Origin of the sequence: Vibrio sp. AIC-3 (assembly GCF_013114515.1) — a bacterium.
GTDB lineage: Bacteria > Pseudomonadota > Gammaproteobacteria > Enterobacterales > Vibrionaceae > Vibrio > Vibrio crassostreae_C.
The window spans coordinates 1-101,562 of the sequence record NZ_VTXG01000016.1 but is presented as its reverse complement, the minus strand read 5'-3'; the positions used below and the strand labels follow the sequence as shown (position 1 = coordinate 101,562).

79 protein-coding genes, 1 pseudogene and 2 other annotated features are annotated in these 101,562 nt (G+C 44.7%); of the genes and pseudogenes, 35 read left to right on the top strand and 45 right to left on the bottom strand.

Features of this window, described 5'->3' with window-relative positions; genetic code table 11:
* Positions 1 to 425: 425 nt before the first annotated feature.
* The 3 genes from clpB to rluD form a co-directional block, all read right to left on the bottom strand.
* Positions 426 to 2,999, bottom strand: coding sequence for an ATP-dependent chaperone ClpB (gene clpB, locus F0229_RS12850; protein ID WP_171732985.1), 2,574 nt, complete (start codon positions 2,997 to 2,999; stop codon positions 426 to 428).
* 142 nt (positions 3,000 to 3,141) lie between these two features.
* Positions 3,142 to 3,882: a peptidoglycan editing factor PgeF gene (gene pgeF / locus F0229_RS12845; protein ID WP_171732984.1), complete on the bottom strand. Its 741-nt coding sequence runs from the start codon at positions 3,880 to 3,882 to the stop codon at positions 3,142 to 3,144.
* Between the two features lie 2 nt (positions 3,883 to 3,884).
* The gene (gene rluD, locus F0229_RS12840; RefSeq protein ID WP_171732983.1) at positions 3,885 to 4,859 is read right to left on the bottom strand and encodes a 23S rRNA pseudouridine(1911/1915/1917) synthase RluD; all 975 of its coding nucleotides are present in this window, start codon (positions 4,857 to 4,859) and stop codon (positions 3,885 to 3,887) included.
* A 137-nt stretch (positions 4,860 to 4,996) separates the two neighbouring features.
* Here rluD and F0229_RS12835 point away from each other — a divergent pair, with 137 nt between their 5' ends.
* From F0229_RS12835 to yjjX, 6 genes are all read left to right on the top strand, one after another.
* The gene (locus F0229_RS12835) at positions 4,997 to 5,725 is read left to right on the top strand and encodes an outer membrane protein assembly factor BamD (protein WP_017059363.1); all 729 of its coding nucleotides are present in this window, start codon (positions 4,997 to 4,999) and stop codon (positions 5,723 to 5,725) included.
* 140 nt (positions 5,726 to 5,865) lie between these two features.
* Positions 5,866 to 7,290, top strand: a complete 1,425-nt coding sequence (locus F0229_RS12830; protein ID WP_367613543.1) for a transporter substrate-binding domain-containing protein — start codon at positions 5,866 to 5,868, stop codon at positions 7,288 to 7,290.
* Between the two features lie 423 nt (positions 7,291 to 7,713).
* On the top strand, positions 7,714 to 8,049 hold the full coding sequence (gene raiA, locus F0229_RS12825; protein WP_004735034.1) for a ribosome-associated translation inhibitor RaiA: 336 nt from the start codon (positions 7,714 to 7,716) through the stop codon (positions 8,047 to 8,049).
* A gap of 110 nt (positions 8,050 to 8,159) precedes the next feature.
* Positions 8,160 to 8,281, top strand: a sequence feature (Phe leader region).
* 12 nt (positions 8,282 to 8,293) lie between these two features.
* Positions 8,294 to 9,469 carry a prephenate dehydratase gene (pheA, locus tag F0229_RS12820; RefSeq protein ID WP_010434870.1) on the top strand — a complete coding sequence of 392 codons (1,176 nt, stop codon included), beginning with the start codon at positions 8,294 to 8,296 and terminating at the stop codon, positions 9,467 to 9,469.
* A 334-nt stretch (positions 9,470 to 9,803) separates the two neighbouring features.
* Positions 9,804 to 12,182 carry a bifunctional diguanylate cyclase/phosphodiesterase gene (locus tag F0229_RS12815; protein WP_171732982.1) on the top strand — a complete coding sequence of 793 codons (2,379 nt, stop codon included), beginning with the start codon at positions 9,804 to 9,806 and terminating at the stop codon, positions 12,180 to 12,182.
* Positions 12,145 to 12,666, top strand: coding sequence for an inosine/xanthosine triphosphatase (yjjX, locus tag F0229_RS12810; RefSeq protein WP_010434866.1), 522 nt, complete (start codon positions 12,145 to 12,147; stop codon positions 12,664 to 12,666). Before F0229_RS12815 ends, yjjX begins: the two co-directional genes overlap by 38 nt.
* Positions 12,667 to 12,794: 128 nt before the next feature.
* On the opposite strand, the gene trpR is transcribed toward yjjX, so the two are convergent.
* Positions 12,795 to 13,088 carry a trp operon repressor gene (trpR, locus tag F0229_RS12805; RefSeq protein ID WP_010434864.1) on the bottom strand — a complete coding sequence of 98 codons (294 nt, stop codon included), beginning with the start codon at positions 13,086 to 13,088 and terminating at the stop codon, positions 12,795 to 12,797.
* A 174-nt stretch (positions 13,089 to 13,262) separates the two neighbouring features.
* Positions 13,263 to 15,212, bottom strand: coding sequence for a murein transglycosylase (gene sltY / locus F0229_RS12800; protein WP_016796218.1), 1,950 nt, complete (start codon positions 15,210 to 15,212; stop codon positions 13,263 to 13,265).
* 264 nt (positions 15,213 to 15,476) lie between these two features.
* Here sltY and ettA point away from each other — a divergent pair, with 264 nt between their 5' ends.
* From ettA to F0229_RS12785, 3 genes are all read left to right on the top strand, one after another.
* Positions 15,477 to 17,144: an energy-dependent translational throttle protein EttA gene (ettA, locus tag F0229_RS12795; RefSeq protein WP_009848459.1), complete on the top strand. Its 1,668-nt coding sequence runs from the start codon at positions 15,477 to 15,479 to the stop codon at positions 17,142 to 17,144.
* A gap of 90 nt (positions 17,145 to 17,234) precedes the next feature.
* Complete coding sequence (locus F0229_RS12790; protein ID WP_016796214.1) at positions 17,235 to 17,603, top strand: PilZ domain-containing protein; 369 nt, start codon at positions 17,235 to 17,237, stop codon at positions 17,601 to 17,603.
* A 49-nt stretch (positions 17,604 to 17,652) separates the two neighbouring features.
* Complete coding sequence (locus F0229_RS12785) at positions 17,653 to 18,663, top strand: M23 family metallopeptidase (protein WP_010434851.1); 1,011 nt, start codon at positions 17,653 to 17,655, stop codon at positions 18,661 to 18,663.
* A gap of 160 nt (positions 18,664 to 18,823) precedes the next feature.
* On the opposite strand, the gene tyrA is transcribed toward F0229_RS12785, so the two are convergent.
* From tyrA to nagZ, 3 genes are all read right to left on the bottom strand, one after another.
* Complete coding sequence (gene tyrA / locus F0229_RS12780; RefSeq protein ID WP_016767720.1) at positions 18,824 to 19,951, bottom strand: bifunctional chorismate mutase/prephenate dehydrogenase; 1,128 nt, start codon at positions 19,949 to 19,951, stop codon at positions 18,824 to 18,826.
* Positions 19,952 to 20,069: 118 nt separating this feature from the next.
* Positions 20,070 to 21,143 carry a 3-deoxy-7-phosphoheptulonate synthase gene (locus tag F0229_RS12775; protein ID WP_102385430.1) on the bottom strand — a complete coding sequence of 358 codons (1,074 nt, stop codon included), beginning with the start codon at positions 21,141 to 21,143 and terminating at the stop codon, positions 20,070 to 20,072.
* 246 nt (positions 21,144 to 21,389) lie between these two features.
* Entirely contained in the window at positions 21,390 to 22,379 is a 990-nt protein-coding gene (gene nagZ, locus F0229_RS12770) for a beta-N-acetylhexosaminidase (protein ID WP_171732981.1), read from the bottom strand.
* Between the two features lie 121 nt (positions 22,380 to 22,500).
* Here nagZ and F0229_RS12765 point away from each other — a divergent pair, with 121 nt between their 5' ends.
* Both F0229_RS12765 and murQ read left to right on the top strand, forming a co-directional pair.
* On the top strand, positions 22,501 to 23,616 hold the full coding sequence (locus F0229_RS12765) for an anhydro-N-acetylmuramic acid kinase (protein WP_171732980.1): 1,116 nt from the start codon (positions 22,501 to 22,503) through the stop codon (positions 23,614 to 23,616).
* A 45-nt stretch (positions 23,617 to 23,661) separates the two neighbouring features.
* Positions 23,662 to 24,582 (top strand): N-acetylmuramic acid 6-phosphate etherase, encoded by a 921-nt coding sequence (murQ, locus tag F0229_RS12760; RefSeq protein ID WP_032545650.1) that lies wholly within the window; start codon positions 23,662 to 23,664, stop codon positions 24,580 to 24,582.
* A 117-nt stretch (positions 24,583 to 24,699) separates the two neighbouring features.
* Here the strand turns inward: murQ and F0229_RS12755 are convergent, their stop codons facing one another.
* A complete protein-coding gene (locus tag F0229_RS12755) occupies positions 24,700 to 25,050 on the bottom strand; it encodes a DUF2799 domain-containing protein (RefSeq protein WP_017059350.1) in 351 nt (116 codons plus the stop codon).
* A 354-nt stretch (positions 25,051 to 25,404) separates the two neighbouring features.
* On the opposite strand from F0229_RS12755, the gene F0229_RS12750 reads away from it, so the two are divergent.
* The 3 genes from F0229_RS12750 to btsR all read left to right on the top strand — a co-directional run bounded on the left by F0229_RS12750 (position 25,405) and on the right by btsR (position 29,659).
* Positions 25,405 to 26,895, top strand: a complete 1,491-nt coding sequence (locus F0229_RS12750) for a carbon starvation protein A (protein WP_017062863.1) — start codon at positions 25,405 to 25,407, stop codon at positions 26,893 to 26,895.
* A gap of 256 nt (positions 26,896 to 27,151) precedes the next feature.
* A complete protein-coding gene (locus tag F0229_RS12745; protein ID WP_171732979.1) occupies positions 27,152 to 28,822 on the top strand; it encodes a sensor histidine kinase in 1,671 nt (556 codons plus the stop codon).
* Between the two features lie 105 nt (positions 28,823 to 28,927).
* Positions 28,928 to 29,659 (top strand): two-component system response regulator BtsR, encoded by a 732-nt coding sequence (gene btsR, locus F0229_RS12740; protein ID WP_017106772.1) that lies wholly within the window; start codon positions 28,928 to 28,930, stop codon positions 29,657 to 29,659.
* Positions 29,660 to 29,799: 140 nt separating this feature from the next.
* Here the strand turns inward: btsR and ispH are convergent, their stop codons facing one another.
* The 6 genes from ispH to murJ form a co-directional block, all read right to left on the bottom strand.
* Positions 29,800 to 30,756, bottom strand: a complete 957-nt coding sequence (ispH, locus tag F0229_RS12735; RefSeq protein ID WP_082154845.1) for a 4-hydroxy-3-methylbut-2-enyl diphosphate reductase — start codon at positions 30,754 to 30,756, stop codon at positions 29,800 to 29,802.
* Positions 30,757 to 30,914: 158 nt separating this feature from the next.
* Positions 30,915 to 31,346 carry an FKBP-type peptidyl-prolyl cis-trans isomerase gene (gene fkpB, locus F0229_RS12730; RefSeq protein WP_081090253.1) on the bottom strand — a complete coding sequence of 144 codons (432 nt, stop codon included), beginning with the start codon at positions 31,344 to 31,346 and terminating at the stop codon, positions 30,915 to 30,917.
* A gap of 312 nt (positions 31,347 to 31,658) precedes the next feature.
* Positions 31,659 to 32,159 (bottom strand): signal peptidase II, encoded by a 501-nt coding sequence (gene lspA, locus F0229_RS12725; protein WP_004735054.1) that lies wholly within the window; start codon positions 32,157 to 32,159, stop codon positions 31,659 to 31,661.
* 157 nt (positions 32,160 to 32,316) lie between these two features.
* Positions 32,317 to 35,193: an isoleucine--tRNA ligase gene (gene ileS, locus F0229_RS12720; protein WP_171732978.1), complete on the bottom strand. Its 2,877-nt coding sequence runs from the start codon at positions 35,191 to 35,193 to the stop codon at positions 32,317 to 32,319.
* A 63-nt stretch (positions 35,194 to 35,256) separates the two neighbouring features.
* Complete coding sequence (ribF, locus tag F0229_RS12715) at positions 35,257 to 36,192, bottom strand: bifunctional riboflavin kinase/FAD synthetase (protein WP_017062867.1); 936 nt, start codon at positions 36,190 to 36,192, stop codon at positions 35,257 to 35,259.
* Between the two features lie 70 nt (positions 36,193 to 36,262).
* Positions 36,263 to 37,825, bottom strand: a complete 1,563-nt coding sequence (gene murJ, locus F0229_RS12710) for a murein biosynthesis integral membrane protein MurJ (RefSeq protein ID WP_367613542.1) — start codon at positions 37,823 to 37,825, stop codon at positions 36,263 to 36,265.
* A gap of 251 nt (positions 37,826 to 38,076) precedes the next feature.
* Here murJ and rpsT point away from each other — a divergent pair, with 251 nt between their 5' ends.
* On the top strand, positions 38,077 to 38,337 hold the full coding sequence (gene rpsT, locus F0229_RS12705; protein WP_004739529.1) for a 30S ribosomal protein S20: 261 nt from the start codon (positions 38,077 to 38,079) through the stop codon (positions 38,335 to 38,337).
* A 277-nt stretch (positions 38,338 to 38,614) separates the two neighbouring features.
* Here rpsT and F0229_RS12700 read toward each other — a convergent pair whose 3' ends face one another.
* On the bottom strand, positions 38,615 to 38,908 hold the full coding sequence (locus F0229_RS12700) for a metalloregulator ArsR/SmtB family transcription factor (protein WP_017062868.1): 294 nt from the start codon (positions 38,906 to 38,908) through the stop codon (positions 38,615 to 38,617).
* Positions 38,909 to 39,008: 100 nt separating this feature from the next.
* Positions 39,009 to 39,899: a transcriptional activator NhaR gene (gene nhaR, locus F0229_RS12695; RefSeq protein WP_017062869.1), complete on the bottom strand. Its 891-nt coding sequence runs from the start codon at positions 39,897 to 39,899 to the stop codon at positions 39,009 to 39,011.
* A 389-nt stretch (positions 39,900 to 40,288) separates the two neighbouring features.
* Here nhaR and F0229_RS12690 point away from each other — a divergent pair, with 389 nt between their 5' ends.
* Positions 40,289 to 41,434 carry a Na/Pi symporter gene (locus F0229_RS12690; protein WP_171732976.1) on the top strand — a complete coding sequence of 382 codons (1,146 nt, stop codon included), beginning with the start codon at positions 40,289 to 40,291 and terminating at the stop codon, positions 41,432 to 41,434.
* 260 nt (positions 41,435 to 41,694) lie between these two features.
* Here F0229_RS12690 and F0229_RS12685 read toward each other — a convergent pair whose 3' ends face one another.
* Genes F0229_RS12685 through rppH form a run of 5 tightly spaced genes read right to left on the bottom strand, consistent with a single transcriptional unit; the run spans position 41,695 to position 47,005 of the window.
* The gene (locus F0229_RS12685) at positions 41,695 to 42,546 is read right to left on the bottom strand and encodes a thymidylate synthase (protein ID WP_017059339.1); all 852 of its coding nucleotides are present in this window, start codon (positions 42,544 to 42,546) and stop codon (positions 41,695 to 41,697) included.
* A gap of 9 nt (positions 42,547 to 42,555) precedes the next feature.
* Entirely contained in the window at positions 42,556 to 43,377 is an 822-nt protein-coding gene (lgt, locus tag F0229_RS12680; protein WP_017059338.1) for a prolipoprotein diacylglyceryl transferase, read from the bottom strand.
* 57 nt (positions 43,378 to 43,434) lie between these two features.
* Positions 43,435 to 44,226 (bottom strand): sulfite exporter TauE/SafE family protein, encoded by a 792-nt coding sequence (locus F0229_RS12675; RefSeq protein WP_017059337.1) that lies wholly within the window; start codon positions 44,224 to 44,226, stop codon positions 43,435 to 43,437.
* A gap of 8 nt (positions 44,227 to 44,234) precedes the next feature.
* The gene (gene ptsP / locus F0229_RS12670; RefSeq protein ID WP_171732975.1) at positions 44,235 to 46,484 is read right to left on the bottom strand and encodes a phosphoenolpyruvate--protein phosphotransferase; all 2,250 of its coding nucleotides are present in this window, start codon (positions 46,482 to 46,484) and stop codon (positions 44,235 to 44,237) included.
* A gap of 2 nt (positions 46,485 to 46,486) precedes the next feature.
* Positions 46,487 to 47,005, bottom strand: coding sequence for an RNA pyrophosphohydrolase (gene rppH / locus F0229_RS12665; RefSeq protein ID WP_017059335.1), 519 nt, complete (start codon positions 47,003 to 47,005; stop codon positions 46,487 to 46,489).
* A gap of 616 nt (positions 47,006 to 47,621) precedes the next feature.
* Here rppH and mutH point away from each other — a divergent pair.
* Positions 47,622 to 48,287, top strand: coding sequence for a DNA mismatch repair endonuclease MutH (mutH, locus tag F0229_RS12660; protein WP_253820991.1), 666 nt, complete (start codon positions 47,622 to 47,624; stop codon positions 48,285 to 48,287).
* A gap of 68 nt (positions 48,288 to 48,355) precedes the next feature.
* On the opposite strand, the gene F0229_RS12655 is transcribed toward mutH, so the two are convergent.
* The 8 genes from F0229_RS12655 to xerD form a co-directional block, all read right to left on the bottom strand.
* On the bottom strand, positions 48,356 to 48,667 hold the full coding sequence (locus F0229_RS12655; protein WP_004735016.1) for a DUF6482 family protein: 312 nt from the start codon (positions 48,665 to 48,667) through the stop codon (positions 48,356 to 48,358).
* A gap of 214 nt (positions 48,668 to 48,881) precedes the next feature.
* Positions 48,882 to 49,133 (bottom strand): hypothetical protein, encoded by a 252-nt coding sequence (locus tag F0229_RS12650; protein ID WP_004735015.1) that lies wholly within the window; start codon positions 49,131 to 49,133, stop codon positions 48,882 to 48,884.
* Between the two features lie 484 nt (positions 49,134 to 49,617).
* Positions 49,618 to 50,952, bottom strand: coding sequence for a cyclic-di-GMP-binding transcriptional regulator VpsR (gene vpsR, locus F0229_RS12645; protein WP_050053118.1), 1,335 nt, complete (start codon positions 50,950 to 50,952; stop codon positions 49,618 to 49,620).
* A 271-nt stretch (positions 50,953 to 51,223) separates the two neighbouring features.
* On the bottom strand, positions 51,224 to 52,756 hold the full coding sequence (gene lysS / locus F0229_RS12640) for a lysine--tRNA ligase (RefSeq protein ID WP_171732973.1): 1,533 nt from the start codon (positions 52,754 to 52,756) through the stop codon (positions 51,224 to 51,226).
* A gap of 98 nt (positions 52,757 to 52,854) precedes the next feature.
* A protein-coding gene (prfB, locus tag F0229_RS12635; RefSeq protein ID WP_102300662.1) for a peptide chain release factor 2 occupies positions 52,855 to 53,953 on the bottom strand; the annotation gives its coding sequence in 2 pieces (ribosomal slippage) (positions 52,855 to 53,877 and positions 53,879 to 53,953; 1,098 coding nt in all).
* Positions 53,954 to 54,188: 235 nt separating this feature from the next.
* Positions 54,189 to 55,925, bottom strand: a complete 1,737-nt coding sequence (gene recJ / locus F0229_RS12630; protein ID WP_171732972.1) for a single-stranded-DNA-specific exonuclease RecJ — start codon at positions 55,923 to 55,925, stop codon at positions 54,189 to 54,191.
* Between the two features lie 80 nt (positions 55,926 to 56,005).
* Complete coding sequence (locus F0229_RS12625) at positions 56,006 to 56,785, bottom strand: thioredoxin fold domain-containing protein (protein ID WP_017062874.1); 780 nt, start codon at positions 56,783 to 56,785, stop codon at positions 56,006 to 56,008.
* Positions 56,786 to 56,811: 26 nt separating this feature from the next.
* Positions 56,812 to 57,726 carry a site-specific tyrosine recombinase XerD gene (xerD, locus tag F0229_RS12620; RefSeq protein ID WP_017059327.1) on the bottom strand — a complete coding sequence of 305 codons (915 nt, stop codon included), beginning with the start codon at positions 57,724 to 57,726 and terminating at the stop codon, positions 56,812 to 56,814.
* Between the two features lie 150 nt (positions 57,727 to 57,876).
* Here xerD and fldB point away from each other — a divergent pair, with 150 nt between their 5' ends.
* Positions 57,877 to 58,398 carry a flavodoxin FldB gene (gene fldB / locus F0229_RS12615; RefSeq protein WP_017062875.1) on the top strand — a complete coding sequence of 174 codons (522 nt, stop codon included), beginning with the start codon at positions 57,877 to 57,879 and terminating at the stop codon, positions 58,396 to 58,398.
* Between the two features lie 146 nt (positions 58,399 to 58,544).
* Here fldB and brnQ read toward each other — a convergent pair whose 3' ends face one another.
* A complete protein-coding gene (gene brnQ, locus F0229_RS12610) occupies positions 58,545 to 59,858 on the bottom strand; it encodes a branched-chain amino acid transport system II carrier protein (RefSeq protein ID WP_017059325.1) in 1,314 nt (437 codons plus the stop codon).
* A gap of 314 nt (positions 59,859 to 60,172) precedes the next feature.
* On the opposite strand from brnQ, the gene F0229_RS12605 reads away from it, so the two are divergent.
* Together F0229_RS12605 and srmB are read left to right on the top strand one after the other, a co-directional pair.
* Positions 60,173 to 60,901, top strand: coding sequence for a tRNA1(Val) (adenine(37)-N6)-methyltransferase (locus F0229_RS12605; protein WP_171732971.1), 729 nt, complete (start codon positions 60,173 to 60,175; stop codon positions 60,899 to 60,901).
* A 106-nt stretch (positions 60,902 to 61,007) separates the two neighbouring features.
* Positions 61,008 to 62,273 (top strand): ATP-dependent RNA helicase SrmB, encoded by a 1,266-nt coding sequence (gene srmB / locus F0229_RS12600; protein ID WP_017059323.1) that lies wholly within the window; start codon positions 61,008 to 61,010, stop codon positions 62,271 to 62,273.
* Positions 62,274 to 62,388: 115 nt separating this feature from the next.
* Here srmB and yaaA read toward each other — a convergent pair whose 3' ends face one another.
* Both yaaA and F0229_RS12590 read right to left on the bottom strand, forming a co-directional pair.
* Complete coding sequence (gene yaaA, locus F0229_RS12595; protein WP_171732970.1) at positions 62,389 to 63,165, bottom strand: peroxide stress protein YaaA; 777 nt, start codon at positions 63,163 to 63,165, stop codon at positions 62,389 to 62,391.
* Between the two features lie 208 nt (positions 63,166 to 63,373).
* A complete protein-coding gene (locus F0229_RS12590) occupies positions 63,374 to 64,801 on the bottom strand; it encodes a sodium:alanine symporter family protein (protein ID WP_032545312.1) in 1,428 nt (475 codons plus the stop codon).
* Positions 64,802 to 65,510: 709 nt separating this feature from the next.
* Between F0229_RS12590 and F0229_RS12585 the strand changes: the two genes are divergently transcribed.
* Positions 65,511 to 65,699 carry a DUF3545 family protein gene (locus tag F0229_RS12585; RefSeq protein ID WP_017059319.1) on the top strand — a complete coding sequence of 63 codons (189 nt, stop codon included), beginning with the start codon at positions 65,511 to 65,513 and terminating at the stop codon, positions 65,697 to 65,699.
* Positions 65,700 to 65,850: 151 nt separating this feature from the next.
* Here the strand turns inward: F0229_RS12585 and F0229_RS12580 are convergent, their stop codons facing one another.
* The 3 genes from F0229_RS12580 to nfo form a co-directional block, all read right to left on the bottom strand.
* Complete coding sequence (locus F0229_RS12580; RefSeq protein ID WP_017070073.1) at positions 65,851 to 66,402, bottom strand: hemerythrin domain-containing protein; 552 nt, start codon at positions 66,400 to 66,402, stop codon at positions 65,851 to 65,853.
* An 86-nt stretch (positions 66,403 to 66,488) separates the two neighbouring features.
* Positions 66,489 to 67,169 carry a uracil-DNA glycosylase gene (gene ung / locus F0229_RS12575; protein ID WP_102428207.1) on the bottom strand — a complete coding sequence of 227 codons (681 nt, stop codon included), beginning with the start codon at positions 67,167 to 67,169 and terminating at the stop codon, positions 66,489 to 66,491.
* Between the two features lie 398 nt (positions 67,170 to 67,567).
* Positions 67,568 to 68,476: a deoxyribonuclease IV gene (gene nfo / locus F0229_RS12570; RefSeq protein WP_171732969.1), complete on the bottom strand. Its 909-nt coding sequence runs from the start codon at positions 68,474 to 68,476 to the stop codon at positions 67,568 to 67,570.
* A gap of 326 nt (positions 68,477 to 68,802) precedes the next feature.
* Here nfo and grcA point away from each other — a divergent pair, with 326 nt between their 5' ends.
* Positions 68,803 to 69,180, top strand: coding sequence for an autonomous glycyl radical cofactor GrcA (gene grcA, locus F0229_RS12565; protein WP_017059315.1), 378 nt, complete (start codon positions 68,803 to 68,805; stop codon positions 69,178 to 69,180).
* 77 nt (positions 69,181 to 69,257) lie between these two features.
* Here grcA and thrC read toward each other — a convergent pair whose 3' ends face one another.
* The 3 genes from thrC to thrA are packed head-to-tail and all read right to left on the bottom strand — an operon-like array spanning position 69,258 to position 73,971.
* The gene (thrC, locus tag F0229_RS12560) at positions 69,258 to 70,541 is read right to left on the bottom strand and encodes a threonine synthase (RefSeq protein WP_171732968.1); all 1,284 of its coding nucleotides are present in this window, start codon (positions 70,539 to 70,541) and stop codon (positions 69,258 to 69,260) included.
* The gene (gene thrB / locus F0229_RS12555) at positions 70,538 to 71,494 is read right to left on the bottom strand and encodes a homoserine kinase (RefSeq protein WP_032545653.1); all 957 of its coding nucleotides are present in this window, start codon (positions 71,492 to 71,494) and stop codon (positions 70,538 to 70,540) included. Before thrB ends, thrC begins: the two co-directional genes overlap by 4 nt.
* Before the next feature lie 17 nt (positions 71,495 to 71,511).
* Entirely contained in the window at positions 71,512 to 73,971 is a 2,460-nt protein-coding gene (thrA, locus tag F0229_RS12550) for a bifunctional aspartate kinase/homoserine dehydrogenase I (RefSeq protein WP_171732967.1), read from the bottom strand.
* Between the two features lie 29 nt (positions 73,972 to 74,000).
* Positions 74,001 to 74,119, bottom strand: a sequence feature (Thr leader region).
* Positions 74,120 to 74,436: 317 nt separating this feature from the next.
* On the opposite strand from thrA, the gene F0229_RS12545 reads away from it, so the two are divergent.
* Positions 74,437 to 74,895, top strand: coding sequence for a hypothetical protein (locus F0229_RS12545; protein WP_017070076.1), 459 nt, complete (start codon positions 74,437 to 74,439; stop codon positions 74,893 to 74,895).
* 138 nt (positions 74,896 to 75,033) lie between these two features.
* On the opposite strand, the gene F0229_RS12540 is transcribed toward F0229_RS12545, so the two are convergent.
* On the bottom strand, positions 75,034 to 75,519 hold the full coding sequence (locus F0229_RS12540) for a putative 4-hydroxy-4-methyl-2-oxoglutarate aldolase (protein WP_017059310.1): 486 nt from the start codon (positions 75,517 to 75,519) through the stop codon (positions 75,034 to 75,036).
* A 47-nt stretch (positions 75,520 to 75,566) separates the two neighbouring features.
* On the opposite strand from F0229_RS12540, the pseudogene F0229_RS21890 reads away from it, so the two are divergent.
* Both F0229_RS21890 and arcA read left to right on the top strand, forming a co-directional pair.
* A pseudogene (locus tag F0229_RS21890) lies at positions 75,567 to 75,668 on the top strand (ribonuclease activity regulator protein RraA); the annotation flags it as partial.
* A 429-nt stretch (positions 75,669 to 76,097) separates the two neighbouring features.
* Entirely contained in the window at positions 76,098 to 76,814 is a 717-nt protein-coding gene (gene arcA, locus F0229_RS12535) for a two-component system response regulator ArcA (protein WP_004741534.1), read from the top strand.
* A gap of 136 nt (positions 76,815 to 76,950) precedes the next feature.
* Here the strand turns inward: arcA and F0229_RS12530 are convergent, their stop codons facing one another.
* The 4 genes from F0229_RS12530 to F0229_RS12515 form a co-directional block, all read right to left on the bottom strand.
* On the bottom strand, positions 76,951 to 77,394 hold the full coding sequence (locus tag F0229_RS12530; protein WP_017062884.1) for a hypothetical protein: 444 nt from the start codon (positions 77,392 to 77,394) through the stop codon (positions 76,951 to 76,953).
* Positions 77,395 to 77,401: 7 nt separating this feature from the next.
* Complete coding sequence (arcB, locus tag F0229_RS12525; protein ID WP_171732966.1) at positions 77,402 to 79,771, bottom strand: aerobic respiration two-component sensor histidine kinase ArcB; 2,370 nt, start codon at positions 79,769 to 79,771, stop codon at positions 77,402 to 77,404.
* A 174-nt stretch (positions 79,772 to 79,945) separates the two neighbouring features.
* Positions 79,946 to 81,697 (bottom strand): diguanylate cyclase, encoded by a 1,752-nt coding sequence (locus tag F0229_RS12520; protein ID WP_171732965.1) that lies wholly within the window; start codon positions 81,695 to 81,697, stop codon positions 79,946 to 79,948.
* A 91-nt stretch (positions 81,698 to 81,788) separates the two neighbouring features.
* Positions 81,789 to 82,742 carry a TIGR01212 family radical SAM protein gene (locus tag F0229_RS12515; RefSeq protein ID WP_171732964.1) on the bottom strand — a complete coding sequence of 318 codons (954 nt, stop codon included), beginning with the start codon at positions 82,740 to 82,742 and terminating at the stop codon, positions 81,789 to 81,791.
* A gap of 529 nt (positions 82,743 to 83,271) precedes the next feature.
* On the opposite strand from F0229_RS12515, the gene gltB (F0229_RS12510) reads away from it, so the two are divergent.
* The 10 genes from gltB (F0229_RS12510) to F0229_RS12465 all read left to right on the top strand — a co-directional run bounded on the left by gltB (F0229_RS12510) (position 83,272) and on the right by F0229_RS12465 (position 100,610).
* Positions 83,272 to 87,819, top strand: coding sequence for a glutamate synthase large subunit (gene gltB, locus F0229_RS12510; RefSeq protein ID WP_017059305.1), 4,548 nt, complete (start codon positions 83,272 to 83,274; stop codon positions 87,817 to 87,819).
* Positions 87,819 to 89,288: a glutamate synthase subunit beta gene (locus tag F0229_RS12505; protein ID WP_171732963.1), complete on the top strand. Its 1,470-nt coding sequence runs from the start codon at positions 87,819 to 87,821 to the stop codon at positions 89,286 to 89,288. The genes gltB (F0229_RS12510) and F0229_RS12505 overlap by 1 nt, the downstream gene beginning before the upstream one ends.
* Before the next feature lie 428 nt (positions 89,289 to 89,716).
* Positions 89,717 to 94,180, top strand: a complete 4,464-nt coding sequence (gene gltB, locus F0229_RS12500) for a glutamate synthase large subunit (protein WP_017072315.1) — start codon at positions 89,717 to 89,719, stop codon at positions 94,178 to 94,180.
* Between the two features lie 16 nt (positions 94,181 to 94,196).
* Complete coding sequence (locus F0229_RS12495; RefSeq protein ID WP_171732962.1) at positions 94,197 to 95,609, top strand: FAD-dependent oxidoreductase; 1,413 nt, start codon at positions 94,197 to 94,199, stop codon at positions 95,607 to 95,609.
* 172 nt (positions 95,610 to 95,781) lie between these two features.
* The gene (locus F0229_RS12490) at positions 95,782 to 96,210 is read left to right on the top strand and encodes a DUF1499 domain-containing protein (protein WP_017059301.1); all 429 of its coding nucleotides are present in this window, start codon (positions 95,782 to 95,784) and stop codon (positions 96,208 to 96,210) included.
* A 127-nt stretch (positions 96,211 to 96,337) separates the two neighbouring features.
* Positions 96,338 to 97,033, top strand: a complete 696-nt coding sequence (mtnN, locus tag F0229_RS12485; protein ID WP_017059300.1) for a 5'-methylthioadenosine/S-adenosylhomocysteine nucleosidase — start codon at positions 96,338 to 96,340, stop codon at positions 97,031 to 97,033.
* 10 nt (positions 97,034 to 97,043) lie between these two features.
* Positions 97,044 to 97,997, top strand: coding sequence for a cobalamin biosynthesis family protein (locus F0229_RS12480; protein ID WP_102332777.1), 954 nt, complete (start codon positions 97,044 to 97,046; stop codon positions 97,995 to 97,997).
* 1 nt (position 97,998) lies between these two features.
* Complete coding sequence (gene btuF, locus F0229_RS12475; protein ID WP_017059298.1) at positions 97,999 to 98,868, top strand: vitamin B12 ABC transporter substrate-binding protein BtuF; 870 nt, start codon at positions 97,999 to 98,001, stop codon at positions 98,866 to 98,868.
* Between the two features lie 74 nt (positions 98,869 to 98,942).
* Entirely contained in the window at positions 98,943 to 99,560 is a 618-nt protein-coding gene (locus tag F0229_RS12470) for a TRIC cation channel family protein (RefSeq protein ID WP_017062893.1), read from the top strand.
* Between the two features lie 204 nt (positions 99,561 to 99,764).
* Positions 99,765 to 100,610, top strand: a complete 846-nt coding sequence (locus F0229_RS12465) for a LysR family transcriptional regulator (RefSeq protein WP_171732961.1) — start codon at positions 99,765 to 99,767, stop codon at positions 100,608 to 100,610.
* Here the strand turns inward: F0229_RS12465 and F0229_RS12460 are convergent.
* Positions 100,561 to 101,340: a TSUP family transporter gene (locus F0229_RS12460; RefSeq protein WP_012603222.1), complete on the bottom strand. Its 780-nt coding sequence runs from the start codon at positions 101,338 to 101,340 to the stop codon at positions 100,561 to 100,563. The genes F0229_RS12465 and F0229_RS12460 overlap by 50 nt on opposite strands.
* Between the last annotated feature and the right edge of the window lie 222 nt (positions 101,341 to 101,562).

The window sequence follows — 101,562 nt, the reverse complement described above, 5'->3', positions numbered from 1 at the left end:
CAATTTTGATTCCGAAGAATCTGTTTTATCTAACGATAAAACGTTTTGATATTCATCAACGAGTGCCCACACAGATTGATAGGTTTAAATTGTTAAAGAGCTTTACTTGTTGAGCCTTCCTTTTAGTAAGGAGCCTCTCGAAGTGGACGGCCATTCTAGCGGATTAGATTCCAGTGTCAAACACTTTTTCCAGCTAATTTTTCAAAGCATCTTAAATGCTTATCACCGTCTTGTTACTCAGTTCAAACCGCTTGGTTATCCTTGGCAACGGAGGCGCATTATAGAGAGAATAATCCTTTGTACAAGGCTAAAAACGAAAAAAAGCCGCCACCGGCGACCGTTCGAACACTATTCACACAAAGCGTTTAAAATAGGTACGATTAAGCCTTAATTTCGGCCAATCGTACCTACCGTTCTTACTTCAACTATTGGTGAGCAATAATGCGGTCGTTGTTTACTAATAGCTGCACTTTCTTATCTGGATTAATTTTTCCTGCCAGTATCGCTTTCGCTAACGGGTTCTCGATACTTTGTTGAATCGCTCTTTTCAAAGGTCGTGCACCATATACTGGATCAAAACCAACTTGAGAAATTAACTTGAGTGCTTTATCCGAAACTTCAAGCTCATAACCATTGTCTTCCATTCTCATCTTAAGGTGCTCAAGCTGAATAGCGGCTATCGACTGAATGTGCTCTTGACCCAATGGATGGAACACCACGCTTTCATCAACTCGGTTCAAAAACTCAGGACGGAAATGTTTACCTACCACTTCCATCACTTCATTCTTTATTCCTTGGTAGTCGAGCGTATTGAAGTTCTCTTGAATTCTCGAAGAGCCAAGGTTGGATGTCATGATCACTACCGTGTTTCTAAAATCGACTGTACGACCTTGTCCATCAGTTAAGCGTCCATCATCAAGCACCTGCAATAAGATATTGAAAACATCAGGATGCGCTTTCTCTACTTCATCTAGCAAAATCACTGAATAAGGCTTGCGACGCACTGCTTCTGTTAAGTAACCACCTTCTTCATATCCAACGTAACCCGGAGGAGCACCAACCAAACGAGCAACAGAGTGTTTCTCCATAAACTCAGACATGTCGATACGCACCATTGCATCGTCACTATCAAACATGAAGTTCGCGAGTGTTTTACACAACTCCGTTTTACCAACGCCAGTTGGACCAAGGAATAAGAAAGATCCAATCGGCTTGTTTGGATCAGATAAACCTGCACGGCTACGACGAATCGCATTCGATACCACTTCGACTGCTTCCGCTTGGCCAATAACTCGCTTATGTAGAACACCTTCCATTTTAAGAAGTTTCTCTTTCTCGGCTTCTAGCATTTTAGAAACAGGTATGCCTGTTTGCTTCGATAGCACGTCTGCAATTTCTGCATCAGTGACCTTATTACGCAGCAGCGTCATTTCTTGCATTTCAGCTTGAGTCGCAAGATCTAACTGCTTCTCTAATTCTGGAATTCGACCGTATTGCAATTCAGACATTCGGTTAAGATCACCAGCACGTCTCGCAAAATCCATATCCATACGAGCTTGTTCTAGCTCTGACTTGATGTGTTGCGTGCCAGAAAGCGCGGCTTTCTCTGCATTCCACACTTCTTCAAGCTCTGCGAAATCTCGTTCTTTGTCAGAAAGCTCTTCTTGTAATGTTCGAAGGCGTTTTTCACTGGCTTCATCATTTTCATTGGTAAGAGCTTGCTGCTCGATCTTCAATTGAATGATTTTACGCTCGAGCTTATCTAGCGACTCAGGTTTTGAGTCGATCTGCATACGGATACTCGAAGCCGCTTCATCAATCAGATCAATCGCTTTATCCGGCAGTTGACGATCAGAAACGTATCGATGAGATAGTGTTGCTGCAGCCACGATTGCTGGGTCGGTAATTTCTACATGATGATGAAGTTCATAGCGCTCTTTCAAACCACGAAGAATCGCCACCGTGTCTTCAACCGTTGGTTCATCGACAAGCACTTTTTGGAAGCGGCGCTCTAACGCTGGATCTTTCTCTATGTATTGACGGTATTCATCAAGAGTCGTTGCGCCAACACAGTGGAGTTCACCACGAGCCAACGCTGGTTTTAGCATGTTACCGGCATCCATAGAGCCTTCACCTTTACCAGCGCCGACCATAGTATGAATTTCATCGATGAAGAGAATGATATTGCCCTCTTCTTTAGACAATTCATTGAGGACTGACTTCAAACGCTCTTCAAACTCACCACGATATTTAGCGCCAGCTACCAAAGCACCCATGTCTAATGAAAGTACGCGTCGGCCTCTTAAACCTTCTGGCACTTCATTGTTAATAATGCGCTGAGCCAAACCTTCAACGATAGCTGTCTTACCAACACCAGGTTCACCGATAATGACTGGGTTGTTCTTAGTACGACGCTGAAGTACTTGGATAGTACGGCGGATTTCGTCATCTCGGCCAATTACCGGATCCAGCTTGCCTTGCTCCGCTCTTTCAGTCAGATCGATGGTGAACTTCTCTAACGCTTGGCGTCGGTCTTCGGCATTTGGGTCATCAACTTTTTGACCGCCACGAACCTGCTCGATAGCTTGAGATAATTTTTGCTCAGTAAGGCCTAGCTCTTTAAGCAGGTTACCTAAAGGGCCTTTATCTTCAATTGCGGCAAGTAGGAAGACTTCCGAAGAAATGTATGTGTCTTGACGCTTTTGTGCGACCTTGTCACATAGGTTAAACAAAGTACCCATTGCATTCGACAGTTGAACATCACCACCGATACCACTTACTTTCGGTACACGATCTAATATTTCGCTTAGCTTTGAACGCAACTGAACCACATCAATATTCAACATGGTAAGCAATGGACGAATCGCACTACCATCTTGATTTAATAGCGACACCATTAGGTGTACAGGCTCTATATATTGGTGATCACGACCTAATGCGAGCGACTGAGCATCAGATATCGCAATTTGAAATTTACTAGTGAATCGATCGAGACGCATGCCAACCTTCCTACTCTTAGATATGTTTATCTTATGGTTAGAAGATGGATACGGTAACGCGGATTTTCAAGGGATAGGAATGAAGAATAGAGTTTATATAAAAATATAGTTGTGCTGGATGACTGGTTGCACTAGCTAAAGGTTACTCTAACCAAATAAAAGTAGCTTGGCGTCCAGTAATACCATCACGACGATAAGAATAGAACGCATCGGCATCAGCGAAGGTACATAGATTAGAGTCTGTCACAGAAGTTACACCAACTTTGTTCAGTCGTTGCGTTGCAAGCTGAGACATATTCGCTAGCCATTTGCCCGGTTCAGCTTTGGCTTCAAATGCAAGCTTAGCTTGAGAGTCAAAACTAACGAAAGCTTCCAACACATCATCGCCTACTTCAAAAGCTTGTTTGCCTATTGCAGGACCAAGCCAAGCAATGATCTTATTCTCTGAACCTAAGTTTGAAAACTTTGCGACGGCATTTTCAAGAATTCCACCAGCAAGACCACGCCAACCAGCATGAACAGCTGCAACTTGAGTGCCTTTGGTATCAGTAAGGATTACAGGTAAGCAATCGGCTGTCATCGCAGAACAAACAACACCTTTAGCTGTGGTAAACGTACCGTCAGCATCAAGAATATCTGCCGTAGGGTGTAAAACCGTAACGACATCTGTTGAGTGAGTTTGATGTAGCCATACCGGAGCGGCAGGCATATTAGCGTGTTGCTTGAGCCAGGCTCTGTTGTTTTCAACAAGCGAAGCATCATCCCCAACATGCATACCGAGGTTTAACCCTTGATAAGCACCTGTAGAACAACCATCGAAACGAGTCGAAGCAAATGCTTTCACGTTTTGAGGAGCGTTCCAGTCAGGGATGATCATTGACATGATTAAATGTCGTCTTCGTGATTTTCGCGAGCATCAACACGTAACGCTTCTGCCATCACAACCATGTCATTTGGAACAGGTGCGTGGAACTCAACTTCTTCACCAGTAATAGGGTGAACAAATTTAAGCATTACAGCATGCAGCGCTTGGCGATCAAAAGAACGAATCATTGTCGTCAGCTCTTCAGATGCACCTTTTGGAATACGTGCACGACCACCGTATGCAATATCACCTAACAGAGGGTGCTGAAGGTATGACATATGAACACGGATTTGGTGAGTACGACCTGTTTCTAGGCGTAGACGAATACGAGTATGTTCGCGGAAGTGCTCCGCAACACGGTAGTGAGTTACCGCAGGCTTACCTAATTCATTCACGTCCATCAAGGTACGCTTAGTTGCATGACGGCTAATGCCTTTCTCTACCACACCACCAGCGGTCATTTTGCCAATTGCAATTGCTTCATATTCACGAGTAATACGACGCTTAGCAAGAGCACGCACAAGACGAGTTTGAGCTGGAACCGTTTTAGCCACAACCATAAGACCTGTTGTGTCTTTATCAAGACGGTGCACAATACCTGCACGAGGCACTTCTGCAATCTGTGGGTAATGGAAAAGCAATGCGTTTAGTATGGTTCCATCCGGTGTGCCTGCGCCTGGGTGTACAACCAGATCGCGAGGCTTATTGATAACCAATAAGTCATCATCTTCGTAGACAATGTTTAGAGGAATATCTTGTGCTTCCCAGCGCTCTTCATCTGCAAGTTCAGCTTGCAAGATGATCTCTTCACCGCCCAAAACCTTAACGCGCGGCTTTGTAATAACTTCGCCATCCACTTGGATTTTGCCGTCAAGAAGCCACTCTTTAATGCGAGAGCGAGAAAAATCGGTAAATAGTTCAGCGACAGCTTGGTCTAAACGTTGACCTAACTGGCTGCTTTTTACTGTGTCTGTTAATGTGATCTGCTGAGCCATATCGAACTTTTTTAAAAACCGTGAGACTAATACCCATTAGTATGGATAAAATAGAATAATTGCATCATTGTATCTGTTACTGGTTAGAAAGTAACGGAAGCTTACGAAATATTTAATTCAAGGAATCGACGCCTGACATGAAACACCTTACTTTATCGGGTCTATTAGCCGTATCACTCTTGGTTGGTTGTTCAAGTAGTGAAGAGATAGTGCCAGATGTACCACCATCGGTTCTCTACTCTGACGCTCAAGAATCACTGCAGAGCGGTAGCTGGCTTTCAGCAATAGAAAAGCTAGAAGCCCTAGACTCACGTTACCCATTCGGCGCCTATTCTGAGCAAGTACAGCTCGATCTGATTTACGCTTACTACAAAAATGATGACTTGGCACTTGGCCTCGCTACCATTTCACGTTTCCTACGTTTGAACCCAACGCATGAGAAACAAGACTGGGTTCTTTACATGCGCGGCTTAACGCACATGGCGCAAGACCGAAACTTCATGCACGATATTTTTAATATCGACCGTAGTGACCGAGATCCTGAACCAGTGAAACTTGCGTTTGCTGACTTCAAGCGACTACTCGAACGTTTCCCTAGTAGCCCTTATGCTGAAGATGCACAAAAACGCATGTTCGCACTTAAGAACCGCCTAGCAGAGTATGACTTAGCAACCGCTGATTTCTACCTACGCCGCGAAGCTTGGATTGCTGCGATCAACAGAACGCAAGAGCTGCAAAAAACTTACCCAGACACCATTGCTGCGCGTAAGTCTTTAGATATCCAGCTAAAAGCTTATCAACAACTCGGCCTAGATGACGCTGTGTTAAGAACAGAAAAGTTGATTGAGTTAAACCCACTACCTTAATCAAACCTCTTACATCTCAATCCTAAAAGCGCGCTAATTTACTAGCGCGCTTTTTTTCATCTACATATCGCAAACTTGATGGATCGCATAATACACGGTATCTTCAAAAGATAACTTTTAACAAAACATCAACATGGAGTGTGGATGTGAGTAGGTTGTTATTATTTATCTGGATATCGCTATTTAGCCACTTATCCTACGCATTAGAACTGTCTCCATTAAGCAATAAGCCTTACATGGGTGACTTGGATGTGCTCAAAACCAAAGGAACGGTTAGAGTGCTAGTGTCTGCCGATCTTGGTTTCTATTACATCGAGGATGGCAAGCCAAAAGGCATCGTGGCAGAAATGCTCTACCACTTTGAGAAAAGCCTTCGTAAGAAACATCCCTATCTCAATGTTCAAATCATCCCCGTACAACGAGATGATCTACTTCCCTCTTTAGAGTCTGGCTATGGTGATGTCGCTGTCGCTAACCTAACGATCACCGATAAACGATTACGAACCATCGATTTTTCGGATCCGATGATTAAAGATGGTAAAGAACTCATTATCACAGGGAAAAAAGCCGAACCTATCACCGAAATCAAGCAATTGAGTGGCAAAGAGGTGTGGATACGAGCAAGCTCGAGTTACTTCGAGAGTGTACAAAGAGTTAATAAGGAGCTTAACGAGCTAGGTTTACCACCACTGCATGTCCACTTTATCGAGGAGTCATTACAAGACTACGAGCTGATAGAACTGGTTAACCAAGGTTATATACAAGGCACAATTCTGGATAACCATAAAGCCAAGCTCTGGATCGATGTAATGGAAAACATTCAAGTCCATAACGACTTACCTTTACGAGAAAATGGTCGTATTGCTTGGGCTTTAAGAAAAGACAGCCCTCAACTGAAGAAAGAGATAAACAAATACGTCAAGACCGCACGAACAGGCACCCTGCTTGGGAATGTCATCTACCAGAAATACATCGACAATACTCGCTGGTTAGGCCGAGCACTCAACCCCAATAAAGTAGACCGAGTAGCTAAACTCTCAGATGTCTTTGAAAAGTATTCGCGCAAGTATGAATTTGATCCTTTGATGATGTCAGCTCAAGGTTTCCAAGAATCAGGACTGGATCAGAGCCGGATTTCTCATCGCGGGGCTATTGGTGTGATGCAGGTATTACCGAGTACCGCCAAAGATAAAAACGTCAACATCAAGAACATCCATAAGGTGGATAACAACATCCATGCGGGTGTGAAGTATATGCGCTTTATCAAAGACCGATATTTTGACGACCCGGCAATATCACCCGACAATCAAATCTACTTTACCTTGGCTTCTTACAACGCTGGTCCTGCTAAGATCAGAAAGATGAGGAGCATTGCCAAGCAGAAAGGTTACAACCCAAACATCTGGTTTAAAAATGTAGAAATCATCACTCGCAAATACGTGAGTAAAGAACCCGTAACCTATGTTGCCAACATCAATCGTTACTTCGTAATCTATAAACAATTACAAGCTATCAATGCTATCCGAGAGGACGGCACAGCGAGATTACTGAACACTAACGACTAGGATCGCCTCCATCCCAGAGCTGGGGAGCCAAAGGTATTAGGTAAAGCTAAAAACACAAAAGCCGCATAAGAATACTTATGCGGCTTTTGTTTATCTAATTCTGAAGAAGCTTATGTAGCGACCTATATTACAAGACCTATATCACAAAACACTATTGAGTAAATTTCAATCAAGCACTTTCCATAGGCTGTAGGACGCCCCTAAAAACTGATTTAATTTTTAGCGAAGCCTTGCCTCCAAGTTATCGTTTTTCATAAGGATAACAAGCATTTTTCGCCAAAAAGATACTAAGACTTGCGTAAGATCACATTTGATTTTAATGCTTATCCCACCCAACCAAAACAAGATCTAGATCACATTTTTTATTCCTAAAAGTCGTAATCTGAAGTTAACCCATGAGGGATACAACAGAGGAAAACTTCTATGAAAATGAACATCACTGGTAAAAACATCGACATTACCTCTGCAATCCGTGATCACATAGAAAGCAAATTTAAAAAGCTAGATAAATGGCAAGTAGACATCATTGGCTGCCAAGCGAGCTTTAGCGAAGAACCAAACAAGAAGAAGAAATTTGAAGCGGTACTAACCGTACCAAAAGGCCAACTTGTTGCTTCATCAATCCATGACGACCTCTACGTAGCGATCAACGAAGTAGAACAAAAACTAGAGCGTCAACTCAACAAGCTACGCCATAAACCAGAAGCGCGCCGCGCTGAAAAGCCTGAAATCGAAGAGCTAGAAGCTGAAGTAGAATAAGGAAAGAGAACAGATTAAAAAATAGCGCCTCAGGGCGCTATTTTTTTGCTTGACGCTCGTAGCTCGCTTGCTTATTGTGTTTAAACATTCATAAAACAATCACTTTTTATGCACACTCAATCTTTGTTTATTTTTGACTTCTTTTTTCTTCCGTAAATCGGAGGCTGAGTCGTTTTAGAAAAACAAGTCAAAAACGAACAAGAAGCCTCCCACACTAGGGAGGCTTTTTTATAAGGACACATTTATGACTGACCGCTCAATTTCACTGGATGATATCCGCCTTCGTCTTAATGATTTAGATGACGAACTGCTGAGTTTACTTTCCGAACGTCGCAAACTCAGTATCGAAGTTGCGAAAAGCAAAGTAGAAACATCAAAGCCTGTACGCGATGCTGTTCGTGAGCAGCAGCTTCTGGTTAAGCTCATCAACAATGGTAAAGATAAATATGAGCTTGATGCGCAGTACATCACTAAACTGTTTCACACAATCATTGAAGATTCCGTTCTACTGCAACAGTCATACTTGCAAAATTTGGCGAATCCACAAAGCCGTAAGCCACTGGCTCGCGTTGCATTCTTAGGCTCTAAAGGCTCCTACTCTCATCTGGCGAGCCGTGAATATTTTAGCCGTAAGAATATGGAGTTGATTGAATTAAACTGTAATCACTTCAAAGAAGTAGCATCAACAGTAGAATCTGGCCATGCTGACTACGGTGTATTGCCTATTGAGAACACCAGCTCAGGGTCAATTAACGAAGTCTACGACCTACTACAACACACGACTCTTTACATCGTTGGTGAACTTTCTCAGCCTATTGAGCACTGCCTTGTTGCGAAAAGTGATATCCGTTTAGAAGACATCAAAACACTCTATTCACACCCACAGCCACATCAACAATGCAGTGAGTTTTTGAGTCGCTTAAAAGGCGTGAGTCTTGAATCTTGTGCAAGCACAGCAGATGCAATGAAGAAAGTAAAAGAACTGGATGGTGATGATGTTGCCGCTATTGGTAATGCGTCTAGTGGTAAGCTTTACGGCCTGCAGCCTATCCAAGGCAATATTGCAAACCAAACAGAGAACCATACTCGCTTCATCGTTGTAGCTCGCAAACCCGTTGAGGTTTCAACTCAAATTCCAGCTAAAACAACGTTGATTATGTCGACATCTCAAGAAGCTGGCTCCCTAGTGGAGACACTACTTATTTTGCAACGTCTAGGTATCAACATGACCAAGCTGGAATCTCGTCCTATCATGGGAAACCCTTGGGAAGAGATGTTCTATGTTGATTTAGAGGCGCACCTAGATTCAGATAACATGCAACAAGCGATAACTGAACTAACGGCCATTACCCGTCACCTGAAAGTACTGGGATGCTACCCAAGTGAAAACATTAAGGCGACTCAAGTTAAGTTGTCGTGAGCATGACGTGACTAGCATTTGGCCTATGATAGACCACTAAGTAAAATAACATCACTGCTAACGTAATAACGATTCGACCAAATGACGTACAAAAATATTTTGTTATATCTCAATTAGTTATTCGTTAGCAGGTTATTGTCAGCTATCAAACCTTTCTAGCTTCACCAAATCAACAGCTTCATTCACTCCATCTTCATTGATAAAACTTCCAACAATAAATCGAAAATCTAATTCCCTTCACAGGAACGCATCGAACTAAGTGCAATTAATAGCGAGCAAGCATTAAGTAACATAAAATCATCTGCTTAATTTATAAATAGTGTTGTCATTAACTATGAAGCTAAGTACTAAAATATTACTACTGATAACTCCTGTGATACTGATCAGTACCGCGGCTTCTAACTATATTATCTATTCAACGCAGAAAAGCAGCTTCATCAAACGCGAAGACAACGCACTTCAACTGAATATGGAAAAGTTAGCCGGGCATTTTCGACAGTCTCGCGCCTTCCTCAATAGCTACTCTTACACATTGACTCAAAGTGATATGGTTAAGCGGTACTTTTTCACCGAACAGAGTTTATCTCGCGATCTTGAATTGGTTAGTAATCTTCGAAAAGCCATACATGTATTGCAGGATGGTGATGAAAGTTATACTGGCTTAGCGATCCTCAATGGTGATCGAAAGCTCAATTACTACGCAGACAATAGCAATGATGTTAGAGCTCAGATTGACACTAAGATATTAGAATTTGTTGATCAACATTACCAAGAGACATTAGCAACATCGAGCACCAACTATATCCAAAACTCTCAAGGAGAAGGAATGTTGGTTCACTATGATATGCTAGGTAAAAAAGCCGTTGCTCCATCCACAAACAGCCCACTCAATGATGTTTTTTTTGTTGTAGTCTCGGTCTCTCTCGACAAATTTAATGCGCTGAGAAAACAGATAGAGTTCGACTACCAAACCAGTTTATTCTTCACATCCATAGCGGTTTCTTTGGAAAATGATGTCACCCACTCAGTCAAGCTTGCTCCAGAACTGTACGCCACGGTCGATCCGGCGCAATTCCTATTAGAAAACAAGCTCGATTCAATTTGGAACAAGCTGAGTTTGTCGTTTGCCCTGTCTGCGTTTGTGACTGTCGCTCTTCTACTCATGCTTCTGTCTCGCACTGTGATTACTCCAATAACGCGGCTCGATCGACAGCTACAGCAAGTCGAAAAAAAACAACGTAAGAACATCGAACGCTTGGGCACTCGTGATGAGCTTGGCCGCCTATCACAGCGTTTTTATGACATGTACCAAGAGTTAGATAACACCTACCAACAGACCAAGCTCTTGGCCGAAAATGACCAGTTAACCCAAATAGCCAATAGGCATCAGTTTCAAACCTTCGTTCAGCAATCGTTGCCAAAACCGAGTTCGAATACCGAAACCTGGGTTCTCTATTTTGACTTGGACAACTTCAAGTTTGTGAACGACAAATACGGGCATCAAATCGGCGACTCGATTCTGGTTTCTTTTGCTCAGCGTATTTCAGATATTTGTCGTCACTATAAAGAGGAGTTCGACGCTCATTGTATGCCAGCCCGACTTTCTGGAGACGAGTTCGTTGTCTACATTAACGCTCCTAGTCACCGAGGAAATGTCGCGCATCGATTCTCGAATGATTTACTGACTCCACTGCAAAAAGGTTTTGTCACCGAATCAGGCAGCTTTCCGATCACGGTCAGTATTGGTATTGCGACCTACCCTAATGATGGCAACTCAATCGAGAAGCTACTGTCCAACGCGGATACTGCGATGTACCAAGCCAAGCGTGCGGGGAAAAACCAATTTGCTGACTATTCAAGAGATTTAGACAAAGTAATTCAACGCCAAGCAAACATCGAGCGAGCACTCAGAGACAAGAACTTTGATGACGAATTTAGACTCGTCTATATGCCCTATATGGATTCAACCGGAGCCCATATTATTGGTGTTGAGGTTTTATTGCGCTGGGATTCGAAACAACTTGGTTTAGTTCCACCTGATGAATTCATTCCAATTGCTGAACAAACTGGATTGTTCGAACAAGTTGACCGTTGGGTAATTCAAAATGCATTCATGTCTTTTCATCGACTTCAGGCTCAATTTGATCACTCGGTACAGCTATCAATTAACTTATCTTCTGCAGGGATAGAAACGACGCACCTTGCTGACTTCATTAAAGAACATGCTGATATTAATCAAATTCCACCTAGCTTGATTGATTTCGAAATAACCGAAACATTTTACTCAGATTCACAAGGCTTTCCGTTACTCAACCAACTCTCGCTAATGGGCTATCGATTAGCGATTGACGACTTTGGATCTGGATATACTTCGATCACTCAACTGGTGCAGTATCCGACTCAAAAAATCAAACTAGATAAAGTCTTTTTAGACACCTTAATTGAAACCGATAATCAGAACATAGTAAAACCGATTATCGGGCTATGCCATGCTCAAGGCAAAAAGGTCACAGCCGAAGGCATCGAAACCGAAAGCATGCATCACTGGTTGCAAGATGCGCAGTGCGATATGCTGCAAGGCTATTACTTCGGTAAACCGATGCCATTGGAAGAACTGAACGAATGGTATCGACTACACCAACTCAATTTAATCGACAACAAAAAGAATCCAATACATGAAATCCGTCGTCATTGCGTCGCTGAACCCAGCTAAAATAAACGCCGTTAAAAGTGCATTCCTTTCTGCTTTTCCTGATTCTGAATTCGAATTCAAAGGTATCAGCGTCCCTAGTGGAGTGTCCGATCAACCGATGAGCAATGATGAGACTTATCAAGGCGCTCTAAATCGCGTTAACAATGCAATCCAAGAACTGCCAAATGCAGATTTTCATGTTGGGTTAGAATCTGGAATTGAAGGCAACGTTACCTTTGCTTGGATGATAATTGAAGCAAATGGTCAACGTGGCGAGTCTCGCTCTGCAAGCTTAATGCTACCACCTGTTGTGCTTGATAAACTCCAGCATGCGAATGAATTAGGAGACGTAATGGATGAAGTCTTCGGAACGGATAACATAAAACAAAAGGGCGGCGCAATTGGCTTACTTACACACAATCAACTATCTCGAAGTTCTGTGTATCATCAAGCTTTGATCTTAGCGCTGATCCCATTTGTTAACCCAGAACACTTCCCTAGCTAGATTTCATTGAAAGCATTTTTATCAAACATTTAGATTCGATAGATAAAAAGTGAGTGAGTCAGAAACAAAAAACGCTAACTTGTAGTTAGCGTTTTTATCGAATTCTTAAAGTGTGCTGTTTTAAGGGCTTACTTGAGTAGCAACCCCGAAATAGCAGCTTTCTCTTGTTCTGATTTAGCTTTTAGTTCGTTTGAACCGCGCGTGATAGTCGCCACACCCACTCCTAACATTTGACTCACCTGTCTCTGTGACATTTCACCTTTCATGAGTTCACAAAGGATATTCACTCGAGCAACCAAAGCATCTCGCTCATCAGATGTCATCATCATGGTCAACAACAGCTCATGCTGATCTTTTTCAGCCGCTGTTTTTACCAAATCCATTAGTTGTTGCCAATTATCATATTCAGGTTGTGATGCCATATATCTACACTTACTTTTAAATTTTGGCTTGAAGTAGCCGCTTAACGATTGAAAGCGTTTAACACTTTATACCGAAACACTAACTTTGATCCAATGCAAAAAAGCAGTAAGTGGAAATGGTTCGAACTCACTGCCTTTTATATTACTCAGCTTTAAACAAAAAGCATCGAGCCACTAATATTTAGTGGCTAGTTCATTAGGGGCCAAAAACGCGCCTTTCTCACCTAGAATATCTCGATAATACGTCTCGAACATCAAGATATTCTGAACGTAACCGCGCGTCTCTTTGAATGGAATCATTTCAATAAAGGCATACGCATCTAACTTTTCATCACTACGTGAACGCCACTGTTTTACTCTGCTAGGCCCTGCGTTGTAAGCGGCAAAAGCAAAAATACGGTTGTTGTCATATTGAGCAAGCAAACCATCTAAATAGTGGCTACCAATCTCAATATTCTTGCTGACATTATAAAGGTCGTCGCTTCCCTGATACTTAATTTGATGCTTTTTAGCCGTGTATTGAGCTGTCTTCGGCATGATTTGCATGATGCCACGTGCGCCAACAGGAGAGCGAGCTTCTGAATCCATCGCGCTTTCTTGTCTCGCTAAAGACATCAAAGTGATTGGGTCAATATCGTGTTTTTCGGCATAGAAGTTGAACCACCACTTGTGCGCAACTGGGAAACGTAAAGTAATATTGTCCCACATCTTCGCTGATATACTGGCCGTGACCGTTAGATGATTCCAACGTTTTGTCGCAGCATGAGCCGCAAGCATCGATTTTTGGTCTTTGTCTGCATTGGCTAATAACCAACGCCACTCACTCTTAGCTGCCGCAATTTTATCGCGTTCAATCAGCTCACCAATACGAGTCAATGATGTGTTAAAAGGTTTCACTGTTTCAGCATTGTATTTCAACGTGGATGTTGGGTACTGGATAGGCTCATCTAACTGCTTAGCTGCCGCTACACTGTAAAAGTTACGCTGCCCCATAATATCGGATAGTCTCTTGTTACCTTGAGCGCTATCCCCCGTCGCTATCTCAGCTCGACCCTGCCAATACTGCCAGCGAAGCGAAGCCTGATGCTTATCATCTAAGCGCGCTATCCACTCTTTCAAGCCAGTCCAATCTGCATGTTGGATAGCTAAGCGAGCACGTCGCTCCAGCAAGACCTGTTTCGATGAGCTCGCGAGCATTTTGTCTCGCCACGCCATCAACTCTTCAGAGTCGGTATTGATCAAGCGGAACGTTAGGTAGTCCGCTAACTCTTGGGATTTTTCTTTCGAAAACTTTTGAGCTTTCACAACATCATCAAAAACCTCTTGAGCGCTGCTTGCTGACTTCCTTGCCAGTTTCTCAAAACCAAACTCGGTTTGAGCTTGGTAAAATTCATTCGCAGGGTGCTTCTTGGCAAACGCGAGAACATCTTCAGGCTTGTTGAACAACGCCTTCATCTGCTTGGCTTGAGCAATTGCCTCATCATAATCTAATTGTTTAATTAGATAAGTCATCAACTTACCGTTACGGCCTTCAAACGCCAACAACATCCTTTCTAGTATCAACTCATCGGTTCTTAAGCCAGCTTTATCCCACTCTTCAAAAAGCGGGTCACATGCGTCATCAACACCACTGCCGCTTAACCAAAGTTGCTTCGCACCTTTAAACGCGATTTCTTGATTACCTTGCTCATAATGAGCTCGGTAATAGATACATTGGTATTTTTCGCCAGTCGGCTCTTGGGTTTGAAATTCCAATATCGTTTGCCACTGCTTTTGAGAGGCTAGTGAATCCAGATAAGGTGCGCGCATACGATTCGAAAATGGCAGGGCTTTGTTTTCTTCTATAAAAGTATCCACTTCAGCAGGTGTACGATCGCCTAAGCCAATAAGAAAGGCGCGATAATCTGTGTATGGAGTTAAAGGGTATGTTTGAATTTTATTACGTAGCGCCGAGTAAGCTTTTAGGTCTCGGTTGTCTAAAACCTCTTGCGCTCTGTCATAAACATCACGCTGCATTTCAAGCTCAGAGGCAGTGCTAGCCATAACCGTCGGAGTCAGTGAAAATGAAGACAAAATTGCTGCTGCAGCCACAGCAACCTTCGTATTACCAATGCGGAAAAACATTCGCTCTTTCCTTAGTGCGTGTATGAATACGTGAAGTCTATTTACGCCCGACATCACATCAAATGTAAAGGTTTTGAGTGTAAATATTATTAATATTTAACACTTCGCCTCAGAAGCCTATTAAATAAGGCTTTACTGATTATTGTGACAATAACTGGTAAGAATTTATCCAAGATTGGCTTTTCTACCCAAGGAGTAACATCTTTGGGGATATTGGTATAAAATAGCAGACAATTTTGAACAATAAATTAGGATCGATCGGCAATGGCTGAATACGTATATACCATGTCTCGGGTGAGCAAAACTGTTCCACCTAAGCGTCAAATTCTTAAAGACATTTCTCTTAGCTTTTTTCCTGGCGCTAAAATCGGTGTTTTGGGTCTAAATGGTTCAGGTAAATCTACCCTACTACGTATCATGGCTGGTATTGATACTGATATTGATGGTGAAGCTCGTGCACAACAAGGCCTTAAAGTCGGTTACCTACCGCAAGAACCTGTACTAGACGAATCAAAAACCGTGCGTGAAATCGTAGAAGAAGCGGTTTCTGATGTTGCAGACGCGCTTAAGCGTATCGATGCAGTTTACGCAGCTTACGCAGAACCAGATGCAGATTTTGATGCTCTTGCTAAAGAACAAGGCGAGCTTGAAGCACTGATCCAAGCAAAAGATGGTCACAACCTAGAAACAGCTCTAGAGCGCGCTGCTGACGCACTTCGTCTTCCTGAATGGGATGCGAAAATCGAATTTCTATCAGGTGGTGAGCGTCGTCGTGTTGCGATATGTCGTCTACTTCTTGAAAAACCAGACATGCTGCTACTTGATGAACCAACCAACCACTTGGATGCAGAATCAGTAGCATGGCTTGAGCACTTCCTTGTTGATTACAGCGGTACTGTTGTGGCAATTACCCACGACCGTTACTTCCTAGACAACGCTGCTGGCTGGATTCTAGAACTTGACCGTGGTGAAGGTATCCCATGGGAAGGTAACTACACATCTTGGCTAGAGCAGAAAGATGAGCGTTTGAAGCAAGAAAAAGCAGGCGAAAGCGCACGCCAAAAAACGATTGAGAAAGAACTTGAATGGGTTCGTCAAAACCCTAAAGGTCGTCAAGCGAAGTCTAAAGCTCGTATGGCTCGTTTTGAAGAAATGACGACTGGCCAATACCAGAAGCGTAACGAAACCAACGAACTGTTCATCCCACCGGGTGAGCGTTTAGGTGACAAGGTACTTGAAGTTAAGAACCTAACTAAGTCATTTGGTGATCGCGTTCTTATCGATGATCTATCATTCAGCATGCCTAAAGGCGCTATCGTTGGTATCGTTGGTGCCAACGGTGCAGGTAAATCAACACTGTTTAAGATGCTAAGTGGTGCTGAACAGCCAGACTCAGGGACAGTTGAACTTGGCGAAACGGTTAAACTTGCTTCTGTTGATCAGTTCCGTGACAGCATGGACGATACAAAAACAGTATTCCAAGAGATCTCTGAAGGCGCTGATATCATTAAGATCAACAACTTCGAAATCCCTGCACGTGCATACTGCTCTCGCTTCAACTTCAAAGGCAACGACCAACAGAAAATCATCGGTCAGCTTTCTGGTGGTGAACGTAACCGTGTTCACCTAGCTAAACTGCTAAAAGCGGGCGGTAACGTACTGTTACTCGATGAACCAACCAATGACCTTGATGTCGAAACTCTACGTGCACTTGAAGAAGCACTGCTTGAGTTTCCTGGCTGTGCAATGGTTATCTCGCATGACCGTTGGTTCCTTGACCGTATTGCGACCCATATCTTAGACTACCGTGATGAAGGTCAAGTTAACTTCTACGAAGGTAACTATACTGAGTACACTGAGTGGTTGAAGAAAACTCTGGGCGCACAGGCAGCAGAACCGCACCGTATCAAGTACAAGCGTATCGCTAAGTAAATTCGCTTGCATTTTGAACAAAGGCCGCAATAATAGCGGCCTTTGATATATCTAGCTTACACGTTACGCATCGATATAGAGAGATGAATTATGATTGAAAGACGTCAGTTTTCACGAGTTGTTTATCAAGTGCCAACTGAATTATCACAAGGATCAGTAAATGTGTCCGGTTCGGTACAAGACTTATCTCTTCATGGTTTACTCATTCAGTGCGATGACTTTCAGCAACTCAGCCATGATATTCCTGTTCAAGTCAGCTTTACGCTCGCAAACAGTGATATCAATATTCAGTTAGAAGCAACGATAGTCTCTACCATCAATACCTCAATGCGTTTACGCATAGAGCATTTAGATATTGATAGTATCAGCCACCTTAAGCGTCTTATAGAACTTAACGTTGGTGACGATGAACTGCTTTATAGAGAGATTGAGCACCTTACCGATTTGGGTAAAGAATAATATCTCCATAATCCTTTTTCTATTAGAAGCATTTAGTTAATACAGAACCATGTCTAAAAAAATTGCTATTACGATCCCCTCAAGCCAAGGGGAACAAACGTTTTACTTCGGCCGAAAAGCCGTGCTCTTATGCACCACTGCTCTTTTCTCTGTTCCAGCCTTGATCGGCGGAGCAACCTACATGCACTTTGAAAGTCAGCAAGAGCTGGCATCACAAGCTGGTGATGCACAGCAGTTGATCGAAACGCTGATTGTTGAAAAAGAGCAAACTGAGTTTCTTTACGCTGAACAGGTAGAAACAAACCACTCGCTGTCACAAACATTGACTGAGAAAGAAGGTGCGATTCAATTACTTGGTAAGCGTGTTTTCGATGTTGAATCCGTGCTTGGCCTTGCCGATGAAGAACTGCTTACAGACGATGTCTCTTTAGAAGATCGCATTGATGCTGCTGCGATAGATTCAGCAGTAAGAGCGACAATGTTCCGTTTGATTCCAAACGACAGTCCAATGACTTATCAACGAATCTCTTCGTCTTATGGTCGTCGCACAAACCCTATTTCAGGTAAGCGCCATAACCATACCGGTATCGATTTAACGTGTAAGCGAGGTGAAGAGATCCTAGCACCTGCTGATGGTGTCATTGAAACCGTTCGTCCAAGTAACAAAGGGTTTGGTAACTTCCTAACCATGCGTCACTCATTTGGCTTCATGAGCTCTTACGCACACCTTCAGAAATTCAAAGTACGCAGCGGTCAATTCGTCAGTAAAGGCGACGTAATTGCGAATTGTGGTAACTCAGGTAACTCTACCGGACCACACTTGCATTATGAGGTACGTTTCCTTGGCCGTTCATTGAACCCTCAATACTTGATGGATTGGACACCAGAGAACTTCAACTACGTGTTTGAAAAAGAAAAGAAAGTTAAGTGGGGCCCACTGGTTCAGTTGATTGATAATGTGGTTCGCTTGCAGATCAACCTAACGAACGTGCCTTACATTAGCTCGACCATAGACACTGTATCGAGTGAAGATAACAAAAAACCAATCACGACTAATTAGTTGTTAGTGGCTAACTATTTGTTAATGACTAAGACCTGTTGGTTTGGCCTATGATGATCTAATTGCTTTTAGCCTACAGTAGGCCAACTACTTTTAGTTCTGAATTAGATAAAAAAAGAGCGACCATCAGGTCGCTCTTTTGTATGATTTCAAATCAGTATTAGCCACGATGAATCGAGTCATGTGCTTGTTTTAACAGACTTTGGCTCTCTTGTAAGAATTGTTGTGAGTAATCACCAAACCAATCGCTCACTTGGTTAAAGCTATCAACAAATTTAGCTTTATCTTTGCCATCTAAGATTTCTAATGCTTCGCCGAAACAGCTATGGAAACGTCGAATCATCTCAATATTCTCATCCGAAGAAAGAATAATATCACCATACAAGTTCGGGTCTTGAGCAAACAGACGGCCAACCATCGCAATCTCAAGTCGGTAGATTGGCGAGCTTAGCTTCAGAAGCTGATCAATATTCGGGTTCTCTTTACTTAGGTGCAAGCCGTAAGCAAAAGAGGTGAAATGGCGTAGTGCTTGAATCAGAGTCATACCGTGATCGTGTTCAGCTGCATCCATCTGGCAAAGGCTCGCACCCCAAATACCAAATTGATTCAATAGCCATTGGTAGCTTTCAGAGTCGCGACCATCACTGTAAACAATAACCTGCTTAGCAAGGCTTGGCACATCAGGACCAAACATTGGGTGCAATCCAACAACTGGGCCTTGGTGCATGTTCATCATTGCCTGCAGAGGCTTTGATTTAATCGACGTCAAATCACAAAGAATACAATCGCTTGGCAGATTACCTAGCTTCGCAATCACACCTTCAGTTAGGTGAATTGGAACCGTAACAACCACAAGTCCGGCATTATCTAAAATCTCATCGGCTTTATCCCAATCTTGGCTGCCAAGGATTTTCACTTCGTAACCAGAAAGCTTGAACATACGGCCAAACAGACCACCAAGTTGACCATTACCACCAACGATAACCACTGAACGTAACTCTGGGTTAAGGCACTTAAAACCAGAATCTTTTTCACTGGCATAAGACTCACGCATCGTACGACGCAAAATATCTTCGATTAACTGCGGTGGAACCCCTATTTTCTCGGCTTCTTGACGACGAGACGCCAGCATCGCAGCTTCGCGCTCTGGTACATAAATAGGTAAACCATGTTCACTTTTTACTTCGCCCACTTTCTCTACTAGAGCGAGACGTTGAGCCAGTAAATCCAACATTTGTTTATCGACAACATCGATTTGGTCGCGTAATTCGTTCAGTTCAACGGCCATTTTATTCCTTACTAAATCTATAAACCCGTACTAATCTATAAGCCCACCTGGCGCAGATTTGTTAGCAACAGATCTTAAAATGCCCCATTAGATGAGGCACTTAAATTTTAAACTCTGACTAACCTTTCAAGCGGTTCTCTAAGAACGGGACTAATTCCGTATGTGCACGCTTCAATAGTGCCTCAGTTGAATCCCAATTGATACACGCGTCGGTAATAGAAACACCGTATTTCATCTCATTGAGAGGTATATCCGAGGATTGATTTCCTTCGTTAATATGGCTCTCAATCATCAAGCCGATAATCGACTTGTTGCCTTCGCGAATTTGATGAATCACATCTTCAGCCACCAGTGGTTGACGACGGAAGTCTTTACGAGAGTTTGCATGGCTACAATCAACCATCAATGCCGCCTCTAATCCAGACTTACCAAGCTCTTGCTCACATTCATGTACTGACACTGAATCGTAGTTAGTCTGCTTGCCGCCACGTAAAATTACGTGACCATTTGGATTACCTTGCGTTGTTAATAACGCAACTTGACCTTCGCGGCTGATACCCATGAAACGGTGGCTCGAAGAAGCAGCCTGCATCGCATTAATTGCAGTACCTAAGTTACCGTCTGTACCATTCTTAAAGCCGATTGGCATTGAAAGGCCACTTGCCATTTCACGGTGAGTTTGAGATTCAGTCGTACGTGCGCCAATCGCAGCCCAGCTGAATGTATCTGCTAGGTATTGTGGGCTGATTGGGTCTAGTGCTTCTGTCGCTAGTGGGATTTCCATCTCGGCTAACTCAACTAAAAGCTCACGACCAACATGCAGACCATGCTCAATATCAAACGTGCCATCTAGATGTGGGTCATTGATCAAGCCTTTCCAACCAACAGTGGTACGAGGCTTTTCAAAGTAAACACGCATTACAATATACAGTTGGTCGCTCAATTCTTCAGAAAGTGCTTTGAGGCGTTTTGCGTATTCTTTCGCCGCTTCTAGATCATGGATAGAGCATGGGCCACATACTACAAGCATGCGATGATCTTTCTTGTGAATGATGTTTGCGATAGTTTGACGAGACTCTTGAATGAAACGACGAGCATTATCACTCAAAGGCAGTTTTGCTTTTAACTCTTCAGGAGTAATCAGTACCTGTTCGTCGATGATATTGACATTGCTTAATTCACTTTTCTGCATAACTCAACCTGTATATTTATTTTTACACCCAACATTTCCATTTGGGCTAACAATCTTTAAAAACACAATAACAGCTACAAAAACGATTGCAAGTGTAAACAATAAAAAACATTTGATGTAAATTATAATTTACACTTACTATTTAACTCGTTAGAAGATACATAGCGGCCAAAACCACACCCTATACATACAAAAAAGGCGATATTTCTCATATCGCCTTCTTCAAACTTATAGAGTGTTTATTTATCACCCAGCGTTTAAAATTCGCTTAATTTGCTCTGAGGCCTCTTTCCACCGACTATCCGAGTGAAGCCTCGATAAATCGAAGCTGTGTTTTTTAAGCAATGAGTTAGCTAAAGGCACCTCTTGAATCGTTAAGTTGTCCAGAGCCTCTATTTGTGCATCTCGTTTATTACACATCAGCACCATGTCACAACCCGCACTTAAGGCCGCTTTCGCTCTGTCTGCCGGCCCCCCCATAATGGCAGCTCCTTCCATTGTTAAGTCATCAGAGAATACCAAGCCTTTGAATCCAAGCTGCTGCTTCAATACTTTCTGCAACCAATACTCAGAGCCACTCGCTGGCTGATCATCATAGTGAGAAAAAACCACATGTGCAGGCATCATCGCATCTAATATTCCAGCTTCAATTTGAGCCTTGAAAATGGCCATATCAGTTTCAAAGATGTCGTTTCTAGGATCATAAGGCGTTTCAAGGTGTGAGTCAGCAATCACGCCGCCGTGTCCTGGAAAGTGCTTCCCTGTCGTCGCCATGCCAACCGATTTCATGCCATTAATAAAAGCACTACTGTGGCGAACGATGGTATCAATATCTTCACCAAACGCTCGGCTACCAATCGCTTTACACTCGTGACCTTTATCTAATACAGGCGCAAAGCTCAGATCGATATCATGGGCAATCAATTCCGCAGCCATCAACCAACCAGCTTGTTCTGCTAACTGCTCACCATTATTCTTAGTCGCGAATTCTTGAGCGGCAGGGATAATTGAAAAGCCGTCGCGAAAGCGTTGAACTCGACCACCTTCTTGGTCAACACCAATCAAAATAGGACGTTTCGCTACCTTGCGGATCTCTTTAGTTAACGCCGACAACTGTTTGCTATCGTGGTAGTTTCGAGTAAATAAGATGAGACCACCAACGGTTGGATGCTCTAAAATTTCTCTGTCTTCAGCTGTCAGTTCGTAGCCTGCAACATCAACCCACAACGGTCCCATATTTATTCCTTATTAAACCTAATTTCATAAACTTCCCGAGATTATTCTCTTTAAATTTGCTTTACAATGTTTTTAAAACAATCTGTGGAAGACTTTAAGAATGCAGGGTAAGAGCTTAGGAATGGATCATAAAGAACTGTATATCGGTGTGATGTCGGGGACGAGTATGGACGGTGTTGATACTGCGTTAGTCTCGATTGAAGACGATAGCATTACATTGCTTGCTCATGATGAGTTCCCGATGCCTGATGACCTCAAAGCGCGTCTGCTTGAAGTCTGTATTGGTCAGAAAACCGATTTAATTGCCATTGGAGAACTCGACCACCAGCTTGGCCATCTGTTTGGCGATGCGGTTTTGCAACTTCTCGAAAAGTCAGGTACACCTGCATCTTCTGTGACTGCGATTGGTAATCATGGCCAAACGGTATTCCACCAGCCAAGCGGCGAATCTCCATTTACCATGCAGTTGGGTGATGCCAACATCATTGCCGCTAAAACACAGATTCAAACGGTTGCCGATTTCAGGCGTAAAGACATGGCATTAGGCGGACAAGGTGCGCCATTAGTCCCTGCCTTCCACCATACTATTTTCCAGCCACAAGACAGCTCAGTTGTGGTGTTGAATATTGGTGGTATCTCGAATATTTCAGTGCTGCGCCCTAATCAGCCAACACTTGGTTATGATACTGGCCCGGGCAATATGTTGATGGACGCTTGGGTTGATAAACACACGGGCGATAAGTTTGACCGTGATGCCCAATTTGCGCTTAAAGGTCAGCTCAATCAAGCCTTTCTCGAACAGTTGTTAAATGAATCTTATCTATCTCAAATACCACCGAAAAGTACTGGTAGAGAACTGTTTAATCTACCGTGGCTAGAGCAACAATTAACAGAATTTAAAGATCTTGCAGCAGAAGATGTTCAGCGCACACTTTGTGAATACACCGCATTGACGATAGCCAATGAAGTGGAGACTTATCGCTTGGGTGACCAGCCTGCACTGTATGTGTGTGGCGGTGGTACACGAAATCCATTGTTGATGAAGAGGCTGTCTGAACTGCTTCCAAGTTGGGAGGTTGACTCAACCACCAGTAAAGGCGTGGACGCCGATTACATGGAAGCGATGGCTTTTGCGTGGCTTGCTCAACGTCATATTCATCAACTGCCAAGCAATTTACCAGAAGTGACTGGCGCAAGCAGAGCGGCCTCTCTAGGCGTTCTCTATCGTGCTGACTAAACAACTTTAGAACCATCATTTTAGAATCACCATTTAAGGACCATTATGAGTAACGACGCTCTCATATCAGCACTCTCGCACCTCGTTTCGGAGGGGAGAAACCCTGACACTATGGATATTGATCTGCTCACCTCTCTCGAAGTGGTTGAAAAGATTAACCAACAAGACAAGCAAGTCCCGCTGGCGATTGAAGCGGAACTGCCACAGATCGCGAAAGCGGTCGATAAAATTGCTCATGTCTTTCAAAACGGTGGTCGACTGATTTATATGGGCGCAGGCACCAGTGGTCGATTAGGTGTGTTAGACGCCTCAGAATGCCCACCGACTTTCGGTGTTTCGGACAAAATGGTTATCGGCTTAATTGCAGGCGGACCAGAGGCGATTTTAAAAGCCAAAGAAGGTGCAGAAGACTCGCTAACTCTCGGCATTGAAGACCTGAAAGCGATTCAGTTTTCAGAAAATGATGTCGTGGTAGGTATTGCTGCGAGCGGTCGCACACCTTACGTGATTGGTGCACTCAACTATGCCAATCAGCTTGGCGCAGTAACGGTTGCATTATCTTGTAACCCTGACTCTCCAATTGCTGAAATCGCTCAAATCGCAATTAGCCCGGTGGTTGGCCCAGAAGCATTGACTGGTTCAACACGACTCAAATCAGGTACAGCACAAAAGCTGGTGCTTAATATGCTGACCACTGCCAGCATGATTCGCATTGGTAAGAGCTACCAAAACCTTATGGTCGACGTAAAAGCGACCAATGAAAAGTTGGTTGCCCGCGCCGCTCGTATCGTTATCCAAGCAACGGAGTGCGATAAAGCACTGGCGGTGTCGACACTTAAAGCGACTGATTACGATGTGAAGTTATCTATTTTGATGATTCTAACAGGGCTAGATTTAGAGTTAGCCAAGGCTCAGCTTGATAAGCAAAATGGCTTCTTGAGAAAAGCCGTCGAGAATAATCAGTAATCTTAATTTGGCTTGTAGCTTCTCATTTAGACAGCTACTTCAACGACATACAAAAAGACCAGCACACACGCGGTACTGGTCTTTTTTTAGTTTTAATTTTTTATGGCTAGCTTGGGCTTAATAGTCGTTTGAGAACTCGTCCCAGCCGCGTTGCCATTCCATACGGAAACGTTGAGCGTCTTCCGTACCAGAACACACGCCTTCATACACCTGACCAGATAAACCAATCTGATAAGCATGGTTCGGATTACAATATTCAGTCACACCTAGGTGATAACCTTCTGTGTAACTCGCTTGATCGACTGCGCCAAGCTCAGTCATCTCTGAATACGAACGCTGAGTGTGGCCTTTGATACCATCACGATAGCCAATCTCTTGCCAATTGCCTTCAGCTGCTAAATCTTGAACATTGGCGCTGCATCCTGCAAGGCTAAATGCCACGGCGAATAGTACGATTATTTTTTTCATTTCAATCCTTTATATTGTTACTTCACCACTTTCTGACGAAGCGCTGCCTTTGTGGTGATTCTCCGCTGAACGCCTATCGATGTCCACTTATTGTCTAATGTTCGCCACTTTAGGTTCATTCCGACCACTCAGAATCAATAGTCGCCGTTAAGCCAACTCAAACAACCTCTCTATAGAGCTAATAGGCCTCTCGATAGAAATATCGGCCACTCAGCACAGTGAACAAACCACTAAATCAGTTATAACACCGCTAAATTGGCTATTCGACCACTCACTCTCGTAGCGGAAGTTTCTTCTCATCGACTCCTTTATTATACACCCTGACTTAATTAATACATTCAGGGATAACAAATTATGATGTGGTTTCTTACCTGTGTCGCAGCACTCATTGGTGGCTACTTTATTTACGGTACCTTTATCGAGAAGATTTTCGGTATCAATGAAAAACGCCAAACACCTGCTCACACTAAGCAAGATGGCGTGGACTACGTTCCAATGTCGACACCAAAGGTTTACCTAGTTCAGCTGCTTAACATCGCAGGTGTAGGTCCAATCTTCGGCCCTATCATGGGTGCCCTTTATGGTCCAGCAGCAATGCTTTGGATCGTTCTAGGTTGTATCTTCGCAGGTGCAGTACACGACTACTTCTCAGGTATGTTATCTATCCGTAATGGCGGAGCTTCGGTTCCAACCATCACTGGACGTTACCTAGGCAATGGCGCAAAACACTTTATGAACATCTTTGCCATTGTTCTACTGCTTCTTGTTGGTGTGGTATTCGTATCTGCTCCAGCAGGTATGATCACTAACCTAGTGAACGACCAAACTGATTTCGCGATGTCTGCAACTACGATGGTTGTTATCATCTTTGCTTACTACATCATCGCAACGATTGTCCCTGTCGATAAAATCATTGGTCGCTTCTACCCACTGTTCGGTGCACTGCTTATCTTTATGTCTGTTGGCCTAATCACTGCGATTGGTCTATCTGACGAACACCAAATCATGGGGGGCTTTGAGATCAGCGACATGTTCACCAACATGAACCCGAATGACCTACCACTTTGGCCTGCTCTCTTCATCACTATCGCATGTGGTGCTATCTCTGGCTTCCACGCCACTCAGTCTCCACTAATGGCGCGTTGCATGGAAAACGAGAAAAACGGCCGATTCGTATTCTACGGTGCAATGATTGGTGAAGGCATCATCGCTCTAATCTGGTGTGCGCTTGCTCTGTCATTCTTCGGTTCAGTTGAATCTCTATCTGACGCGATTGCAAACGGCGGCCCTGGTAACGTGGTATACAGCGCTTCATTTGGCCTACTGGGTGTATTTGGCGGTATCCTTGCTTTCCTTGGCGTGGTTATCCTACCTATCACTTCTGGTGACACAGCGTTCCGTTCAAGCCGTCTTATCCTTGCTGAATACTTCAACATGGAACAGAAAACACTGCGTAACCGTCTACTAATGGCGTTACCACTGTTCGTTATCGGTGGCATCCTGACTCAAGTTGATTTCGGTATCATCTGGCGCTACTTCGGTTTTGCTAACCAATCAACAGCCGTAATGATGCTGTGGACAGCTTCAGCTTACCTACTTCGCCACAACAAACTGCACTGGGTAACAACAGTTCCAGCTATCTTCATGACGTCTGTGTGTATCACATTCATCCTGAACAACAGCCAACTGGGCTTCGGTCTACCAATGCAAATCTCAACCATCATTGGTGTAGTGAGTGCGCTAGGTGTTGCGGCTTACGTTATTAAAATTTCAAAAGGCAAAGGCGATATCGACCTAGCTGATGAAGAAGAGAAAGAAGCAAAAGGCGTTACCAAAACAGCCTAGTTCTTTAAGGCTCTTGGGAACAAGAGACACGTCTTCATAGAGAGACAAAAGAGCAGCCAAACACACTTCGCTTGCTCCCGTAATCACCCAGTGATTCGTGGATATTAAGACTAAAGCCCGTCCTCAGTGATGGGCTTTACTGTATCTCAGCATTGAGAAGCAATCGTCGCTCGATATAACCAACGAAAACACAAGCAAAGCTACCGTTACCACGCAATGAGCTTTACACTTAACAAGCGTCTCAATAGGTGAAAATATGGAACTCATTCTCTCTCTGCTGCAACAAACCTGCGTCTACTTAGTGATTGCTTACATGCTGAGTAAAACCCCACTGATTCTCCCTTTGTTGAGCATCTCATCTCGCTTAAGCCATAAGATCAGCTGCTACGCTCTGTTTTCCCTGTTCTGCATTATGGGTACCTATTTCGGACTGCAGATCAATGATGCCATCGCCAACACGCGTGCGATGGGTGCGGTAATGGGAGGTCTGTTTGGCGGCCCTGTCGTTGGCTTTGCCGTCGGCTTTACTGGTGGAATTCACCGTTACTCATTAGGCGGCTTCACAGACTTGGCTTGTGCTATTTCCACCACAGCAGAAGGCTTGATTGGCGGCCTATTGCACGTTTACTTAGTCAGAAAGAACAAAGCCAGCCAACTGTTTAATCCGTTAGTGGTTTTCTCGGTAACCCTGTTTGCAGAGATCATTCAAATGCTGATTCTACTGGCGGTCGCAAAACCATTTGAGCAGTCCTATGCTCTGGTTTCCGACATTGCTGCGCCAATGATCATCGCTAACTCGGTCGGTGCTGCGTTGTTCATGAGTATCATCCAAGACAGAAAAACCATCTTCGAAAAGTACTCGGCTACCTTCTCACGCCGCGCATTAACCATCGCCGAGCGTTCAGTAGGTATCCTACATGGCGGCTTCAATTCTGATAACGCACAAAAAATCGTACGTATCGTTTATGAAGAGACCAATGTTGGGGCGGTAGCGATTACCGACCGAGAAAAAATCCTCGCGTTCGTCGGCATTGGTGATGAACACCATATTCCGAATACCCCGATTTCATCGCAAAGTACCCTCACTTCGATGGAACAGAACGACATCATCTATCTTGATGGCAAAGAGAACCCATACCAATGCTCCCTATCGCAGGATTGTAAATTGGGCTCTGCGCTAATTATTCCATTGCGCGCGGGTAATGAAGTAGTCGGTACCATCAAGCTCTATGAGCCAAAGCTGAAACTATTCTCGACCATCAACATGTCGATGGGGGAAGGTATCGCTCAGCTATTGTCGAGCCAGATCCTCTTTAGCAACTATCAGCAACAGCAAACGCTACTGACACAAGCAGAAATCAAACTGCTGCACGCTCAAGTGAATCCGCACTTCTTGTTTAATGCGCTTAACACCATTAGCGCAGTAACACGTCGTGACCCAGATAAAGCTCGAGAGTTGATTCAGCACCTGTCTCACTTCTTTAGAAGCAACCTAAAGCAGAACATCAACACCGTGAAGCTCAAAGACGAACTGGCACACGTCAACGCTTACCTGACCATAGAGAAAGCACGCTTTACCGATCGACTAGAAGTGGAATGGGATATCGACCCGCAGTTATACGAGTCACAACTACCAAGCTTTACCCTGCAACCATTGGTTGAGAACGCCATCAAGCATGGCATTTCGAACATGCTAGAAGGTGGCACAGTGAAGATCTATAGCGAGGCTTTCGAGGGTGGATTCAAGTTAACCGTTGAAGACAATGCAGGTAATTATCAGAAGCCATCTCAAGATCATGTAGGATTAGGGATGGAAATTGTTGATAAACGACTCACTAATTTCTTTGGACAAGATTCAGCACTAAAAATAGAATCTCAACCACAGCAATTTACTCGAATGAGCTTTATCATACCTATACTCAAATAATGGTATTTTCGGAGACAAATCGCTCCGAGTTGAAATAAATAGAAGTAGACATTTAAAAGATAAGCGTGAATCAAGCAGGGATAGAACCAAGATGAAGATTGTAGGATGTTAAAGGCATTAGTTGTCGATGATGAGCTTTTTGCTCGCGAAGAGCTGATTGAGCTGCTGACCGAAACCGGAGAAGTAGAAATCATCGGCCAAGCGAGTAACGCGATCGAAGGACTGAAACAGATCAACCTACTCAAGCCTGATGTCGTGTATTTGGATATCCAAATGCCGCAGGTTACCGGGATTGAACTGTTAAGCATGCTTGACCCAGACACCATGCCTTACGTGGTATTCGTTACCGCCTACGACCAATATGCGATTCAAGCCTTTGAAGATAACGCTTTTGATTACCTACTTAAGCCAGTCGAACCTTGTCGATTAAACAAGAGCGTTTGTCGCCTGAATAAGGTCATCAAGCAAAACCAGAAAGCACCAGAACAGAACATCTCAGCGATTGCTCCCTGTCACTTAGAGCAAATCCCGTGTATCGGTCATAACCGCATTGTGATCATGGCAAGCCAAACGGTCGAGTGCGCCTATTCCGATATCAGTGGTGTGCATGTTCGTAGCTCATCGCAAACCGCGACTTCACAGTTAACGCTAAAGATCTTGGAAGAAAAAACCGATTTGATTCGCTGTCATCGCCAATATTTGATCAACATAAAATCGATCCAAGAGATCAAACTATTAGAGAATGGATTAGCGGAGATCATTACACTGACCGGCTTTGAAGTCCCTGTTAGCCGTCGTTACTTAAAGACTTTAAAAGAGCAACTCGGTCTCCAGTAACGAGTTAGAAGTTAGACGACTTGTTCCAAAGCACGATCAAAAAAGCCAACGTATCAACGTTGGCTTCCTGCTGTTTACAAATCAATAGTGTTTACGAATCGCTAGTATCACGAATCGATCTTGTCACCAATCAATAGAGATTAGTCGACTTGCTTAATCTGCAGCTCTTTTGGTACTTCAAAGAACATGTTCTCTTCACGACCTTGAATCTCTTCAACGTCAGTCGCACCCAATTCACGAATACGATCTAAGATTTGGTTTACTAGCTCTTCAGGCGCTGAAGCACCCGCTGTCACACCAATTTTCTTTTTCCCTTCAACCCATTCAGTTTGAATGTCTTCAGGGCAATCAGTTAGGTAACCTGGCGTGCCTAGTTTCTCAGCCAGCTCTTTCAAACGTGTTGAGTTAGATGAGTTCTTAGAACCAACAACAATTACCACATCAACGTCATTCGCCATCTCACGCACTGCGTCTTGACGGTTTTGAGTCGCGTAACAGATGTCGTCTTTACGTGGGCCTTGAATCTCAGGGAACACTCGACGTAGCTCTTCAATTACATCAGCTGTTTCATCTACTGATAGCGTCGTTTGGCTAACGTAATGCAAGTTACTTGGATCATTTACCACTAGGTTCTGTACATCCTCTGGCTTCTCAACCAAGTACATACCACCAGTTTGGCTCGCATATTGACCCATAGTGCCTTCAACCTCAGGGTGGCCCGCGTGACCAATCAGTACTACTTCCATATGTTTGCGGCTCGCACGAGCAACCTCCATATGAACTTTAGTCACCAAGGGACATGTCGCATCAAATACCGTTAACTCACGCTCTTTCGCTTCTTTACGAACCGCTTGAGAAACACCGTGAGCCGAGAAGATCACGATGTTGTCGTCTGGCACTTCACTCAGTTCTTCGACAAAAATAGCACCACGCTGCTTGAGCCCCTCAACAACAAAGCGGTTGTGTACCACTTCATGGCGAACATAGATCGGTGGCTGATACATTTCGAGTGCGCGCTCTACGATGCTGATCGCACGATCGACACCGGCACAAAAGCCACGAGGGTTAGCTAACATTATTTTCATTTCATTGCTCATCATTTACCGCGGTACTAAGGTTGCTTCTATAGAGTTCGCCGTCAGCGAGGTTCGCATTCTACAGTGAAGCGCCTAGACAGTGAAGCTCTGGGTTGTGTGTCACAGCTGTAAGGCTATCTTGTTCTAGCGTGAAGACAGCTATTCTACCGTTAAGAGTGTTATTCTACCGTTAAGATATTGACGTCAAAGGTAACGTCTTGGCCAGCGAGTGGGTGATTAAAATCAACCGTCACTGAATCACCTGCGATCTCAGTAATAATACCTGGAATTTCCATACCGTCAGGACCTGAGAATGCCATGATAGTGCCCACTTCAACTTCAGAGTCGCCAACAAACTTAGCACGATCCATATAGTGAATATGATCTGGGTTTGGCATACCAAACGCGTCTTCCGCTCTCAGTTCGATAGACTTTTCAGTGCCGGCTTCAAGTCCAAGTAAGCACGCTTCAAAGTTCTCACTTAGGCTGCCATCGCCCATGACGAACTTCGCTGGCTTGCCCATATTTTCCGTACTATCGGCAACTGAACCATCCTTCATTTTAATCGTAAAATGTAGAGTTACTGCTGAATCATTTTTAATTGCTGCCACGTTACTTTCCTTAGATTTCTTTATTATTTGAGAACGCAATTTGCTTCGCTCTCATATCATATCAATCACAGTAAGTAAGTACTCAGACATAGTTCAGGGAAAAGGCTTGAGAACAAGGCAGAATTTTTCGATAAGTAGTTATTCTACAATCAAAAATTCTAACGAAGTTATCGAGGCTTTTAGCAAACTAGGGAGAGTAGTTATTTACTACGATTGATATTAATTGCAGCATAAAAAAAAGCGCCGTCGGAATCAACCGACAGCGCTTAGGGCTATTCTATTCTGTGAGTCATAGACTGACTTTGAGGCAAGCTATTTGCTTTCGTCTTTCTTACGGAAACCATCTAAGATGATCATCGCAGCACCGATACAGATTCCCATATCCGCTAAGTTAAATGCAGGCCAGTGGTAAGTGCCCCAGTAGAAGTCTAAGTAATCGACAACAAAGCCATGTACGACTCGGTCAAACACATTACCTACTGCACCACCAATGATGATCGCATAAGCAATGTTATTCCACTTCTCTGCTGCTGGTAGTTTGCTCATCCAGTACGTCAGCATACCTGTTACCGCAAATGCGATACCCGTAAATAACCAACGCTGCCAACCACTTTGATCACTCAAGAAGCTGAATGCGGCGCCGTAGTTATGAACGTACAAAAAGTTAAAAAACGGCAACACCTCAATACGGTTTGCCCAACCATAACCCATATTGTCCATGACAAAAAGTTTAATGCCGATATCTGCAAGGAAGACTAATAGAGCCAACCATAACCAACGCACACCAGATTGTTTTAACGAAACTTCACTCATTTCTATTCCTAGTATTTACGAAGTTGGTATTCATTGTTAGTCACTTTAAGTGACCTTGATTACCAACTTGGTTAAACACATTTCCTATAACTAAAAATAACCCCAGTTGATACTGGGGCTATGATTTTTACAAAAAGTTCAGTCTTTCTCTGAGCAGTTATGCGAATTTACGCACTTCGCCTTCACCGTCAATGTTCGACACACAACGACCACAAACTTTCTCGTGACCTTCGATAGTGCCTACATCTGGAGTGTGGTGCCAGCAACGGTCACACTTCTCAGCTTCAGTCGCCGCTACTTCAACGAATAGACCTTCAACGTCTGTCGCTTGAGCCGCATCAGACTTCTCGCTCAGTGGCTTAACAACCGCAGCAGAAGTGATAAGTACGAAACGTAGCTCATCTTCTAGCTTGTTGATCTTAGCCGCTAGTGCGTCGTCAGCGTATAGAGTAACTTCAGCTTGCAATGCACCACCGATTGTTTTCTCTTTACGAGCGTCTTCAAGAAGCTTGTTCACTGCGCCACGAACAGACTGGATTTCAGTCCAGAATTCGTTGCTTAGCTCTTCGCCTTCTGCAAGACCAAATAGACCTTCGAACCACTCACCTGTGAATACGAACGTGTCGCGCTGCTCTCCAGTTGGTAAAGAGCTTGGCATCTCGTTCCAGATTTCATCTGCAGTGAACGACATGATAGGTGCCATCCAACGAACTAGAGCTTCTACGATGTAGTAAAGCGCAGTCTGACAGCTACGTTGAGCATGACTGCCCTGCTTCGCTGTGTACTGACGGTCTTTAATTACGTCTAGGTAGAAAGAACCCATTTCGATAGAACAGAACTGCATTAGACGCTGAGTTACACCGTGAGTGTTGTACTCGCCGTATGCTTTAACGATCTCTTCTTGTGCAGCTTGAGCACGGCCAACAGCCCAGCGATCAAGTGCAACCATCTCTTCAGCAGGAACTAGGTCAGTTTCAGGGTTGAAACCGTTCAAGTTCGCTAGGAAGAAACGAGCCGTGTTACGAATACGACGGTAAGCATCCGCTGAACGCTTCAGGATTTCATCAGAAACCGCAACTTCACCCGTGTAGTCTGTAGAAGCAACCCATAGACGCAGGATATCTGCACCTAGCTTGTTGGTTACGTCTTTAGGAGCAACAACGTTACCGATAGATTTAGACATCTTACGGCCGTTACCATCCACTACGAAACCGTGCGTTAGTACTTGCTTGTACGGTGCTTCGTCTTTCATCGCGATAGATGAAATTAGAGAAGACTGGAACCAGCCACGGTGTTGGTCTGAACCTTCAAGGTAAAGATCAGCACTGTGAGTGCGCTCTTCGTTCGGGAAGTTGTACTCTTCACGAGAATCAACAACAGAGAAGTGCGTAACACCTGAGTCGAACCATACGTCTAGCGTATCCATTACTTTTTCGTACTTATCAGCGTCTTCTGCGCCCATAATTTCAGCAGCGTCTACATCCCACCAAGCTTGAATGCCTTTCTCTTCAACTAGCTTCGCAACTTTTTCAATAAGCGCTGGGCTTTCTGGGTGAAGTTCTGCTGTTTCTTTATGAACAAACAAAGCAATTGGCACACCCCAAGTACGTTGACGAGAGATACACCACTCAGGACGACCTTCAACCATGCCTTCGATACGGCTTTGACCCCATTCAGGCAACCACTCAACACTCTTGATTGACTCTAGTGCTTTAGCACGTAGGCCAGCTTGATCCATAGAGATGAACCATTGTGGTGTTGCGCGGAAGATGATTGGAGTTTTGTGTCTCCAACAGTGTGGGTAGCTGTGCTCGTAAGCGTGGTGATGCAGAAGTGCACCTTTCTCTTTTAGAACTTCTAAAACAGAGTCGTTCGCTTTGAATACGTGCTGACCAGCAAATAGCTCTGTATCTGGCAGGTAAACGCCGTTAGAACCAACTGGGTTAGCGATTTCTAGGTTGTACTTTTTACCAACCACGAAATCTTCTTGACCGTGACCAGGCGCAGTGTGAACCACACCAGTACCTGAATCTGTTGTTACGTGATCGCCAAGAACTGCAGGAACAGTAAAGTCGTAGAACGGGTGGTTGAACTGAGAAAGCTCAAGATCAGCACCTGTAGCAAAACCAAGGTTGTGGAAGTGCTCGATACCTGCACGATCCATTACGTCTTTTGCTAGTTCAGAAGCAACAACGATACGTTGAGCAGGCTGGTCGCCATTCGCTTCAACTTGGATAAGCACGTATTCAAGATCATCACGTAGACATACTGCGCGGTTAGCAGGCAGAGTCCATGGTGTTGTTGTCCAGATAACGATAGAAATTTCGCCTTGACCCGCATGACCTTCAGCTAGAGTAAATTTCTCTAGAAGCGCCGCTTCGTCAGCTGCTGTAAATTTCACATCGATAGATGGAGAAACTTTATCTTTGTATTCAACTTCAGCTTCAGCCAGAGCAGAACCACAATCAGTACACCAGTGAACGGGTTTGAAACCTTTAAGAAGGTGACCTTTGTCTGCGATTTTGCCAAGAGAACGAATGATGTTCGCTTCTGTGCCAAAATCCATAGTGCGATAAGGTTTGTCCCACTCGCCCATGATGCCAAGACGTTTGAAGCTCTCTTTCTGACCTTCAACTTGACCCGCAGCGTACTTTCGACACTCTTCGCGGAATTCAGCCGCCGAAATCTTCTGACCAGGCTTACCTTTCTTCTTCTCAACCATTAGCTCGATTGGAAGACCGTGACAGTCCCAACCAGGGATGTACGGTGCATCAAAACCAGAAAGGGTCTTAGATTTGATAATAATGTCTTTAAGAATCTTATTCAGCGCGTGGCCAATGTGAATATCGCCGTTCGCGTATGGAGGGCCATCATGCAGTACGAAAGATTTTTTACCTTTCTTTGCCTTACGGATTTCGCCGTAAAGATCTTCTTTGTACCAACGCTTCAGCATTTCTGGCTCACGATTTGCCAGATTGCCGCGCATTGGGAACCCTGTTTCTGGTAAGTTCAGGGTATCTTTATAATCACTCATCGATTCTTAATTCCGTTATATTGGGCGAAGTTAGACATTATGTTAATCGGTGGAATCATCCGATTAATTCTTTAGCTGAAGCAGCCACACCCTTGCGGCTTCAGCATCCAATTCTATTTGATTCTTTAGTGCGTCGAACGATTCAAATTTTATCTCGTCGCGCAGTTTGTGCAAAAGTCGTACTTCTAACTGTTTACCATATAAATTGGCTTTAAAGTCAAAAAAATGCACTTCCAATTGCTGCCTTACCCCATTAACTGTTGGTCGTTGTCCAATATTAGCAACGCCACCGACAGGAACACCGTCGATATCCAAAGCTTCAACAACATACACTCCCGATACAGGAGAAACACAACGCTTTAATGGAATATTAGCGGTAGGGAAACCGATAGTTCTCCCTAGTTTTCGACCATGGGACACTCGACCACTAATACTGTAATCACGTCCTAACATGGTAGCACTTGCAGCCAAGTCATCGACCGCTAATGCATTTCGTATCTCAGTACTGCTTACTCGTAATTGGTTTAAGCAATAGCTTTGGGTGCTGACCACCTCAAAACCGTACTTCTCGCCCGCCTCTTTGAGCATAGCGAAATTACCGGTACGACCTTTACCAAAGCAAAAATCGTCACCAACCACCAAGAACTTCACACCAAGCTTATCAACCAAAAGATCCTTAATGAATGCTTCCGCGGATAAACTTGCAAAATACTGATTAAAATTAACACACAATAAGCGACTGATATCTAGCTTACTCAGTTGCACGTATTTGTCTCGTAAACGAGTTAAACGTGCTGGCGCTCTATCTCGGGCAAACAGCTCCATAGGCTGCGGTTCAAACGTCATAACAACAGAAGGTAGCCCTAATGCTGCAGCTTGTTTAGAAACCTGACTCAAAACCTCTTGATGTCCTAAATGAACACCATCGAAGTTACCTATGGTTAATACACAGCCATGATGCTGCGCTTTAATATTGTGTATACCTCGGATCAGTTCCATTATGATCAGCTAAAACCTGTTATTTGCATCATTTATTGTGTGAAACCGACGGATTATATACTAATCAGTATTAATCTGTCGCTGCTTTTAAATGTTTTACTCGGATACCTAAAATCAGTAACGAAACAATATAAACAAAGCCACCAAGTCCAATCAAGCCAGTTAATGTCAGCGCTCTCTGGCTAAAGCTCCATTCAAGCCAATGTTGCATATTATCCAGCTGCCATAAAATAGCCGCTACCATCACCACACCTGAGATAATTAATTTGGCACTGAACAACAAGGTTGTCTTAGTTAATTGATACACACCCGCAAGGTGCAATCCTCGATATAACAAGGCCATATTCACAAAGGCAGACAGTGCCGTCGCAATCGCCAAACCCACATAGCCATAAAAATAAGCAAAGATCGCGTTAAACACCATATTGGTCACCATAGCGATAATGCCGTACTTAACCGGTGTTTTGGTATCTTGGCGAGAGTAATAGCCCGGAGCTAAAACTTTAATCAGCATGAAATTAAGCAAGCCTGATGCGTAAGCTACCAATGACATCGATGCTTGCTGTACATCGTGTGGAGAGAACTCACCACGCATAAATAGCACCATCAACATGGGTTTAGCTAAAACGATAAGACCTAACATCGCAGGAATACCAAGCAGCAACACCATGCGCACGCCCCAATCCATGGTATGCGCGAACCCTTCCCCTTGAGCATCTACGTGTTTACGAGACAAAGCAGGAAGAATCACAGTCGCAATCGCGATACCGAATAAACCGAGAGGAAATTCAAGCAGTCGGTCTGAGTAGTACAACCAACTGATAGAGCCTGTTGCGAGGAAGCTGGCAATAAAGGTATCAAACAATAAGTTGATTTGGCTGACCGATACACCGAACAGAGCAGGGATCATTAATGTGCGGATCTTAACCACACCCGGGTCTCTCCATCCCCACTTCGGCTTAACCAACACACCCGCTTTGATCAAGAAAGGCATTTGGAAAAGGAATTGGACTAAGCCACCAAGAAACACACCAATAGCCAAACCAATTTCTGGTTGTTCTAAATTAGGTGAGATAAACCATGCAGCGCCTATGATCATCACGTTCAAGAACACAGGAGTAAAAGAAGAGACCGCAAATTTACCTAATGTATTAAGAATGGCACCAGATAAAGCGACGAAGGTGATAAACCATAAATAAGGAAAGGTAATCTTGAGCATAAAGCTCGCTAGCTCAAATTTGGGTGCTGATGGGCCATCATTTAGCCAGTCGATAAACCAACCCGCACCAAACATCGCGGTGATCACGCCAGAGCCCAATACCCCGATGACGGTGACAATAGAAACTAAAACCCCGAGCGTCCCCGACACCTTAGCAATTAAATCTCGTGTCTTATCTTTATCACCTGCGGCGTGATATTCCGTTAATACAGGAACAAACGCTTGAGAAAACGCACCTTCTGCAAAAAGTCGACGTAAGAAATTAGGAATTTTATTAGCGAAGAAAAATACGTCGGCACTCGCTCCTGCCCCCATCAAATTTGCTACTACTACATCACGTACTAGCCCCAATACACGGGAAACAAAAGTCATTGCGCTGACAATCAGGCCTGACTTTAATAGTCGTTTACTCACAGAAACCTCTGACACTGGTTGATTACTTTCAAGCGAGGATAAATACTATCCTGTCCTAAGAAGCATATTTATTAGCATTGGTCTAAAAATGCTGTTAGAATCCCCGCCATCTTAACCGCGATGACCTTTCCATACCAAAGTTTGTTTGGCTACGATTGGTTTTTGCACAAATCATTTGACAATTAAGCGCTAATGAGGGATAGTCCTCGCCCTTAAATTGTCACCGAACTAAGTTTTTGGGAGTTAGACCCTTGGCAAACAGTAAATCTGCTAAGAAGCGCGCTATCCAAGCTGAGAAACGTCGCCAGCACAATGCTAGCCGTCGTTCTATGATGCGCACTTACATGAAAAAGACTATCGCAGCTATCGCAGCTGGTGATAAAGAAGCTGCAACTGCTGCTCTTGTAGAAGTTACACCACTTCTTGACCGTATGGCGACTAAAGGCCTTATTCATAAGAATAAAGCTGCACGTCATAAGTCTCGTTTCGCTGCTGCAATCAAAGCTCTTTAATAGAAATTTGATTACAACGCAAAACGAAAAAAACCGGCCTAGGCCGGTTTTTTTATATCTAAATTTTGAGTAACGCTTTTATTTTACGTGCTAACAGCCGTTTTTCTGACCGATAAACAATTTAAGCAGATAGATAAAACAAACAATCAGAAAAATAAATAGAGAAGCAAATTGGTACGTAGATAGATAGGTAAACACTAACGTTCAATGTGAAATGCTAACACTTCCTTGTGTCATTCTATCGCTGATAAGAAATCCCCCTCCCACCAGCAATAAGCTACTTGCAGTAAATACCATGCAGTAGGTTAATCATCGCTTTTACTTCTTCACTACTCAATGTGTAATACACAGTTTGAGCTTCTTTGCGAGTTTCGACCAAACCATCTCTTCTCAACCAAGCAAGATGTTGAGATAAAGCAGACTGACTCAGTTCCAACTTGCCGCACAACTCCCCAACCGACAGTTCAGTACCATGTAATAGGCATAAGATCTGTAAGCGACGCTCGTTGGCCATGGCTTTGAGTAGAATCACAGCTTGTGCTGAGTTCTTCTCCATATCTTTTAAGTTCATAGTTTGGCTCCCTACAACCTTTTCGCCAACTACGGGCTATCAGTATTTCCGGCATATTGCGGAGTTATGATAATCGATATCAATTCATTAACAAACTATCTCACTCGAACAATTTGCTAAAATCTGCGTCACATACGTTTTTAACTGCTGGATGTTGGATCATCCTCTCAGCAAATATGACGTAGTACTCCTCTTTTAACTCTTCAATACCGCCTAATAGTTGCAGTGATGTGTCGTCTTCCACTTCAGACATATAAAGCGTCGGTGCTAAAAATATTGCGTCATGATGGTAACGAGCAAAAGCCTTCATCAATGCGGCATCATCAAACTCACCTAAAATATCTGGCTTAAGCCCTTGTCTATCAAACCATTGCAGCACTTTACGACCCATTGAGGTTCGGCTGCCAGGGATCAAAAGCTTTCTTTGCTCCAATACAGCAGGGAAATTAACCCCTTCAACCTGACCTGAACTAAAAAAGCTCATTCCACTCTCACCCAGCTTTTTACTGAACAGGCCAGGGCTTTGACTAGAGTCCACCGGACAGTCAGACAAAATCATATCGAGCTTATGTTGAGAGAGTTGCTCAAGTAGCATTTCATGGGTCGATTCAAAACAGCGCAAGTGAATGCTGTTATCTGGAGGGATGGTCGACATCAGTATCTTACTGACGAGTCTTTTAGAGAGCGCATCCGCGACGCCAACATCAAACAGAATATTGGAGTGCTGGCTGTAATTCACGATGTCCAGCATCTCGTAACTCAGGCCAAACATACGATCGGCATATTTAAAGACCAGTTGCCCAAGCTCTGTAGGCTCAACACTTCGGCCATTACGCTTGGTCAACTTGCCATCCATGCGTTCTTCTAAGGCTTTTATCTGCCCCGTTACCGTTTGTGGTGTTAGGAATAGGGCTTCTGCAGCTTTAGTAACAGAGCCTTGCTTGCAAACCATCCAGAAGTAATACAGATGGTTGTAGTTGAGATGCGACATAGATGTGCCGTAATAAAAGAGTAGATACCCTTTTATATCAAATATGACACCGCCACTCAACAAACTCGGAAAAACCTAACCAAACATAGATTTACCACTTATTTTTTCGAAGTGTCTGATTTCATAATGTAATATTTCATCGATTATTTTCAATTTTTTTCTAACTTTTAAGATCTATATCACCTATAGAATTTCCATTAAAAAACAATTTAAAACAACAACTTAAAACAAACACATTAGCAATTGGAATATTTAAAGAGTAAATCATCACAAAAAAGTCGCACCTAAACCAAAATGTAATATTACTGAAATATTTCCCCTCTAACATCACGCTCAGATTAAACAAACAGACCAAACACAGACTTAAACGGTCCAATGGAGAAAACATTATGAACCAAGCTACTACTGCAGCAGCGCCTATCTCGAGCACTACTCGTTGGCTACGCTGGGCTAACTTGGCATTCATGCTTTACCTACTATTACTTTCAGTTTCAATGGTTGGTACAGGCTTCAAATGGGCAACAGGCGAGCAAGCAAAGGTTCTTTTCGAATTTGCTTCACACCCAGTTGCAGGCTTAATGATTGGTTTAGTAGCAACAGCGCTTATTCAATCATCAAGTACAGTTACTTCAATTATCGTTGGCCTTGTGGCAGGTGGTTTACCTGTTGAGCTAGCAATTCCTATGATCATGGGTGCTAACATTGGTACTACGGTAACCAATACGCTAGTTAGCCTTGGTCACGTTCGTTGTAAAGAAGAGTTCAAACGTGCATTCGCAAGTGCGACAATCCACGACTTCTTTAACCTATTAGCCGTTGCTATCTTCCTACCACTAGAGATGGCGTTTGGAATTCTAGAGAAAATTTCTCACTGGTTAGTATCACCGATGCTAGCAACAGGTGATATGAGCATGGGTGGTCTTAACTTCATCAAGCCAATCACTAAACCAGTAGTCAGTGCGATTAAAGAGCCACTATCGACATTTGGCGATACTGTTGGCGGTATCATGCTTATCGTTCTAGGTATCGCGACTATCTTCGTAGCTATCACGGTAATGGGTAAGCTAATGAAGAGCCTGATGGTGGGTCGTGCTCGTGAGATTCTAAAGAATGCAATTGGTCGTGGTCCTATCCACGGTATCGCTTCTGGCTCTATCGTTACTATCCTTGTTCAGTCTTCTTCAACGACAACAAGCTTGATGGTTCCACTAGTAGGTTCAGGTGTTCTTAAAGTACGTGACGTTTACCCATTCACTCTGGGTGCAAACATCGGTACGTGTATTACCGCTCTATTAGCAGCGACAGCAGTATCTGGTGAGTTCGCAGTATTTGCACTGCAGATTGCTCTAGTACACTTGGTGTTCAACATCATGGCAACGGTATTCATCTTTGGTATTCCGTTCCTACGTGAACTACCAGTAAAAGCCGCTGATATTATTTCTGACATGGCTGTGAAGAACAAATCTGTAGTGGCTGGTTACCTTGTTGCGGTATTCCTTGTACTGCCTGGTAGCGTGTTAGCTCTTACCGCTTAATAGCAAAATAAACATCGCTTATAGCAAAGCCCGCTACCTCCTAGGTTGCGGGCTTTTTCTTTTTAAGAGCAGATACGGGATTCGTGTAAGCGAGTATCGAAGAGAAAGAGCCAATGCGCGTTGAGAGTATACGAGTAACATAAAGCATCACACAGCATATGATTTCTCTGCTCTTCGAATCTCGATTACTCGTCACTGTAACTTAGATACAAAAAAGGCTGCACAGAGGGCAGCCTTTCAATCAAACAAAGCGAGTGAGATTAAACCGAGAATGGGTACTTAATCGCTTCGTGGCATTCGTAACCTTCAACCCAGAAGTCATCCATCGTTACCCATGTTTCCAAATCTTCTAGAGACTTAATCTGAGGATTGATATGGAATGTTGGGCCAGCTAACGGCTCACGCTTTAACTGGATATCACGCATAGGTGCAAGTTGATCTTCGTAAATATGAGCATTTACTAGCTTATGGTAAGCCACGCCAGCTTTCTTGCCCGTGATTTGCGCCATGATAGCTAGGAAGACATACACTTGAACCATGTTGAAGTTCAGGCCTAGGGGTACATCGCAAGAGCGCTGAGTGCTGTTTAGGTACAGAGTATCACCAAGTAGTGAGAAGTGATGGCTGTACATACACGGACGCAAACATCCCATGTGGAACTCACCTGGGTTGTAGAAGTTTAAGATCTCGCCGCGGTCATCAATACCGTTAGTTAGATCATCAACAATCTTCTTCAGTTGGTCGATATGACCGCCGTCAGGTTTTGCCCATGCACGTCCTTGAACGCCATAAACACGGCCCATGTCATCTTCACCCTTGCGGTAAGGGTTATTCAGCCATGCTTCATTCAGGTTAGAATTCGCATCCCAAGTTTTAGTCCCTAGCTTACGAAAATCTTCAGCATTGTCGTAACCACGGATATAGCCAAGCAGCTCAGCAACTGCGGCTTTCCAAAAACTCTTACGCGTTGTTACCAGTGGGAATTGGTTATTACCAACATCATATTCAAGGTCAGCATTGATCACGGTTAGGCAACGCTTGCCCGTGCGTTCATTTTCAATCCAAGTACCGTCATCAACGATACGCTGACAGAGATCTAAATACTGTTTCACACCAATTCCTTACTTCGTTTGTTGTGGTAATTCGTCTTTGTAGTGACCACGCTTGTATGCCCACACCATCATCAGCACACCGATGATAACCATTGGCAGTGACAAAATTTGTCCCATAGAGATAAATCCACCGAACAAACCTAGGTGAGCATCAGGTTCACGTACGTATTCTACTAAGAAGCGGAATGTACCATATCCAGCTAGGAATAACCCTGATACAGAACCAAGAGGACGCGGCTTTTTGATAAACCAGTTCAAGATGAAGAACAGCACGATACCTTCAAGCGCCATCTCGTAAAGTTGAGATGGGTGACGAGGAAGTGGACCACCGTTAGGGAACACAATCGCCCATGGCACATCAGTCACACGGCCCCAAAGCTCGCTGTTCATGAAGTTACCTAAGCGTCCCATGCCTAAACCAAATGGCACCAATGGTGCAATCATGTCTGCCACGCCAAAGAAGGTGCGACCATTCTTTTTCGCATACCAGAACATTGCGGTGATAACACCCAGCAAGCCACCGTGGAAAGACATACCGCCAGTCCATACCTTAAATAGGTACAGTGGGTCTGCTAGGAAAAGGTCAAAGTTGTAGAAAAGTACGTAGCCAATACGACCACCCAACACCACACCTAGAAAGCCAGCAAACAGTAAGTCTGATACTTGCTCTCGAGTCCAACCACTACCCGGTTGATCAGCTCGGCGATTTGCTAACCAAAGAGCAAACATAAAACCGACAAGGTACATTAGGCCGTACCAACGAACTGAGATTGGTCCTAGTTCAATAAGAACAGGATCGATATTTGGGAATTCGATAAAACCCTGAGACATACTTGGCTCTCTATCTAAATTGATTAACGGTTAGCTCAATGACTAACAGAAAAGACACTACAGCAGCATTGTGGCTGCTATAAACATTAAAAATACCGCAAAGAATTTCTTCAGCACAGGGGTTGGCAATTGAGTGGCCAGTTTCGCACCCACTCGAGTGGTCAAAACTGAGGTACAAGATATCGCGATCAAAGCCGGTAGATAAACATAACCCAAGCTATACGCAGGAAGATCATCGACAGAAGATCCATGCCAAATGAAACCTAGCATTCCCGAAATCGCGATAACACAACCGCATACCGAAGATGAGCCGACGGCTTTACGCATTTCCACACCGTGATGGTTAAGGAAAGGTACCGATAAAGACCCACCGCCAATGCCCGCTAAGCTTGATACCAAACCAATCCCGCCGCCACACAACACGGTTTTAGCTGAACCCGGCATCGATTTTTGGCTCTTGGAGCGAATCGACAATAGCATTTGCAACGCCAACACCAAAACAATCACACCAAAGACTTTTGGTAAGTATTGAGCTGGAATTACATCGGCCACGAAAGAGCCGAGGAAGCCACCTATCACCACACCTGGCATCAACCATTTAACGACAAACATCTCTACGTTACCCAACTTTAGATGGTTAATCGCAGACGATCCCGACGTAACGATGATGGTTGATAGCGAAGTAGCCAATGCCATTTGCATCGCAAACTCTTGGGGGATACCCGCTTTAGGAAGCAAAAACAGTAAGGCAGGAACAACCAGCAAACCACCACCAATGCCTAGCAAGCCTGCTAAAACACCAACAATAGCACCAAGGCCCGCTAACAAGCCTATCAGTTCATATGACACGTTAAATCCTATTTTTTACCTGCTCGAATGAAGCCTGTAAATTCACGCTCTTCGAAATAGTTCAGCATCATACTATAGATGTCACTACCATACGGTTTTGAAAGTGCCTTATTTGCCAAATCCTGTAATTCAGCCAAGTTCGATTGACGAATCAAATATTTGGTTCTTGCGACATTCGAGGTATTCATACTTAACGTCTCATACCCCAATCCAATCAATAGCAGCGCGCCCATCGGGTCACCGGCTAACTCGCCACAAATACAAACAGGTAATTGATATTGCTTACAAGTATCATGAATTTGTTTTAATGCCATGATCACCGCAGGGTGCATTGATTCATAGACATCGGATACTCGTGAATTGTTCCGATCAACCGCTAATAAATATTGGGTTAAGTCGTTGGTACCGACTGAAACAAAGTCGACCTTATGCGCAATCAGCGGCAGTATGTACAGCATGGATGGCACTTCAATCATGATACCAACGCGAGGCATACGCACTCGGTTATCAAGCTCATGCACTTCATCATACGCTTGTTCAATCAACTGTAGCGCGTCATCCAACTCCTGTGCACCAGAGATCATCGGCAGCAAAATACTCAAGTTATGGCTTTCACAGCTCGCACGTAGCATGGCACGTAACTGAATAATAAAGATGTCAGGATGATCGAGCGTAAACCGAATACCACGCCAACCAAGGAATGGATTGTCCTCTTCGATAGGAAAATACGGTAAGGCCTTATCACCACCGATATCGAGTGTACGCATCACCACTTGTTTCTCTGGGTAGCTTGCCAGTACAGAACGATACTGCTTGAATTGTTCATCCTCTGACGGGAATCTTTGCTGCAACAAGAAAGAAATTTCAGTTCGATACAGCCCTACGCCATCAACGCCTTGGTTGATAGCGATGTTAGTGTCTGCACTTAAACCCGCATTAAGCAGAATCTCGACTTGCTTGTTGTCTTGCGTTTTTGCCGGTAGGTACAGCTCGCGATTGACCATAGAGGAGAGCTCACTCTCTTCTAGAATCAGCCCTCGATACTCTTTGAGCAGGCTTTTAGTCGGCTCAATAAAGATCTCACCGCTATACCCATCAACAATCGCTCGCTTGCCATTCGCTTGAGCTAGGTTGAGGTTTACCCCCATGACGGAAGGTATGCCAAGCGCTCGAGATAAAATCGCTGCGTGCGAGTTCGCCGCCCCTTCCAAGGAAATCACCGCTAAGAGCTTTTCTTTGGGAATAGAGGCCAATACCGAAGCCGTTAACTCACGAACCACCAAAATAATTGGCTTATCTAGCGTGCGAAGTTCATGTTCAGAATTGTGAAGGAAATAGAGCAATCTTTGACCAAGCTCTCGGATGTCTTGTGCCCTCTCACGAAGATACACGTCCGACATACGAGCAAAGCGATTAGAATAGCTCTCAACCACTTGCCTTAATGCCCAATCGGCTTTATCGCCTTTCTGGATTTGGCTTTTTAGATCCTTACGCAGCATAGGATCGTTGAGTAAGTGAGTAAACAGGTCAAAGATCGCCAACGCATCTTTATTGATTTCGCTATCTAAGCGCTTTCGCATGCGCTTAAAGTCATTGAGGGCATTTTCAACCGCTACCGCCAACAACTCATGCTCTCTCTCTACATTGAGCGTCGAAGCAGGATAAACATCGGTAAGTTCAGGCTGGGTGTTGTCCCACCATAAATCACCAATCGCCACGCCCGATGAAGCTGCAATACCTTTAGTCGCAGGTAGCTTCTGTTGCTCTAACAGCCAATGACCTTGAGTTTGGGCGTGCGCCACAATAACGGCAAGTTGTGCTGAGAGCGTGACAAGGAAAGATTCTTCCATCTCACTGAATAAACGCGGAGTCTTCTGTTGAATGACCAATACACCGAGTACTTGCTTGCGGTGGATAATCGGAGTACCGAGAAAAGAGTGATAGACGTTTTCTCCAAGCTCTGGAAAAAACTTATAAGCAGGGTGAGCAGATGCTTGTGCAAGGTTGATAGGTTCAGCACTTCTTTTAACAAGGCCAACCAGACCTTCGTCAAAACCAATGTGAATGCTATTGCCTTTGAAGATCAGGCCTTGAGTTGCCATCAACTCAAGGCGCTGCATATCATTATTTGCCAAATACACGGTGCAACATTCCGTCTGCATCGCACTGCATGTCTCTTTCACCAAAATATCAAGAGCCGTCGACACATCTTCAACTCTTGATACGTGTTCAACTATTTCCCTTAGTTGACTGAGCATGCTTAACCTCTACGCAATTTGCGCTTTCCTTTTATTTTTCGCTCTTTAAACGGCATTGCTAAAGATGCGAACTCTTTCATCGCTCGACGGTAAACATCTCGCTTGAAAGAAACAACTTGTCGAACTGGGTACCAGTAACTCACCCAACGCCAACCATCAAACTCAGGTGTACTTCCACGCTGCATATTGATATGCGATTCATCGCAATCTAAGCGCAAAAGAAACCACTTCTGTTTTTGTCCAATACAGACAGGTTTAGAATCCCACCGAACCAGTCGTTTGGGTAGCTTATAGCGTAACCAATGACGACTTGTCGCGACGATCTTTACATCCTTTTTAGTAAGGCCAACCTCTTCATACAACTCGCGGTACATTGCCTGTTCCGGAGTCTCACCTTCATCTATTCCCCCTTGAGGAAATTGCCATGAATGTTGCCCGTATCGTTTAGCCCAGAAGACCTGACCATGGTTGTTACAGATTACAATACCAACATTTAATCGGTAACCATCGCCATCTATCACTGGCCAACCTCTATCTAAATTTTTAATTACTCTGATTTTTCCACATATCCCCAATCGGAGCAAACTTAGTGACGTGATAAGCGCTATATTTATGAATAATAACTAGGAATATGGATAAGTTTTGCTCAAATTCTAGTTACCCACACAATAGTGAGACATAGACCACATTTATTCACCTTTTCTGTGAATAACTATGTGAAGAATTACCCGCAATCGTTTTTTTTAATCCATAGATTCATCAACACCAAAAACAACAAATCAGTCAAAATAATTTTATTATTATATAAATCAGTAAATTAAAATAACATTCTAGTTTTAAAAAACATTAGAAATGTAAAAGATCTTTCAAAAACCTGACATGGTCAAAGATCAACCACTCCGATGTTTATCCACACTACTAAGTGAAAGATTCATTTTGAACCCCATTTGGCAAGCATTTTATCCACCATAAACCCCTGTTTATTTATCCACTAAATTAATATTTCAATTAATTACCTTTATGTCCTGTGGATAACCCTGAGTTTGATCCCTTTTCTCGCAAGGAGATCATTTCTTAACCAGTCGTCATTTGGTGATAACTTCTGATAAAATCATTTTTTTGATCATGCCTTTTATTATGAAACCAGAACCACAAACACAACAAGAGCTGTTAGAGCGCGCGTATGCCATCGCCGGAGTGACCTTTAAAGAGCTCGCTGACGAAGCTGAGATGGTGATGCCAAACGACCTTAAGCGTGATAAAGGCTGGGTTGGACAGCTATTGGAATGGCACTTGGGTGCACCTGCAGGCAGTAAGCCAGAACAAGATTTTGCCAAGCTCGGTATCGAGCTAAAAAGCATTCCGATTAGCTACTCTGGCAAGCCACTCGAAACCACCTTTGTGTGTGTTGCACCGCTAATGGGTGTGCAAGGCATTACCTGGGAAACCTGTCACGTTCGAAACAAGCTATCCAAAGTGTTGTGGATCCCTGTTGAGGGAGAAAGAGAGATCCCATTGGCAGAAAGGCATGTAGGATCCCCTTTGCTATGGACACCAAGCGAGGCTGAAAACGAGCTTCTAAAAAGGGATTGGGAAGAACTGATGGAATTGATCGTGTTAGGCAATGTTGAACAAATAACAGCAAGGCACGGTGAAGCGCTGCATCTACGACCAAAAGCCGCCAACAGCCGAGTGTTAACGGAAGCCTACGGTGCAAGTGGAAAGCCCATCAAGACTAAACCGCGTGGTTTTTACCTAAGAACTCAATTCACCCACAAATTGCTGACGACACACTACGCATAGGTCGCTTAACGCACTTCAAAGATAGGATGATCAGTGTGTTATCAACCGTCGGTAGTAAGAAACGAGTTCTAATGAGGTTTGAGCGCCAGTTCAATATCACAGTAGCTTTGGCTTGGCTCATTACCAAACTCATCATAGGCGTTGTGTAAGCGAAGATACGCCTTTTCAAAGCCGAGCCGGAGTAACTCTTCTTTCACTTGATCCAAGGATCCAAAGTGAAGCGGCTCGCCGTCTTGCTTTACCGGTTCTAGCTTGTGTTTGTACTCCACCGCCAGTAGATATTCTGAGATATCAGAACAGCCTATAACGTACACTTTTGGAGTTTGATAAGAGTCTTTATGCTCTCCATGTAACCACATGTCTAATTGATGCTTCTGCATAGCCAGCCTCCCTTGCTCTATAAAGCTTAGTAGAACTCTTTTCCTTTACTAGATAACAACTTAAAAAAGCATAGATAACGGCTTAAAAAAGCAAAAAAGAGAAGCAAGAGCTTCTCTTATTTGACCAGTTCTAGTTCAAAAGTTTGCACTTTCGACGCCATAACTATCACTGTGACTTATCTTAGGGGTTGAACGGTGCTATCAACCCCGCAGATTACGTCGGTATTCGCGCACTTAGGACACGACGAAGGTGACGTACTCGACGTTCAATAGTGACAACTTCTGGTTCAGAAAAACCAATAGGTCGACCGTCAGCCTCAAGACCAATATCTCTTAATAAGTGAGTATTGTTCCATGGTAGATCATATGAACTACGACGAACTTTTCGTTGCCATTCACGCTCTTCACGACGAAGATCGGCACGGATAAGGACTGTTGCTAATTTTAAATATACTGAGTGACGCATAATAACTCTCCAGTTGTTGAATAAACTGAGGAAAAATAGCGTGTTAGATAGTGTGAGGGCTTCTCATTTAGCTGCTATTTTTCCGCAGCCAAATAAGGATACGGATCTATTAGTTAGGTTTATCTTGGGTGTTTCGATCGGCCATGGCTGATGTTTGTGACATATCAGTCACCATGTCAGTACACGGATCAAACGACGCGCAAATATGCTGTATAAAATCGAAATGTTTCATTTGCGCCTCCAAGCTAACTAAAAAATCCAAAAAGAAATGAGGTAGTAAAAGCAGACAAGTATTTGTTAAATCTCTGCTTTCACGGGTAAAGTCTAACCAAGTGAGTATATTATTCAACCGATAATTGGTTAACATTTTCAAAACAATGCATTTACCCAAAATATCAGTTGCATATTCATTTAAATATAACATATTCACTATGATTATATAAAATCACAGCATATCTATCTTCGGGCTGAGCTAGAAAAGAGTCTAAACAACCCCTTCAGAGATTAGGCTGTGTTTATTGAGCAATCGGTACATAGTTGCTCGTGATACGCCAAGTTCTTTAGCTGCCAACGAAACCTGACCGCCGTAAGACTCCAACACAATCAGCAGTGCATCGCGCTCTGAACGCTCACGAATACTCTTCAAACTTCGGCGTTCATCATTCTGTTTTGGTAAATCGAGTTGGTGATCCTCAATGATCACCGCATCAGACATCAACACAACACGCTTAATCTGATTCATCAGCTCACGCACATTTCCAGGCCAATGGTAGCGATTCATCGAACGGATAGCATCGTCTGAAAAGCTCTTCGCTTGAGCATTAAACTCTTTCGAGTACTCACGCAGAAAGTGATTAGCCAGTACTGAAATATCACTCACACGTTCTTTTAAGCTCGGAACATGAATACGCAGAACATTAATGTAGTGATAGAGCTCTTCATTAAAATCGCCCTCAATCAACGCCTTCTCGATATCAGAGGAGTTCGCGGCCAGAATACGCACATCAACGGATTTAGGTCCATTAGCGGTTTCAATCTTACCCTCTTGTAAAAAGCGCAACAGATTCAGTTGTTGATTGCGTGGCATCGCTAAAACATCATTAAGCAAGATGGTTCCGCCATCGGCTTCTTCCAACATACAAGGCGCTGTCGCTGGCTGTGCTGAAATACCAAAGACCTCGGCCTCTATTCTCATTTCAGACAAGGCACGACAGTTAACCGTTAAAAATGGCTTCTGTGCTCGCGACGAGTTTTGGTGAATCGAGCGTGCAATCGTCTCTTTACCAGCTCCGCTCTCGCCATAAATCAAGATACTGACATCAGTCGGCCCAATACGCTTCACTTGGTCTCTCAAGCGCTTCACAGCCACAGAGTCGCCCAGCAGGCCCATATTGTTGTTAATGCCGTAGTTTGGCCATACTTTCTGCTCAAGCTTCAGCATACCCAGTTGGTGACCAATGGTACTCAGCAACTGAGCATCTGGGATTGGCGCCGTGAAAAAGTCGATACAGAAGTTAACGATAAACTGGCAGATAGTATCAGAGCTTAATTGAGATTCACGGATAAAGGCGAGCCATCTCACTTGCTTGTTATTACTCACAAGGTTAGCAATACCGTTGAGACTGAACTCATCATGACTAAGATCGACAATACCAATGCATGGGCCAATATCAGCAATCAAGGCATCGGCTTTTCGTAAATCTGCACACTGGGTACACTGCCAACCCACTTGTTCTAACACTGATAACCAGGGTTCGTACGCACCACCAACGACGATAAGAGAACCTGGTAAGGAATCCATCTTAAATTGAGTTCCCATCCTTCTTCCTTATTCTATTTTTATTTAAATCAGGCTAATACGAGTCACTGCTTCATCGTTCGAAAAAATGCCGCGAGATCGTATTCAGCGCAGAGACGTATAGTAGTGAGACTATCTTAGATTTTATGTCTCAATAGTAAGACTATGTCAGAAATAACGATTTTTCGACTCAAGAGTGCGGTACAGACTAGGTTTTGAAGCTCAAAAACAGAAAAAGCCACCCGAAGGTGGCTTTTTAATTACATAGGCTGTTACGCCCTATAAGCGAGAATTACGCTTGTGGACGCATTGCCGGGAACAAGATCACGTCACGGATTGTGTGCGTGTTTGTAAATAGCATTGCTAGACGGTCGATACCGATACCTTGACCTGCTGTTGGCGGTAGGCCGTGCTCTAGTGCAGTAATGTAGTCTGCATCGTAGTACATAGCTTCATCATCACCCGCGTCTTTCGCGTTAACTTGCGCTTTAAAACGCTCGTCTTGGTCTTGTGCATCGTTAAGCTCAGAGAAACCATTCGCGACTTCACGGCCACCGATGAAGAATTCAAAACGGTCTGTGAAGAACGGGTTGTCATCGCTACGGCGAGCTAGAGGAGAGATGTCCGCAGGGTAGCCAGTGATGAACGTTGGTTGAATTAGCTTAGGCTCAGCCGTTTCACCAAAGATCTCTTCAAGAAGCTGACCACATGTCCAGAACGTTTCTACGTCTACGTGTACAGATTTAGCGATAGCTACCATCTTCTCACGGTCTTGCAGATCTGCCTCTGTTAGCGCTTGAATCTCTGCGTGCTCAGGGTTGTAGTGTTTGATTGCATCGAACATGCTCATACGAGCGTAAGTGCCACCGAATTCAACTGTTTCATCACCGTAAGGCATAGAAGTAGAACCAAGAACGTCCATTGCTGCCGTGCTTAACATCTCTTCAGTCAGATCCATAAGGTCTTTGTAGTCAGAGTACGCTTGGTAGAATTCCATCATTGTGAATTCTGGGTTGTGACGCGGAGACAAACCTTCGTTACGGAAGTTACGGTTGATCTCGAATACACGGTCAAAACCACCAACCACTAGACGCTTAAGGTAAAGCTCAGGTGCAACACGTAGGTACATGTCGATGTCTAGTGCATTGTGGTGAGTGATGAATGGACGTGCAGTCGCACCACCCGGGATCACGTGCATCATTGGCGTTTCAACTTCTAGGTAGCCTTTTGAGCTCATGAAGTTACGGATTGAAGATACAAGCTTAGAACGCACGATGAATGCATTGCGAGAATCTTCGTTCACGATTAGGTCAACGTAACGCTGACGGTAACGCATCTCTTGGTCAGTTAGACCGTGGAACTTCTCTGGTAGAGGGCGAAGTGCTTTAGTCAGCAATTCAAACTCTTCCATGTTCACGTAAAGGTCACCTTTACCTGATTTGTGAAGCGCACCTTTAACACCGATGATGTCACCGATATCTAGGCCTTGGTACTTCTCTTTCAGTACTTTTTGTACGTCTTTCGCTGCGTATGCTTGGATACGACCAGAAGTTTCTTGAATCGCAAGGAATGGACCACGCTTCGCCATAACACGACCAGCGATCGCAACGATGTGGTTGAGCTCTTCTAGCTCTTCCTTAGTCTTCTCACCGAATTCCGCTTGAAGATCGCCAGCTAGGTGCTCACGACGGAAGTCATTTGGGTGACCGTTAGCTTTGCAGTTTTGGCGGATGTGATCCAGCTTGCTGCGGCGCTCAGCGATTAGTTTATTCTCTTCAGGTGAAGAAGCTTCTTGTGCGTTTTCGTTTTGAACAGCATCAGTCATTAGAGATGTACCCTGCTTTTAAAATTTGGACAGCTATATTTTTGCAAATATAGGCATTTTTACCAATATTATTGGTAAAGCTTAATAGTTGGTAAAGCTTACAGACCTGATTTCAGGCTAGCTTCAATAAACTTGTCTAAGTCACCGTCAAGAACCGCTTGAGTATTACGGTTTTCGATGCCGGTGCGTAAATCTTTGATACGAGAATCATCCAGTACGTAAGAGCGGATTTGACTGCCCCAACCGATGTCTGATTTCGTTTCTTCGCTCGCTTGTTTTTCAGCATTTTGTTTTTGAATCTCAAGTTCAAAAAGCTTAGCACGTAGCTGCTTCATCGCTTGATCTTTGTTCTTATGCTGCGAACGGTCATTCTGACATTGAACCACAGTGTTAGTCGGAACGTGAGTAATACGTACCGCCGATTCCGTGGTGTTTACGTGCTGACCACCAGCGCCAGAGGCACGGTATACGTCAATACGTAGGTCAGAAGGATTAATGTCGATCGTAATGTTGTCATCAATCTCAGGATAGATAAACGCAGATGCAAATGAAGTATGACGACGACCACTTGAATCAAATGGTGACTTACGAACTAGACGGTGAACACCAGTCTCTGTGCGTAACCAACCGTAAGCGTACTCACCAGAAATACGTACCGTTGCGCCTTTAAGGCCAGCAACATCACCATCCGACACTTCGATAACTTCAGTCTTGAAGCCTTTCGAATCTGCCCAACGTAAGTACATACGCAACATCATTGAAGTCCAGTCTTGAGCTTCTGTACCGCCCGAACCTGACTGTAAATCGATGTAGCAATCTGATGCATCGTGATCACCAGAGAACATACGACGGAATTCCAGTTTCTCTAGCTTAGCTTCAAGCTCGGCTAGTTCTGGTTCAATTTCATCGAATGTTTCTTGATCTTCTTCTTCAACCGCAAGCTCTAGCAGGCCATCAACATCCTCAACACCTTGGTCAAGTTGGTCGATCGTTTCTACTACCGCTTCCAATGCAGAACGTTCTTTACCTAGCGCTTGTGCACGCTCAGGTTCGTTCCATACATCCGGTTGTTCTAATTCTGCGTTTACTTCTTCTAGACGCTCTTGCTTAGCGTCATAGTCAAAGATACCCCCTCAGGATATTTGTGCGCTCAGACACATCCTGCAGACGGTTTTTTATAGGATTGATTTCAAACATTTTAGCTCATCATTTATGAGTAGAATTTAACCGGAGAATTGTACTCAAAAGTGTGACGGAGATACAGAATTTTTTAGAGTGGCGAACGAAGATTCAACAACTTAATGGGATATAAAATTGACAGGCAGAAAAAACACGTAAAATTTGTAAGGGCAGGAAGGAAAACAAGCCCTGTTTTTGAACAGAGCTTGTTGAATCTGGCGCTATAGGATGAGCATTATTGAGCCCAAAATAACTATTTGGCTTCGATATGATCAATCATCAGCTGCAACGATTGGTTGCCGCGAAATTCGTTGATATCGAGCTTAAATGCAAGGTGAACGGTTTTCACCGAGGCATCTGGCCAGCGACGTAGGTCGACGTTAAAGGCAATACCGTCAATCATCACATTGGTTGGGTGGCCTTTGTAGAGCGGCTCAAGCATCAGCTTAAGGTGCTTTTCACCCACCAGCTTTTGGTGCAGCACTTTAAACTCACCATCGAAGATTGGCTCAGGGAAAGCTTGTCCCCACGGGCCACCTGAACGCAGCGTTTCAGCGGTGTGCATCGAGAACTCTTCTGGTAACAGCTCACCATCAGACAAGATAATGCCCTTCAGTGCTGTTTCTCCAAGTTCATTCTTCACCACATCATTGAACAGCTTGCTGAAGCGTTCAAAGTCCTTTTCCATGATGGTTAAACCAGCCGCCATTGCGTGGCCACCAAATTTAAGAATCAAGCCAGGGTTTTGAGTATCAATTCGGTCCAATGCATCACGCATGTGCAGACCCGGAATTGAACGACATGAACCTTTGATACTGCCTTCGCCGCCATCTGCAAACGCAATCACTGGGCGGTGGTATTTGTCTTTGATACGCGAAGCCAAAATACCAATCACACCTTGGTGCCAATCACGTTGGAATAGTGCCAAACCAGAAGGTAGGTCGTCTTTACCAAATTCAAGGCGCTCACAAAAAGCCATCGCTTCTTGCTTCATACCCTCTTCGATCTCTTTACGTGTTTGGTTCAAGCCATCTAACTCACTCGCCATTCGACGAGCCGCATGAATGTTGTTACTCATTAGCAGCTCAACACCAAAAGACATGTCGTCTAATCGACCAGCTGCATTGATACGAGGACCAAGAGCAAAGCCAAAGTCAGACGCCACCAAACGCTTAGCGTCTCGCTTAGCAATTTCGATCAAGGCTTGAATGCCCGGACGAGCTTTACCCGCACGAATACGTTGCAAACCTTGATGAACTAAAATTCGGTTGTTTTCATCGAGTGGAACCACGTCGGCAACCGTACCCAGCGCCACAAGGTCAATCAGTTCCATCAACTTAGGTTCTGTCATGCCGCGCTCTGCAAACCAACCCAATTTACGCATGTGAACACACAATGCCATCATCAGGTAAAAAGCGACACCAACCCCCGCTAGGGCTTTCGAAGGAAAAGCACAACTTTCAAGGTTTGGGTTAACCATAGCATCGACCATTGGCAGTTCATTGCCCGGCAAGTGATGATCGGTAACCAGAACCTCTAGCCCTTTATCTTTAGCAAAGCGAACACCTTCAATTGAAGATACACCGTTGTCGACCGTCATGATCACTTCAGCACCAAGCTCGATTGCCTGTTCAACAACCTCAGGGCTCAAGCCATAACCATCTTCAAAACGGTTTGGTACCAGATAGTCGACGTTAGAGCTGCCGAGCATACGTAACGCTAAAACAGACAGCGCCGAGCTGGTCGCGCCATCGGCATCAAAGTCACCAACAATGATGATGCGTTTTTGCTGCTGAATAGCTTTGAACAACAGCTCAACCGCAGCATCAATGCCGCCCAGTTTTTGATAAGAGTGCAAGCCTTTCGCTGCTGTCTCTAGTTGGTCGGCACTGTCGATTCCACGACTCACATAAATGCGCTTTAACAAGTCAGGTAAGTGAGCAGGTAAGACTGAAATGTCGACCTCAGGACGGCGTTGGATCTCTATCATATAAAAATGGGCCCGATATCAATCAGGCCACTCCTTAAATCAAAAACATGGGGGATAAATTGGCAATACAGAAAACGAGATTATTGCTCTAAACGTTGAAGAAGTTGTGCTGGCGGTAAGTAACCACTCACCAACTCACCACTTGCTAGCACGATAGCCGGTGTGCCATTGATGCCAAGCTCACGACCTAATTGGTACTGTTTAGCAATGATCTGCTTTTGCTCTGCTAGATCTTTACCAGACGCTGGCATTTGACGATTTACTTTAGCGTCATGCATCGCTGTTTTTGGATCATCTGAAGCCCAGATTGCTGCCATTTGATCGGCAACTTGCCCTGTCGCACCTTGGCGTGGGTAAGCCATGTAACGAACGGTAATACCCAGATCGTTGTAGCCCTGCATTTGGCTGTGCAGACGAACACAGTAGCCACACGTAATGTCAGTAAATACCGTCACAACATACTTTTCGTTATCGGCTTTGTATTCAATAACCGTATCCGACATCGCCGCGACTTTTTCAGCATTCAGCGGAGCTTGACGCTCAGCCAAAACATCACTGAACTTACCGTTTTCATCTAAAGAGTAAAGTGTACCGGCTAGAAAGTGATCGCCCTCTGGAGAAGAAAATATAATGCCGCTGTTGGTTTGAACTTCTAACAAACCATCGATATCCGAAGGAACAATCTTATCGACCTTAATACCGATTTTTTCAAAACGCTTAGTTAACGCAGCTGTATCAATAGCTTGAGCTGGAGCAGCTTCTACGGCTGTTGATGTTGTTTCTACTTTCGCTTCTGATGCATTACATGCAGTAATCATAAGAGGAAGCGCTAGTAGAGGAAGACGGCGTAATACGCTCATTAAGTTCACCTTAAAAATAAATGGATTTAAGCACGTGGGTGATGCTGCGCATGAATTTGCTTGAGCCTTTCAGTCGCCACGTGAGTATAAATTTGGGTTGTCGATAAGTCACTATGCCCAAGTAACATCTGTACGACCCTGAGATCTGCGCCATAGTTCAGTAAATGCGTCGCAAAAGCGTGTCTCAATACGTGTGGTGACAACAATTCTGTGTCGATACCAGCGACGACCGAGTAGTGCTTAATACGATACCAGAACGTCTGACGGGTCATTTGCTTGGCGCGTTTACTCGGAAAAACCACATCAGAACTGTTTTCGCCAAGTAGATGTGGACGACCCTGTTCAATAAAAGTCTCTATCCAATCCACCGCATTTTCGCCCATTGGTACTAAGCGCTCTTTGCCACCCTTACCAATAACACGCACCACGCCCTGTCTTAGGCTGATGTTTTCCATCGTCAAGCTAACCAGTTCTGTCACACGCAAACCGGTTGCATAGAGTAACTCAAGCATCGCCTTATCGCGAAGCTCAATCGGATCGTTCGGATCTGGCGCATCGAGCAAAGCATCAACCTGTTCTTCGCTCAAATCTTTCGGCAAGCGTTGCGGCAGCTTCGGGCTGATCAACAAGGCACTTGGATCATCGCCTCTGATTTTCTCGCGGTGCAAATATTGGAACAAGCGACGAATCGCCGACAACATACGGGCACGAGAGGTCTGCTTAAAATCGGCGTCGGCTAACCAGCCTTGATAATCCTGTAAACCTGAAAGGCTAATGAAGTCGAGGCGGTAATTGTTCTTTTCCATCCACGCTAATAACTTGGACAAATCGGTACGGTACGAGACAAGCGTATTCTCCGATAATCCTCGCTCCATCCACATAGCATCTAAAAACTGCTCAACGAGACCGTGGTCTGCGCTCTGCCCTTGAGGCGACTGCATAGTGTTACTCACAATATTGGAAACTGTTTTGAGAGTATGCCAGAGCAAATATGAATGCCATAAAAATTACGACTTGAGCGGATAATCGCTGCAATCGAAGTCGATTTATGGTTAGAATTCGCCATCTGAAATTAAAATCGAACGTTTGCTATGAAAATTGGATTATTTTACGGCTCAACCACCTGCTACACAGAAATGGCAGCAGAGAAAATTCGCGGCATTATTGGTGAAGACCTAGTTGATATCCATAACGTGAAAGAAAGCCCTCTTTCATTGATGGCGGACTACGACCTTTTATTGCTGGGCATCTCGACTTGGGACTTCGGTGAAATCCAAGAAGATTGGAATGAACTGTGGGAAGACATCGCAACCACGCCTATGAAAGGCAAGGTTGTGGCTCTGTTTGGTTTGGGTGACCAAGAAGGCTACGGCGAATGGTTCCTAGATGCGATGGGTCTATTGCATGATGAACTGAAAACCGCGGGTGCAGAGTTTGTTGGCTTCTGGCCAAACGATGACAGCTACGAGTTCGAAGCGTCTAAAGCGTTAACCGAAGACAAATCTCAATTCGTTGGTTTGGCGCTTGATGAAGATTCACAATACGAGCTAAGCGACGACCGTATCGCAAGCTGGGTTGAGCAAGTACTGGTAGAGTACAGCGAAAAGCTATAACCAAACAGAAGTACTCCCGGCTAAGTAGCTAACCAAGTAACTAGCTGGATATAAAAAGACCACAGAATACAAAAAGGCCTCATTACTGCGAAGTAATGAGGCCTTTTCTATTTCATCTCGAAGGACAATCTAATCTCAACGGAAGATTAAACAGTCTCTTCAGCCATCTCTTGTTCTGTTGACTTGCCAACAAAGAACATACAGATGATTGCAGCCGTTGTTGGAAGCAACCAACCCATACCGATCTCAAACAGTGGCAGCATCTTAAGTGCAGACACGTCTACACCCGCTACTTTAGCGCCATCAATAAGAGCAAACAGCAGTGACACTAATACCACTACGCGGTAAGCCGCTTTTGGATTAGGGAAACGGCTACGTAAGAATGTCAGAGCAACCAACGCGATAGCGACTGGGTACAGTGCAAACAGTACTGGAACAGACAGAGAAATCAGTTGAGAAAGACCAACGTTCGCAACGGTTGCACAAGCTACACCATTGATGATTACCCAAGTCTTGTAAGACAGAGGCGTTAGCGAGCTGAAGTAATCAGAACATGCTGACACAAGGCCAATCGCCGTAGTTAGACATGCTAATAGTACGATCACAGAAAGCACTAGCTGACCAGAAGGACCAAACAACGATTGAACGTATAGGCTTAAAATAGCACCGCCATTGTCTGCACCAGCTGCGACTGTTGCACTTGTTGCGCCTAGGAAAAATAGAGAGATGTAAACAAACGCCAGACCCGCTGCGGCAATACAACCCGCGCTAATTAGGTACTTAGTCGTCGCTGCACGGTCAGTAATGCCCTTGCTACGAATCGCATCAACAATCAGCATACCAAACATCAAAGAAGCAAAAGTATCCATGGTGTTGTAGCCTTCAAGGAAACCTTTGGTTAGTGGTTGAGTGATGTACTCACCGTGAGCCGCAAGAATATCGCCTTGAGGGTTAACGAATACAGCAATCGCCAGCACAACCAAACCAACGAACAGTGCAGGTGTTAGCACCTTACCAATGACGTCAATAAGCTTACCTTGCGACCATGAGAAGAACATCGCTACTGCAAAAAATGCAATCGAAAAGAGAGTTAGGTGAGCTTGAGAGGCATCGATGAAGAACGGTTTCACCGCCATCTCATAGGCAACAAGGCCAGTACGCGGTGCAGCAAATGCAGGACCGATAATGATAAAGATCAGTACAGCCATGATGGTTGCTGCTTTCTTAGGAAGATCTTTAGTTAAGTGACCCCAAGAGCCACCAGCCACTGCGACCGCGACGATAGTGATTAACGGCAGACCAACGGCAGTCAGCAGAAAACCAGACATCGCTGGAAGGAAGTGATCACCGGCTAATTGGCCAGCTAGAGGTGGGAAGATGATGTTACCCGCACCCAAGAAAAACGCAAAAAGCATAAAGCCCAATGCCATTATATCTGTTAGTTTTAGACTCTGTTTCACAGATAATCCTTAATTATATTTATGAATTTATGTTGTGCTTACATGAATGTTACAGCTCAAAGCTGCCAATCAATCTATAAAATAGTCGCGCATAATGACGAAACAACTGGCTAGCTGCAAGTCACCACACAAAAACACCATATAAATTTGCATATGAGAACAAAAAGCAGTGGATTCCACTAGCTATAGAAAAATAGCCACAATTATAAACTAACCATAATGCACAACAATATTCTTCCAAGCAGAACATTGATTCATACAAGCGGTTAACATTAGAGCTAATCACTTAAAATATCTCGATACTCAGAACATTAATGAAAGACAAAACAGTGCAAACTAAAAGCTTCAATTTTAAGCAATTCTCAATTTACGGCGGGAAAAGCGGTATGCCAGTCAGTACCGATGGCGTATTACTTGGCGCTTGGGTAAGCCTGCCACAAAGATCATGTGTACTCGATATTGGAACCGGGACAGGTCTGCTGGCTTTGATGGCTGCGCAGCGTTTTGAAGATGCTTCAATCTCTGCGATAGATATTGATCAACACGCTATTGATGCTGCCACTGTCAATATTGAGCAGTCGCCTTGGCAAAATCGTATCTCCCTTGATCACGGCAGCGTGTTAACAACCGACTTTCCACAAAGGTTTGATGCGATCATCTGTAACCCGCCCTACTTCAACTCTGGAGAACAGGCGCAGCAAAGCCAAAGAGCCACCGCCAGGCACACCGACAGCTTGGATCATTTAGCGCTTGCCCAGCGTTGTTTCGAGATAACAACCGACGCCGCGACTGCCAGTTTCATCCTACCGACGCCTGAGGGGGAAGGTTTTATCAAGCTTGCCGAGCAATGTGGTTGGTATCTAGCAAAACGCCTTGATGTAAAAACAACAGATAAAAAGCCAGCTAGCCGAATTTTATTCGAGTTATCTAAAGATCCTGCTTGCCAGCAAGATTTGCAGCGCGAATCGCTTACAATTCACCATCAAGGTGGTTATAGCGAAGCATTTATTGCGCTCACTAAAGATTTTTATCTCAAGATGTAGCAAATACCATGTGATCCTAATCACTAATGCTTCTATAATGTCCGACTACTCTTTTTATCGTCTGCTTTTTGAGGCAGAAACATTTATTGCTTGTGGAGAAACAACAGTGATCAGAACCTTTGCAGAACTCGATCTAAACCAAGAGCTGCTTAAAGCAATTGACGAAATGGGCTACGAACGTCCAACACAGATACAAGCTGAAGCAATCCCACAAGCGTTAGATGGAAGAGACGTTTTGGCTTCTGCGCCAACAGGTACTGGTAAAACAGCATCATTTGTATTGCCAGCACTGCAATACCTACTGGATTTCCCACGTAAGAAATCTGGCCCTGCACGTATGCTTATCCTGACGCCAACGCGTGAGCTAGCAATGCAGATCACCGAACAAGCACGTGAGCTTGCTAAATACACCAGCCTAAATATCTTCACGATCACGGGCGGTGTTATGTACCAAGAGCACGCAGATATCTTAAGTACAACTCAAGATATCGTAGTAGCAACACCTGGCCGTTTGATGGAATACATTGAAGGCGAGCGTTTTGACTGTCGTGCGATTGAATGGCTGGTTCTAGATGAAGCCGACCGCATGCTAGACATGGGCTTTGGTCCTGTTGTTGACCGTCTGTCTGCAGAGTGTCGCTGGCGTAAACAAACTTTACTGTTCTCAGCAACACTAGAAGGTAAAGGCATTGAAGGCTTCACTGAAGATCTACTTAAAAACCCAGCGGAGATCGATGCGAAATCATCACTTCGTGAGCGTAAGAAGATCACTCAGTGGTACCACCGTGCAGACACGGCAGAGCACAAGCTAAACATCCTAAAGCACGTCATCACAGAGCAAGCTGAGCGCAGCATCGTATTCTTGAAGACGCGTGATCGTCTAGGTGATCTACGAGCTCAACTTGAAAGCGCGCAAATCCCATGTGCGTGGATCCAAGGTGAAATGCCTCAAGATCGTCGTAACAACGCGATTGCTCGTTTCCGTGACGGCTCTGTAAACGTACTACTAGCGACTGACGTTGCTGCTCGTGGTATCGACCTTCCAGACGTAAGCCACGTAATCAACTACGACATGCCACGTACTGCTGACGTATACCTACACCGTATTGGCCGTACGGCTCGTGCTGGTAAAAAAGGTAACGCGGTTTCTATCATTGAAGCGCACGATCAACTAATGATTGAGCGTGTGGCTCGTTACACAGACGAACCAATCAAAGAACGCTTCATCGAAGGCATGCGCCCTACGCATAAGAAAGCGGCCGTGACTAAGAAGAAGAAGCCGAAGAAAGAAGATAAGAAAGCGGTAGAGAAACAAAAAATCGCGAAGAAGAAAAAAATCGCGAAGAAAAAGAAAGCAGCAAAGAAGAAGTAATCTACCAGCTTCAACGATTCAATAAAAAAGCCCCATGCAGTTCGCTGCATGGGGCTTTTCTCTATCTGGTCTGTTATCAGGCTAAAACCGAGAGCTACTCGTTAGCCAAGGACTACTAGTTTTGCTCTTCGCGCTTAAAGACAAGCTCTTTCGCGTTCGACTCTTCTTCAACGAAGTAGTAGCCCGCCGTATCAAACTGGGTCAGCGCCTCAACCGAGTCGATCTTGTTCTCGATGATGTAGCGAGCCATCATGCCACGCGCTTTCTTCGCGTAGAAACTGATCACCTTGTACTGACCGTTCTTGCAGTCTTTGAATACAGGGGTAATCACTTGGCCATCCAAGTTCTTCGGCTTCACGGCTTTAAAGTATTCGTTAGACGCCAAGTTGATCAACACATTGTCGCCGTGAGCATTCAACGCTTCATTCAGCTTGTCTGTGATGATGTTGCCCCAGAACTGGTACAAGTTAGTACCACGAGCATTGGCTAAGCGTGTACCCATCTCTAGGCGGTATGGCTGCATCAAATCTAATGGCTTAAGCAAGCCATATAACCCAGAAAGCATGCGCAGGTGGTCTTGTGCGTAGTCAAAATCTTCATCCGATAGCGTTTCAGCGTCTAGGCCAGTGTATACATCGCCTTTAAAGGCTAGGATTGCTTGGCGTGCGTTGTCTTGGGTAAAGGTCTCGCTCCACTGCTCAAAGCGCGCTACGTTCAACCCTGCGATTTTATCGCTCACCTTCATCAGTGCAGAAATATCGACTGGCGTCAGTTTACGGCACTCTTCAATCAGTTCAGCAGAGTGTTCAACAAACTCAGGCTGACTAAAGCGTTCAGTCGCTAATGGTGATTCGTAATCAAGTGTTTTGGCTGGAGAAACGACAACTAACATAACTTTACCCTAATCGGTTATCTAACTGGATGCTGCTAGAGTATAGAAAAAACATCAACTTGTCTTTATGACTCTTCCTATTACTTCGATAGGGAGAATGAGCTTCGATAGACAGAATGAGACAAATGACAGGCAAACAAAAAGGCTAAGGTCGAAACCTTAGCCTTTCTAATCACTTTAGGATGAGCCGTTTATCGCTCCAACAAGATTACTTCTTGTTGTTGTCCCAAATACCGTCTTCCAGCTGAGACTTAAGCTCTGGGAAGTCATTCGAATCGAATGTTGGTACTTTACCCGCGTCTAGTTGGCGGTTGTAGTCTTTCGCTAACTTAATCACGATACCTGATAGCAGGATAATCGCCACCAAGTTAACAATCGCCATTAGGCCCATCGATACGTCAGCCAGTGCCCATACCGTTGGTAACGTCGCTAGAGAACCGAACATAACCATACCCAGAACAACGATACGGAACAGCACTAGGCCCTTCTTGTTGTTGTGCTCAAGGAAGATAAGGTTCGTTTCAGCGTACGAGTAGTTTGCAATGATTGAAGTGAAAGCGAAGAAGAAAATCGCTACCGCTACAAAAATGCCGCCCCATTCGCCCACTTGTGCTGTTAGTGCACGTTGCGTTAGTTCGATACCCGTTACTTCACCGTGTGGTACGTACTCACCAGACATCAGGATGATTGCGACTGTTGCTGAACAGATAACAATGGTATCCATGAACACGCCTAGCATTTGCACGTAACCTTGTGATGCTGGGTGCGGTGGGTAAGGCGTAGCAGAAGCTGCTGCGTTTGGCGCAGAACCCATACCCGCTTCGTTCGAGAACAAACCACGTTTGATGCCGTTAATCATCGCTTGTGCGATTGCGTAACCTAGGCCACCCGCTGCTGCTTCTTGCAGACCGAATGCACTCTTGAAGATAAGAGCCAGTACTTCAGGCACTTTCTCGATGTTCGCGAACATCACGTACATAGCGATCGCTAGGTAAGCCAATGCCATGATTGGAACGATGATTTCTGCTGTGCGTGCAATCTTACGGATACCACCGAAGATAACGAACGCAGAGATGATTACGATACCAACACCAACGTAGCTACGCTCAAGGTCGAATGCCGTATTCATTGCGCTTGCAATCGCGTTCGCTTGAACCGCGTTGAATACAAGACCAAATGCAATGATGAGGAAGATAGAGAATAGAACCCCCATCCAACGCATGCCTAGGCCTTTCTCCATGTAGTATGCAGGGCCGCCGCGGTAGTTACCGTCGTTATCACGCGTTTTGTATAGCTGTGCCAGTGTGCTTTCTGCAAACGATGTTGCCATACCTAGCATTGCGATTAGCCACATCCAGAAGATAGCACCAGGGCCACCAGCGGTTAGTGCTACAGCAACACCTGCCATGTTACCCGTACCTACACGAGCAGCGAGACTAGTACAAAGAGCTTGGAAAGAAGAGATACCAGCACTGTCTGCTTTACGGCTGTTTCTAAGAACAGAGAACATGTGGCCGAAATGGCGGAATTGAATGAAGCCTAGTCGTACAGTGAAGTAGATACCCACACCAACCAGTAAGTAAACTAAGATAGATCCCCAAAGGAGATCGTTCATCAAATTGATTAAGTCTGTCACGTGAACCTCGTAATTGAGTTTAAGCACCGATCATGCTTCCTAGCCTTCCTCTTAATCGCCTATGCCTCTGTCAATGTTGTGTCGGCACTCTTGTTATATTCTTGCGGCGATTGAGACTGTAAATGTCGCTTCATGCATCCATTTTACGTATCAGTGTATTTTTTGACGGGCGGATAATGCAGCGAGACGGCCTAAAAATCAATATGCAAATACACTTATATTAAAATGACATTTCACTAATAACACACCTTTTGTTAACACAACTTTCAACAATGCAGCCCAATAAAAGTCACATTATCGGGACATAATATCAACAACAGCCACGGCACTACCCCAGCAAGAACACCATCCCATAAAAATGACGTCAGCCTAGGTTTTACAAGGTATAGTGAAGATCTTCGTTTTTTTCTAGGCCAATGAGATCCCTATACCGCACGGTACCATATGCACTTCAATGCATTGTAGTCAAAACGCTATTCCATTCGCACAATGAATTAACATTCAATAACCCCCAATTTAATCGTTTACTTAGGTTTGTTTGCCTGTTTTTTATACATAATAATTATCACAATGTGTGAGCATGCATAAGAAAATAGAACAAAAGCTTCATGAATTTGAAACAAATGAGAAACAAATCAAAGTTATTGTGAACCTAAATATGATATTTATTGGTTCGTAAGAACTAGTCCCACGGAAGGAGATATGGCTTATGGATAGCTTTCAATTCGATGAAGTATCAGAACTAGAAATGCCTCGTGTAACTCAAAAATCACGCTCGAAACCACTCAAGCGTAAGTGGCGTGAAATCGAAGCCATCAACGATCGTAGGCAGCTTGAGAAAGAGCTGAGAGAGATGAACCTAGGTCTTGATTTTAGCCTTGACGATATAAAACTTTAATCAGCACGATAAGAAATCAGATAGCAAAAGGCACCTATATAGGTGCCTTTTTTATTTTTTGAGGTAGTTAATCCGCTCAAAGCGCCATTTGGAAACCAACCCTCTAATATAGAGGACACCTAAAATAGGTGCACCTCAACATTACAACGGGCTAAACACACTCTTGTTCATTTTGTCGAACCCGAGCCGCGAGTTGGCGATATTGATCGGCGATGGTCTCTCCAAAAACAGGGTCATCTTCCGGTTGAAGCCATTGAGACTCCACTTCTTGCCAATCTTTCACCGTGAACGCCTCAACAATCATGGGTAGCACATGCTTCTCTTCATATTCCATGTGCTTTCGCTGAGCCTTAACAAACGCTTCAAGCTGCTCAATAAAGACTTGCTGAGGAACCACCGCATCTTGAAGGATCATATCGACCAAACCTAAAAAGTCCGCCGTTTTCTCAGAAAGCAATTGATGCTCTAACTCCAAGTCTTCAATCGCTTGCTCGCTGCCATATTGCTTAAGATAGTAGCGATAAATGACGTCTTCTTTAGGGTGATGCACTTTGTCTGAATGGTTCATAAGGTAATGAACCACCTCTGCGATCAGGCTATAGTTTATTTCTCGCTCCTGTTTCAGAAACTCTAACTTACTGTTGAGTATCGCGAGTAAACGAGCCATATAGCCATGCTCTCGTCTTATCCTTTCAATCATCATAGTATTGCACTCCATTACATCTACTATTTATAAGTGTATACGAATATGCTGATTTATGATTTGACCCTGCTCAGAAAACCACCAACCTACACTTCTGTTGGTAAACGCCAGTCAATAGGTTGTTGATCCATAGAAGAAAGCAGCTTGTTGGTTGTAGAGAAATGCTGACAACCGAAGAATCCACGGCGTGCCGATAATGGCGATGGGTGAGGTGCAACCAACACATGATGCTTGTCGTCATCAATCGCTTGACCTTTCTTCTGGGCGTGTGCGCCCCACAACAAAAAGATGATCGGTTCAGAGCGCTGATTGAGCTCAGCAATAATGGCATCGGTAAAGGTTTCCCAGCCACACTTAGCATGTGAGTGTGCTTTTGCCTCTTCGACTGTAAGGACTGTGTTCAACATCAACACCCCTTGCGATGCCCAAGAATCGAGATAACCATGACTAGGAATCTCAAAGCCCTCTATATCTTGTGCAAGCTCTTTGTACATATTGCGTAGAGAAGGTGGGATTTTCACACCAGGAAGCACTGAGAATGCTAAGCCGTGAGCTTGGTTAGCACCGTGATAAGGATCTTGCCCTAAGATAACCACTCGCACGGACTCGAAAGGCGTCATATCAAAGGCACTGAACACCTGTTCTTGTGGCGGGTAGACGGTTTTACCACTATTACGTTGCTGTTCAACAAACGCGAGGACACTCTGAAAGTACTCTTTATCACGTTCATCATTAATAATGGATTCCCAAGTCTTTGGTGCGCTCATCGTTTTACTTCCCAATCATCAAGGTTTCTAGCGGCTTTCGCCAGACAAAAAAATAGCTGTATCGGCTAACTGTCCTAAAATAAGGCTCTAGTTATACCTCATACAGCTATCAATAAACATGATGTGTAGGGTTCACTTGTTGATGAATCATAATAATCAGTTCAAATTGTGTTTATCTCGATTAACCACTTTTCTGCTGTGTACGATGATGTCCGTGGTTATGCACGTGACGGTTTGGTGTAGGTAAACGGCGTGCGGCAGCAATAGTTGAAGTTTGGGTGATTGAATACATAAAGGCACCTCCTCTAAGACATCGTGAACTACATATTCACTTTAATACTATGAAAGAAAGGTGCCAGTTATTAGAAATAGACGGAAATAAATTTTCCCTTCTATTATTACGCTTCTTCGCTCGCTAGCGTTACTGAGCGATGAAACATCCTAAGTTGTTGAATTTCCTCTTTCCAGATGGTCGAATCAATGGTTTCCAAGATAAGAGGGATACCATTAAAGCGAGAATCAGAGGCAATATACTCAAAACAATCCCAGCCAATTTCCCCTTTTCCTAAAGAATGGTGTCGATCGACTCGGCTCGCGAACTCAGCTTTTGAATCATTGATGTGCATTGCTCTTAGATAGTGCATACCCACGATGCGGTCGAACTCAGCAAAAGTATGCTCACACGCCTCTTTTGTACGTAAGTCATAGCCAGCAGTAAACGTATGGCAAGTGTCTAAGCACACACCCACACGTGACTTATCTTCTACCTGCTCGATAATCTCGGCTAGATGTTCAAACTTCCAACCCAGATTAGTGCCCTGCCCAGACGTATTCTCGATCACTGCGATTACGTCAGGTACCGCTTGATGAGCTAGGTTGATCGATTCAGCGATCTTCGCCAAACATTCGCTTTCTGAGATTTTCTTTAAATGACTCCCAGGATGAAAATTCAAAAGCGTTAGTCCAAGTTGATTACAACGCTCCATTTCATCAATAAAAGCCGCGCGTGATTTCTCTAGCTTCTCTTCTTCTGGCGCTCCTAGGTTAATCAGGTAGGAGTCATGAGGAAGAATGTGCTCAGCACCGTAGCCCAACATTTTGCAATTGGCTTTAAAGGCACTAATGGTTTTCGCTTCTAGTGGTTTTGCCGCCCACTGTCTCTGGTTCTTGGTAAACAGTGCAAACGCATTGGCACCTATTTCACGTGCACGCATAGGCGCCTGATCAACACCACCAGCAGCCGACACATGAGCGCCAATAAACTTAATATTTGTTTCCGGTTTTGAGGATGAATTATTGTTTGTCATTAAATCACTTTACACTTTCAGAATGCTTAATAAATAAAGGGTCGTATCGGTTGTAGTTCAATAAAAACACAACAAATGTAGTAAACTTACAACAAATATAGCTGTTAAATATTTTTTATACTTTAAAATATTTTGTAATTACTTTGTTTTCAAAGGTTTTATTGATTTACCTCAATATAATCACCTTTGTAAAAATATGGTTTTTGGTTGTTTTTTGACTTAAATCAATGTTAACCTTACTAATATTAGGTATATATTACCCAGCTCAATAAAAATCGAAAGTTAACACCATAATCAAACCACATTCAGTGGACTAGGAGATAGTTATGATCCAAGGTATTCAAATTACTAAAGCAGCAAACGATGACCTACTAAACTCAATCTGGCTACTAGATAGCGAGAAGAATGAAGCTCGTTGTGTTGTTGCTACTGCAGGTTTCGAAGCTGACCAAGTTATCTCAGCTGCAGACCTAGGCGAGTACGAAAGCCGTGAAGTTGCAATCGAAGCAGCACCACGCATCGAAGGTGGTCAACACCTAAACGTTAACGTTCTTAAGCGTGAAACGCTAGAAGACGCAGTTGCTCACCCAGAGAACTACCCACAGCTAACTATCCGTGTATCGGGTTACGCTGTACGTTTCAACTCTCTAACAACTGAACAGCAACGTGACGTTATCGCACGTACGTTCACTGAGTCTCTATAATTTTTAGAGCTTAAATTAGAATACAAAAACGGCGCTCATTGAGCGCCGTTTTTATTTGTTCGAAAAACAAATGGACGTTACGGTTGAACTCGACGAAGCACAGCTTTTAGCGCTTCAAAATCGTTATCAAGATCTTCAGACAACAATTCCATCGCCGCGTGTTTTGCTAGCGGGCCAGGCAGTTCGATATCAGAACCTAGGATGTCATCAACCACTTCTTTGAATTTCGCTGGGTGTGCTGTACACAGGAACAAGCCAGTTTCGTTCTCTTGCAGTTGCTCTTCCAGTAGACGGTAAGCAATCGCACCATGTGGTTCACATAGGTAACCTTGTGCTTTTAGGTCGCGAACTGACTCAGCGCTCTGCTCGTCGGATACTTTACCTTTGCCTAGTGTATCTAAGCCCCAACCTTTCAGTTGGCAAAGCTCTTCGATACGAGGCCAGTTGTTTGGTTGGCTTACGTCCATCGCGTTCGATGTTGTCGCAACAGTCGGTTTTGGATCCCATTGACCTGTTTCTAGGTAACGAGGAACAGTGTCATTTTCGTTAGTTGCTGCGATAAAACGCTTAACAGGTAGACCTAGCGCTTTAGCCAATAGACCAGCCGTTAGGTTACCAAAGTTACCACTTGGTACAGAGATAACGAGGTTTTCACGTTGCTCTTTAGTCAGCTGAGAAGCCGCCTCAAAGTAGTAACAGATCTGAGCCATTAAACGGCTGATGTTGATCGAGTTTGCCGAGTTAAGACCGATCTCTTTACGCAGTTCAGCGTCATCAAATGAGTCTTTAACTAGAGCCTGACACGCATCAAAGTCACCATCAATCGCCACAGTGTGGATGTTCTTGCCAAGCGTACAGAACAGCTTCTCTTGCAGTGGGCTGATCTTGCCTTTCGGGTAAAGAATCACAACATTGATGTATTCCATGCCGTAGAAAGCATGCGCAACCGCCGCACCAGTATCACCTGATGTTGCCGTTAAGATAGTGATTTGACCACCATCAGAAACAGCTGCTAAAGATTGAGCCATAAAGCGGCCACCGAAATCTTTAAACGCCAGTGTTGGACCGTGGAAAAGCTCAAGCGCGTAAACGCCATCTTTTACTTGGTTGATTGGTGCAGGGAATTGGAACGCTGCATCCACCATTTGGTCGATCTGTTCTTTTGGTAATTCATCACCAATCAATGCTGACAGAATTTTTGAGCTACGAGGGACAAAGTCCTCTGCTAGCAGCGCATCGATATCATCAAACTTTGGCAGTTCAGATGGGAAAAATAGACCTTGATTACGGCCTAAGCCTTGACGAACGGCTTGGCCAAAAGAGACTTGTTCATCATTTTCTTTGATGTTGTACAGTTTCATAACTCACTTCCTGTAACGATCGAACCCTGCTTATCTAGGCGACAAACGTGAACGAATCCTTCTTCATTTTGTACGTAATTTTGTTCTAACCAGCGTGCAACACGCTCGGCGACATCTTGTTCTTTGCAAATGCTAAATAGAGTTGGACCACTACCAGAAATACCAGTAGCCAGTGCCCCAGCTGACAGCGCGTATTTACGAGCATCAGCAAACCCTGGAAGCAGTTTCTCACGATATGGTTCAGCGATCACGTCTTTGATCATCTTCGCCGCCAGTTCAGGTTGACCTGAATGACACGCGTGGATAAAGCCCGCTAAGTGACGACCATGAGCAATAATATCCTGACGACGATATTGAGATGGTAGGATCTCTCTCGCTTCAGCCGTTGAGACCTTAATACCCGGATAAGCCATTACCCAGTACCAGTCGTCAAAACACGGTACTTCTTGGCTGATGATGCCTAGCTCTTCAAGCATGAGCTGCACACCACCAAGGTAACATGGCGCAACGTTATCGTAGTGGATACCACCTGAAATCTTGCCTTCCATTTCACCCATCAGAGCAAGCAGTTCAGTTTCATTCAGGGGCTGACCGTGAAAACGGTTTAGCGCATCCAGTGCCGCGACGATTGAACATGCACTAGAACCCAAACCTGAACCGATAGGCATGTTCTTTTCTAGTGTCATTTCTAAAGGCTTTAGCGTAACGCCTTTTTTATCAAGCTCTCTCGAGAACACCACCCAGCAGTCGTAAACGATGTTTTCTTTTGCTTCAGTTGGCAGCTTAGAAACAAAGCTGCCTGCAGTTTTAAGTGAGAATGGTTCATCACCGGCTTTAACCATAACTCGGTCACCTAGCAGCGTGCCATCCACTGGAGACACAGCGGCCCCCAGCACATCAAACCCTACACTGACATTACCGATTGATGCAGGAGCATAAACGACAACATCCATATCACTTGAACTCATTCTTAAACTCCTAATTTCCAACCAAGAGTACGCATCACATCAGAGAATACGCCAGCAGCTGTTACTTCAGTACCCGCGCCGTAGCCACGCAGTACTAGAGGGATTGGTTGGTAGTAACGGCTGTAGAATGCTAATGCGTTCTCGCCATCTTTAATCTTGAACATTGGGTCGTCGCCATCAACAGCAGCGATACGAACCTTACACTTACCTTCAGCGATTTCACCCACATAACGAAGTACTTTACCTTCTTCTGCTGCGATAGCTGACTGCTCTTTGAAGTAAGTATCCGCTTCTGGTAGGCGAGCCATGAACTCTTCAACCGTACCTGAATCATCAAAACCCGGTGGCAGAGCTTGGTCTACTTCAACATCTTCAAGTTCAAGCGCCATGCCTGCTTCACGAGCAAGAATAAGCAACTTACGCGCCACATCCATACCAGATAGATCATCTCGAGGATCCGGTTCAGTGAAGCCGTTATCTTTTGCAATATTGGTTGCCTGGCTCAGTGTCATACCTTCATCAAGCTTGCCGAAGATGTAAGACAGTGAACCTGAAAGAATCCCGTTGAACTTCTCAAGTTCATCACCTGCAGAGATAAGGTTCTGTAGGTTTTCGATGACCGGTAGACCTGCACCTACTGTTGTCTCGTACATCAGCTTACGACGTGAGTTGCGTGCAACTTCACGAAGCTGATGGTAGTAAGCCATGCTTGCTGTGTTTGCTTTCTTGTTTGGTGTTACTACGTGGAAACCAGCCGCTAGGAAATCAGCGTACTGCGCCGCAATACCTTCGCTAGACGTACAATCAACCAATACTGGGTTGATGATGTGGTTACGTTGAACCAAAGCCGCTAAACGCGCTAGGCTGAACTCTTCAGTCGCACTCGACATACGGTCACGCCACTGCTCTAACGGTAGACCATCGCTGTCTAGCAACAAACCTTTACTGTTTGCTAAACCACATACGCGAATCACGATGCCTTTTTCAGCCAGTTTGCCTTGCTGACGTTGGATCTGGTCAACAAGCTCGCCACCAACACCGCCGACACCCACAACGAATACATCTAGGAAGTGCTTAGAGTTAAATAGGTTCTCGTGACACGCTTTGATTGCTTCAGAGATTTTGTCTTCAGGGATAACCGCTGAAATAGCGCGCTCTGAAGAACCTTGAGCAATAGCAACAATGTTGACGTTCACTTCAGCTAAAGAAGAGAAGAACTGAGATGCTACGCCACGTGAAGTGCGCATACCGTCACCCACCAGCGTTACAATCGCAACGTCATCCATGAACTCAACCGGCTCTAACAGGCCATCTTTAAGTTCAAGTTCAAACGCGTCTGACAACACTTGTTTCGCTTTCACCTTATCAGCCGATTCAATACAGAAGCTGATGCTGTACTCAGAAGAAGATTGAGTAATAAGGACAATAGAAACGCCAGCAGAAGACATCGCGCCGAATACACGACTCGCCATACCTACCATGCCCTTCATGCCTGGGCCTGATACGTTAACCATGGTTAGGTCACTTAGCGTCGTAATACCTTTGATTGCTAGGTTATCTTCGCCAGTGTCTTGGCCAATCAAAGTACCTGCGCCTTGTGGGTTGAAGCTGTTTTTGATCAGACAAGGAATGTGGAATTGCGCAATAGGAGCAATGGTTTTCGGGTGTAGAACCGAAGCACCAAAGTAAGAAAGCTCCATCGCCTCTTGGTAGCTAAGAGACTTGAGCAGACGAGCATCATCAACTAAGCGTGGGTCACAGTTGTAAACGCCATCGACATCAGTCCAGATTTCACAGCAATCAGCACGTAGACACGCCGCTAACACAGCCGCTGAGTAGTCAGAACCATTACGACCTAGTGTGACTAGCTCACCTTTTTCATTACCCGCAGTAAAGCCAGGCATGATGTTAACGTGACCTTTAGGAAGTGGAGATTGTTGGAAGTTCTGAGTAGAGACATCCACATCGACCATAGCTTCAAGGTGATCGCCTTTAGCGTATAGGTATTGGACAGGGTCAATCAGGCTTGCTGGTTGGCCTTTCGCTTCCAGTACCGCTTTCATTAACTGGATAGAGATTCGCTCACCTTTACTGATGATGCGAGCATTAACGTGGTTCGGGCACATACCAAGTAGGTTGATGCCATTCACGAACTGCTTTAGCTGAGCAAGAGAGGTATCCACCTGCTCTTGAAACGCGGCACCATCGATAGAAGGCACGACCGCTTTGATCTCTGCAAACAGTGTGTTAAATGAAGATTCGATCTCTGTAATCTGTGCGTCAGCTTCACCATTTTTCAGTGCAGCTTCAATAACAGCGACCAACTTATTGGTTGTTTTTCCTGGAGCCGATAGTACAACGGCTAGCTCTTCTTGCTGGGCATTATTAGCGATGATATCAGCCGCTCGTAAAAAACGATCTGCATCAGCTAATGATGAACCTCCAAACTTTAAAACGCGCATCCCTTTCTCCATAAGTCATAAAAATGGTACAAAAAAAGGCCTGTATCTTGTTGGATACAGGCCTTTTTTTTAAAATCCGTTACTTAGCAGCCTGCCCCAACAATGTTAATGTCGGTAATAATAATGGTTGTGGTCATTACTAGGTGGCTTACGTGCTGCATATCAAATTCTCTGCTTGTGCTTTACTCTACGTGTATCAATTTTTACCACTGGACGTCAATGAAAAGTTGCGTTTTTTTTACATTCGCACCGTTTTTCAGAGCAAACCGTCATTTAAGGGATAAAACACCCTGTATAAACCTTCACTTAAGATACTGGATTTATTCATTGAACAGGCAAGAGTAATAAATTGCATATATAGTCATAACAAAATGCTATATCGATTGTGCAGCGAACGTACAAGTTCTGTGCTTTAATTGAACGATAACGTTCGAAGAACAATAATAATGACATCAGGAGTGGGAAATGAAGAGATTACTTATTCTTTTGGCTTTTGCTATGCCTGTTGTTTGTTCAGCGAATAGCTTGCCTCTACTACCCAGCCAGATCGATAGTTCTTCTCATAAATTCTTTATCTCCACACAAAACGCGTCGAGTGAAAGCTTCGATACTTGGAAGATAGACAGTGGCTACTCTTATAGCTTGTTTTCAGATGTGGATCTTTACGTCGGTACACGTATCAATAGTGCAGCACTGAAACAGGAAAGTGGATTCTTGAGTGGTGTCAGTTATCAGTTCTCAGAAAGAGTCTCTTTTAACAGTTCTCTACACACCTATAAAGACGAGACCGAAGACAATGAGAAATCGGTAGCCGCAGAGGTTTCCAGCCGAGTGCAACTAACAGATAACCTAGATTTGCATGCCACCCTTGATTATGAAGAGTGGCAGCAAGGTGTTGAAGTGGGACTAGGGTTTCGCTTTTAGCCTCTTTAGCTTGTTCTTTATTAACAGATTAGTGCGGATTGAGATCCAAACTTTTAGTACATCACAAACCATTCCCCGTTTAGTACATCACAAACCATTCCCCGTTCTAATCTATCAACGGCATTCAATTTGAGTCAGTTACGATTCAATTAACAGCTCAGATGAAATTAACACGCCATTCCAATCGGCATAAATATAGTCACCAGGCTGAATCAGTTGATTATGTATAGAGAGTGTCACATTCACTTGGCCGACACCGCGTTTCTCTGTTTTGAATGGCGATGCACCTAACGCCTGAACGCCAAGGTCCATTTGCGACATCATGCCTACATCACGCACCGCACCGTTTACAATCACGCCTTCCCAACCGTTTTCTATCGCGAGAATAGCGAGTTGATCGCCAAGCAGCGCCTTCTGGCATGAGCCATTTCCGTCAACGACAAGCACTTTGCCACAGCCGTCGGTCTCTAAAACCTCGCGAACCTTGGAATTATCGTGATAACAACGAACTGTTACAATTTTTCCAAAGAACGCACCACGTTGGCCGAAGTTCTGCAATGGCATGTTCAGTAGGGTGACTTCGCTTTCAAACTCATCACACAAGTCGGGTGTTATATCGTGCATATATCCTCCGTGAGTAAGGCGTTACCGGTTATGTCAGGCTAGCCTCTATGCTTTTATATGTTATTAAAATTAATCCTTTGTTTTCATTGTTCTATGCTCAATTTATTACTCAATAAAAGTTGATTGAGCATATTTATCTACTAGACTCTTAAGACAGCTTTCAGCTTCCTTGGTTCATAATCCGGTCTTTAGCAGGCAAGATGTGCGAAGCATCTCGAATAATCATTCTTGTTTTGGTGCTAAATAGTCACCATAACATTGGTTAAGTTGTAGCCATACTATTAAAGTTTGTTGCGATACGGCAATTGATGTAAATCAACAAAGTGAATGGAATTAACATTCTCGCGTTGTTAGCATGCTGTTAACATTATAGAATCCACTCCAATCACTAAAAGAATGATTGAAAGGCGTACTGGATCTACGTTATTGGGCAATACTTCAAGGAAGGCAGATAGCTGGAAGTAAGTGTTTTTTTGAAAACTTTAAGTTATCATCAAAAATACATTACCTGTATGTTATGTTTTTGCCTAGAATTTATTCTATTAGCACAGTTTCGTCACAAATTTAGGTACCGCCAAATGCAAACCCCGCAGATTCTTATCGTTGAAGATGAGCAAGTAACTCGTAACACTCTAAAGAGTATTTTTGAAGCAGAGGGATATGCTGTTTTTGAGGCTAGCGACGGTGAAGAGATGCACCAAGTGCTATCTGACAACCAAGTTAACCTTGTAATTATGGACATCAACCTTCCAGGTAAGAATGGCCTACTACTTGCGCGTGAACTACGTGAGCAAGCAAACGTAGCGCTTATGTTCTTAACTGGTCGTGATAATGAAGTTGATAAGATCCTTGGCCTAGAGATCGGCGCTGATGACTACATCACTAAGCCTTTCAACCCTCGTGAACTGACTATCCGTGCACGCAACCTTCTGAACCGTTCAATGAGCACAAGCTCTGTTCAAGAAGAGAAGCGTAGCGTTGAGAAGTATGAGTTCAACGGTTGGGTACTAGATATCAACAGTCGTTCTCTGGTTAGCCCAGATGGCGAAGGCTACAAGCTACCTCGTTCAGAGTTCCGTGCTCTACTTCACTTCTGTGAGAACCCAGGTAAGATCCAAACACGTGCTGACCTTCTTAAGAAGATGACTGGCCGTGAGCTTAAGCCACACGATCGTACTGTAGACGTAACAATCCGTCGTATTCGTAAGCACTTTGAATCTGTTTCTGGTACGCCAGAAATCATCGCAACGATTCACGGTGAAGGCTACCGCTTTTGTGGTGACCTAGAAGACTAATTCGATTCGCGCCTCTTACCATTTAGCACTACTCACCAGTAAGTGTTTTGAACACTAGAAGCGTCATCAATAGTTATTAAAATGGGAGAATGCCAACGCATTCTCCCTTTTTTATTGTTCTTAATTGGATAAGATTTTAGTAAACCGTATCCACCTTAACGTCTTTCTCTACTAACCACTTCACGGTTTCGCCATCTTTAAGTTCCACCGCTACATCAACAGGCTTGTCACTGTCGATTTCTAGCTGCCATACAAACGCGACTTCCCATTGAGTTTCACTGTGTGTTCTTAAATCAAGATCGTCAGCCGTTACCAACAAGGTGTCTGCACCCTGTTTAACCGTAACACTTTCAACCGCAAGCGTTGCTGGCAGTTGTGAGTCTGACTCTAGGTAGATAGCACCATGTAGGGTCTTATCTTGAGTCTCGCCAATCGTTGGCATCTTGTTGTGCCAAAGGTTGCTTTTCATGGTAACTGTTGCTGCAGATACTTCGACTTGATTATCTTGCTGCCATTCTACTTGTGGCGCAGAACAACCCGCTAATGCCACTACACATGCGGCGAATGCTAATTTTTTCATTATTCTTCTACCTTTGATTTAACCAACTCTTTAAAACTTCAATGTCATTCTGGTATTCATTATTTATCTCATCAACCCAATCTGAAATGTTCTCCCACCACGCAGGCAAATCTGGAGATTGAGCTTTCTGGGCAACTTGTTGGATGCGTTTCAGACCAATAGAACCTGCAGCACCTTTAATCTTATGTGCCTCAGAAACGATACTGGCTTTATCTTTCGCGACCATGTTGGAGTTCAATATTTCCATATACTCCGGCATCATATCTTCGAACATCGCGATGCTATCCAAAACCGGTTTCGGTCCAACAATATCAACATAAGACTCTAGCATATCAATATCAAGCAAAGTGGTATCAATTTCTGAAAGAACAGGCTTACTCGCGTCGACTTTATCAATGCTCTCAACCTTATCGGTGCCCGCTACCTTCTCAATTACCTCTGGTGCATCTTCGATAAGTTCACTGATGACATCTTGGATAGCTCGAACCGACAAAGGTTTACTGATCGCTTCGTCCATGCCTTTCTGGAAGTACTCTTGCTTGTTGTTTAATACGTTCGCAGTTAACGCCACCAAAGGCGGTAGCTGGCTGTATTTCTCGCGGTAGTATTGAGCAATATCGAAACCCGTCATATCTGGCAGTTGGATATCCAACAACACCAAATCATAGTCTTCAGGATTGAAAGCAGTTTGCGCCTCTTTACCCGTCATCACGACTGTCACTTCATGGCCAAGGCTTTCAAGTAGAGAGCGAGCCACTGTGATATTGAGTTCAATGTCTTCGACCATAAAGATCTTAAGATTCGACTGTTTTCTTGGCGTTTTGATCAGAGCCTGAGTATCGTGATTCACTGGAACTCGAATCGAAACCGTAAAGGTACTGCCAAAGCCCTCTTCACTGATGACTTCAATGTGGCCATCCATCATATTAATTAGCTGTTGAGAGACAGCGAGACCAATACCCGTGCCGACAGCGTGCAAGTTGTCCGTGCCCGATTTCACCTGATAGTACATCGCGAAGATCTTCTCGATTTCACTTTCAGGGATACCAATACCAGTATCTTCCACTTCCATCGTAATGTTGGCAAAGTCACCATCAATGTCGGCGCTGACTGTCATCACCACTCCACCATCTTTGGTGAACTTCATCGCGTTACTAACAAGGTTCCACAGTACCTGTCTAAGACGAGTACCATCCACCTCAACAGCAGCTGGAAGATCAGACAATCTTTCTAGATCGAACCTTAACCCTTTCTGCTCAGCCATCAACGCAGAGATACTTTCGATCTCGACAACGAAATCTTCAAAGTTAATAGGCGTAGGGAAGAGTTCAAGCTTACGGCGGTCGAACTTATCCATATCAATAATATCGTTGAAGATATTACCCAGTGTCACCGCGCTCACCTTGATGGTTTGCATCTGCTTGCGCTGTTCGGTGGTCAGTTGGCTATCAAGCAGCATGCGGCTCAAGCCAATGATGCCGTTGAGCGGCGTTCTTAACTCGTGGCTAATAGTTGAGATAAAGGTGGTCTTATCGCGGCTGGCTTTTTCTAACGACTCTTGATGCTCTTTACGTTCAGTAATATCGCGGCCAAAACCAACCAAGCCCAAGTGACGACCATCTTTGCTGTAGAAAGGCACTTTACGCAGTTCGAAGTAACTCTTGCGGCCATCTGGGTATTCAAGCCATTGGTCATAAGTCAGTGCTTGGTTGTCAGCAAATACTTTCTTATCGGTTTCAACAACTTGCTGAGCGACCTCTTTACTGTAAACATCCCAAGGAGTTAAACCAACTAGCTCTTTTTCTGTTTTACCAGTGAGCTCTTCAACCGCACGGTTACAACCAGAGAACACACCATCTTCATTACGGTAGTAAATAAGGTCAGGCGAGGCATCGATAAACGAGCGTAACAGTGCAGTACGTTCTGCGAGTTCAAGCTGAGTACGCTCGCGCTGGAACACCTCGTTTTCGAGATCTTGCATTGCTTCTGCGCGCGCTTCTTCCGCTTTTTCACGCTCTTCAATTTCTTGATTAAGCTTCTCGATATTGAGCTGCATTTGATTGTTGAGTTCTTGGTCTCGCTCACGCATGTCGCCAAGTTTAGAGACCAATTTCGCTAACCTTTGACGTGATTCTTCCAACTGGTCCACGACCACTGACAGAAAATAAACCGCCCAAGGCGTGATCACTAAACCGAAGAAAACTGAACGGACAATGTCGATGTCATCAACATTGCCTTTGAGTGCAAGGGTGATACCGACTTGCACAACAACAGCGAGGGCAACAAGCGCTAGGGCGAGTAAGATAGAAAAGCGGACAATCCCCAGTTTTACGAGTAGATCCACGTAATACTGGGCAAGATTTTTCATGGGTTTCATTTAGCGCTCCATGCGATAAGACTAGCAACATTCTACCCTGTTTGAAGATGGGAGGTAAGCTAGCTACATCACACGCAGCAAGTGTTCAGCGGTAATTTCGAAGGTTAATTAACCAATACAAATACTAACTAAGCAAAAATAGCCGGGGATAATCAAATTGCCAATTTTATAGCGTTAGCGAATTGAGTATGGATGCACCATTGAACGGTTGCGACCGTCTGATTTCGCTTGATACAACGCACTATCAGCCAAGGCAACAGCCGATTCCATTTCATCATCAGGTGTAGGAATGTAAGAGATAATACCAATACTCACCGTGATGAATTCAGAGACTGTCGACTTCTCATGCGCAAGTTCCAATTTTAGGACTTCATCATGAATACGCTGCGCCACCAGCTGAGCACCTTCGGTCGTTGTATTTGGCAGAATAAAGCCGAACTCTTCACCACCATAACGAGCCACACAATCAGATGAACGATTCAACACCTGCTTAAATGCCTGAGAAACCTGAATCAAAGCATCATCGCCTTGTTGGTGTCCGTAAAAGTCGTTGTAGCCTTTAAAGAAGTCGATATCACATAGCATGATCGTCAGTGGCAGCTTCTCACGCACATGATAATGCCACAGTGTAGAGAGCTGTTCATCGAAACGACGTCGGTTAGACACTTTAGTCAGGCTATCCATAAAGCTGAGGCGTTCAAGTTCAAGGTTGGCTTCTTCAAGCTTTTGTTCTGCTAGATAACGCTCTGTAATATCACGCGCCATGATCAACACACCATTAGTGCTCGATGCTGGATCTCTAAACGGTGATTTGACTACATCATACCAAGTAAATGTTCCATCACTTGAGACCACTTTGTCGATATAACGCAGTGATTTACTTTGATGAAGCACTTGATGATCGGTTTCTGATATTCGCCTATAGATGCTATGTGGCACCACATCTTGTAAACGTTTACCGATCAAGTCACTGACTTCAGAGATACCCAGCGCAGCCACAAATGGTTTATTACACGCTTGATAAACCATGTTTTCATTAAAGATACCAATCGAGTCTGGGCTGGCCTCCAGGAGGTTTTGCAAGATGGTGTCACGCTGCGCAAGTGCCACTTCGGTATCTTTTCGCTTCTCCATCTCGCCACGCAGTTTCTGCTGCATGTCGTGCCAATCGGTCACATCATGACTAATAGAGAGCGTGCCGATGGTTTCTCCATCTTGGGAAAGCAGCACACTTTGGTAGGTTTCAAGCAAGCAGCTTTTTCCATCTTGATCTGTAGTCCAAGAGCGTTCACTTACACGACCTTTTAATACTCCACCAGAAACACTCAGGGTGCCCTCTTCAGCACGACCATGCCAAAACTTTTTAAACGAGCGATTACTCGTCACTAACTGACCTTTCTGATCTTTCACGTAGATCAGCTCAGACAAAGAATCCAAAGCGGTACGAGCAACATTCAGTTCTCGAACTTCTTGGGACAGTTCTTCTTTAGTGTTTTTATAAGGTGAGGCGTGAATCATCCAAGCCTGCTTATTTCTAAAATGGATCTTACGACCGATCAAGTTGATCTTGAACGACTCAAATTCAGAAAGCGCCCACAGGGAGACCTGCTCGAAGGCTCGAGAGTTGATGTGGTTGGTTAAGTAGTGACGAAAGCTGTTCTCGCTTTCCACAGTGGGAAAGCGAAAATTAACACCGATTTGGCGGATACCAAGCAACTGCATGGCTTGGCGATTGGCATAGAGTATTTCGCCACTTCGAACATCAACAAAGTAGAGTGGCGACGGGGTAGCAAGTAGAAGCGTTTCGATATGCGACTGATAACGAGAATAGAGATGCCAGCAGATGAGAGCAATCAGCAATACAACAACGATATAAATACCGTAGCCATACGCCCTGTCCCACAACCAAGTCATTACCAGTTCCATTTACTCTCAATCTATACCATAAAATCTGTTAGGGAAATGTTACCACTATTTATTGGTTTTATCTGCTGTTACCTACAGTCACCCATTTCTATTAATTGGCCGCGTTTAAAACAGGCAACGTGTACTCGAATGCAGAGCCCGTTTTGATGCCTTGAGCACCGGTTTTATCCAACGAACGACCTATTTCAGTCATCGCTAACCAGCGGTTCTCACACCATAAAGGAGAAAGTAAGGTTGGGCGTCTCGCCGCTGAAGAAACACGGTGATAAACCACGTCCGCAGGCGTGCGTTGAATGATCTCACTCGCGATATCGATGTACTCTTCAAGGCTTGGGGCTTCTAGCTTTCCTGCCTTCCACGCCTTAGCCATGGTACTGCCCTCTACTATATGAAGGCCGTGCAGCTTAATACCATCGGTGCCAACGGCTAATACCTTGTCTAAGGTTTCAAGGTTATCCGCTTTGGTTTCTTTTGGTAGACCAACAATCAGGTGAGTACACACCTTGATACCTAAAGCGCGTGCGCGTTGGGTGATCGTTTCATACACCGCAAAATCGTGGCCGCGGTTAATTCGCTTGAGGGTTTTATCATTGGCGGTTTGCAGGCCAAGCTCGAGCCAAATCTCATAGCCTTGTTTAACGTAGCCCGCTAACAGATCCAACACCGCATCAGGCACACAGTCTGGTCGCGTACCAACACAAAGGCCGACGATCTCTGCACCGGGTGCTTTTAGCGCCTCTTCATACATATTCTTGAGCACTTGCACCTCAGCATAAGTGCTGGTGTACGCCTGAAAGTAAGCCAGGTACTTCTTGGCACGAGCAATCTCACCCGCACGATCTTTTAGCTGGTCAGCAATACTTTGAATTTGAGTTTGTTCATCGGCAAAGGAAGCCACGTTACAAAACGTGCAACCTCCACGGCCAATTGCCCCGTCTCGGTTTGGGCAGCTGAAACCACCATGAAGCGTCAGCTTGTGAACCTTCTCGCCATAACGGCGTTGAAGGTCTTGGCCGATAGTATTGACCAACTCGTGTAATTGCATATTTTCAAAGCACTCAAGTAAATAAGAATGAATATCAGTCTTTTTTGAAAAAAAATTACATCCCTGCAAAATTCGACCAATTAGTTTACTCAAGGCTTTTTGCGAGCAACCTAACAAATATCAATAAACATGCAAAAAATCGGCTCTATTTGCCTAATGTTGCACATTTGTTAGGCATTAAATTCAAAATAAAACGAAAAAAATGGTCTACATGGGTCAACTTTCATTGCAATTCGCCTAGACAAAATTGTAGGATACTTACACATATTGGCTATTTTTGAGTATTTACTTACAACGAAAACTTGCTAATAAGTCGGTGATATCTAACTCCCACCTATATAAACCACTAGTTTGTGGTTAAAAATAAACAGGTATCACTAAGGATTGTTTTTCTCGCAATACTTTTCCTGCGAGATACGGAAAGGATTCAAACCGCCAGCATAGGCAGGTTTAGACCCATAAATATAAAAGGACAAGGCTGACTTTATACAAATAAGTTGCGCCTAGATTTAACTGGAAGGATGTATCTATGGTAGATCAAGAGCAGAACTCACAGGGTCTGTATACTCCTGAATTGGAGCATGACGCTTGTGGTATCGGTTTTGTTGCGCATCTAAAGAATCGCAAATCTCATGATGTAGTAACTCAAGCACTCGATATGCTTGCACGTATGGAACACCGTGGCGGCCAAGGCTGCGATCCGTGTTCTGGTGATGGTGCAGGTATCCTGCTACAGAAGCCGCACGAATTCTTACTAGAAGAAGCCGTAAAGCTTGGAATTAAGCTGCCATCTTTTGAAAAATATGGTGTTGGTGTTGTACTTTTCCCTAAAGATGAACACAAACGTGCACAGTGTCGTGACATTCTAGAACGCAATGCACAACGCCTTGAGTTAGAAGTTATCGGTTACCGTGAACTTCCAACGGACAATTCAATGATTGGTGCTGACCCACTAAGCACTGAACCTCAATTTGAACACGTATTTATTTCTGGCGGCCCTGGTATCACACCAGAAGAGCTTGAGCGTAAACTGTATGTTCTACGTAACTACACGGTTCGTGTATGCCTAGAAAGCGTTTCAAATATCGGTGATGACTTCTACATCAACTCTATGTCTTACAAGACATTGGTGTACAAAGGTCAGCTAACAACTGAACAAGTTCCTCAGTACTTCCTAGATCTGCAAAACCCAACCATGGTGACAGCTCTAGCACTAGTACACTCTCGCTTCTCTACCAATACATTCCCACGTTGGCGTCTAGCTCAGCCTTTCCGTTACATCGCGCACAATGGCGAAATCAATACGGTTCGCGGCAACCTGAACTGGATGAAAGCACGTGAAGCAATCCTAGAATCGGATCTGTTTACACAAGCTGAAATCGACATGCTGCTTCCTATCTGTCAGGAAGGTAGTTCGGATTCATCAAACTTCGATATGGCACTGGAACTACTTGTTCTTTCAGGTCGTACTCTGCCACACGCGTTGATGATGATGATCCCGGAAGCATGGCAAGAAAACAAAAACATGGATCCAACTCGTCGTGCGTTCTACCAGTACCACGCGAACGTAATGGAACCATGGGATGGCCCAGCATCAGTATGTTTCACCGATGGTGTTCAAGTAGGTGCAACACTTGACCGTAACGGTCTGCGTCCTTCTCGCTACACAGTAACTAAAGACGACTTCCTAGTAATGGCGTCTGAGTCTGGTGTTGTTGAGATTGCACCTGAAAACGTTGAGTACCGTGGTCGTCTACAACCAGGTCGTATCTTCGTTGCTGACCTTGAGCAAGGCCGCATCATTTCTGATGAAGAAGTGAAAGACAGCATTGCTAAAGCACAACCTTACGAAAAGTGGGTTGAAGAGAACCTTCTGAGCCTGAAAAAGCTACCGGATGCGAGCAACGAATTTAGCCAACCTTCTCCAGAGAAACTACTACACAAACAACAATCGTTTGGCGTGAGTTCTGAAGAAGTAAACGAAATCATTCTACCTCTTGCGAAAACAGGCTACGAGCCACTTTCTGCAATGGGTGCTGACTGGCCGCTAGCGATTCTTTCTCACCAATCGCAGCACCTTTCAAACTACTTCAAACAGTTGTTTGCACAAGTAACTAACCCGCCGATCGACCCGATTCGTGAGCGCATGGTTATGTCTCTGAACACTTACCTAGGTAAAGACCAGAACTTACTTGCTGAAACACCTGAGCACTGTCAAAAAGTAGAACTTGAGTCTCCAGTACTGTCTAACTCTGAGTTAGAAAAACTGCGTGCAATCGATAACGAGCACCTTCAGGCGAAGACGCTGGATATCGTATTCCAAGCAAATGGCGACCAAGGTAAGTTAGAGCGCGCACTTAAGCGTATCTGCCAATACGCAGAAGACGCAGTGATTGATGGCTACTCTATCATCCTACTGACAGACCGTGCGGTTAACTCTAACCATGCCGCTATTCCAGCAATGCTGGCGGTTGGCGCGGTTCACCACCACCTAATCCGTAAAGGTCTACGTGCTAAGTGTGACATCGTTGTTGAAACGGGCGACGCTCGTGAGACACACCACTTTGCAACGCTTATCGGTTATGGTGCAAACGCAGTTAACCCATACCTAGTCATTGAAACGATTGTTGAACTGCAACGTACTAAGAAGCTAGATCCAAACGTACACCCACGTGAGTTATTCGATAACTACCGTAAAGGTGTTAACGGCGGTCTACTTAAGATCTTCTCTAAGATGGGGATCTCTACGCTGCAGTCTTACCACGGTGCACAAATCTTTGAAGCACTTGGTGTTAGCAAATCAGTGGTTGAAAAATACTTCACAGGTACTGTTTCTCGTATCCAAGGTCTAACGATCGACGATATCGCGCGAGAAGTATTGGTTCGTCACCGTGTTGGTTACCCAGCTCGTGAAATTCCAGCTCAGATCCTTGATGTTGGTGGTGTTTACCAGTGGAAACAACGTGGTGAGAAACACTTATTCAACCCAGAAACGATTTCTCTACTTCAAGAATCGACGCGTAACAAAGATTACGGTCAGTTCAAGAAGTACGCAAAAGCAGTTGATGACCAAGGCGACAACGCAGCAACGCTACGTAGCCAACTGGACTTCATCAAGAACCCTGCAGGCTCTATTCCTCTAGCAGAAGTAGAACCAATCGAGAACATCCTTAAGCGTTTCGCAACCGGCGCAATGAGCTTTGGTTCAATCTCGCATGAGGCTCACTCAACATTGGCTGTTGCGATGAACCGCATTGGTGCGAAATCAAACTCAGGTGAAGGTGGTGAAGATCCAGCGCGTTTCGAACGTAAAGAAAACGGCGACTGGGAACGTTCAGCAATCAAACAGGTGGCTTCTGGTCGCTTTGGTGTAACGTCTTACTACCTATCTAACGCTGATGAGCTACAAATCAAGATGGCTCAAGGTGCGAAACCGGGCGAAGGTGGTCAACTACCTGGTGATAAGGTTGATGACTGGATCGGCGCGACGCGTCACTCGACTCCAGGCGTAGGTCTAATCTCACCACCGCCACACCACGATATCTACTCAATCGAAGATTTGGCTCAGCTAATCTACGATCTGAAGAACGCGAACCGTAACGGCCGTGTCAACGTGAAGCTAGTATCAGAAGCTGGCGTAGGTACGATTGCATCAGGTGTAGCAAAAGCGAAAGCTGACGTGGTACTTATCGCAGGTTTCGATGGTGGTACGGGTGCATCTCCGATGTCTTCTATCCGTCACACAGGTCTGCCTTGGGAACTAGGTCTAGCAGAAACGCACCAAACACTACTGAAAAACGGCCTACGTAACCGTATCGTTGTTCAGTCTGATGGTCAGATGAAAACACCACGTGACCTTGCAGTAGCAACGTTACTTGGCGCTGAAGAATGGGGCGTAGCAACAGCAGCTCTAGTGGTTGAAGGCTGTATCATGATGCGTAAGTGTCACAAGAATACATGTCCTGTTGGTATCGCTACACAGAACAAGACTCTGCGTGAACGTTTCGACGGCCGCGTAGAAGACGTAGTCACTTTCTTCCAATACATGGCTGAAGGTCTGCGTGAAGTAATGGCTGAACTTGGCTTCCGCTCTATCGATGAGATGGTTGGTCAATCGCACAAACTTAAAGTTCGTGATGACATCGGCCACTGGAAGTACAAGAACCTAGATCTAACACCTGTACTGCACATTGAGCAGGCACGTGAAGAAGATGGTATCTACAACCAGACGCAACAAAACCACAACCTAGAAGACGTTCTAGACCGCAAGTTGATTCAAGCTGCGATTCCAGCTCTTGAGAAAGGCGAAGCCGTGAATGCGAGCTTCCCTATCATCAACACGGACCGCTCTGCTGGTACCATGCTGTCGAACGAAATCTCGAAGGTTTACAAAGACCAAGGTTTACCACAACCAATGAACGTTAAGTTCCACGGTAGTGCTGGCCAATCTTTCGGTGCGTTCCTTGCGAAAGGCGTTAAGTTCGAAGTAGAAGGCGACGCGAACGATTACTGGGGTAAAGGTCTGTCTGGCGGTACTTTGGTACTGTACCCAGATGCGAAATCTTCTATCGTTGCTGAAGATAACATCGTGGTTGGTAACGTATGTTTCTACGGTGCGACCTCAGGTGAATCTTTCATTCGCGGTATGGCAGGCGAACGTTTCTGTGTTCGTAACTCAGGTGCGAAGGTTGTTGTTGAGGGCGTTGGTGACCACGGTTGTGAATACATGACTGGTGGTGTTGCCATTATCCTTGGTTCAACAGGTCGTAACTTTGCTGCGGGCATGAGTGGCGGTGTTGCTTATGTTTGGGACAAAGCGGGTGACTTCGAAACCAAGCTCAACCCTGAACTTGTAGACCTAGATCCAATTGAACAAGAAGATAAAGATCTTCTACTGGATATGCTAACTAAGCATGTTGAATTCACAGGAAGTGAAGTTGCTCAATCTTTCCTAGACAACTTTGAAGCAAGTGTTGCATCGCTAGTTAAAGTAATGCCACGCGACTACAAAGCTGTTCTTGAAAAGCGTAAAGCTGAAGCACAACAGGCACAAACGGAAGAAGTGGAGGCAGTATAATGGGTAAGCCTACTGGATTTTTAGAACACGGTCGTGAGCTTCCAAAGAAGCTCGACCCGTCAGTTCGAATTGAAGACAACAAAGAGTTCGTACTTAACGAAGAGTTTGGTGAAAAGATCAATACTCAAGCCTCTCGTTGTATGGACTGTGGCGTACCTTTCTGTCACAACGGCTGTCCGATTGGTAACATCATCCCAGAATTCAATGATGCGGTTTACCGTGACAGCTGGGAAGAGGCTTGGAACATCCTAAGCTCTACCAACAACTTCCCTGAGTTTACCGGTCGTGTTTGTCCTGCTCCTTGTGAAAGTGCCTGTGTTCTTGGTATCAACCAAGACCCAATCACTATCTGTAATATCGAGAAAACGATTGTTGAAACTGCGTACCGTGAAGGGTACGCAAAACCTAAAACACCACGCTCTCGCACAGGTAAAACTGTCGCAGTTATCGGTTCAGGTCCTGCTGGCTTAGCCGCAGCGGAGCAGCTAAACAGCGCTGGTCACTCGGTAACGGTATTTGAACGTGACGAGAAAGTCGGTGGTCTACTTCGCTTCGGTATCCCAGATTTCAAACTGGGTATGGACGTGATTGATCGTAAGATCAACCTAATGGCTGAAGCGGGCGTTGAGTTTAAAGTTAACCAACACATCGGTGTTGATGTTAACGCTCAGCAGCTACGCCAAGAGTTTGATGTGGTATTGCTAACGGGTGGTTCTACGGTTCCACGTGACTTGCCAATCCCTGGTCGTGAGTTGAAAGGCGTTCACTTTGCCATGGAATTCCTTGGTCAAAACAACCGCCGTGCTAACAACCTAGATCTTAAAACAGAAGAGATTCACGCTAAAGATAAGCACGTTGTGGTTATCGGTGGTGGTGATACTGGTTCTGACTGTGTGGGCACATCAAACCGTCATAAGGCAGCGAGCATTACTCAGGTTGAGATCATGCCGATCCCACCAGAGAAGCGCCCTGCAAACATGCCTTGGCCTCAATACCCAATGATCATGAAAACCACCACTTCTCACGAAGAAGGTTGTGAACGTCACTGGAACATCTTAACCAAAGAGTTCATCGGTAACGAGCAAGGTCAAGTGACGGGTCTACGTATTGCTGACATCGTTTGGCAAGATGCGAAACCAGGTGAGCGCCCAAGCTTTGATGAAGTGGCGAACTCTGAACGTGTTATCCCTTGTGACATGGCATTCCTAGCAATGGGCTTCTTACACCCGGAGCCAACCGGCGTGCTTGCTCAACTAGACATTAAACTGGACGAGCGCGGTAACGTCGCTTCTGAAGGTTTTGCAACGAACCAGAAAGGCGTTTTCGCTGCTGGTGATATGCGTACTGGTCAATCTCTAGTTGTACGTTGTATTAATGAAGGTCGTGAATGTGCAATTGCCATTGATGACTTCTTAATGGGTAACTCAAACTTAGAAGCGAAAGCTGATTCACTCATGCTTTCCGCATAATATTTCTCGGGCTAACGTCAATTACGTTAGCCTAGAGGAAAAGCAATACCCTTCCTAACTTTTATATTTGGCTAGCACTCGATGCTAGCCTTTTTTCTATCTGGCATTTGTCGTTTTCAAAATCATCCTGTTGTATATGTTAAATCTCGTTAACATTCACCTTATATATCTCATTGATATCCATCGACTATTTTAGATTATTAAGTGGCTAATCGCGTTTATGCATGATAATTAACCATGAACTTGACCTTAAACACAATTAGCTATAAGTTGTAAAGCTGATGAAAATAAAATCAATCGGTTTTGTTAACACAACCAATAACGTTTTAACTGGCTAAAGCAAACTATCAGTTTATAAAAAACAACAAGTATATGAATAGTTAGTCATTTACTGTCTGGATGACAGAGAAGCAAAAGGGAGAATTGCAATGGCTCTATATGATCCTAGTCTTGAAAAAGACAACTGTGGATTTGGTTTAATAGCGCAAATGGAAGGCCAACCTAGTCATAAGTTGGTAAGAACTGCTATTTCAGCCCTCGATCGCATGACACACCGTGGTGGTATCGCTGCGGATGGTAAAACCGGGGATGGCTGTGGCTTATTACTACAGAAGCCTGACTCTTATCTCAGAATTATTGCTGAAGAGAATAACTTCAAGCTCGGCAAGCAATACGCTGTCGGCATGATTTTCTTCAGCCAAGATCCAATCAAAGCGCAATCCGCGCAAGACATCGTCAATAAAGAGCTCGCTCAAGAGACCTTAACGGTTGCAGGTTGGCGCGTAGTACCGACCAACACCGACGTATTAGGTCCGATTGCCAAAGATTCAGTTCCCAATATTCAGCAAGTGTTTATCTCGGCCCCCGCGGGTTGGCGTGAACGCGATATTGAACGACGCCTTTATATCGCTCGTCGCAGAATTGAAAAACAGATCACCGAAGACAAAGATTTCTATATTTGTAGCCTTTCGACACAAGTCATGGTTTACAAAGGTCTGTGTATGCCGGCCGATCTTCCGCGATTTTACCTCGATCTTGCAGACTTACGCATGGAATCGGCGATATGTCTGTTCCACCAGCGTTTCTCAACCAATACTCAGCCACGTTGGCCACTGGCTCAACCATTCCGCTATTTAGCGCACAATGGTGAGATCAATACCATTGAAGGTAACCGACAATGGGCTAAGGCTCGTGCCTATAAATTCTCTTCACCACTGCTGCCCGATTTGCAAACCGCAGCGCCCTTTGTGAATGAGACAGGATCTGACTCTTCAAGCTTAGATAACATGCTCGACCTATTCCTAGCTGGTGGTATGGATGTGTTCCGAGCGATGCGCATGCTTGTGCCGCCCGCTTGGCAAAACCACCCAGATATGGACCCAGATCTACGTGCATTCTACGACTTCAACTCCAAGCACATGGAACCGTGGGATGGCCCTGCAGGTATCGTACTTTCTGATGGTCGTTACGCTGCGTGTAACCTCGATAGAAATGGCCTGCGTCCTGCGCGTTATGTCATCACCAAAGACAACCTGATCACCTTGGCATCTGAGGTCGGTATCTGGAACTACGCGCCAGATGAAGTGGCAGAGAAAGGGCGTGTCGGCCCAGGTGAATTGCTCGTCATAGATACGCGCCGCGGTAAATTGTGGCAATCTAACGAGATCGACAATGACCTTAAAGGTCGCCATCCTTATAAAGAGTGGATGGAAAAGAACGTTCACAAACTCACACCGTTTTCCGATCTGCCCGATGAGCAAGTCGGTAAGCGCAGCTTTGACGATGACACGCTCAAGACCTACCAAAAACAGTTTGCGATGAGCAACGAAGAGTCCGACCAAGTGCTGCGTGTGCTTGGTGATATGGGGCAAGAAGCAGTAGGCTCAATGGGCGACGACACGCCAATGGCTGTGCTCTCTTCAAAAGAACGCTTGGTCACTGATTACTTCCGTCAAAAGTTTGCACAAGTCACCAACCCACCGATTGATCCATTGCGTGAAAAACACGTGATGTCTTTGGCGACCAGTATTGGTAAAGAGATGAACGTGTTCTGTGAAACAGACGGTCACGCCTATCGTGTCACGTTTGATTCACCAGTACTGCTTTACTCAGACATGCAGCAGCTTCTGCAGTTGAGTCAAAAACATTATCGTCATGTCATTCTCAGCATGCACTACGACCCGAATAACCAAGATCTAGAACAAGCAATCAAAGCAGTATGTGATAGCGCCGAACAAGAAGTCAGCGAAGGTGCGGTTTTAGTTGTGCTGTCGGACAAAGGTTTAGAGAAAGGAAAACTACCGATCCCTGCAGCCATGTTGGTTGGTGCGGTGCAAACAAGGCTTGCTGATACCAACCTGCGTTGTGATGCCAACATCGTTGTTGAGACAGCAACTGCGCGCGACCCACACCAATTTGCTGTGCTGCTTGGCTTCGGTGCAACCGCGGTTTACCCATACCTCGCTTATGAAGCGTTAGGTAAAATGTTGGATGATGGCTCTTTAGATAAAGATTATCGTGCCGCAATGCAAAATTACCAAAACGGCATCAACAAAGGTCTGTACAAGATCATGTCGAAGATGGGAATTTCAACCATTGCCTCTTATCGCTGTTCACAGCTTTTCGAAGCCGTTGGCCTTCATTCCGATGTTGTTGAGCTCTGTTTCCGCGGAGTTACCACTCGAATCCAAGGCGCAAGCTTTAGCGATTTCCAACAAGATATCTATAACTTATCGCGTAAAGCCTGGACTAAGCGTAAGCCAATCGAGCACGGTGGTTTACTCAAATACGTACACGGCGGCGAATATCACGCCTATAACCCTGATGTGGTTGGCACTCTGCAAACTGCAGTAAAAACAGGTGAGACATCGGATTATCTCTCTTTTGCTAAGCAAGTAAATGCTCGTCCAGCTGCGATGTTACGCGACTTAATGAGCCTCAAAAAAGCCGATCAGCCTCTACCATTAGAGCAAGTCGAGCCTAACAGCGATCTGTTTAAACGCTTCGACTCTGCGGCAATGTCGATCGGTGCTTTGAGCCCAGAAGCGCATGAAGCATTAGCAATGGCGATGAACCGTTTGGGTGGTTACTCAAACTCTGGTGAAGGTGGTGAAGACCCTCGACGCTTTGGTACTGACCGTAACTCTCGTATCAAGCAGATAGCTTCCGGTCGTTTTGGTGTGACGCCACATTACTTAACCAATGCGGATGTTTTGCAGATCAAGGTCGCGCAAGGTGCGAAGCCTGGAGAAGGTGGTCAACTGCCCGGCCATAAAGTTACCGCAGAAATCGCTAAGCTGAGATATTCAGTTCAAGGGGTGACACTGATCTCCCCTCCTCCACATCACGATATTTATTCTATCGAGGATCTAGCGCAGCTGATTTTCGACCTTAAACAAGTGAACCCTAAAGCCTTGGTTTCAGTAAAGTTAGTATCGGAACCGGGTGTAGGCACGATTGCAACTGGTGTAGCGAAAGCCTATGCCGATCTGATCACCATTTCTGGCTACGATGGCGGTACCGCGGCAAGCCCTCTAACCTCGGTAAAATACGCAGGTTGCCCTTGGGAGCTTGGCTTAGCAGAAACTCAACAAGCACTGGTTGCTAATGGGCTTCGTCATAAGATCCGCCTGCAAGTCGATGGTGGTTTAAAAACTGGCCTTGATGTGATTAAAGGTGCGATTCTCGGTGCAGAAAGCTTTGGTTTTGGTACCGCGCCAATGGTCGCAATGGGTTGTAAGTTCTTACGAATTTGTCACCTAAACAACTGTGCGACGGGTGTTGCGACTCAAGATGAAACACTACGCCGCGAATACTTCAAAGGCCTGCCAGACATGGTGGTGAACTACTTTACAGGCCTAGCCGATGAAGTTCGCCAATACCTTGCAGAACTCGGCGTAGAAAAACTCACGGACCTGATTGGTCGTACTGACTTACTTGAAGCCGTTCAAGGCCTCACCGCGAAACAGAACAAGCTCGATCTCTCTTCAATACTCGAAGCTCCGGTATCTCCAGAAGGTCACCCACTGTTTTGGACCGAGCCAAACGCACCATTTGATAAAGCTCAGCTCAACCAGCAGATTCTGGATGATGCACTCGATGCAATTGAGAAACGTCAATCCACCAGCCTTTACTACAACGTGATCAACACAGACCGCTCGATTGGTGCTCGTATCTCTGGTGAAATTGCTAAGCGATACGGCAACCAAGGGATGGCAGGTTCACCAATCAAGTTATATCTCGACGGTACAGCAGGCCAATCTTTTGCGGTTTGGAACGCAGGCGGCGTTGAGCTTTACCTAACAGGCGATGCCAATGACTATGTTGGCAAAGGCATGGCTGGCGGCAAAGTGGTTATCAAGCCTCACCAAGGCACCGCATTTACTTGTAACGAAGCGACCATCATAGGCAACACCTGTCTGTATGGCGCAACTGGAGGCAAGCTGTTTGCAGCTGGTACGGCTGGCGAACGATTTGGCGTACGTAACTCAGGTACGGTTGCTGTGATTGAAGGCGCTGGTGACAACGCCTGTGAATACATGACCGGCGGTATTGTTGCCATTCTTGGCGCAACTGGCGTCAACTTCGGTGCGGGTATGACAGGTGGCTTCGCTTATGTCATGGATAAGAACGAAGACTTCCAAGGTCGAGTAAATAACGAGTCGGTCGAGGCACTTTCTCTGTCTGACTTATTTATCCACCAAGAACATCTGCGTGGCTTAATTGCAGAGCACTTAGAAGAGACTGGCTCAGTACACGCTGAAGCTATTCTGGCGAACTTTGATGAATGGATTCCAAAGTTCTACCTAGTGAAGCCAAAGACGGCGGATCTGAACACCTTGCTCGGCCACCAAAGCCGCAGCTCTGCTGAACTTCGTGTTCAAGCGCAATAATTGGAAGGAGCCAATAATGAGCCAGAATGTATACCAATTTATTGATGTGAATCGCGTAGACCCAGCGAAGAAACCAATCAAGATACGTAAGATTGAGTTTGTAGAGATCTACGAACCTTTCACTAAACAGCAAGCGAAAGCGCAAGCAGACCGTTGTTTAGACTGTGGTAACCCATACTGTGAATGGAAATGTCCTGTTCACAACTACATCCCTCAGTGGCTTAAGCTTGCCAATGAAGGGCGTATTATCGAAGCCGCTGAACTGTCTCACCAAACCAACAGCCTGCCTGAGGTTTGCGGTCGAGTTTGCCCTCAAGACCGCTTGTGTGAGGGCTCTTGTACCCTCAATGACGATTTCGGTGCCGTAACCATTGGCAATATTGAAAAGTACATTACCGACAAAGCCTTTGAGATGGGTTGGAAGCCTGACATGTCTCACGTTGAGTGGACTGATAAAAAGGTCGCGATCATCGGTGCGGGGCCAGCAGGTCTAGCGGCGGCTGACATCCTAGTTCGTAATGGCGTAAAAGCCGTTGTGTTTGACCGCTATCCGGAGATCGGTGGCCTACTGACGTTTGGTATTCCATCGTTCAAGCTTGAGAAAGGCATCATGGAAAATCGTCGCCGTATCTTTAGCGAGATGGGCGTCGAGTTCCAAATGAATACCGAAGTCGGCAAAGATGTACAACTTCAGCAACTGGTCGATGACTACGACGCTGTTTTCCTTGGTGTCGGCACCTATAAAAACATGCGTGCGGGTTTAGACAACGAAGATGCACCGGGCGTTTATGATGCTCTGCCATTCTTGATTTCTAATACCTACAAGGTCATGGAACTGGAAAACCCAACCCCATTTATCGATATGCAAGGTAAGAAAGTCGTCGTGCTTGGTGGTGGTGATACGGCGATGGACTGCGTTCGAACCTCTATTCGTCAGAATGCGGCAGATGTGGTGTGTGCTTACCGCCGAGATGAAGCCAACATGCCAGGTTCTCGCCGTGAGGTAAAAAATGCACGTGAAGAGGGGGTGAAGTTCAAGTTCAACCTACAACCTATCGGCTTAGAGCTTAACAGCGCTGGTCATGTGGTTGGTGTGAAATTCGTGAAAACCGCTTTGGGTGAGCCTGATGAAGCAGGCCGTCGTCGTCCAGAACCTGTCGAAGGCAGTGAGCATGTTCTTGAGGCTGATGCCGTAATTATGGCATTTGGTTTCCAACCTCATACGATGGAATGGCTAGAACCTTTCGGTGTGGAGCTCGATCAGTGGGGTCGTATCAAGGCTCCCGGTAAACAAGAGTTTCAATACCAAACCACCAACAGCAAGATATTTGCAGGTGGCGATGCGGTTCGAGGATCTGACTTAGTGGTGACCGCTATCGATGAAGGCCGTAAAGCCGCAGAAGGGATCTTGGACTACCTAGAAGTGTGACTAATCTAAGGTTTCCTTTATTACTCAGGCCGTTACTATAAAAAAGGGATCCAATGATGGATCCTTTTTTGAATTAGATACGTTTATCACAAGCATATCGAAAAATACGTAAAACAATCGCAAACAAGCCAATACCTATAACTACAATTAAAACAACGCCATAGGAAACATTATGAAAAAAGCAGCTCTCCTCTCGTTATCACTTTTAACGTTAACCGCTTGCAGCCAAGGAATCACGGACATGAAAGACAGAACTTCATCACCTTGTGGAGACAAACCAAACTGCGTATCAACTCAAGATGATCGTGAGCAACATGCATTGGCCGCGTTTGAGTTGTCAGATTCAGCGAGCTTAGATGCGATTGAGCAGGTTGCGCTAACCTTACCGGGATCAAAAACCGCGAGTAAAACAGAAGATTATCTGCGTGTTGAATGTACTTCGCGCATCATGCGTTTTGTCGATGACTTAGAACTTAAAATCACGGATGGCAAACTGATCGTGCGTTCAGAGTCTCGTACTGGCCATTCTGATTTTGGCGTAAACCGAAAACGAGCTGAACAACTTCGTGCTAGCTTGAAAAGCGAAGGCCTAATCAAATAGATAAAAGAATACGCAGATAAATCGCTACTATTCGGATGAGAAGTGCCTCTGGGCAGTCGCTCGACACTTCTTATCCATGCTACAATTTCGCTCTACTGTTTAAATATTATTTATTAAGAGACTACACATGAAAATCGGCATCATTGGCGCAATGGAGCAAGAAGTTGCGATCCTAAAAGCAGCAATTTCAGACATTACTGAAGTTAATAAAGGCGGTTGTACCTTTTTCTCTGGTCAGCTAAATGGTGTTGACGTTGTTTTGCTTCAATCTGGCATTGGTAAAGTAGCAGCGGCTGTTGGTACTTCAATCCTACTAAGCGAATACCAACCAGATGCCGTTCTGAACACGGGCTCTGCTGGCGGTTTTGATTCAACACTGAACCTTGGCGATGTGGTTATCTCAACTGAAGTTCGACACCACGATGCAGACGTAACAGCTTTCGGTTACGAAATCGGCCAAATGGCAGGTCAACCTGCAGCGTTCAAAGCTGACGACAAACTGATGGCTGTTGCTGAACAAGCACTAGCACAAATGGAAGACAAGCATGCCGTTCGCGGTCTTATCTGTACTGGCGACGCATTTGTTTGCACAGCAGAACGCCAAGAGTTCATCCGCAAGCACTTCCCATCTGTTGTTGCTGTAGAGATGGAAGCATCGGCTATCGCTCAAGCTTGTCACCAATTCCAAGTACCATTCGTGGTTGTTCGTGCAATCTCTGATGTTGCAGACAAAGAATCACCAATGAGCTTCGAAGAGTTCCTGCCACTAGCAGCGCAAAGCTCTTCTGAAATGGTTATCAAGATGGTTGCCCTACTAAAGTAAGCGACTAGACATGCAAACACTGTTTGATCAGGTATTTGCAAATGGCGTGCTCCTTGTGATGTGGGGAGCACTGCTTTTTCATTTAATTTTACCTATCCCCCATGCCGCACACCCCACGACCTTATGGCATAAGTTTGCTGAGCTTTTAGCAAGCAAGGTTAATAACAACCACAACTATTCCCAAAGTTTAATCTCAGGCACATTAGCCTGGGGGTTAATGGTACTGCCAACTCTGGTTATTCTATTGGCACTGCAACCATTGGTTTGGCAATCTCAACTGTTTGAATTGGCACTGTTATTACTCGCGATTGATTGGCGCAATAATGAAAAGCTGGCTAACCAACTGATCAAAGTACTTGGCCGAGAAGATAAAGCGGCCGCTCGTCAGTTACTGGCTCCGATTGTCAACCGTCAAACCGAATCACTTTCGTCACTTGGCCTCGGCAAAGCCGCCACAGAAACCATAATCATGGGTTACGCTCGTAACGTAGTTTGTGTGTTGTTCTGGTACGCCATTGGTGGTGGAATCGCTGCGTTAATGTATCGCCTTGTGGTCGAGTTAGCTCGAGCTTGGTCGCCAAGTCGCAAGCAGTTTTCTCCTTTCGGCTCAACGGCAATCAAGATCGTCGCTATCCTAGAACTTATACCAATGCGCTTATTTGCCTTGATGATCGTCTTTGGTGATAAAGCAACGCACACATTTAAGATGATGCTAGTCCAAAGTCGCTCTTGGCCACTACCCGGCCCAGCCTGGTTGATCACGGCTGTTGGCAACAAGCTGGAGTTATCATTAGGTGGCCCTGCGATTTACGACAACACTAAAGCCATTCGCGCAAAATTAGGCGGAAGAATCGCACCGTCAGCTCTGCATCTATCTCAGGTTCAGAAACTACTCTTTGGTCGCATCGCTATCTGGATATTTTTACAAAGCCTAGCCTTACTATTTATTCACCAAGGGATTTAGAGTGAAACCTTCAGCACTTGTTACAAGCCTTACTATTTTGTCTTCCAGCTTATGGCTGCCTTTATCATTTGCAGAAGAAGCACCACGGACTCAAGAACAAGTACAGCTGGCTCAACGCGTAGTCAGCCTTGCTCCTCATGCCACTGAACTCGCGTACAGCGCTGGTTTAGGCAACAACCTTGTTGCCGTAAGTGAACGAAGTGATTACCCACCACAAGCCGATAAGCTTGAAAAAGTGGCAAACTATCAAGGTATCAAGGTTGAGAAGATCATCGCACTTCAGCCTGATTTGATTCTTGCGTGGCCAGCGGGAAACCCGCCCAGAGAGCTCGCGAAACTAGAGCAATTTGGTTTTAATATTTACTACTCCAAAACCAAAAGCCTAGACAGTATCGCAACCAATATTGAACAACTGAGCGAATACGCTAGCGATCCAAGCATTGGCGAAAATAACGCTCAGCAATACAGAGAGCAGCTCAACGCGTTGAGACTAGAATACAAAGATGCCGAGCCAGTAAACTACTTCTACCAGCTCAGTGAAAAGCCGATCATCACTGTTGCTCAAGGACACTGGCCAAGTGAGGTGTTTGAGTTTTGTGGTGGCCACAATATTTTTGAAGACAGCGCCTCTCCCTATCCGCAAGTTGGTATTGAACAAGTTGTATTAAGAAAACCGCAAGTAATCTTCACTTCTCAGCACGCGATTGAGAATGGAACCATGTGGCAAACATGGGAAGATGAGATCCCAGCTGTCGCTCAAAATCAGATTTGGTCCCTCAATTCTGACTGGATTAATCGCCCGACAACGAGAACTTTGAAAGCGATCCAACAAGTGTGCGATTTCTTTGATAGAGCTAGGCAAAATCACTAACTATTTGCTGCGTTTTTTCGTACAATTCGCCACCGACCTGTCCCTACAATTTTAACTATAAGAGCACCAGTATCATGGACTCCATGCTGCTTTATATTATCGATTTATTTGGCACTGCCATCTTTGCCGTCTCAGGCGTATTTGTCGCTGGCCGTCTTAAGATGGATCCCTTTGGCGTCGCCGTTCTAGGTAGTGTTACCGCAATTGGTGGCGGTACAATTCGAGACATGGCTCTAGGCGCGACTCCCGTATTTTGGATCACCGATACCACCTACCTTTGGGTCATCATCATCACCTGTTTACTGACCATGATTATTGTCAGACGCCCGAAACGTCTGGCTTGGTGGATATTGCCGGTATGTGATGCGATTGGCCTAGCGGTGTTTGTTGGCATTGGTGTAGAAAAAGCACTTATCTATCAAGATTCAGCACTAGTGGCGATCATCATGGGTGTCATCACCGGCTGCGGTGGCGGTATTATCCGCGACGTACTTGCCCGTGAAGTGCCTATGATTCTAAGAAGTGAAGTCTACGCGACCGCTTGTATCATTGGTGGTACTTTCCATACCATGGCGATCAGCATGGGGCACGATTCAGAAACTGCATTTCTGGCCGGCGTGTTCTCAACACTATTGATAAGGCTTGGCGCTATTCGTTGGCATTTATCATTGCCGACCTTCGCCATCAAATAAGCTAACGTTACAAAGTGAAAGGCTCCGTAAAGGAGCCTTTCTTAATTTGAGCTCCCCAACACAATTATTATGCTCTCGCGCTACACGTGCGAGCATAGCTAAAAATACCTAACTTGGTTCAAAGCTTTAGTTTCAAGACTAGAGAATGAATGTTGTTTGAGGTAAGTTGAAACAATCATTCCCAAATTTCATGAATATAACCCAATGCTACTCGAAGGAATCGAAACTCTACTGGTATTGAGTAAAGCAAAGACCATGAGCCGCACAGGCAGTTTGCTTTATATCAGCCAATCAGCGGTCAGCAAACGGATTGCGAGTTTAGAAAAGAAGCTAGGTAAAAAGCTCATTGAACCGAGTGGCCGACAGATAAAACTCACGCCAGATGCGATAGCATTAATAGAGAGTATTGGCCCGACATTCAATGAACTTCGCGGGCTTATTTATGAACAGCAAGAGTTGGAAGATACCACTCTCATCACCCTAGACAGCTCTAAGTCTCTGATAGCCGGTTATTTAGGTGAAATGATGGGCCAATTTATCCAGCAAAATAAATACATCACCATTACTACCAACCACACGCCGAGAATCATAGAGCGAGTGCAATCTGGCAAGGCGACCTTGGGGTTGTGTGCTGGCTTACTGCCACCGCATCATGGGTTGATGACCTTCCATCTATTTGATGAGCCGTTTTACATAGTGAGTAAGTCACCGCTAACGGAGCTTCCTCCAATGGTCATCACTAACGACATGACCAACCCTGCCAATTCTTATCAACTTTCTGTATTAGAGAAGTTTGGTATCAAACCCTTGATGGAGATGGATGCCTACACCGCAGCGGCTCAACTTGCATTGGGCGGGACTGGGCCAGCGTTAATACCGCTCTCTATCGTAAAAACACTCAATATTGAGCCTCAATATCTGTATAGCTTCACCGAATTAGCAGGCTTGATTCGGCCGATTCATATCTGTGTCAGACCAAATAGTTACCAGTCTCCACGAGTTAAAACACTGATAGAATCCATTGTTGATGCTGTTCCCAAAGCAGTTTAGACGCCATTAGCATCGACATCACGATCACAAGGGGGCGAATCCATTTCTGCCCTTTTGTCACCACCACTTTAGCGCCAAGCTGAGCGCCCATAAATCCACCGACCGCCATCACTAATCCCAACTCCCAAATAGGCAAACCAGCCAAAATAAAGAAAATTAAGGCAGCGATATTCGAGGTAAAGTTAAGTACTTTAGTACGCGCCGTAGCATCGACTAACGAGAAGTGACCAATAGCAACAAAGCAGACGGTGAAGATAGAACCTGTTCCTGGGCCAAAAAAGCCATCATAGAAACCCACGCCGCCACCAATACACAGAGCAAACATCGCCTCAGAGATCTTCTGTTTTCCTTCAGACGCTCTAGTTTGGGGTGCCAACAGGAAATAGAGAGAGATAGCGATAAGCAGCAGTGGGATAACACTGGTCAGTAGGCTCGCATCAATGTGCTGGACTAACTCAGCGCCAATTGCAGAGCCAATAAAGGTACAAAAGATAGCAAGGCGCATCTCTTTGATGCTGACGATACCGTTGCGCACGAAATACCAACTCGCAGAGAAGCTGCCAAATGAGCTTTGGAGTTTGTTAGTTGCCAATGCCTGCGTCGGTGGAACTCCAGCCGCTAGCAATGCAGGTAGAGTCAGTAACCCACCGCCGCCAGCCATTGCATCAATAAAGCCTGCTGCCGTTGCAACAACAAACAAGATAGCCAATATTTCTAGAGTGATTTCCATATACCCAACGCCTTAAAGTCCTGTGTAGCGACAAGTTACCACTCACGGCAGACGAGCAATAACGAAACACAAGATTCTAACCTATTCCAAATATTCATCATTAAGTTACCGCGGAATAACAGAATCGAGTAGGAGGAGGCCTCGCAGCCTCCGTCCTCTCACACCACCGTACAAGCGTGGGTCGCATACGGCGGTTCCGAATATACTTTCAGTGACTCGTAC

Excerpts from the sequence above, each read along its gene's own strand:
- clpB (WP_171732985.1), bottom strand. The coding sequence starts at position 2,999 with ATGCGTCTCGATCGATTCACTAGTAAATTTCAAATTGCGATATCTGAT.
- pgeF (WP_171732984.1), bottom strand. The coding sequence starts at position 3,882 with ATGTCAATGATCATCCCTGACTGGAACGCTCCTCAAAACGTGAAAGCA.
- rluD (WP_171732983.1), bottom strand. The coding sequence starts at position 4,859 with ATGGCTCAGCAGATCACATTAACAGACACAGTAAAAAGCAGCCAGTTA.
- F0229_RS12835 (WP_017059363.1), top strand. The coding sequence starts at position 4,997 with ATGAAACACCTTACTTTATCGGGTCTATTAGCCGTATCACTCTTGGTT.
- raiA (WP_004735034.1), top strand. The coding sequence starts at position 7,714 with ATGAAAATGAACATCACTGGTAAAAACATCGACATTACCTCTGCAATC.
- pheA (WP_010434870.1), top strand. The coding sequence starts at position 8,294 with ATGACTGACCGCTCAATTTCACTGGATGATATCCGCCTTCGTCTTAAT.
- F0229_RS12815 (WP_171732982.1), top strand. The coding sequence starts at position 9,804 with ATGAAGCTAAGTACTAAAATATTACTACTGATAACTCCTGTGATACTG.
- yjjX (WP_010434866.1), top strand. The coding sequence starts at position 12,145 with ATGAAATCCGTCGTCATTGCGTCGCTGAACCCAGCTAAAATAAACGCC.
- trpR (WP_010434864.1), bottom strand. The coding sequence starts at position 13,088 with ATGGCATCACAACCTGAATATGATAATTGGCAACAACTAATGGATTTG.
- sltY (WP_016796218.1), bottom strand. The coding sequence starts at position 15,212 with ATGTTTTTCCGCATTGGTAATACGAAGGTTGCTGTGGCTGCAGCAGCA.
- ettA (WP_009848459.1), top strand. The coding sequence starts at position 15,477 with ATGGCTGAATACGTATATACCATGTCTCGGGTGAGCAAAACTGTTCCA.
- F0229_RS12790 (WP_016796214.1), top strand. The coding sequence starts at position 17,235 with ATGATTGAAAGACGTCAGTTTTCACGAGTTGTTTATCAAGTGCCAACT.
- F0229_RS12785 (WP_010434851.1), top strand. The coding sequence starts at position 17,653 with ATGTCTAAAAAAATTGCTATTACGATCCCCTCAAGCCAAGGGGAACAA.
- tyrA (WP_016767720.1), bottom strand. The coding sequence starts at position 19,951 with ATGGCCGTTGAACTGAACGAATTACGCGACCAAATCGATGTTGTCGAT.
- F0229_RS12775 (WP_102385430.1), bottom strand. The coding sequence starts at position 21,143 with ATGCAGAAAAGTGAATTAAGCAATGTCAATATCATCGACGAACAGGTA.
- nagZ (WP_171732981.1), bottom strand. The coding sequence starts at position 22,379 with ATGGGACCGTTGTGGGTTGATGTTGCAGGCTACGAACTGACAGCTGAA.
- F0229_RS12765 (WP_171732980.1), top strand. The coding sequence starts at position 22,501 with ATGGATCATAAAGAACTGTATATCGGTGTGATGTCGGGGACGAGTATG.
- murQ (WP_032545650.1), top strand. The coding sequence starts at position 23,662 with ATGAGTAACGACGCTCTCATATCAGCACTCTCGCACCTCGTTTCGGAG.
- F0229_RS12755 (WP_017059350.1), bottom strand. The coding sequence starts at position 25,050 with ATGAAAAAAATAATCGTACTATTCGCCGTGGCATTTAGCCTTGCAGGA.
- F0229_RS12750 (WP_017062863.1), top strand. The coding sequence starts at position 25,405 with ATGATGTGGTTTCTTACCTGTGTCGCAGCACTCATTGGTGGCTACTTT.
- F0229_RS12745 (WP_171732979.1), top strand. The coding sequence starts at position 27,152 with ATGGAACTCATTCTCTCTCTGCTGCAACAAACCTGCGTCTACTTAGTG.
- btsR (WP_017106772.1), top strand. The coding sequence starts at position 28,928 with ATGTTAAAGGCATTAGTTGTCGATGATGAGCTTTTTGCTCGCGAAGAG.
- ispH (WP_082154845.1), bottom strand. The coding sequence starts at position 30,756 with ATGAGCAATGAAATGAAAATAATGTTAGCTAACCCTCGTGGCTTTTGT.
- lspA (WP_004735054.1), bottom strand. The coding sequence starts at position 32,159 with ATGAGTGAAGTTTCGTTAAAACAATCTGGTGTGCGTTGGTTATGGTTG.
- ileS (WP_171732978.1), bottom strand. The coding sequence starts at position 35,193 with ATGAGTGATTATAAAGATACCCTGAACTTACCAGAAACAGGGTTCCCA.
- ribF (WP_017062867.1), bottom strand. The coding sequence starts at position 36,192 with ATGGAACTGATCCGAGGTATACACAATATTAAAGCGCAGCATCATGGC.
- F0229_RS12700 (WP_017062868.1), bottom strand. The coding sequence starts at position 38,908 with ATGAACTTAAAAGATATGGAGAAGAACTCAGCACAAGCTGTGATTCTA.
- nhaR (WP_017062869.1), bottom strand. The coding sequence starts at position 39,899 with ATGTCGCATCTCAACTACAACCATCTGTATTACTTCTGGATGGTTTGC.
- F0229_RS12690 (WP_171732976.1), top strand. The coding sequence starts at position 40,289 with ATGAACCAAGCTACTACTGCAGCAGCGCCTATCTCGAGCACTACTCGT.
- lgt (WP_017059338.1), bottom strand. The coding sequence starts at position 43,377 with ATGTCTCAGGGTTTTATCGAATTCCCAAATATCGATCCTGTTCTTATT.
- ptsP (WP_171732975.1), bottom strand. The coding sequence starts at position 46,484 with ATGCTCAGTCAACTAAGGGAAATAGTTGAACACGTATCAAGAGTTGAA.
- mutH (WP_253820991.1), top strand. The coding sequence starts at position 47,622 with ATGAAACCAGAACCACAAACACAACAAGAGCTGTTAGAGCGCGCGTAT.
- F0229_RS12655 (WP_004735016.1), bottom strand. The coding sequence starts at position 48,667 with ATGCAGAAGCATCAATTAGACATGTGGTTACATGGAGAGCATAAAGAC.
- F0229_RS12650 (WP_004735015.1), bottom strand. The coding sequence starts at position 49,133 with ATGCGTCACTCAGTATATTTAAAATTAGCAACAGTCCTTATCCGTGCC.
- vpsR (WP_050053118.1), bottom strand. The coding sequence starts at position 50,952 with ATGGGAACTCAATTTAAGATGGATTCCTTACCAGGTTCTCTTATCGTC.
- lysS (WP_171732973.1), bottom strand. The coding sequence starts at position 52,756 with ATGACTGATGCTGTTCAAAACGAAAACGCACAAGAAGCTTCTTCACCT.
- recJ (WP_171732972.1), bottom strand. The coding sequence starts at position 55,925 with ATGATAGAGATCCAACGCCGTCCTGAGGTCGACATTTCAGTCTTACCT.
- F0229_RS12625 (WP_017062874.1), bottom strand. The coding sequence starts at position 56,785 with ATGAGCGTATTACGCCGTCTTCCTCTACTAGCGCTTCCTCTTATGATT.
- xerD (WP_017059327.1), bottom strand. The coding sequence starts at position 57,726 with ATGCAGTCGCCTCAAGGGCAGAGCGCAGACCACGGTCTCGTTGAGCAG.
- fldB (WP_017062875.1), top strand. The coding sequence starts at position 57,877 with ATGAAAATTGGATTATTTTACGGCTCAACCACCTGCTACACAGAAATG.
- F0229_RS12605 (WP_171732971.1), top strand. The coding sequence starts at position 60,173 with ATGAAAGACAAAACAGTGCAAACTAAAAGCTTCAATTTTAAGCAATTC.
- yaaA (WP_171732970.1), bottom strand. The coding sequence starts at position 63,165 with ATGTTAGTTGTCGTTTCTCCAGCCAAAACACTTGATTACGAATCACCA.
- F0229_RS12585 (WP_017059319.1), top strand. The coding sequence starts at position 65,511 with ATGGATAGCTTTCAATTCGATGAAGTATCAGAACTAGAAATGCCTCGT.
- F0229_RS12580 (WP_017070073.1), bottom strand. The coding sequence starts at position 66,402 with ATGATGATTGAAAGGATAAGACGAGAGCATGGCTATATGGCTCGTTTA.
- ung (WP_102428207.1), bottom strand. The coding sequence starts at position 67,169 with ATGAGCGCACCAAAGACTTGGGAATCCATTATTAATGATGAACGTGAT.
- nfo (WP_171732969.1), bottom strand. The coding sequence starts at position 68,476 with ATGACAAACAATAATTCATCCTCAAAACCGGAAACAAATATTAAGTTT.
- grcA (WP_017059315.1), top strand. The coding sequence starts at position 68,803 with ATGATCCAAGGTATTCAAATTACTAAAGCAGCAAACGATGACCTACTA.
- thrC (WP_171732968.1), bottom strand. The coding sequence starts at position 70,541 with ATGAAACTGTACAACATCAAAGAAAATGATGAACAAGTCTCTTTTGGC.
- thrB (WP_032545653.1), bottom strand. The coding sequence starts at position 71,494 with ATGGATGTTGTCGTTTATGCTCCTGCATCAATCGGTAATGTCAGTGTA.
- thrA (WP_171732967.1), bottom strand. The coding sequence starts at position 73,971 with ATGCGCGTTTTAAAGTTTGGAGGTTCATCATTAGCTGATGCAGATCGT.
- F0229_RS12545 (WP_017070076.1), top strand. The coding sequence starts at position 74,437 with ATGAAGAGATTACTTATTCTTTTGGCTTTTGCTATGCCTGTTGTTTGT.
- F0229_RS12540 (WP_017059310.1), bottom strand. The coding sequence starts at position 75,519 with ATGCACGATATAACACCCGACTTGTGTGATGAGTTTGAAAGCGAAGTC.
- arcA (WP_004741534.1), top strand. The coding sequence starts at position 76,098 with ATGCAAACCCCGCAGATTCTTATCGTTGAAGATGAGCAAGTAACTCGT.
- F0229_RS12530 (WP_017062884.1), bottom strand. The coding sequence starts at position 77,394 with ATGAAAAAATTAGCATTCGCCGCATGTGTAGTGGCATTAGCGGGTTGT.
- arcB (WP_171732966.1), bottom strand. The coding sequence starts at position 79,771 with ATGAAACCCATGAAAAATCTTGCCCAGTATTACGTGGATCTACTCGTA.
- F0229_RS12520 (WP_171732965.1), bottom strand. The coding sequence starts at position 81,697 with ATGGAACTGGTAATGACTTGGTTGTGGGACAGGGCGTATGGCTACGGT.
- F0229_RS12515 (WP_171732964.1), bottom strand. The coding sequence starts at position 82,742 with ATGCAATTACACGAGTTGGTCAATACTATCGGCCAAGACCTTCAACGC.
- gltB (WP_017059305.1), top strand. The coding sequence starts at position 83,272 with ATGGTAGATCAAGAGCAGAACTCACAGGGTCTGTATACTCCTGAATTG.
- F0229_RS12505 (WP_171732963.1), top strand. The coding sequence starts at position 87,819 with ATGGGTAAGCCTACTGGATTTTTAGAACACGGTCGTGAGCTTCCAAAG.
- gltB (WP_017072315.1), top strand. The coding sequence starts at position 89,717 with ATGGCTCTATATGATCCTAGTCTTGAAAAAGACAACTGTGGATTTGGT.
- F0229_RS12495 (WP_171732962.1), top strand. The coding sequence starts at position 94,197 with ATGAGCCAGAATGTATACCAATTTATTGATGTGAATCGCGTAGACCCA.
- F0229_RS12490 (WP_017059301.1), top strand. The coding sequence starts at position 95,782 with ATGAAAAAAGCAGCTCTCCTCTCGTTATCACTTTTAACGTTAACCGCT.
- mtnN (WP_017059300.1), top strand. The coding sequence starts at position 96,338 with ATGAAAATCGGCATCATTGGCGCAATGGAGCAAGAAGTTGCGATCCTA.
- F0229_RS12480 (WP_102332777.1), top strand. The coding sequence starts at position 97,044 with ATGCAAACACTGTTTGATCAGGTATTTGCAAATGGCGTGCTCCTTGTG.
- F0229_RS12470 (WP_017062893.1), top strand. The coding sequence starts at position 98,943 with ATGGACTCCATGCTGCTTTATATTATCGATTTATTTGGCACTGCCATC.
- F0229_RS12465 (WP_171732961.1), top strand. The coding sequence starts at position 99,765 with ATGCTACTCGAAGGAATCGAAACTCTACTGGTATTGAGTAAAGCAAAG.
- F0229_RS12460 (WP_012603222.1), bottom strand. The coding sequence starts at position 101,340 with ATGGAAATCACTCTAGAAATATTGGCTATCTTGTTTGTTGTTGCAACG.